94 protein-coding genes and 5 pseudogenes are annotated in these 113211 nt (G+C 73.6%); 52 read left to right on the top strand and 47 right to left on the bottom strand.

The window, feature by feature from the left end:
• Positions 1–68 precede the first annotated feature (68 nt).
• Positions 69–2072, bottom strand: coding sequence for a flavin monoamine oxidase family protein (locus ACFY3N_RS19240; protein WP_390817883.1), 2004 nt, complete (start codon positions 2070–2072; stop codon positions 69–71).
• Between the two features lie 293 nt (positions 2073–2365).
• On the opposite strand from ACFY3N_RS19240, the gene ACFY3N_RS19235 reads away from it, so the two are divergent.
• Complete coding sequence (locus ACFY3N_RS19235) at positions 2366–4264, top strand: NAD-binding lipoprotein (RefSeq protein WP_390817882.1); 1899 nt, start codon at positions 2366–2368, stop codon at positions 4262–4264.
• 166 nt (positions 4265–4430) lie between these two features.
• Here the strand turns inward: ACFY3N_RS19235 and ACFY3N_RS19230 are convergent, their stop codons facing one another.
• On the bottom strand, positions 4431–6491 hold the full coding sequence (locus ACFY3N_RS19230) for a BTAD domain-containing putative transcriptional regulator (RefSeq protein WP_390817881.1): 2061 nt from the start codon (positions 6489–6491) through the stop codon (positions 4431–4433).
• Positions 6492–6643: 152 nt separating this feature from the next.
• Here ACFY3N_RS19230 and ACFY3N_RS19225 point away from each other — a divergent pair, with 152 nt between their 5' ends.
• Positions 6644–7525, top strand: a complete 882-nt coding sequence (locus ACFY3N_RS19225) for an alpha/beta fold hydrolase (protein WP_390817880.1) — start codon at positions 6644–6646, stop codon at positions 7523–7525.
• 325 nt (positions 7526–7850) lie between these two features.
• On the opposite strand, the gene ACFY3N_RS19220 is transcribed toward ACFY3N_RS19225, so the two are convergent.
• Positions 7851–9107 (bottom strand): MFS transporter, encoded by a 1257-nt coding sequence (locus tag ACFY3N_RS19220; RefSeq protein ID WP_390817879.1) that lies wholly within the window; start codon positions 9105–9107, stop codon positions 7851–7853.
• A gap of 133 nt (positions 9108–9240) precedes the next feature.
• Here ACFY3N_RS19220 and ACFY3N_RS19215 point away from each other — a divergent pair, with 133 nt between their 5' ends.
• Positions 9241–10176: a LysR family transcriptional regulator gene (locus tag ACFY3N_RS19215; RefSeq protein ID WP_390817878.1), complete on the top strand. Its 936-nt coding sequence runs from the start codon at positions 9241–9243 to the stop codon at positions 10174–10176.
• Between the two features lie 559 nt (positions 10177–10735).
• Here the strand turns inward: ACFY3N_RS19215 and ACFY3N_RS19210 are convergent.
• From ACFY3N_RS19210 to ACFY3N_RS19195, 4 genes are all read right to left on the bottom strand, one after another.
• Positions 10736–10996, bottom strand: a complete 261-nt coding sequence (locus ACFY3N_RS19210) for a hypothetical protein (RefSeq protein WP_390817877.1) — start codon at positions 10994–10996, stop codon at positions 10736–10738.
• Between the two features lie 60 nt (positions 10997–11056).
• Positions 11057–11965, bottom strand: a complete 909-nt coding sequence (locus tag ACFY3N_RS19205; protein WP_390817876.1) for a hypothetical protein — start codon at positions 11963–11965, stop codon at positions 11057–11059.
• Positions 11966–12079: 114 nt separating this feature from the next.
• On the bottom strand, positions 12080–13030 hold the full coding sequence (locus tag ACFY3N_RS19200) for a DMT family transporter (RefSeq protein ID WP_390818088.1): 951 nt from the start codon (positions 13028–13030) through the stop codon (positions 12080–12082).
• A gap of 41 nt (positions 13031–13071) precedes the next feature.
• On the bottom strand, positions 13072–13680 hold the full coding sequence (locus ACFY3N_RS19195) for a TetR/AcrR family transcriptional regulator (RefSeq protein WP_390817875.1): 609 nt from the start codon (positions 13678–13680) through the stop codon (positions 13072–13074).
• Between the two features lie 172 nt (positions 13681–13852).
• Between ACFY3N_RS19195 and ACFY3N_RS19190 the strand changes: the two genes are divergently transcribed.
• The 3 genes from ACFY3N_RS19190 to ACFY3N_RS19180 all read left to right on the top strand — a co-directional run bounded on the left by ACFY3N_RS19190 (position 13853) and on the right by ACFY3N_RS19180 (position 18511).
• Entirely contained in the window at positions 13853–15118 is a 1266-nt protein-coding gene (locus tag ACFY3N_RS19190) for a GAF domain-containing protein (protein ID WP_390818087.1), read from the top strand.
• A gap of 102 nt (positions 15119–15220) precedes the next feature.
• Complete coding sequence (locus ACFY3N_RS19185; RefSeq protein WP_390817874.1) at positions 15221–16744, top strand: aldehyde dehydrogenase family protein; 1524 nt, start codon at positions 15221–15223, stop codon at positions 16742–16744.
• Positions 16745–16825: 81 nt separating this feature from the next.
• Positions 16826–18511, top strand: coding sequence for a ribonuclease J (locus tag ACFY3N_RS19180; protein WP_390817873.1), 1686 nt, complete (start codon positions 16826–16828; stop codon positions 18509–18511).
• Positions 18512–18627: 116 nt separating this feature from the next.
• On the opposite strand, the pseudogene ACFY3N_RS19175 reads toward ACFY3N_RS19180, so the two are convergent.
• The 3 genes and pseudogenes from ACFY3N_RS19175 to ACFY3N_RS19165 form a co-directional block, all read right to left on the bottom strand.
• A pseudogene (locus ACFY3N_RS19175) lies at positions 18628–18732 on the bottom strand (aldehyde dehydrogenase family protein); the annotation flags it as partial.
• Between the two features lie 207 nt (positions 18733–18939).
• Entirely contained in the window at positions 18940–19428 is a 489-nt protein-coding gene (locus tag ACFY3N_RS19170) for a GNAT family N-acetyltransferase (protein ID WP_390818086.1), read from the bottom strand.
• A 248-nt stretch (positions 19429–19676) separates the two neighbouring features.
• Positions 19677–21059 carry a DEAD/DEAH box helicase gene (locus ACFY3N_RS19165; RefSeq protein WP_390818085.1) on the bottom strand — a complete coding sequence of 461 codons (1383 nt, stop codon included), beginning with the start codon at positions 21057–21059 and terminating at the stop codon, positions 19677–19679.
• A 595-nt stretch (positions 21060–21654) separates the two neighbouring features.
• On the opposite strand from ACFY3N_RS19165, the pseudogene ACFY3N_RS19160 reads away from it, so the two are divergent.
• Positions 21655–22013, top strand: a pseudogene (locus tag ACFY3N_RS19160) (SDR family NAD(P)-dependent oxidoreductase); the annotation flags it as partial.
• Between the two features lie 46 nt (positions 22014–22059).
• Here the strand turns inward: ACFY3N_RS19160 and ACFY3N_RS19155 are convergent.
• Positions 22060–23592, bottom strand: a pseudogene (locus tag ACFY3N_RS19155) (flavin-containing monooxygenase); the annotation flags it as partial.
• Positions 23574–23825 (bottom strand): annotated as a pseudogene (locus ACFY3N_RS19150) (TetR family transcriptional regulator); the annotation flags it as partial. The pseudogenes ACFY3N_RS19150 and ACFY3N_RS19155, both read right to left, overlap by 19 nt.
• 390 nt (positions 23826–24215) lie before the next feature.
• On the opposite strand from ACFY3N_RS19150, the gene ACFY3N_RS19145 reads away from it, so the two are divergent.
• From ACFY3N_RS19145 to ACFY3N_RS19125, 5 genes are all read left to right on the top strand, one after another.
• Positions 24216–25514, top strand: coding sequence for an MFS transporter (locus ACFY3N_RS19145; RefSeq protein ID WP_390817872.1), 1299 nt, complete (start codon positions 24216–24218; stop codon positions 25512–25514).
• A 2-nt stretch (positions 25515–25516) separates the two neighbouring features.
• Positions 25517–28144: a family 78 glycoside hydrolase catalytic domain gene (locus tag ACFY3N_RS19140; RefSeq protein WP_390817871.1), complete on the top strand. Its 2628-nt coding sequence runs from the start codon at positions 25517–25519 to the stop codon at positions 28142–28144.
• Positions 28141–28329, top strand: coding sequence for a family 43 glycosylhydrolase (locus ACFY3N_RS19135; protein ID WP_390817870.1), 189 nt, complete (start codon positions 28141–28143; stop codon positions 28327–28329). Before ACFY3N_RS19140 ends, ACFY3N_RS19135 begins: the two co-directional genes overlap by 4 nt.
• A gap of 87 nt (positions 28330–28416) precedes the next feature.
• On the top strand, positions 28417–29142 hold the full coding sequence (locus ACFY3N_RS19130) for a TetR/AcrR family transcriptional regulator (protein ID WP_390817869.1): 726 nt from the start codon (positions 28417–28419) through the stop codon (positions 29140–29142).
• Between the two features lie 325 nt (positions 29143–29467).
• Positions 29468–30742 carry an APC family permease gene (locus ACFY3N_RS19125; protein WP_390817868.1) on the top strand — a complete coding sequence of 425 codons (1275 nt, stop codon included), beginning with the start codon at positions 29468–29470 and terminating at the stop codon, positions 30740–30742.
• A gap of 10 nt (positions 30743–30752) precedes the next feature.
• On the opposite strand, the gene ACFY3N_RS19120 is transcribed toward ACFY3N_RS19125, so the two are convergent.
• Positions 30753–31127 (bottom strand): DUF6223 family protein, encoded by a 375-nt coding sequence (locus tag ACFY3N_RS19120; protein WP_390817867.1) that lies wholly within the window; start codon positions 31125–31127, stop codon positions 30753–30755.
• 230 nt (positions 31128–31357) lie between these two features.
• On the opposite strand from ACFY3N_RS19120, the gene ACFY3N_RS19115 reads away from it, so the two are divergent.
• Positions 31358–32485: a sensor histidine kinase gene (locus ACFY3N_RS19115; protein WP_390817866.1), complete on the top strand. Its 1128-nt coding sequence runs from the start codon at positions 31358–31360 to the stop codon at positions 32483–32485.
• Positions 32482–33141 (top strand): response regulator, encoded by a 660-nt coding sequence (locus ACFY3N_RS19110; protein ID WP_390817865.1) that lies wholly within the window; start codon positions 32482–32484, stop codon positions 33139–33141. The genes ACFY3N_RS19115 and ACFY3N_RS19110 overlap by 4 nt, the downstream gene beginning before the upstream one ends.
• A 30-nt stretch (positions 33142–33171) precedes the next feature.
• Here the strand turns inward: ACFY3N_RS19110 and ACFY3N_RS19105 are convergent, their stop codons facing one another.
• Positions 33172–33477 carry a PadR family transcriptional regulator gene (locus ACFY3N_RS19105; protein WP_390817864.1) on the bottom strand — a complete coding sequence of 102 codons (306 nt, stop codon included), beginning with the start codon at positions 33475–33477 and terminating at the stop codon, positions 33172–33174.
• A gap of 273 nt (positions 33478–33750) precedes the next feature.
• Positions 33751–36063: an FdhF/YdeP family oxidoreductase gene (locus ACFY3N_RS19100; RefSeq protein WP_390817863.1), complete on the bottom strand. Its 2313-nt coding sequence runs from the start codon at positions 36061–36063 to the stop codon at positions 33751–33753.
• A 215-nt stretch (positions 36064–36278) separates the two neighbouring features.
• Here ACFY3N_RS19100 and ACFY3N_RS19095 point away from each other — a divergent pair, with 215 nt between their 5' ends.
• From ACFY3N_RS19095 to ACFY3N_RS19085, 3 genes are all read left to right on the top strand, one after another.
• The gene (locus ACFY3N_RS19095; protein WP_390817862.1) at positions 36279–36797 is read left to right on the top strand and encodes an SRPBCC family protein; all 519 of its coding nucleotides are present in this window, start codon (positions 36279–36281) and stop codon (positions 36795–36797) included.
• A gap of 161 nt (positions 36798–36958) precedes the next feature.
• Positions 36959–37120: a hypothetical protein gene (locus ACFY3N_RS19090; protein WP_390817861.1), complete on the top strand. Its 162-nt coding sequence runs from the start codon at positions 36959–36961 to the stop codon at positions 37118–37120.
• Positions 37117–37803 (top strand): hemerythrin domain-containing protein, encoded by a 687-nt coding sequence (locus ACFY3N_RS19085; protein WP_390817860.1) that lies wholly within the window; start codon positions 37117–37119, stop codon positions 37801–37803. Before ACFY3N_RS19090 ends, ACFY3N_RS19085 begins: the two co-directional genes overlap by 4 nt.
• Before the next feature lie 93 nt (positions 37804–37896).
• Here the strand turns inward: ACFY3N_RS19085 and ACFY3N_RS19080 are convergent, their stop codons facing one another.
• From ACFY3N_RS19080 to ACFY3N_RS19070, 3 genes are read right to left on the bottom strand one after another with little or no spacing between them, the layout of a single operon-like run.
• A complete protein-coding gene (locus ACFY3N_RS19080; RefSeq protein WP_390817859.1) occupies positions 37897–38655 on the bottom strand; it encodes a phosphodiesterase in 759 nt (252 codons plus the stop codon).
• A 9-nt stretch (positions 38656–38664) separates the two neighbouring features.
• Positions 38665–39840, bottom strand: a complete 1176-nt coding sequence (locus tag ACFY3N_RS19075; protein ID WP_390817858.1) for a zinc-dependent alcohol dehydrogenase — start codon at positions 39838–39840, stop codon at positions 38665–38667.
• Positions 39837–40301, bottom strand: a complete 465-nt coding sequence (locus ACFY3N_RS19070) for a hypothetical protein (protein WP_390817857.1) — start codon at positions 40299–40301, stop codon at positions 39837–39839. Before ACFY3N_RS19070 ends, ACFY3N_RS19075 begins: the two co-directional genes overlap by 4 nt.
• Positions 40302–40437: 136 nt before the next feature.
• Between ACFY3N_RS19070 and ACFY3N_RS19065 the strand changes: the two genes are divergently transcribed.
• Entirely contained in the window at positions 40438–40971 is a 534-nt protein-coding gene (locus tag ACFY3N_RS19065; RefSeq protein ID WP_390817856.1) for a hypothetical protein, read from the top strand.
• A 16-nt stretch (positions 40972–40987) separates the two neighbouring features.
• Here ACFY3N_RS19065 and ACFY3N_RS19060 read toward each other — a convergent pair whose 3' ends face one another.
• From ACFY3N_RS19060 to ACFY3N_RS19030, 7 genes are all read right to left on the bottom strand, one after another.
• On the bottom strand, positions 40988–41797 hold the full coding sequence (locus ACFY3N_RS19060; protein ID WP_390817855.1) for a cytochrome c oxidase assembly protein: 810 nt from the start codon (positions 41795–41797) through the stop codon (positions 40988–40990).
• A complete protein-coding gene (locus ACFY3N_RS19055; protein WP_390818084.1) occupies positions 41794–42186 on the bottom strand; it encodes a DUF2243 domain-containing protein in 393 nt (130 codons plus the stop codon). Before ACFY3N_RS19055 ends, ACFY3N_RS19060 begins: the two co-directional genes overlap by 4 nt.
• A gap of 214 nt (positions 42187–42400) precedes the next feature.
• Entirely contained in the window at positions 42401–42991 is a 591-nt protein-coding gene (locus ACFY3N_RS19050) for a hemerythrin domain-containing protein (RefSeq protein ID WP_390817854.1), read from the bottom strand.
• A gap of 10 nt (positions 42992–43001) precedes the next feature.
• Positions 43002–44201 (bottom strand): hypothetical protein, encoded by a 1200-nt coding sequence (locus ACFY3N_RS19045; protein ID WP_390817853.1) that lies wholly within the window; start codon positions 44199–44201, stop codon positions 43002–43004.
• Positions 44202–45011: 810 nt separating this feature from the next.
• Positions 45012–45554 carry a DUF1360 domain-containing protein gene (locus tag ACFY3N_RS19040; protein WP_390817852.1) on the bottom strand — a complete coding sequence of 181 codons (543 nt, stop codon included), beginning with the start codon at positions 45552–45554 and terminating at the stop codon, positions 45012–45014.
• Complete coding sequence (locus ACFY3N_RS19035) at positions 45538–46479, bottom strand: Rieske 2Fe-2S domain-containing protein (RefSeq protein ID WP_390818083.1); 942 nt, start codon at positions 46477–46479, stop codon at positions 45538–45540. The genes ACFY3N_RS19040 and ACFY3N_RS19035 overlap by 17 nt, the downstream gene beginning before the upstream one ends.
• A 130-nt stretch (positions 46480–46609) precedes the next feature.
• Positions 46610–47479, bottom strand: a complete 870-nt coding sequence (locus tag ACFY3N_RS19030; RefSeq protein ID WP_390817851.1) for a hypothetical protein — start codon at positions 47477–47479, stop codon at positions 46610–46612.
• Positions 47480–47755: 276 nt separating this feature from the next.
• On the opposite strand from ACFY3N_RS19030, the gene ACFY3N_RS19025 reads away from it, so the two are divergent.
• Positions 47756–48040 carry a GlsB/YeaQ/YmgE family stress response membrane protein gene (locus ACFY3N_RS19025; RefSeq protein WP_390817850.1) on the top strand — a complete coding sequence of 95 codons (285 nt, stop codon included), beginning with the start codon at positions 47756–47758 and terminating at the stop codon, positions 48038–48040.
• Positions 48041–48195: 155 nt separating this feature from the next.
• On the opposite strand, the gene ACFY3N_RS19020 is transcribed toward ACFY3N_RS19025, so the two are convergent.
• The gene (locus tag ACFY3N_RS19020) at positions 48196–48984 is read right to left on the bottom strand and encodes an MBL fold metallo-hydrolase (protein WP_390817849.1); all 789 of its coding nucleotides are present in this window, start codon (positions 48982–48984) and stop codon (positions 48196–48198) included.
• 95 nt (positions 48985–49079) lie between these two features.
• On the opposite strand from ACFY3N_RS19020, the gene ACFY3N_RS19015 reads away from it, so the two are divergent.
• Both ACFY3N_RS19015 and ACFY3N_RS19010 read left to right on the top strand, forming a co-directional pair.
• Positions 49080–49676, top strand: coding sequence for a CGNR zinc finger domain-containing protein (locus tag ACFY3N_RS19015; RefSeq protein WP_390817848.1), 597 nt, complete (start codon positions 49080–49082; stop codon positions 49674–49676).
• Positions 49677–49783: 107 nt separating this feature from the next.
• Positions 49784–50323, top strand: a pseudogene (locus ACFY3N_RS19010) (GNAT family N-acetyltransferase); the annotation flags it as partial.
• Positions 50324–50437: 114 nt separating this feature from the next.
• Here ACFY3N_RS19010 and ACFY3N_RS19005 read toward each other — a convergent pair.
• Positions 50438–51952: a helix-turn-helix domain-containing protein gene (locus tag ACFY3N_RS19005; protein ID WP_390817847.1), complete on the bottom strand. Its 1515-nt coding sequence runs from the start codon at positions 51950–51952 to the stop codon at positions 50438–50440.
• Between the two features lie 172 nt (positions 51953–52124).
• Here ACFY3N_RS19005 and ACFY3N_RS19000 point away from each other — a divergent pair, with 172 nt between their 5' ends.
• From ACFY3N_RS19000 to ACFY3N_RS18985, 4 genes are read left to right on the top strand one after another with little or no spacing between them, the layout of a single operon-like run.
• Entirely contained in the window at positions 52125–53126 is a 1002-nt protein-coding gene (locus ACFY3N_RS19000; protein WP_390817846.1) for an amidohydrolase family protein, read from the top strand.
• 1 nt (position 53127) lies between these two features.
• Positions 53128–53910, top strand: a complete 783-nt coding sequence (locus ACFY3N_RS18995) for a metal-sulfur cluster assembly factor (protein WP_390817845.1) — start codon at positions 53128–53130, stop codon at positions 53908–53910.
• A complete protein-coding gene (locus tag ACFY3N_RS18990; protein ID WP_390817844.1) occupies positions 53907–54932 on the top strand; it encodes an NAD(P)-dependent alcohol dehydrogenase in 1026 nt (341 codons plus the stop codon). The genes ACFY3N_RS18995 and ACFY3N_RS18990 overlap by 4 nt, the downstream gene beginning before the upstream one ends.
• 29 nt (positions 54933–54961) lie before the next feature.
• Positions 54962–55294, top strand: coding sequence for a putative quinol monooxygenase (locus ACFY3N_RS18985; RefSeq protein WP_390817843.1), 333 nt, complete (start codon positions 54962–54964; stop codon positions 55292–55294).
• 125 nt (positions 55295–55419) lie between these two features.
• Here ACFY3N_RS18985 and ACFY3N_RS18980 read toward each other — a convergent pair whose 3' ends face one another.
• The gene (locus ACFY3N_RS18980) at positions 55420–55980 is read right to left on the bottom strand and encodes a class I SAM-dependent methyltransferase (protein WP_390817842.1); all 561 of its coding nucleotides are present in this window, start codon (positions 55978–55980) and stop codon (positions 55420–55422) included.
• Between the two features lie 30 nt (positions 55981–56010).
• Here ACFY3N_RS18980 and ACFY3N_RS18975 point away from each other — a divergent pair, with 30 nt between their 5' ends.
• Positions 56011–56499 carry a hypothetical protein gene (locus ACFY3N_RS18975; RefSeq protein WP_390817841.1) on the top strand — a complete coding sequence of 163 codons (489 nt, stop codon included), beginning with the start codon at positions 56011–56013 and terminating at the stop codon, positions 56497–56499.
• Between the two features lie 102 nt (positions 56500–56601).
• Here ACFY3N_RS18975 and ACFY3N_RS18970 read toward each other — a convergent pair whose 3' ends face one another.
• Both ACFY3N_RS18970 and ACFY3N_RS18965 read right to left on the bottom strand, forming a co-directional pair.
• Entirely contained in the window at positions 56602–57387 is a 786-nt protein-coding gene (locus ACFY3N_RS18970) for an endonuclease/exonuclease/phosphatase family protein (RefSeq protein ID WP_390818082.1), read from the bottom strand.
• Positions 57388–57609: 222 nt separating this feature from the next.
• Positions 57610–58725 carry an ABC transporter substrate-binding protein gene (locus tag ACFY3N_RS18965; protein WP_390817840.1) on the bottom strand — a complete coding sequence of 372 codons (1116 nt, stop codon included), beginning with the start codon at positions 58723–58725 and terminating at the stop codon, positions 57610–57612.
• Between the two features lie 245 nt (positions 58726–58970).
• Here ACFY3N_RS18965 and ACFY3N_RS18960 point away from each other — a divergent pair, with 245 nt between their 5' ends.
• Positions 58971–59846 (top strand): PhzF family phenazine biosynthesis isomerase, encoded by an 876-nt coding sequence (locus ACFY3N_RS18960; RefSeq protein WP_390817839.1) that lies wholly within the window; start codon positions 58971–58973, stop codon positions 59844–59846.
• Between the two features lie 162 nt (positions 59847–60008).
• Here the strand turns inward: ACFY3N_RS18960 and ACFY3N_RS18955 are convergent, their stop codons facing one another.
• Positions 60009–60176, bottom strand: a complete 168-nt coding sequence (locus ACFY3N_RS18955; RefSeq protein ID WP_390817838.1) for a hypothetical protein — start codon at positions 60174–60176, stop codon at positions 60009–60011.
• Positions 60177–60439: 263 nt separating this feature from the next.
• Here ACFY3N_RS18955 and ACFY3N_RS18950 point away from each other — a divergent pair, with 263 nt between their 5' ends.
• Together ACFY3N_RS18950 and ACFY3N_RS18945 are read left to right on the top strand one after the other, a co-directional pair.
• The gene (locus ACFY3N_RS18950; protein WP_390817837.1) at positions 60440–61681 is read left to right on the top strand and encodes a PP2C family protein-serine/threonine phosphatase; all 1242 of its coding nucleotides are present in this window, start codon (positions 60440–60442) and stop codon (positions 61679–61681) included.
• An 85-nt stretch (positions 61682–61766) separates the two neighbouring features.
• Entirely contained in the window at positions 61767–62663 is an 897-nt protein-coding gene (locus ACFY3N_RS18945) for an alpha/beta fold hydrolase (protein ID WP_390817836.1), read from the top strand.
• A 72-nt stretch (positions 62664–62735) separates the two neighbouring features.
• Here ACFY3N_RS18945 and ACFY3N_RS18940 read toward each other — a convergent pair whose 3' ends face one another.
• Complete coding sequence (locus ACFY3N_RS18940; protein WP_390817835.1) at positions 62736–62978, bottom strand: hypothetical protein; 243 nt, start codon at positions 62976–62978, stop codon at positions 62736–62738.
• Positions 62979–63244: 266 nt separating this feature from the next.
• Here ACFY3N_RS18940 and ACFY3N_RS18935 point away from each other — a divergent pair, with 266 nt between their 5' ends.
• Positions 63245–63889: a hypothetical protein gene (locus tag ACFY3N_RS18935; RefSeq protein ID WP_390817834.1), complete on the top strand. Its 645-nt coding sequence runs from the start codon at positions 63245–63247 to the stop codon at positions 63887–63889.
• Positions 63890–63912: 23 nt separating this feature from the next.
• Here the strand turns inward: ACFY3N_RS18935 and ACFY3N_RS18930 are convergent, their stop codons facing one another.
• Positions 63913–65403, bottom strand: a complete 1491-nt coding sequence (locus ACFY3N_RS18930) for a SulP family inorganic anion transporter (protein WP_390818081.1) — start codon at positions 65401–65403, stop codon at positions 63913–63915.
• Positions 65404–65592: 189 nt separating this feature from the next.
• On the opposite strand from ACFY3N_RS18930, the gene ACFY3N_RS18925 reads away from it, so the two are divergent.
• The gene (locus tag ACFY3N_RS18925; protein ID WP_390817833.1) at positions 65593–66015 is read left to right on the top strand and encodes a MerR family transcriptional regulator; all 423 of its coding nucleotides are present in this window, start codon (positions 65593–65595) and stop codon (positions 66013–66015) included.
• Between the two features lie 95 nt (positions 66016–66110).
• Here the strand turns inward: ACFY3N_RS18925 and ACFY3N_RS18920 are convergent, their stop codons facing one another.
• On the bottom strand, positions 66111–66875 hold the full coding sequence (locus ACFY3N_RS18920) for an SDR family oxidoreductase (RefSeq protein WP_390817832.1): 765 nt from the start codon (positions 66873–66875) through the stop codon (positions 66111–66113).
• A gap of 101 nt (positions 66876–66976) precedes the next feature.
• On the opposite strand from ACFY3N_RS18920, the gene ACFY3N_RS18915 reads away from it, so the two are divergent.
• The 4 genes from ACFY3N_RS18915 (at position 66977) to ACFY3N_RS18900 (ending at position 70980) form a co-directional block, all read left to right on the top strand.
• Positions 66977–67825 (top strand): helix-turn-helix transcriptional regulator, encoded by an 849-nt coding sequence (locus tag ACFY3N_RS18915; RefSeq protein WP_390817831.1) that lies wholly within the window; start codon positions 66977–66979, stop codon positions 67823–67825.
• A gap of 415 nt (positions 67826–68240) precedes the next feature.
• Entirely contained in the window at positions 68241–69449 is a 1209-nt protein-coding gene (locus ACFY3N_RS18910) for a DUF2235 domain-containing protein (protein WP_390817830.1), read from the top strand.
• Between the two features lie 62 nt (positions 69450–69511).
• Positions 69512–70012, top strand: a complete 501-nt coding sequence (locus ACFY3N_RS18905; protein ID WP_390817829.1) for a GNAT family N-acetyltransferase — start codon at positions 69512–69514, stop codon at positions 70010–70012.
• A gap of 197 nt (positions 70013–70209) precedes the next feature.
• On the top strand, positions 70210–70980 hold the full coding sequence (locus ACFY3N_RS18900; RefSeq protein WP_390818080.1) for a GNAT family N-acetyltransferase: 771 nt from the start codon (positions 70210–70212) through the stop codon (positions 70978–70980).
• A 60-nt stretch (positions 70981–71040) separates the two neighbouring features.
• Here ACFY3N_RS18900 and ACFY3N_RS18895 read toward each other — a convergent pair whose 3' ends face one another.
• From ACFY3N_RS18895 to ACFY3N_RS18885, 3 genes are all read right to left on the bottom strand, one after another.
• Positions 71041–71640: a hypothetical protein gene (locus tag ACFY3N_RS18895; protein WP_390817828.1), complete on the bottom strand. Its 600-nt coding sequence runs from the start codon at positions 71638–71640 to the stop codon at positions 71041–71043.
• 9 nt (positions 71641–71649) lie between these two features.
• Positions 71650–71919, bottom strand: a complete 270-nt coding sequence (locus ACFY3N_RS18890; protein ID WP_390817827.1) for a hypothetical protein — start codon at positions 71917–71919, stop codon at positions 71650–71652.
• A gap of 103 nt (positions 71920–72022) precedes the next feature.
• A complete protein-coding gene (locus ACFY3N_RS18885) occupies positions 72023–72214 on the bottom strand; it encodes a hypothetical protein (RefSeq protein WP_390818102.1) in 192 nt (63 codons plus the stop codon).
• Positions 72215–72358: 144 nt separating this feature from the next.
• Between ACFY3N_RS18885 and ACFY3N_RS18880 the strand changes: the two genes are divergently transcribed.
• The gene (locus ACFY3N_RS18880; RefSeq protein ID WP_390817826.1) at positions 72359–72961 is read left to right on the top strand and encodes a sugar O-acetyltransferase; all 603 of its coding nucleotides are present in this window, start codon (positions 72359–72361) and stop codon (positions 72959–72961) included.
• Positions 72962–73180: 219 nt separating this feature from the next.
• On the opposite strand, the gene ACFY3N_RS18875 is transcribed toward ACFY3N_RS18880, so the two are convergent.
• On the bottom strand, positions 73181–74884 hold the full coding sequence (locus tag ACFY3N_RS18875) for a SpoIIE family protein phosphatase (RefSeq protein ID WP_390817825.1): 1704 nt from the start codon (positions 74882–74884) through the stop codon (positions 73181–73183).
• On the opposite strand from ACFY3N_RS18875, the gene ACFY3N_RS18870 reads away from it, so the two are divergent.
• Positions 74777–75451 (top strand): VOC family protein, encoded by a 675-nt coding sequence (locus ACFY3N_RS18870; RefSeq protein WP_390817824.1) that lies wholly within the window; start codon positions 74777–74779, stop codon positions 75449–75451. The two genes, ACFY3N_RS18875 and ACFY3N_RS18870, sit on opposite strands and share 108 nt — an antisense overlap.
• Positions 75452–76060: 609 nt before the next feature.
• Here ACFY3N_RS18870 and ACFY3N_RS18865 read toward each other — a convergent pair.
• Together ACFY3N_RS18865 and ACFY3N_RS18860 are read right to left on the bottom strand one after the other, a co-directional pair.
• Positions 76061–76708 (bottom strand): peptidoglycan-binding protein, encoded by a 648-nt coding sequence (locus tag ACFY3N_RS18865; RefSeq protein ID WP_390817823.1) that lies wholly within the window; start codon positions 76706–76708, stop codon positions 76061–76063.
• A 338-nt stretch (positions 76709–77046) separates the two neighbouring features.
• Positions 77047–77916 (bottom strand): peptidoglycan-binding protein, encoded by an 870-nt coding sequence (locus ACFY3N_RS18860; protein WP_390817822.1) that lies wholly within the window; start codon positions 77914–77916, stop codon positions 77047–77049.
• Positions 77917–78384: 468 nt separating this feature from the next.
• On the opposite strand from ACFY3N_RS18860, the gene ACFY3N_RS18855 reads away from it, so the two are divergent.
• The 7 genes from ACFY3N_RS18855 to ACFY3N_RS18825 all read left to right on the top strand — a co-directional run bounded on the left by ACFY3N_RS18855 (position 78385) and on the right by ACFY3N_RS18825 (position 87185).
• The gene (locus tag ACFY3N_RS18855; RefSeq protein WP_390817821.1) at positions 78385–79272 is read left to right on the top strand and encodes a hypothetical protein; all 888 of its coding nucleotides are present in this window, start codon (positions 78385–78387) and stop codon (positions 79270–79272) included.
• The gene (locus ACFY3N_RS18850; protein WP_390817820.1) at positions 79247–79381 is read left to right on the top strand and encodes a hypothetical protein; all 135 of its coding nucleotides are present in this window, start codon (positions 79247–79249) and stop codon (positions 79379–79381) included. Before ACFY3N_RS18855 ends, ACFY3N_RS18850 begins: the two co-directional genes overlap by 26 nt.
• Positions 79382–79498: 117 nt before the next feature.
• Positions 79499–81550, top strand: a complete 2052-nt coding sequence (locus ACFY3N_RS18845; protein ID WP_390817819.1) for a DUF4139 domain-containing protein — start codon at positions 79499–79501, stop codon at positions 81548–81550.
• 6 nt (positions 81551–81556) lie between these two features.
• The gene (locus ACFY3N_RS18840; RefSeq protein ID WP_390817818.1) at positions 81557–83116 is read left to right on the top strand and encodes a DUF4139 domain-containing protein; all 1560 of its coding nucleotides are present in this window, start codon (positions 81557–81559) and stop codon (positions 83114–83116) included.
• Positions 83117–83346: 230 nt separating this feature from the next.
• Positions 83347–84234, top strand: a complete 888-nt coding sequence (locus ACFY3N_RS18835; protein WP_390817817.1) for a hypothetical protein — start codon at positions 83347–83349, stop codon at positions 84232–84234.
• A 449-nt stretch (positions 84235–84683) separates the two neighbouring features.
• Positions 84684–85601 carry a diiron oxygenase gene (locus ACFY3N_RS18830; RefSeq protein ID WP_390817816.1) on the top strand — a complete coding sequence of 306 codons (918 nt, stop codon included), beginning with the start codon at positions 84684–84686 and terminating at the stop codon, positions 85599–85601.
• A 48-nt stretch (positions 85602–85649) separates the two neighbouring features.
• Positions 85650–87185 carry an FAD-dependent oxidoreductase gene (locus tag ACFY3N_RS18825; RefSeq protein WP_390817815.1) on the top strand — a complete coding sequence of 512 codons (1536 nt, stop codon included), beginning with the start codon at positions 85650–85652 and terminating at the stop codon, positions 87183–87185.
• 86 nt (positions 87186–87271) lie between these two features.
• On the opposite strand, the gene ACFY3N_RS18820 is transcribed toward ACFY3N_RS18825, so the two are convergent.
• From ACFY3N_RS18820 to ACFY3N_RS18800, 5 genes are read right to left on the bottom strand one after another with little or no spacing between them, the layout of a single operon-like run.
• A complete protein-coding gene (locus ACFY3N_RS18820; protein WP_390817814.1) occupies positions 87272–89020 on the bottom strand; it encodes a hypothetical protein in 1749 nt (582 codons plus the stop codon).
• Positions 89017–92640 carry a DUF5682 family protein gene (locus tag ACFY3N_RS18815; RefSeq protein ID WP_390817813.1) on the bottom strand — a complete coding sequence of 1208 codons (3624 nt, stop codon included), beginning with the start codon at positions 92638–92640 and terminating at the stop codon, positions 89017–89019. Before ACFY3N_RS18815 ends, ACFY3N_RS18820 begins: the two co-directional genes overlap by 4 nt.
• A gap of 5 nt (positions 92641–92645) precedes the next feature.
• Positions 92646–93815, bottom strand: a complete 1170-nt coding sequence (locus tag ACFY3N_RS18810) for an AAA family ATPase (protein ID WP_390818079.1) — start codon at positions 93813–93815, stop codon at positions 92646–92648.
• A gap of 35 nt (positions 93816–93850) precedes the next feature.
• Complete coding sequence (locus ACFY3N_RS18805; RefSeq protein ID WP_390817812.1) at positions 93851–98902, bottom strand: hypothetical protein; 5052 nt, start codon at positions 98900–98902, stop codon at positions 93851–93853.
• Positions 98899–99753, bottom strand: a complete 855-nt coding sequence (locus tag ACFY3N_RS18800; RefSeq protein ID WP_390817811.1) for a DUF4132 domain-containing protein — start codon at positions 99751–99753, stop codon at positions 98899–98901. Before ACFY3N_RS18800 ends, ACFY3N_RS18805 begins: the two co-directional genes overlap by 4 nt.
• A 266-nt stretch (positions 99754–100019) precedes the next feature.
• Between ACFY3N_RS18800 and ACFY3N_RS18795 the strand changes: the two genes are divergently transcribed.
• Positions 100020–100232, top strand: a complete 213-nt coding sequence (locus ACFY3N_RS18795) for a hypothetical protein (protein WP_390817810.1) — start codon at positions 100020–100022, stop codon at positions 100230–100232.
• Between the two features lie 272 nt (positions 100233–100504).
• Here the strand turns inward: ACFY3N_RS18795 and ACFY3N_RS18790 are convergent, their stop codons facing one another.
• Positions 100505–101125 carry a DUF998 domain-containing protein gene (locus tag ACFY3N_RS18790; RefSeq protein WP_390817809.1) on the bottom strand — a complete coding sequence of 207 codons (621 nt, stop codon included), beginning with the start codon at positions 101123–101125 and terminating at the stop codon, positions 100505–100507.
• Positions 101126–101240: 115 nt separating this feature from the next.
• Between ACFY3N_RS18790 and ACFY3N_RS18785 the strand changes: the two genes are divergently transcribed.
• On the top strand, positions 101241–102071 hold the full coding sequence (locus tag ACFY3N_RS18785) for an alpha/beta fold hydrolase (RefSeq protein WP_390817808.1): 831 nt from the start codon (positions 101241–101243) through the stop codon (positions 102069–102071).
• A gap of 257 nt (positions 102072–102328) precedes the next feature.
• On the opposite strand, the gene ACFY3N_RS18780 is transcribed toward ACFY3N_RS18785, so the two are convergent.
• Positions 102329–103519, bottom strand: a complete 1191-nt coding sequence (locus tag ACFY3N_RS18780) for an MFS transporter (RefSeq protein WP_390817807.1) — start codon at positions 103517–103519, stop codon at positions 102329–102331.
• Positions 103520–104178: 659 nt separating this feature from the next.
• On the opposite strand from ACFY3N_RS18780, the gene ACFY3N_RS18775 reads away from it, so the two are divergent.
• The 6 genes from ACFY3N_RS18775 to ACFY3N_RS18750 all read left to right on the top strand — a co-directional run bounded on the left by ACFY3N_RS18775 (position 104179) and on the right by ACFY3N_RS18750 (position 113089).
• Positions 104179–105210, top strand: coding sequence for a LacI family DNA-binding transcriptional regulator (locus tag ACFY3N_RS18775; RefSeq protein ID WP_390817806.1), 1032 nt, complete (start codon positions 104179–104181; stop codon positions 105208–105210).
• Positions 105211–105895: 685 nt separating this feature from the next.
• The gene (locus ACFY3N_RS18770) at positions 105896–106993 is read left to right on the top strand and encodes an ABC transporter substrate-binding protein (protein ID WP_390817805.1); all 1098 of its coding nucleotides are present in this window, start codon (positions 105896–105898) and stop codon (positions 106991–106993) included.
• Positions 106994–107057: 64 nt separating this feature from the next.
• Complete coding sequence (locus ACFY3N_RS18765; protein ID WP_390817804.1) at positions 107058–108617, top strand: sugar ABC transporter ATP-binding protein; 1560 nt, start codon at positions 107058–107060, stop codon at positions 108615–108617.
• A complete protein-coding gene (locus ACFY3N_RS18760) occupies positions 108610–109572 on the top strand; it encodes an ABC transporter permease (protein WP_390817803.1) in 963 nt (320 codons plus the stop codon). The genes ACFY3N_RS18765 and ACFY3N_RS18760 overlap by 8 nt, the downstream gene beginning before the upstream one ends.
• Positions 109569–110600, top strand: a complete 1032-nt coding sequence (locus ACFY3N_RS18755) for an ABC transporter permease (protein WP_390817802.1) — start codon at positions 109569–109571, stop codon at positions 110598–110600. The genes ACFY3N_RS18760 and ACFY3N_RS18755 overlap by 4 nt, the downstream gene beginning before the upstream one ends.
• A 128-nt stretch (positions 110601–110728) precedes the next feature.
• Positions 110729–113089 (top strand): AbfB domain-containing protein, encoded by a 2361-nt coding sequence (locus tag ACFY3N_RS18750; RefSeq protein WP_390817801.1) that lies wholly within the window; start codon positions 110729–110731, stop codon positions 113087–113089.
• The last annotated feature ends 122 nt before the right edge of the window (positions 113090–113211 follow it).

Genomic DNA, 113211 nt, shown 5'->3' with positions numbered 1-113211 from the left:
ACGAACCCCGGCGTCCACCCGGTGCACCGGGGCCCGAGCCCGCTCCGTGGTCCGGCGGGCCGCTCGGCTCATGCCGTGTGGATCTCCAGGGCGGCACGCACGGCGGACTCCACGGCTCCCTCGATCCACGCCGGCTTGACGGACGTGTGGTCCCCGGCGAAGTGCAACGGCCCTTCGCGCGTGGGGATGGCGGGCAGCAACTCCGTGTGCTGCCCGGGCAGGAGCACGGACGCCTCCCCGTAGGCGTAGGGGTCGCGCAGCCAGCTCTGCGTGCGGCCCGCGCCGGTGTAGAACACCTCGATGCGCCGGCCGTAGACCTGCTGGAGGCCGCACAGGGCGTGCGGGTACCGTGCCTCGTCGTCCAGGGAGTCCCAGCGCAGCGCGTCGTCCGCCCAGCTGTAGGACGCCAGCACCACGCCCCCCGCGCTGCCGGGAACCGGATGGGAGGGGTGGAACATGAACCGGTTGGCGTTGTCCGACACCGATCCGCCTCCCACGACGCCGACCGCCTCCGGCTGGTCACGCACCAGCGCGCGGTGGGCCGCGTAGTGGGTGCGCTGGCCCGCCGAGATGTGCCCGGCGGGCACGGAGGGATGGGCGCCGAGCAGGCTGCCGTCCGCGGCGGCGCGGCCGGTGCGGTAGGCGTCGTACAGACCCGGACCGACCGCGTCCAGCTCGCGCTTCCAGTCGGCCTCGTCGAACTCCCACCAGCGGCGGCTGAACTCCAGCAGCACCTTGGTCGCGCTGTCGTAGTGCAGTTCGCAGACGGCACGGCGCTTGCCGTACGACAGGGGAGGCTCGATCTGCACGTGGCGCAGTCCGGAGAACGGCACCGTCACCACGGCGGCGTCCGCGGTGAACTGCTCGCGCACGACGGGTCCGTCGCGGCCCTCGGACACGGTGTCCACCCACACGTGCGGCCCCTTGCCCCGGACGTGCTCGGTGTCCGGCGAGGGGCGGCCGGGGTGGTGGTACTCGATGCGCGTGACACGGCGGTCGAACCGCACCTCCTTGCGCACCCGTTCCAGCAGGGCGTCCGGCAGTACGGCCGTGCCGCCCTCCAGTTCGTAGAAGGGCGTGTCGGGGCTGATGAGGGAGGAGCCGATGAAGCTGTGGATGAAGGACAGGGGGAGACGCGAGGTGAGGTTCTCCAGGGTGCCGATCAGGTCGATGGTCCGCTCGTCGAAGCCGGCGTGCTCGGTCAGGAAGCGGAACATCGACCAGTCACCGAACCGCTGCACCACGCGGGCCCAGCCCCGCAACCGCTCGGGGAGCGGCTTGCCGACCCGCTTGCCGTCGCGGCCGACGTGGCTGAACTCGTCGCGCACCGGATCCAGCGCGGAGCGCAGGATGGCGGCGGCGGGGGTGTCCCAGTGGGCCCGGGGCACGCCGAAGGACCGGTTCACGCGCCGGGGCGCGCGGGCGTAGTCGGCGCGCCGCACGCGGATGCCGTTGACGTGGATCCAGGTGCGGTGGGCGGGGCGCCCCTCGGTGTCGACGTCGACGTAGTGGAAGCGCCGCTTCTTCAGGTCGAACCGGTCGATCAGCTCCATCACCAGGGGATGGCTGCCTGGGATGCGCATCGCGCCCGCCTCGGCGTACTGACGGGGATCGGCGAAGGGCTGGCCGGCGTGCTCGTGACCGCCGTTGCGGAAGGTCTTGATGCGTCCGCCCGCGCGGTTGCCGTTGGCCTCCAGCACCGTCACCCGGTGACCGGCCTCCTTCAGCAGCCAGGCGGCCACCAGTCCGGCCGGACCGGCGCCGACGACCAGGACGTCCACGGGGCGCGTCCGCCGGTGGGCCGGCAGTCCCTCCCGGAGGACACGCAGGTAACGCGGGACGAGGGGGCGGTCGTCGGAGTCCAGGACGAGCAGTGCGCGAGCGACGGCGAGGCACCGGTCGAAGCCGGGCGCACGGCTCCCGCCCGGGGCGGCCGGGGCGGCCGGGGCGGGCAGGGCCGCGGCGGCACCGCCGGTCAGGGCCGTGGCCACCGTGGCCGTGCCGGCCGCCGCCGCGAAGCCCCTCCGGGAGAAGCCGCCGTCCGAGCGCACCATCGCGTGATCTTCAGTCATGGCGGTCTTTGTACTGACGGCCGTGACCGGATGCCCGTCTTTCGGCGCGCAGTTGACCCGAAGGAGCGAAGACGGCGACGAGCCCTGACGCCGCGGCGGGTCCGCCGGCGCGGACGGCCCGGGACCCCGAAGGGATGAATGCCGGGCAACCCGCCGGTGCCGGCGCGCTCGGTTCCGCACACTGCCAGATGCGTATCCACATCCGTGCTCTCCGGCGGACCCGCGCGGCGCATCGCGTACGCGGCGTCGCCCCGGACCCACCAGGAGTGCGGGGCGACCGAGGGGGGAAGAGGGTGGCGCTGCCGCGCACTCGGTTCGGCGACAGGGCCCGTTACTGGTTCGACAGCACGCTGACCCGCGGCGCGTCCGCCCTCGTCGGCTGGATGGCGCTGTTGTGTCTGGCCGTCGTCGTGCCGGCCAGTGCGGTGCTCGTGTGGACCGACCCCGACGCACCGGCGTCCCTGACGGACCGGTTCGCGCAGGTGTGGCGCCTGACCGGGGAGACACTGCGGCTGGGCGGCTCGACGGGCACGCCGCTGCGGGTGACGATGTCGCTGCTGCTGGCGCTGGTCGCCCTGCTGTACGTCTCGACCCTCGTCGGTCTGATCACGACGGCGCTGACGGAGCGGCTCACCGCGTTGCGCCGGGGCCGTTCCACGGTGCTCGAGCAAGGGCACGCCGTGGTCCTGGGGCGGTCGGAGCAGGTCTTCACGGTGGTGAGCGAACTGGTGGCCGCCCATGCCAACCAGCGCCGGGCGGCGGTGGCCGTGCTGGCCGACCGGGACAAGACCGCCATGGAGGAGGCCCTGAGCACGAAGGTGGGTCCCGTCGGCCGTACGAGGCTGATCTGCCGCAGCGGGCCCACCACCGACCCGGCCGTGCTCGGCCTGACCAGCCCGGGGACGGCCGGTGTCGTGCTGGTGATGCCGCACGACGAGCCCGACGCCGACGCCGAGGTGGTCAAGACGCTGCTGGCGCTCAGGGCGGCCCTGGCCGGGGAGGCCGCCCTCCCGCCCGTCGTCGCCGCCGTCCGGGACGACCGTTACCGCCTGGCCGCCCGTCTCGCCGCCGGACCGGGCGGCGTCATCCTGGAGAGCGACACCGTCACCGCCCGGCTGATCGTCCAGGCCGCGCGCCGCCCCGGGCTCTCCCTCGTCCACCGGGAACTCCTCGACTTCGCCGGCGACGAGTTCTACCTGATCACCGAACCGGTCCTGGCCGGGCGGCCGTTCGGTCACGCGCTGCTGTCCTACCCGACGTCGAGCGTCGTCGGGGTGGTGCGCTCGGGCACCCCCCTGCTCAACCCGCCGGAGCGGACGCCCCTGGCTCCGGACGACCTGCTCATCGTCATCTCCCGCGACGACGACACGGCCCGGCCCGGTGACTGCGCGGAGTTGGTCGAGAAGGAGGCGATGGCGTCCGGGCCGCCGACGCCCGCGCGGGCGGAACGGGTTCTGCTGCTGGGCTGGAACCGCCGGGCGCCGCTCGTCATCGACCAGTTGCGCCGCCGCGCCCGGCCCGGCTCCACCGTCGACGTGGTGGCGGACGGTGACGAGGCGACGGTCCGGGAGGTGGACGAGGCCGGCGCGGACGGCGGCACCGGCCTGGCCCTGACCCTGCACCACGGGGACGTCACCCGTCCCGAGACCCTGCGGCGTCTGGACGTCCACTCCTACGACAGCGTGATCGTGCTGGGCCGGGACCCCGCTCCCGGACAGCCGCCGGACACCCCTGACAACCGCACGCTCGTCACCCTTCTGCTGCTGCGTCAGCTGGAGGAGGACACCGGACGCGAACTGCCGGTCGTCACCGAACTGATCGACGACCGCAACCGGGCGCTGGCCCCCCTCGGCCCCGGGACCGACGTGATCATCAGTGGCAAGCTCATCGGCCTGCTCATGGCACAGATCTCCCGGAACCGCCACCTGGCGGCGGTGTTCGAGGAACTGTTCTCCGCCGACGGCACCGGGGTCCGTATGCGGCCGGCCACCGACTACGTGCTGCCGGGGTGTGAGACGTCCTTCGCCACCGTCGTGGCCGCGGCGCGTCACCGCGGCGAATGCGCGATCGGTTACCGGGGTCACGACGGCTCGTCCGCGGGTCCCGGCCACGGTGTGCGGATCAATCCGCCCAAAGCCGAGCGGCGCCGGTGGACGGCCGCGGACGAGGTGGTCGTCATCGGTAAGGACTGAGGGGCGGTTCCGGTACTCGGACAACGGGTGCCGGAACCGGAAGCCCCTGGTGTCGGGCTCCGCGTGCCGTCCACCGGAGTCCGGCGCGAACCGGTCGTCCCGGCGGGACCGTCAGGAGGCCCCGGCTCCCGCGGGACCGGCCTCGAAGGCGCGATCGGGTCGGTTCCTACGCGCCGCCGTCCGCCGGCCCCGTGGGGGACGGGTCTCGCACGCCGAGGGCCGCGTCGGCGGCCCGCAGATGGCGGGCGACCGGGCCGTAGGAGACCAGGCCGCTGCCGCCGCCGGCCGACTCGCCGTGGGCAGCGGCGAGTTCGTCACGGGCGCGGCGCAGGACCTCCTGGTGTCCCACGGCCGCGGCGGTGCGGGCCAGTACGCACCAGAGCGCCTCCTGGAGGAGGTCGTGGGGTGGGCGGGGAACCGTCGTGAGTGCCTGCCGGGCCCGTCCGGTGGCGCCGGAGGAGGCCAGCAGCAGGGGGGCGAGCCACGGCCGGTAGGGGCCGGCGTCGAGACCGGCGAAGTCGTCGGGGTCGGGCAGGGCGTCGCCCCGCAGCACCGGGACGAGCGCGACGAGGACGGCCGCTCCCCGGGTGAGTCCGGGCATGTCGTGGTGCGCGGTCTCCGCGAGGAGCTCCGCGTACCGGGGGCGGGCCGCCGTCCATCCGTCGGTCTCGCAGGTGCGCAGGGCCCGGTACCAGGAGGTGAACACCGCGGCGAGCGGCCGCTCGTTGCGGTGCGCCAGCCGGTCGATCTCCTCGGCCTGCGCGTCCGCCGCCGTGAGGTCACCGAGACCGGCGAGGGCCTGGAGGCGGACGAGGCGGCCCAGGACCTCGTGGCCGGGCAGGTGGTGGTCGACGGCCAGCCGGGTCAGTTCGGCGCCGAGAGCGTCCCGGTGGGCGGCCGATCCGCAGGTGGCGAAGGACTGCATGAAGGCGCCGTTGAGCGCGAACGCGAGCACCGCGGGGTCGCCGAGGCGGCGGGCCAGGCGGACGGCCTCCTCGGCGGCGCGTTCGGCCCGCAGCCGCCACGGTTCGGCGGCGGACGCGGCGGACGCCCGGGGAAGCGGTGCGTCCGCAGCGGCGTCACCGCGTGACTCGACGGCGACGACCGACAGCAGCCGGGCCCGCAGCGCGGGCGGTCCGCCGGGGCCGAGCCGGGCGGCGGCGCGGGCCGCGGTCCGGACGAGTTCGCCGGCGTGGGCGGGGTCGTCGGCCCGGGTCCAGACCGCGGGGACGTCGTAGGAACCGATGATCCTCGCGGCCAGTTCCGTGTCCCCGGTCGTCTCGGCCGCGGCGACCAGCTCGCGCCTGTGCTCGCGCGCCTCCCGCAGTCCTGCGGCGCCGGTCACCGCGAGGTCCCGCAGCAGACCGGCGGTGGCGTGCAGCCGGGCCCGGGACCGGGCGGGCACCGAGCGGTCCCACGCGGCGGCCGTGCGGTCCCAGACGCCGTCCGCCGCCCCGGTCGGCTCGGTCGCGGGTCCGGCGGTGCCGCCGAGCACGCGGGCCTCTGCGCGTGCCAGGGCGGCTCCGGGGTCCGACCCGTACGCGCCGGCGAGGGCCCGACGGGCGTGCCGCAGGGTCTCCAGGGCCTCGCCGCGACGGCCGGAGCGGTCCAGGGCGGTCGCCAGCAGCACCCACCCGTCCTCCCGCCCCGGGTGCGCGGCGACGTGGGCCCGCAGATCGACGACGGCGTTCCGGGCGGCGCCGGTGGCCAGGAGGGCGTCGGCGCGGCGCTCGACCGCGTCGAGGCGGAGCTCCTCCAGCCGGGCCTGTTCGGCGGCGGCCCACGCGGCGGCGGGGAAGTCGGCCAGGACCGGCCCGCGCCACTGGGCGAGCGCCTCGTCCCACAGGGCGACCGCCGCGCACGGTGGCGCCTCGGCGGCCCGCGCGGCCGCGTCCTCGAACCTCCAGGCGTCCACCGCCTCGCGTCCGGCGCGCAGGACGTATCCGGGGCCGTCGGTGACCAGCAGCCGCGACGGCCGGCGGGCAGGACGCCCGGGTTCCAGGGCCCGGCGCAGCGCCGCGACGAAGGTGCGGAGCGCGCCGACCGCGCCGGCCGGGGGTTCGTCCTCCCACAGGTCGGCCACGAGCCGGCCGACCGGGACCACCCGGTTACGGGCGATCAGCAACCGTCCGAGCACCTCCCGGTGGCGGGGCGCGCCGAGCGGCAGGGACACGCCGTCGGAGTCCCGGGCGGCGACCGGCCCCAGCAGTCCGAACTCCACGCCCACGGCACGGTCCCTTCGCGGGCGGCGCCGTCCCCGGGTGCCGCGTCTCCACTCATCGATCGCTGATCCGGAGCCCCCAGCCTGGGTGACGTCCCCGGACGACCCGGACCGCCGGGCCCGGAACGTCCACTCTGCCACGAGCCACAGGAGTCGCTGTGACACACCCGGGCATCCCCGGATTCACCGAGCACCGCGTACCGGTCGCCGACGGCCTCGCGCTGAACGCCGCCGTCGGCGGCAGCGGTGCTCCGGTCGTGCTGCTGCACGGTTTTCCGCAGACCCACCTGATGTGGCGGCACGTCGCCGCCGATCTCGCCGCCGACCACACCGTCATCTGCCCGGACCTGCGCGGCTACGGCGCCAGCGACAAGCCCGCCGAGAGCGGCCCGGACGTCTACTCCAAGCGCACCATGGCCCGGGACGTGGTCCGTCTCGCCGCCGGACTGGGGCACGGCCGCTTCGTCCTGGCCGGCCACGACCGCGGCGCCCTCGTCGCCTTCCGCGCCGCGATGGACCACCCGGGTGCCGTGTCCCGGGCGCTCTTCCTCGACGTCCTGCCGACCCTCGACATGTGGCACGCCCTGCGCGGCGTGTCCGGCGCGGTCGGCTTCCACCTGTATCTGATGGCCCAGGCCCCGGGCCTGCCGGAGCAGATGATCCAGGCGTCCGCCGACGCCTTCTTCGGCCACTTCCTCGACGCCTGGACCCGCACCCCGGACGCGATCCCCGCCGATGTCCGCGCCCACTACCTCGCGGCGTCCGCGGCGGCCGTGCCCTCCATCGTCGCCGACTACCGCGCCTCGGCCGGCGTGGACGTGGACCACGACACCGCCGACCGGGAGGCGGCCAACCGGCTGGCCATGCCGGTCACCGTCCTCCAGCAGGACTGGGGCGCGGCACTCGGCTACCACGCCCAGGGGCTGTGGCGCGCCTGGGCCGAGGACCTGCGGCACCGCACGGTCTCCTGCGGTCACTTCATGGCCGAGGAGGACCCCGCGCTGGTCGCCGGCGAGATCCGGGCCCTCCACGACCGCTGACGCCCGCCGCCCCACTGCCTCCCCGGCCGGGACGGCGGGAGCGGGCACCGCGCCGTCACGCGCGGGCGGCCCCGGTGTCACGGGCCGGCCCGGACGGTCCGGGTGGGCCTGGTGCGGCCTCGCGGGGTCGAGAGGACGTCCCGGCCGGTCCGCACCGCGCCGGACCCCGCTCGATGAAGGCGGGGGTGCTGTCCGGCCCGCCGCACGACCGCGTCCCCGGCCGTGCGGCGGAGGCCGCCGCCCCTCCCTCCGGGCTGTGCGCCGGGCAGGCCGCTCGGCGGACGGGACGCGCGCCCCGTTCGTGGTGACGGCCGCGGCGGGCCCGTCAGGCGCGGTTCCGTGCGGGCTCCGGGCCGGGGGGAAGGGCCGTTTCGCGGCGGCGGAGCAGCAGGGGGGTCGCCAGCAGGAGCACGCCGGCCAGGCCGATGGCCGTGCGCGGGCCGAGCAGGCTGCCCAGCACGCCCCACAGGGCCGTCAGGAGCGCGGTCGTGGCCCTGGTCGTCACCGCCCAGGCGGTCAGCGTGCGGGAGACCCGGTCGGCCGCGGTGCGCCGGAGGCGGTAGGTGGCGTGGACGGGGTTGAAGACCCCGCAGCAGAGGATGAGCCCGAACTCGACGCCGATCACCAGCAGCAGCCCGCCGGTGCCCGGCCCGGTGAGGACCAGGCCGATGGGCCAGAGCGCGCGCAGCGAGCCGGCCCAGGCCAGGACCCGGTGCTGTCCGAACCGGGTGACGAGCGGCCGGGCCAGCCGCGCTCCGAGCAGCCCGCCGATCGAGGGCGCGGCGAAGGCCAGGCCGTACTGCCACGGGGCGAATCCGAGCCGTCCGAGCATCAGGACGGCCAGCAGCGGTTGGACGGCCATCACCAGGCCGTTGAACAGGGCGGTGTTGAAGAACAGCGGACGCAGGGCCGCGTCGGAGAGGATGTACCGCCAGCCGTCGAGCAGGTCCCCGGCGCGCGTGCGCGCGGCCTCCCGGCGCTCGGGCCGCGGCTCGTGCCCGCCCGCCGCGCGGATGCCCAGGGCCGAGAGCAGGTGGCTGACCGCGTCGGCCGTCACCGTCGCCACCGGACCGAGCAGCCCGAGCGCCGCGCCGCCCAGCGGCGGTCCGACGATCGTGACCGTCCAGGTCGTGGACTCCAGCCGGGCGTTGGCGACGAGCAGGTCCTCGGCCGGCAGCAGATTCTTCAGGTACGCGCCGGAGGCGGCGCGGAAGGTGATGTCGGCCGCCGCGACGACGGCCGAGACCAGAAGGAGCTGGAGGAAGGTGAGCGCGCCGAGCGCGAACGCGGCGGGAACCGTCAGCAGCGCCGCGAACCGCGTCAGGTCCGTCGCGATCAGCACCTGCCGCTTGCGGCGGAACTCCGCCCACGGACCGAGCGGCACAGCCGCGGCCGCGCCCACCGCGGCCCCCACGGAGGACAGCGCGGCGACCTCGGCCGGCCCGGCGTGCAGCACCTGGACGGCGATCACCGGGAACGCGCCGAAGGCGAGCCAGGTGCCGAGCGCGCTGGTCCCGTACGCCGCCCAGAGCCATCCGAACCGCCGCCCCGGCCGATGTCCCACCCGGTGCCCGCTCCCCATGTCCGGTGCTCCCCGTCCTCCGGCCGCACAACCGATCCGCGATCGGGAACATCCAAGCGAGGACTGCGGCCCGGGATCAAACAACCGCAGGACCACGGGCCACAACCACCGGTTGTGACCTTAGGGTGTCGGCGTGGACCTCGACGCCGTACGGACCTTCGCCGCCGCCGCGGACGCGGGGCGGTTCCAGGAGGCGGCCGCCGAGCTGGCGATCACCCAGCAGGCCGTCTCCAAGCGCATCGCCGCGCTGGAACGCGACCTCGGCGTGCGGCTGTTCACCCGCACCGCCCGCGGCGCCCGGCTCAGCATCGACGGGCAGGCGTTCCTGCCCCACGCGCGCGAACTGCTGCGCGTCGCCGAGCGCGCGGAGGCGTCCGTGCGCCCCGGCCGCCGTCCGCTGCGCGTCGACGTGATCGCCTCGCGCAGCGCGCAGTCGAACCTGATGCGCGCCTTCCACCGCGCACACCCCGAGATCGACCTCGACGTGATGATGCTGTTCGACATCGAGACCGCCGTCACCGCCATTCGCTCCGGTGCGGTCGACGCGTCCTTCCGCGCCGTCGCCGCGCCCGGCCGGCCCCTTCCCGAGGACATCGTCTCCGTCCGGGTGCTCGACGAGCCGCTCCAACTCCTCACCGGCCCCGCCCACGCACTGGCAGGCGCCCGGTCGGTGACCGTCGCCCAGCTCACCGGGCACCGGATCTGGATGCCCGGCATCGCCCCCGGTACCGAGTGGGGCGCCTACTACGACGACCTCGTCGCCGAGTTCGGCCTCGTCATCGAGGTGACCGGCCCCAACTTCGGCTCCGACGCGCTCCTCGACACCATCTCCGACACCCCGGCCCTGGCCACCTTCATGGGCGAGCACACCCGCCTCATCTGGCCCGCCGGCCACGACCTGCGCCGCATCCCGGTCACCGACCCGACCCCCGTCTACCCGCACTCCCTCCTGTGGCACCGCGACAACCCCCACCCGGCGCTGGCCGTCCTCCGCGCCCACCTCGCCGCCACCTCGGCGGGCCACGGCGCCGCCGGGACCTGGACACCCGGCTGGGTGACACCGCGCTGAGCGCCGCCGGCTCCCCCGGACCGTGGAAAACCCGTCATGAGCCGCTCCACCGGCGGTCGGCCGAGGCAGTCCGTACGCCCCTCGTCGTCGAGGACGAGGGGCGTCGCTCCGCACAGTCGAGTCCGCCCTGGCCTGGTCCTCCCGGAGGAACGCGGGGCTGCCCGGCGACCCGTCGGGCAGCACCGCCCACGGTGCGGGTGAGGGCTTCGTGGGCCGGGCGTTCCCGGCGAGAAAGCCCTGCGGCATCGTCCGGATCGAGCCGTGCCCGCCCGACGCTCCTTCGTGTCGGGCGGCACCGCCGGGGGTGAACGGGAGGCGCGTCGTGAAGCGGGCGCCCCCCGCGACGGGCCGCGTCTCGGCGACCGCCGGAAGCGACGCTGTTCGACGGCGTCCACGGGCTGGTCCCGGCCGGTGCGCCGGCGGCCCGGTACCCCGCTGCCCGCCGGTCGGGGCGCGCGGGCAGCGGGGACCGTGGACGGACGGGTTCGCTCGGTGCGGGATCACCGACATGCCGGCCGGCCCGGTGATCCTCGCGGCGAACGCCCTGGCCAGGCAGCGGTCACGCCTGCCGGCGCCCCTCTCCGCCGGCGCCGCCGCGGCCGCGCTCCGGCTCCCCCGTGAGCCGTGTTTCCAGGCGGTAGTCGACGGTGACATCACGGTAGTCCCGGCCCGGCACGACCTTCCCGGGAAGGTGGTCCCGATCACTGCGACTCGTCGACTCCCGCTCCCCGGTGCCCGGGAAGCGGACGGCTGTCCGGGGTTCCTCCGCGAAACGGAGGCGCTCGGCGTGGACCGTCGACCGGAACGAGACGTCCCGCACCGTGCTCTCCGTTCGTGCCCCTCCCCGGCCGACGCCGTCCGACGCCAGGGCGTCGGCCGTTCAGGGCGGCTCTTCCCGTTCGCCGGTGGCGCGGCGGCGACCGGGCCGTGGTGGCGGCTTCCCGTCCTCGGCGCGCACCCGGCGCTTGCGGGTGCCGCCCTCGTTCCGGGCGGTCCGGTCCCGGTGCGCCTCCCCCGGCCTGCGCGCACTCCGCGCGTCCGACTCGGTTCGGCGTACGGTGCCGCCCTTCCGGGCGGCTCCGTCCGTCGCTGCCGTCGCGTCCGCGGCTTCGTCCACGGCACTCCCGGTGATGTCGCCGACGTCCTCCACCGCGCGTCCGACGTCACGGCCCACGTCCCGGACGGCCCTGCCGGCGCCCTGGCCCACGTCCCGGACGGCAGCCCCGGCGCCCTGGCCCACGTCCCGGACGGCAGCCCCGGCACCCGTGCCCAGCTCGCCCACCGCTCGTCGGGCTCCACCACCGACGTCCTGGACGGCGGAGCCGACCCCTCGCGCCAGGTCACGCAGGATCTCCGGATTGCGGTCGAGCGTGGTGAGCACCCGATCGACGATCGCGGCGACGTTGTCGAGACGCACCTTGAGCCGGGCCTGTGCCTCCACGCCCGAGATACCCAGGTGCACGCGGCCGAGGGTGACGTCGGCCCCCACGCTCAGCCTCAGCAGATCCAGCACCTCGGTCTGCAGGGAGACGTGCGCCCGCAGGTCCTCGACGTCCAGGTCGATCTCCTCGACCTTCAGCACGGGAACGTCCAGGAAGACATCGGGGTCCGCACCGGCGGCCACGGCGGCTCCACGGGCGGCGGCCGCGTCCTCCGTCCCGTAGGAGCCCGGCTCCTCGTCGTACGGCTCCGGCTGGGTGTACTCCTCGAGGTCCTCGGCGTCGGATCCGTCGCCGTACGGGTCGCCCTCCTCCGCGAGCGCCTCGTCGTTCCCGGTGTCGTCGTCCATCACCGCACCTCCCGGTTCGCCGGTCCTCTCGTCCCATCTTGCTGCGGCATGAGGATCAACGCGCGGCCTGCGCCACCCTGCGGCACGGTCCGGACGCGCCCGGGTGCCCTGGGTTCAGGGGGTTTCGGCATGTCCCGCCAGTGCGGCGGTGTCCGTCCGGGCGGTGCCGTCCGCCCCCGTGGTGGTGGCCCGGGGCCCCGCCGTGGTGCGGACCGGCACGGTGAGCACGGCGAGGCAGCCGACGACCAGGGCGATGCCGGCCCATCCCGGCAGGGGCAGGCGTTCGCCGACGACGAGCACGGCCAGGACAGCGGCCACGGCGGGTTCCAGCAGCGAGAGGGTGGTCGCGGTGCTCGCCGGGACGTGCGCGAGGCCCCAGCCGAACAGGACGTAGCCGGTGAACATGGGCACCAGGGCCATGTAGACGCCGACGGCCGCGTTGGACCAGGAGGCGAGGAGCGGGCCCCCGGTGACCAGCAGCACCGGCATCAGCAGCAGTCCGCCCAGACCGAAGACCGTCCCCATGGCCGCGCCGGAGGTGACACCGCGGCTGATCAGACGGTGGGCCGCCCAGGAGTACAGGGCGTAGGTGAGCCCGGCCACCAGGCCGAGCCCCACACCGAGCACGGTCTCCCCCGCGGACCGGCCCCCGGAGCCGGAGCCGGCGGCTTCGGCCGCGCACAGCAGCGCCGTCCCGGACAGACCCAGCACCGCGCCGGTCGTCCAGCGCCGGGTGAGGCGGCGCCCGTCGGCGACGCGCTCGATCAGGGCCGAGGCGAGCGGGGCCGAGCCGATCGACACCACGGTGCCGGCGGCGACCCCGGCCAGGTGCATGGAGGAGTAGAAGGCCGGCGGGTAGGACCCGACCGACAGCAGGCCGAGCAGCACCACACCCTTGTGCGCACGCAGCCGGGGAGCCTCCCGGCGGATGCGCGGGGCGGCGACGAGGGCCTGGAGCAGCCCACCCAGTCCCATGGCCACGGCCCCGATCGCGAGCGGGCCCACCGCGGGGGCGAAGGTCGCGGCGGTGCCCGTGGTGCCCCACAGCACCGACGCCACCAGCACGCACACCGCCCCCGCCGTGCCGCCGGGTGTCCGGCCCCGGGTCACAGCCGGTCCAGCAGGTCGGCCGCCATCGCCCGGGCGTGCTCCAGGCGCGTGCCCGCGCCCTCCAGGCCGGCGCGGGCCATCGCCCCCTCCAGCAGGAACGCCAGGTGTTCCGCCACCGTGCGCGCCTCCCCGGCTCGCCCGGGCAGCAGCTCCTCGAGATGGCCGGCCAGCAGGGACTCGACCTCCTCCTTGTGCCGGCGCACCACGGCCCGGCCCTCGTCCCCGGCGGGCAGCTCGGCGGCCGCGTTCAGCAGGCCGCAGCCCCGGAACCCGTGCTCGTAGGCGTGGGCGGCGTGATCGGCGTACGCGTCGAAGACGGCCAGCACTCCCCCGCGACCGTCCCGGGCCTGCTCCAGTCTGCGCCGGTACAGGCCCAGCCACTCCTCGTGCCGTGCGTCGAGGTAGGCCCTCACCAGGTCGGCCTTGGAGGAGAAGTTGTTGTACAGGCTCATCTTCGCCACGCCTGCCTCGGCGGTGATCGTGTCGATGCCCGTCGCCGCCACACCGTCCGCGTAGAAGCGGCGCGCCGCGGCGGCGAGCAGCTTCTCACGCGCGGTCCCCCGTCGTGTGCCGGGGCGCCCCGCCGCCGTTCCGGTCTCGCTCATCGCAGCCCCTCTCCCTTGTTAGGTAGGTCAGTCTACCCAAGGAGTGGGGGCGTCCTTCCCGGCGGCCGCCCCACCGCCCGCGGTCCTCGGGGCCGCAGGCGTCGAGACGGTTGTCGCCGCGCGCCCCCCGGGCGACGATGTCCCCCAGCGCATCGCCCCGCGGGAGGCCATGGTGACCGATCCCTGGGTGGCCCTGGAGCCAGGAGCCGACCCTGCCGAGCACGTCCGCGTGCTGCACCGGGCGCACGAGACCTTCGCCGAGGCCGGTACGGTGCCGCGCCCGGTGCGCGGCGTGGTCGCCGAGTCGTGGCGGCGTTCGGCACGCGCCGGGGTGCACCCGGACGGCACCGCCGACATCGAACTGACGGGCAGTGACCTGGGGGCCTGTCGGGCCGAGCATCCGCTGGCGCATGTGATGCCGCTGTTCCGGGAGTTGCTCGGCACGTTCGCCTCCGACGGCCGGCACCTGCTGGCGGTGTGCGACGCGCGCGGCAGGCTGTTGTGGGTCGAGGGGCACGCGTCGACGCTGCGGCAGGCGCGGCGGATGAACTTCGTGCCGGGCGCGCGGTGGTCGGAGACCGCGGTGGGGACGAACGCGCCGGGCACGGCGGTCGCCGTGGGCCGTCCGGTCCAGGTGTTCGCGGCCGAGCACTTCGTGCGGCGCGCGCAGCCGTGGACGTGCGCCGCGGCCCCGGTCCACGACCCTCGCACGGGCCGGCTGCTGGGCGCCGTGGACATCACCGGCGGGGACGGCCTCGCGCATCCGCACAGCCTGGGGTTCGTGCAGGCCGTGGCACGCGCGGCGGAGTACCGGCTGGCGCTGCTCGCCCCCGGGGGCCGGGCTGCCGGCGGGCTCGGACTGACGGCACTGGGCCGCGACCGGGCGGTGCTGACGACGGAGGGCCGCAGGATCCGGCTCAGCCGCCGGCACAGCGAGATCCTCGTCCTCCTGGCCGGGCATCCCGACGGTCTGACCGGTGACGAACTGCTGTGCGCCCTCTACGAGGACGAGTCGGTGACACCGGTGACGCTGCGCGCGGAGCTCGCCCGGCTGCGCCAGGTGCTCGGGCCCGGGCTGCTCGCGTCGCGGCCCTACCGGCTCACGGTGTCCCCGGAGTCGGACGTCGCCGTCGTCGAGCGCCGGATGGCGGCCGGCGCGGTCACCGCGGCCCTGGCCGCCTACCCGGGCCCGCTGCTGCCCTCCTCCCGGGCCCCGGCGGTCGTACGGCGCAGGCGCCGCCTCGCCGACGGCCTGCGCGCCGCGCTGATCGCCCGCCCGGACCCCGACCTGCTGGCCGACTGGGCCCACGCGCCGTGGGGCGAGGAGGACGTGGAGGTGTGGCGGGCGCTGGCCACGGCCCGGCCGACGGCCATGAACCGGGCCCGTCTGGCCGCGCTCGAATCGGAACTGGGGGCCCCGGACGGCTGGGCCCGGTAGCGCCGCCGCTCCCCCGCAACGTGGTTGCAACGTCCGCCTCCCTACGCTCCGGCGCAGAGTTGCCCAACGGCGGGCAGCGCTGCCGAAGGAGGCCAGTTCCGCATGACCCGTTACGCGGCGCCCGGGAGCGAGGGCGCGATCGTCTCCTACCAGTCCCGCTACGACCACTTCATCGGCGGGGAGTACGTGCCTCCGGTCAAGGGGCGGTACTTCGAGAACCCGAGCCCGGTGAACGGGCAGCCGTTCGCCGAGGTGGCGCGCGGCACGGCGGAGGACGTCGAGGCGGCGCTCGACGCGGCGCACGCGGCCGCGCCCGGCTGGGGGCGCAGGCCGGTGACCGAGCGGTCCGACGTCCTGCTGAAGATCGCCGACCGCATGGAGGCCAACCTGGAATCACTCGCGGTGGCGGAGAGCTGGGAGAACGGCAAGCCCGTGCGGGAGACCCTGGCGGCCGACATCCCGCTGGCCATCGACCACTTCCGCTACTTCGCCGGTGCCGTGCGCGCCCAGGAGGGCTCGCTCAGCGAGGTCGACGGCGACACGGTCGCCTATCACTTCCACGAGCCGCTGGGCGTCGTCGCCCAGATCATCCCGTGGAACTTCCCCATCCTGATGGCGACGTGGAAGCTCGCGCCCGCCCTCGCCGCGGGCAACGCGGTCGTCCTCAAGCCCGCCGAGCAGACGCCGGTCTCCGTCCACTACTGGCTGAGCCTCGTCTCCGACCTGCTGCCGCCGGGCGTGCTGAACATCGTCAACGGCTTCGGTCCGGAGGCGGGGAAGCCGCTCGCCTCCAGTCCGCGGGTGGCGAAGGTCGCCTTCACCGGCGAGACGTCCACGGGACGGCTGATCATGCAGTACGCGGCCGAGAACCTGAAGCCGGTCACGCTGGAGCTGGGCGGCAAGTCGCCGAACATCTTCTTCGACGACGTGTGGGAGAAGGACGACGAGCTGCGCGACAAGGCCCTCGAAGGGTTCACGATGTTCGCGCTGAACCAGGGCGAGGTGTGCACGTGCCCCTCCCGGGGGCTGATCCAGCGCGGCAACTACCCCGATTTCCTGGCCGCTGCCGTCGCCCGCACCGAGCTGATCAGGCCCGGGCACCCGCTCGACACCGACACGATGATCGGCGCGCAGGCCTCCAGCGAGCAGCTGGCCAAGATCCTGTCCTACATCGACATCGGCCGGCAGGAGGGCGCCAAGGTCCTCACGGGCGGCGAACGCGCGGAGTACGACGGCGACCTGAAGGGCGGCTACTACGTGCGGCCGACCATCTTCGAGGGGGACAACCGGATGCGTGTCTTCCAGGAGGAGATCTTCGGCCCTGTCGTCTCGGTGGCCTCGTTCGACGACTTCGACGACGCGATCAGGATCGCCAACGACACGTCGTACGGCCTCGGCGCGGGTGTGTGGACCCGCGACATCAACACGGCCTACCGCGCCGGGCGCGCCATCCAGGCGGGCCGCGTCTGGACGAACTGCTACCACGCCTATCCCGCGCACGCGGCGTTCGGCGGCTACAAGCAGTCCGGGATCGGCCGGGAGACGCACAAGATGATGCTGGACCACTACCAGCAGACGAAGAACATTCTCTGTTCCTACAGCCCTCGGAAGCTCGGCTTCTTCTAGAGCCTGACGGCGAGAGAAGCTGCAAGGAGAGAGCGCACAGGCGATGGATCATCCGTCCCGCTCTCCGGGTACCGTGAAGGCATGAGTCATCCGCACCCCGAGCTGAAAGCCGCCCCGCCTCTTCCCGAGGGAGGGCTGCGGGTCGTCGCCCTGGGCGGCCTGGGTGAGATCGGCCGCAACATGACCGTCTTCGAGCACGCCGGCAAGCTGCTCGTCGTCGACTGCGGCGTGCTGTTCCCCGAGGAGACCCAGCCCGGTGTGGACGTGATCCTGCCGGACTTCACCTCGATCCGGGACCGGCTGGATGATGTCGTGGCCGTGGTACTCACCCACGGCCACGAGGACCACATCGGCGGCGTGCCGTACCTGCTGCGCGAGCGGTCCGACATTCCCCTCGTCGGTTCCAAGCTGACGCTGGCGTTCCTGGAGGCCAAGCTCAAGGAGCACGGCATCCGGCCGCGCACGGTCCGGGTGCGGGAGGGCGACCGGCGCGGTTTCGGACCCTTCGACTGCGAGTTCGTGGCGGTCAACCACTCCATCCCCGACAGCCTCGCGGTCGCGATCCGCACCCGGGCCGGTATGGTGCTGCACACCGGCGACTTCAAGATGGACCAGTTCCCCCTCGACGACCGCATCACCGATCTGCGCGCCTTCGCCCGCCTCGGCGAGGAGGGCGTGGACCTGTTCCTCACCGACTCCACCAACGCCGAAGTACCCGGCTTCACCACCTCCGAGCGTGAGCTGAACCCGGCGATCGAGCAGGTGATGCGCACCGCGCCGCGCCGGGTCATCGTCTCCAGCTTCGCCAGCCATGTGCACCGCATCCAGCAGGTCCTGGACGCCGCCCACCAGCACGGCCGCAAGGTCGCCTTCGTCGGCCGGTCGATGGTCCGCAACATGGGAATCGCCCGTGACCTGGGCTACCTGAAGGTCCCCTCCGGTCTGGTCGTGAGCACGAAGGAGCTGGAGAGGCTCCCGGACCACAAGGTCACTCTGGTGTGCACCGGCTCCCAGGGCGAACCGATGGCCGCGCTGTCGCGGATGGCCAACCGCGACCACATGATCCGCATCGGCAGGGGCGACACCGTCCTGCTCGCCAGCTCCCTCATCCCCGGCAACGAGAACGCCATCTACCGGGTGATCAACGGACTCACCCGGTGGGGCGCCCACGTGGTCCACAAGGGCAACGCCAAGGTGCACGTCTCCGGGCACGCCAGCGCCGGCGAGCTCGTCTACTGCTACAACATCGTCAAACCCCGCCACGTCATGCCGGTGCACGGCGAATGGCGCCACCTGCGGGCCAACGGCGACCTCGCCATCCGTACCGGCGTCGACCCCGACCGGGTCGTCATCGCCGAGGACGGCGTCGTCGTCGACCTCGTCGACGGGCGCGCGTCCGTCACCGGCAAGGTTCCCGCCGGCAACGTCTACGTGGACGGCATGGAAGTCGGCGGCGCCACCGAGGCGTCCCTCAAGGACCGCCTCACCCTCGCGGAGGAAGGCGTGGTCACGGTGGTGGCGATCGTCGACGCGGACACCGGCACCCTCGCCGAGGCCCCCGACTTCCTGGCCCGCGGCTTCGTCCACGACGACACCACCTTCGAGCCGGTCGTCCCCGTCATCGAGAAGACCCTGGCCACCGCGGCCGAGGAAGGCGTCGGGGACGCGCACCAGCTCGAACAGCTCATCGCCCGCGCCGTGGCGAACTGGGCGTTCCGCACCCACCGCCGCAAGCCCCTCATCATCCCCGTCATCATCGACGCCTGAACCACAGCCCGGCAGCACGGTCCCGGTCCCGGCCACGGGGCCGCCGGCATCGAGGCCGGGCACGGGAGTCGGCAGCCACCCCAGCCGCCGGGGTGGCAACGCCGGACCCCGGCCGGCAGTCCGTAGTCCGATCCGTTGGTGATCTCGACAGTCTCGTTCCCTGAGGAGAACGCGGCGGCTGTGACCACCGGGCCGAAGGTCTCCTCGTTCGCGACGCGCATGCTGCGGGTTCTCGGCCACCTGAACGGGAGGGGCCGACGGACGGGCTCAACCCTCTGGGAGTGCCGGAGGCCGGGAAGTGGCCGGGGATGCCGCCGGCGCAAGCGATCATCCCGCCAGGGCGGAGACGACGGCGCACACGGAGCGCACGACGTCCAGCGGCTCCTGCGTGCAGGCGAAGCCGGTGCCCCGCCGACCGGCACACCGCGTCATTCCGAAGGAATGCGAAACTCGAATTCGGGACGGTCCCACGGCACGGCGGGCGGGTTCGCGAACGCGGTCCCGGTCCGCACCGCACCGACGCGGTGGTAGAAGTTTTCGGCGGGAACATGCGACACGACCTTGAGACGGTCGAGCCCGGCGGCACGGGCCTCGGACTGCATGTGAGCCACGAGCAGCCGTCCGATACCCCGTCCTTGGGCTTCGTCGGCGACGAACAGCAGGTCGAGCTCCGGTGGCGCGAGGACGAGCGAGTAGAACCCGAGGACCCGGCCTCCGTGCTCGTCGGCGCCGACGGCCACAAAGGTGCGGTGCGCCTCGATGTAATCAGGACCGACCCGGTAGCCCTCGACTGCGGCTGCGTACTTTCCCTCGTAGGCGCCTGAGCCACGCACGAGCCGCGTGAGCCGTTTGGCGTCCCGCGCGACGGCCCTCCGTATCGTGATCGGCCGGCTGATCGGAAAAGGGCGTGAACTCATCGGGAGAGTATGTCGCACCGGGAGTGCCGTCGTACCGCGGGCCGGCTGCTCGGGCAGGCGTTCCTGCACCGCGGAGCTCCTCGGGGGTGGGACGGCCGGCCGGATCCCCGGCGTACGAGCCCGCAGGTGTGGACGGCCTGGGACGCCTCGGCCGGCGCTGCCCCGGGAACCTCAACCGCGCTTCGCTTCCCGCGTATCCGTCCAGCAGCGTGGACGAGGACACCGCCCGGCAGTCCGGGAAGCCGGTCTCAGCCGCCGCGCCGCACTCGGGCCGCCTTGCGGGCCTCCGCGAGCTTGCGGGCCTCGCTGCTCCTGCGGGACGACGACCTGCCACCGGAACCGCTCTTCGCGTCCTTGGTGCTGCCCAGGCCGCCGAACGGGACGTTGTGGTTCTTGGGGCGCGGTACGGCCGGCCCGCCGTCGAGAGGCTTTCCGGAGGGGGCCCTGGCGCCGGTGATGCGGCTCAGCTCCGCCTCGCCGGACCGCACTTTGGTGACCTTGGGGGCGACGTCGGCGTCCGTCATGACCTGGCTCGTCTCGCGGCGCTGTCCCGGCAGGACGAGTGTCACGACGGTGCCGGAGCGGCCGGCCCGGGCCGTGCGGCCCGCGCGGTGCAGGTAGTCCTTCGGGTCGTTGGCCGGGTCGACGTTGACCACGAGGTCGAGGTCGTCGACGTGCAGGCCGCGTGCGGCGACGTTCGTCGCCACCAGCGCGGTGATCTGCCCGTTCTTGAACCGGTCCAGGGTCCGGGTGCGCTGCGGCTGGGACTTCCCGCTGTGCAGGGCCGCGGCGGCCACGCCGCTGGCCCGCAGATGCCGCGTGAGCTGGTCGACGCCGTGCTTGGTGTCCAGGAACAGCAGCACGCGGCCGTCCCGAGCGGCGATCTCCGTGGTCACGGCGTACCGGTCAGGGCCGTGCACGACGAGGACGTGGTGCTCGATCGCGGAGACGGCGCTGGACGAGGGGTCCACCGAGTGGACGGCGGGGTCGCGCAGGTAGCGCTGCACCAGCTGGTCGACGTCGCCGTCGAGGGTCGCGGAGAACAGCATCCGCTGCCCGTCGGCACGGACCTGGTCCAGGATCGCGGTGACCTGCGGGAGGAACCCCATGTCACACATCCGGTCGGCCTCGTCCAGGACCGTGATGCGCACCCGTCCCAGTCGGCAGCCCTTGCGCTCGATGAGGTCGTGCAGCCGACCGGGCGTGGCGACGACGATCTCGGCGCCGTCCCGCAGCACGGCGGCCTGCCGTCCGAGGGACACTCCGCCCACCACGGTCGCGAGCCGCAGCCGCAGCGCCTCGGCGTACGGGGTGAGCGCCTCACCGACCTGCTGCGCCAGCTCCCTGGTGGGCACCAGGACGAGCGCCAGCGGCTCTTTCGGCTGCGCGCGCCGCCCGGCCGTCCGGGCGAGCATCCCCAGGCCGAAGGCGAGCGTCTTGCCGGATCCGGTGCGGCCCCGGCCCAGGACGTCCCGTCCCGCCAGCGCGTTCGGCAGCGCCGCCGCCTGGATGGGGAAGGGCACAGTCACACCCTGCTCATCGAGCGCCCGCAGAACCTCGGCCGGCAACCCCAGCCGGGCGAAGGACGCCGCCGTGGGCGCTGCCGAAGCGGCGCCCGACGCCTCGGACACATCGCCCTGCCGCCGGGCATCGGCACGTGTTGATTCGCTCACAGAGAGCCTTCCTCCGAAGGGACCGTACCGAGGAAGGCGCGGCAGGGACGCGGCCGCCGACCGGAGACACCCAACGGAGCACCGACACGACGACACAGCAAAAGCGCAATATTAGCACGGGGCCACACCGTCCAGGGCTCCCGTGCCGCGCCGCTCACCCGACGAACGACAGCCGGACCCGCCTGTGCGGAGCCGGTGCCCGGGGACACGCCCGGCATCGACCTCGCCGAAGAAGCCGGGCTTCTTCCAGACGCATGGAAAAGGCGCCTGCCCCGGGCCTCGACTCGTCGGGCGCCTTTCCTTGTCGCGGACGGCGAGGAGCCGGGCCGCACCTTCCTGCGGCTCCCGGTACCGTCGGGGCCGGTGGCCTCGGGCGACACGCTCACCTCCCCGATGCAGGGCCGGCTCGCCCTGCTCGTCCCCGACGAGTCGTCAGGACACCGACGCCCGGGGCGGCGACGCCGACCCTACCGGCGCCACCGCCGGCCTGGGCGGCAGTGACCGTCCGGGTCAGGTGAGGCCGACCGCCGTGAGAGCCAGGGCGGCTCGCAGGGTGGCCGCGGGCCGCGGCGCCGTCGTGAACACCGCGCCTCCGAGGCCTCGCTCCGCGGCAGCGCGGCCGGCGCCGCGTACACGGCCTCCAAGCACGGCGTGGTCGGACTGACGAAGTCCCTGGCCGTGATGTACCGCAAGAACGGCATCCGCGCCAACGCCGTCTGCCCGGGCGGCACCGCGGTGGAGGCCGACCGCACCGCGCACGGCCCGGCGGCGCTCGGCCCGCACTTCGTCGACCTCGGCCGCGTGGCACAGCCGGAGGAACAGGCCGCGGCGATCCTCTTCCTCGCCTCGGACGCCGCGAGCAACGTCAACGGCGCGGTCCTGCCCGTCGACGACGGCTGGTCCGCCGTCTGACACGGCGCCGGTCGCACACGGCGGAACCCACGGCGGGAACCCATGCCCGCGCGGGGGTCCCGGGCCGAAGAACCTCGTCCATGGACTCCTCGCGCCACCGCCTCAGGAGGCCGTGGAAGGCGAAGGCCCCGTGCGGGTAGGCCGTCGGACCGTTCGGCCTGCCACGTCCCTCGCCGTTGTAGTAGCCGGGGGTGCGCTCGGCGTGGAACCAGGCGTGGTCGGGAGCACCCTCCGCCAGGGCGGCGATCCAGGCGTCCTCGGCCTCACGGGACGGTTCGACGAGGGCGTTCTCGGCTTCGGCGGCCGCGACGAGGGCTGCGGCGTGAACGGCGTGCTCGTCCAGGACGTGCGTGAAGTTGACGCTGCTGGCGCTCTGCACGGCTCCCAGCCGGATCAGGTTCGGGAAGCCGTGGCTGGTGAACCCGTGCAGGGTCCGCGGGCCCCGCTCCGCCCACGCCTGCAGCAAGGACATGCCACCCCGGCCGTGGACCGGCAGTCTGCTGGAGTGGACGCCGGAGACTCCGACGGAGAACCCGGTGGCGAAGATCAGGCAGTCGAGGGCGTACTCGGTGTCGCCGACCACGACTCCGTTCTCGGTCATGCGCTCGATGCCGTGGGTGTCCGCGGTGTCGACGAGGGTGACGTTGTCGCGGTTGAACGACTGGAGACACGTGTCGGAGAACGTGGGGCGCTTGCAGGCGTACCGGTACCAGGGCTTGAGCTTCTCCGCCGTCTCCGGGTCGGTGACGATCCGCTCGACGCGGGCGCGGATCTCGTTCATCCTGGCGGCGTCCGCCACCTCGTAGGCCGCTTCGAAGGCCTTCCGGTCGCCCTCGCGGCAAAAGCTCGGCAGGAGCTTCCCCAGAAGGCCCGCGGACTCGGTCCACCGGTCGGCCACGAGGTCCTCCTCGACGTTCTCGCCGGAGACGATGCGCAGGAAGTTGTCGCGGCGCTCGCGCGCCCAGCCCTCGCGATCGGCGCCGACGTCCCGGGCGGAGACCCGGCGACTGGCGCGCACGTCCACGCTGGAGGGGGTGCGCTGGAAGACGTAGAGGTGGCCGGCGTCCTCGGCCGGCTTCGGAACCACCTGAACGCCGGTGGCGCCGGTGCCCACGACGCCCACGCGCTTGTCCGCGAGGCCGGTCAGGCCACCGTCCGGAGTGCCGCCGGTGTAGCCGTAGTCCCAGCGCGACGTGTGGAAGGTGTGCCCCTGGAACCTCTCGATCCCGGGGAGGCCGGGCAGCTTCAGCTCCGACAGGGTCCCGGTGGCCGTGACGACGTAGGTGGCCCGGAACTCGTCACCCCGGTCGGTCGCGACGATCCAGTTCCGGGAGGTGTCGTCCCACGTCAGTGAGGTGACCGCCGTGGAGAACAGGGCATCCGCGTACAGGCCGGACTTCTCGGCGATCCGCACCGCGTGACGGCGGATCTCCTCACCGGGCGCGTACTTCCACTCCGGTACGTAACCGGTCTCGTCGAGCATCGGCAGGTACACGTGCGACTCGATGTCGCAGTGGATGCCCGGGTACCGGTTCCCGTACCGGGTTCCCCCGAAGTCACCGCCCTTCTCGACGCCTGCCGGACGTTCTCCTCCAGCACCGCGGTCGCCACGGCCTCCCGGTCGGGAAAGTGCCGGTACAGAACACCCTGACCGACCCCGGCCCGACGCGCGATCGCGGACAGCGGAGCGTCCAGGCCGTACTCCGAGTAGATCTCCCGGGCCGCAGCGATCAGAGCGGCGCGGTTACGGGCGGCGGCCTTCGGCCCCTCGTTCGGGGGCCGCTGCTCCTCGGGAAGACGGTGCTGCGTCACCCGGAGAGGGTACCGGGCACGGGGATACGGGGGATCCCGACGGCACCACGTCGCGGTGCGACCCGGCCGGCAGCCCGGATTCGCCTTCCCCGTCACAGCACTGGTCGCGGACGGCGGCACCGGGTCGGGCCCGGCCGCGCCCCGCCGTCGACGCACCCCGGCACAGAGCTCTGCATACGGTCCGCATCCCGCGACGTCCGCGGCGACGGCTCGGCCGGCGAGCGCCACCGGGAGATCCGGCACGACCTCTCGGGCCGTCCCGCCGCCGGTGGGCCTACCGCACGGGGGATCCTCCCGACTCGAAGAATTCCCCTCCCAGAAACCTAGCGCACTCGGTTTTTAACATGCATGCTGACGTGGCCCACGCACCCCGTCCCCACGGAGTCCGCCATGAGTGCATCAACCACCCCTGCGCCGAACTCGGACACAACGAGAAAATCGGGCAGCAACGACGCGCGGAACGACGCGCCGCCCATGCCGCGCGGGCTGATCCCGGCCCTGGTGTTCGCGGCGTTCGGCATCTACTCGGCCACGCTCACTCCGACGATCGTCACCCTCGCCATCCGGATCGCCGCCATCGCGCCGGAGAACAAGACGGCCGGCCTCGGTATCGCGATCGGAGCCGGCGCGATCCTCAGCCTGGTGGCGATGCCCCTCGCGGGCACCCTCTCCGACCGGACCCGAAGCCGCTTCGGCCGGCGCCTGCCCTGGCTGCTCGGCGGCGCGGTCGCCGGCCTGGCGGGCCTGGTGGTGACCGGCCTGGCCGACACTGTTCCGCTGGTCGCGGCCGGCTGGGTCGTCGCCCAGGCCGGCTACAGCGCGAGCCTGGCCGGTTTCCTGGCGCTGATCCCCGAGCGGGTGCCGGAGAACCGGCGTGCCAAGGTCTCCGGGCTGATCGGTTTCGTCACCGCGCTCGCGGTCCTGACCGGCATCGCCGGCGCGAGCAGGCTGATCGCCCATCCGCTGGTGATGATGGCCGGCCCCGGCGTGCTGGCCCTGGTCACGGTGGCCGTCCTCGCCGCGGTCGTGCGACGGGGCGAGCCGCCGGTCACGGACACCCCTCCCCCGCTGACCGGCCGCGAGATCGCCGGAATGTTCGTCATCGATCCACGCAGGTACCCCGACTTCGGGTGGACCTGGCTCAGCCGGCTGTTCGTGGGGCTCGGGATGGCCGGGCTGACGACGTACGCCACCTACTTCCTCACCGACCGGGTCGGCTTCGGCATCGAGGACGCCGCCGCCCAGTACGCGACCGCCACCGCCGTCACCACCCCGATCGCGATGGTGTGCTTCCTGGTGGCGGGGGTCGTCTCCGACCGGCTCGGCCGGCGCAAGCCGTTCCTGCTCGCCGCGTCGCTCACCGTCGCCGCGGCGCTGGCACTCGCCTCCGTGACCCGCACCCCCGCCCTGTTCCTGGCCGTCATGGTGCTGTTCACGATCGGCCAGTCGTTCTTCTTCACCGTCGACATCGCCCTGGCGGCCGACGTCATCCCGGACCGGGACCAGGCGGCCAAGGGCATGTCGGTCTACCAGGTCGCCTGCAACGCGCCGAACTCCTTGATCGGGGTCCTCGGCGGTGCCCTGCTCGCCGTCGGAGGCGGCGGCAACTACCCCCTGTTGTTCGGCGCCTGCGTGGTCATCGTCCTCATCGGTGGCCTGCTGGTGCTTCGAGTCCGGAGCGTTCGCTGACCGTGATTTCCCTCCCGAGCCACTCCTGCACCCGGCTGCGCGTCGAGCACGCCCGGCCGGGTGCGCCCGCCCTGACCGGCGCCGCCCGTCCCCGTCTGTCCTGGCGGCTGCCGGCCGGCACCGTCCGGCAGTACGCCTACCAGTGGTCGGCCGACGACTGGGAATCACCCTGGACCGAGTCGGCCGACAGCGTGCTCGTGCCGTGGACCGGCCCGGTGCCGGCGCCGGGCGAACGGATGACCTGGCGGGTACGGGTCCGCACCGACCGCGGCGTCAGCGACTGGTCCGCCCCGGCGGCCTGGGAACGCGCCACGGCGCCGGACCGGTGGCACGCCGAGTGGATCGAGCCGCACGAACCGGTGACCGCCGAAGCGGGCAGCCGGCCGGCGCAGTTGCTGCGGACCGCGTTCACGCTCGACGCGGCGGTGTCGCGGGCCCGGCTGCGGTTCACCGCGCACGGCGTCGTCGAACTGTTCTGCAACGGCGTGCGCGTGGGTGACCAGGAGCTGACGCCCGGCTTCACCGCCTACCGCAGGCGACTGCAGGTCTTCGAGCAGGACGTGACCGGCCTGCTGCGCGAGGGCCGCAACGTGCTCGCGGCGGTGCTGTCGGACGGCTGGTACCGCGGACGGCACGGCTTCACCCGTGCCGCGGACGGTTTCGGTGACCGCACCGCGCTGCTGGCCGAGCTGACGGTGAGCCACCCGGACGCCGCGCCGACGGTGATCGGTACCGGTCGTGGCTGGCGGTCGCGTCCGGCCTGGTTCACCGCCGACCTGATGGACGGCCAGCGGGAGGACCGGCGTGCGGCGCACCGCTGGTGGGAGACCGGCACCTGGGCACAGGTCCGGGTCGGCGACGACGACCGCTACGCACAACGGTCCCGGCTCATCGCCGCCGATGCCCCGCCGGTGCGGCGGATCCGGGAGATCGTCCCGGTCTCGGTGGTCCGGTTGAGGAGTGGGGCGTACGTCGTCGACCTCGGCGAGAACGTCAACGGCTGGACCCGGCTGAGCGACCTCGGTCCGGAGGGCACCGGGATCACGCTCGTCCACGGCGAGGCGCTCGCCGCCGACGGATCGGTGACCACCGACCACCTGCGCGCGCCCGACTTCGCCGGGGGCCGGCGGCCGGCCGGGCAGGTCGACACGGTGATCTCCTCCGGCCGTCCCGGCGATGTGTTCGAGCCCCGGCACACCACGCACGGCTTCCGCTACGTGCAGATCGACGGGCATCCGGGCCCGCTGGGACCGGACGACGTGCGCGGCGTCGTGGTGCACACCGACCTGGCCGAGGCCGGCTCGTTCGCCTGCTCCGACGAGCGGGTGAACAGGCTGCACGAGATCGCGGTGCGCAGTTTCCTCGGCAACGCCTGCGACGTCCCGACCGACTGCCCGCAGCGGGAGCGTTCCGGCTTCTCCGGCGACTGGCAGGTCTTCCAGCCGTCGGCGGCGTTCACCCACGACGTCGCCGCCTTCAGCACCAAGTGGCTGCGCGACCTGGCCGCCGACCAGTGGGAGGACGGCACGGTCACCAACGTCTCCCCGGACCCCGGCGGTCCGTCCCCCCTGGCGGCGACCAACGGCTCGGCCGGCTGGGGCGACGCCGTCGTCGAGGTGCCCTGGCAGCTGTGGCGCGCCTACGGCGACCTCGGCGTGCTCGCCGAGCACTACCCGGCCATGCGCCGCTGGGTCGACCGCTGCGCCCGCATCGCCGCCGGCCACCGTCATCCGCGGCGGGCCGCCTCCCGGCCGGTGCCGCACCCCCACGAGCGGTTCCTGTACGACACCGGCTTCCACTTCGGGGAGTGGCTGGAGCCCGGCGTCGAACCGCGACTCGACCCCGGCGCCGACCACGGCATCGTGGCCACCGCCCACCTGCACCTGTCCGCCCGGCGCCTGTCCGACATCGCCGCGCTGCTGGGCCACGACGACGACCGGCACGTCCACCGGCGCATCGCCGACGGCGCCCGCGACGCCTGGCGCACCGAGTACCTGCTGCCCGACGGCCGGCTCACCCAGCCCAGCCAGGCCAACTACGTACGCGCCCTCGCCTTCGACCTGGTTCCGGCGGACCTGCGGGAGTCGGCCGCGGCCCATCTCGTCGAGCTGGTCGAAGCAGCCGACTTCCACCTGGGCACCGGATTCCTCACCACCGGACTCCTGCTGCCCACGCTCGCCGACCACGGGCACGCCGACGTCGCCCACCGGCTGCTGATGTCCACCGGCGTGCCGTCCTGGCTGGAGATGGTCGACCGGGGTGCCACCACCGTGTGGGAACGCTGGGACGGCCTCGACGAGCAGGGCACCGCGCGGATGTCGCTCAACCACTACAGCAAGGGCGCGGTCATCTCGTTCCTGCACACCCACGTCGCCGGCCTGCGGATCCTCGACCCGGGCTACCGGCGCTTCCTGGTCCGGCCGGTGCCCGGCCCCGACCTGACCTGGGCCCGGGCCGAACATGAGACCCCCTACGGCCCGGCCCGCGTCGCCTGGAGGCGGACCGGCGACCGGATCGACGTCGAAACCGACGTGCCACCCGGCACCACCGCCGTGCTGCGGCTCCCCGACGGCACGGAAACCGAACTCGCCCCGGGACACCACCGCACCACAGGAAGAGCAGCATCATGAGGACCGTGCGGAATCCGGTCGTGCGCGGCGTCGCCCCCGACCCGTCGGTGTGCCGCGTCGGCGACGACCACCACCGCCTGGTCACCAGTGGCCTCGAACAGTGGCCGGTCCCGCCGGTCCGGCGCTCCACCGACCTGGCCGACCGGCGCCTGACCGGCCACGCCGCCCACCCTTGCGCGGCATGAGCGGCGAAGCGGTCGGCCGAGCGCACGGGAAGCCGGCCGGGCGTCCGGCCGGCTTCCCCCGCCGCACGGTGCGCTACGGTGACGTACATGCCCAGGCGCTCATCAGGTAGTTACCGCGTCGGGATCGCCCGGCGGGAGGCGATCCTGAAGGCCGCCACCCGGCATTTCGCCAAGGGCGGCTACCACCGGACCGCGATGGCGCGCATCGCCGCCGATGTCGGCATCACCGAGGGGGGACTGCTCCACCACTTCCCCTCCAAGAAGCATCTGCTGCTCGCCGTCGTCGAACGCCGTATCGTCACCGCCGCCCAGTGGATCGACGAGACCGGAACCGAAGCCTCCGGCCTCGACGTACTGCGCAGACTCCTGGACCTGACCGAGCGCCAGCTCGCCGAGCCGGGCCTCATGGAACTCTTCGTCCTCGTCTCGGCCGAGGCCGCCAACACCTCCGGTCCGGCCCACAAGCTCTTCGCCGAACGCTACGACAACGCCATCGAAGGCCTCGCCAACCGGTTTCAACTCGCTGTGGAGAGCGGGGAGTTCCGGCCGGAAACCGACTGCACGGCCATCGCCCGCGACTGCATCGCCATCAGCGACGGCCTCCAGTTGCAGTGGGTCCTCAGCGGCGGCACCCTCGATCTGCTCGCCGCCACCCACGCCCACCTGGACCGCCTCGCCCGTGCCGTCACCACCGACGGCAAGGGGCTCGGCGACCACGTCCCCCGGGAAACGCGGCACCAGGAACCGGACCACTTCCGGCAACCGGTACAGGGCCGCGGTCAAGCCGATCCCGGTGTGGCGTCGCCCCGGTAGGACCGTGTCCCGTGCGGTGCGGCGGAGGAGTCCCTCGCGGCAGCACGGGGCGGCGAGGACGGGAAGGAAAGTCCGAGCAGGTGCGGGGATCGCGCTCGCGGCGAGGGCCGGGGGCTGACACGGCGGCCGTCGCGAGGACCGTGTCCCGTCCGGTCCTGTGTGTTCACCCCGTGTTCGGCCCGACGAGCCATCACCGCACAGGGCACGGGTGCAAGCGTGCGTCCATGGCCCGGGACACGGGCCGGTGACCGGACCGGGGCTCACGTATCGTCTTCCGATATCGGAGTACGTAACGTCTGCGGCCGTGCCGCCGAGGGAGTGTGCCATGAGCAAGCCGTCGACCGCCGCCGGGACGCCGGACGAGCTGAACCGTCGGCTCGGAGTGTCCGATGCCGTGGTGATCGGTCTGGGGTCGATGATCGGCGCGGGGATCTTCGCCGCGCTCGCCCCGGCCGCACGGTCGGCCGGTTCCGGGTTGCTGGTCGGCCTGGCGCTCGCCGCGGTGGTCGCCTATTGCAACGCCACCTCCTCGGCGCGGCTCGCGGCCCGCTATCCGGCGTCGGGCGGCACCTACGTCTACGGCCGTGAACGTCTCGGCGTCTTCTGGGGCTACCTGGCGGGCTGGGCGTTCGTGGTGGGCAAGACCGCCTCCTGCGCGGCGATGGCACTCACCGTCGGCTCGTACGTGTGGCCGGGCCAGGCCCACGCCGTCGCGGTCGCGGCGGTGGTGGCGCTGACCGCGGTGAACTACGCGGGCGTGCAGAAGTCCGCCCTGCTGACCCGGGGCGTCGTGGCCGTGGTCCTGTCGGTCCTCGCCGCCGTGGTGGTCGCCGCGCTCACCTCCCCGGCCTCGGACGCGGCCCGGCTCGACGTCGGGGACGACGCGTCCTTCGGCGGGGTGCTCCAGGCGGCGGGCCTGCTGTTCTTCGCGTTCGCGGGATACGCGCGCATCGCGACCCTGGGAGAGGAGATCCGCGACCCCGCCCGCACCATCCCCCGGGCCGTCCCGATCGCGCTCGGCATCACCCTGGTCGTCTACGCCGTCGTCGCCGTCGCCGTCCTGACGGTGCTGGGTCCGCGGGGACTGGCGGAGGCCGCCGCGCCGCTGTCGGACGCGGCCAGGGCGGCGGGCGCCGACTGGCTCGTACCGGTCGTGCGCGTCGGTGCCGCCGTGGCCGCCCTCGGTTCGCTGCTCGCCCTGATCCTCGGCGTCTCCCGCACCACGCTGGCCATGGCCCGCGACCGGCACCTGCCGCACGCCCTGGCGGCGGTCCACCCGAGGTTCAAGGTGCCGCACCGGGCCGAGCTCGTCGTCGGCGTGGTGGTGGCGGTGGTCGCGGCGACGGCCGATGTGCGCGGGGCGATCGGGTTCTCCTCCTTCGGCGTGCTCGCGTACTACGCCGTCGCCAACGCCTCCGCCTGGACCCTCACCCCCGAGGAGGGCCGCCCGCCACGGGTCGTCCCGGCCGTCGGGCTGGCCGGCTGCCTCGCCCTGGCGTTCGCCCTCCCGGCGTCCTCGGTGATCTGGGGCGCAGCGGTCCTGGCCCTCGGTGCCGCCGCCCACGGGGTCCGGCGTGCGGTGGCCGCACGCACGCCGTGACCCGGTGGGGTCAGGCGGGCGTCCGGTCGGCGGACCGGCCGGCGCGGTGGTGCCGGGTCAGCGCCCGGCGGCCGAGCAGCACGGCGCCCAGCCCCAGCGGAACGGCCACGATGGCGCCGACCAGTCCGTTGCCGGTGCCGGGACCGCCACCGGCGGTGGCCAGGTGCAGCACCGCGAGGGCCGTGCCGGCCGTCCCCGCCGCGACGGCCGACATCCCGCCGACGCGCGCGTTGCCGGTGCCGATCCGGCCACCGGCGCGAGTCAGGGCCAGCCGGCCGATTCCCAGACCGAGCAGCCCCACCACGAGGGCGAGGTTGGCCCCGGTCCGCCCGTCGCCGATGATCCCGCCCTCGGCTGCCGCCGTCAGCGCTGCTGAAGCACTCATGCCGCTCTCCTCCTTCTCCGTCGCCGATCGCGAGCTTCGATGTGCCTCGAGCATGCGAGCCGGACCCCCCGGTCGGTCGTCCGGCGGATGCGGGCACTTTCCGCTGCCGCATCCGCGGTATCCGGATACCGCGGATGCGGCGGACGGCCCGGTGGTACCGCGCACGCGGTAGCCGACCGCTCGTCCGTGAGCCGGACCCGCCCGCGACCGCATCCGGCTACGGTGCCCCCATGGACAAAGGACGGTTCGCTGTCCCGGCCGGGGTCACCGACTGGGCCGTCGCCGTGGGCGTGGCGGCGCTGCTGCTGGGCACCGGGCTGTCCGGGCCGCACCCGGCCGGGGGCCGCGAGCTGCTCGGCTCCACGCTGCTGGCGGCCGGCGGGCTGGCGCTGGCCGCGCGCCGCCGGGCGCCGCTCCTGGTCCTGGCCGTCACCGGGGTGTGCGCGGTGGTCTGCCTGGGGGCCGGCTTCGCGGTGCTCGCCGTCTCGTACCTGGTGGCGGTCTACGGCGCGGTGCGCGCCGGGCGCCGTGCCGTCACGCTGGCCGCCTCCGTGGGTCTGCTGGCCGTGCTCCACCTCACGGCCCTGGTCTTTCACGACGGGCCCGCGCTCGAGGCCCTGGCGCAGGCCCGGAACACCCTGGAGATCGCCTGGCTGATCGCCGCCTTCGCCGCCGGGGAGGCGGTGCGGCAGGCCGAGCGGCGGGCGGAGGAAGCCGAGCGCTCCCGCGAGGAGACCGCGCGACGCCGGGCCGACGAGGAGCGGCTGCGCATCGCGCGGGAGCTGCACGACTCGCTCACCCACCAGATCTCCGTCATCAAGGTGCAGTCCGAGGTCGCGGTCCACGTGGCCCGACGGCGGGGCGAGCAGGTGCCGGAGGCCCTGCTGGCGATCCAGGAAGCCGGCCGGGAGGCGAGCCGGGAACTGCGCACGACCCTCGAGGCGCTGCGCGACGACGGCACCGCCCCGCCGCACGGCCTCGACCACCTCCCCGACCTGGTGAAACGGTTCCGGACGACCGGCCCGGAGACGACGCTGACGGTCGAAGGACATCCGCACGCCGTGCCGGCCGCGGTGAGCCGCACCGCTTACCGGATCGTTCAGGAGGCGCTCACCAACGTCGCCCGGCACGCCGCCGCCACCGCCGTCTCCGTGCGCGTCGACTGCCGGCCGGATGCCCTCGTCGTCCGCGTCGACGACAACGGGACGGCCACCTCGCACCCCGCGCCGGCGCCCGGCCTCGGGCTGCTCGGCATGCGCGAACGCGTCACGGCCCTGGGCGGCCGGCTGCACGCCGAGCCGCACGGCGCGGGCGGCTTCACCGTCCGGGCCGAACTCCCCCTGAACGGAGCCCTGTGATCCGTGTCCTGCTGGTCGACGACCAGCCGCTCATCCGCAGCGGCTTCCGCGCGCTGCTCGACCTCGAGGACGACATCGAGGTGGTGGCCGAGGCCGCCGACGGGCAGGAGGGCGTGATGCTCGTCAGGGAGCACCTGCCCGACGTCGCTCTCATCGACATCCGGATGCCCGTCGTGGACGGCATCGAAGCGACCCGGCGCATCGCCGCGGACCCGGCCCTGACCGGCGTGCACGTCGTCATGCTGACCAACTACGGCATGGACGAGTACGTCTTCCGGGCGCTGCGCGCCGGCGCCGCCGGCTTCCTCGTCAAGGACGTCCTGCCGGAGGACTTCCTGCACGCCGTACGCGTCGCCGCCCGCGGCGACGCCCTGCTCGCGCCCGCCGTCACCCGCAGGCTCATCGACCGGTACGTCGCCCAGCCGCCGCCCGCCCGCGGCAGCGGGCTGGAGGAGCTGACCGGCCGCGAACGCGAGACGGTCGCCCTGGCCGCACAGGGCCTGTCCAACGACGAGATCGCCGATCGTCTGGTGATCAGCCCGTCGACCGCCAAGACCCACATCAACCGGGCCATGGCCAAGCTCCACGCCCGCGACCGCGCCCAGCTCGTGGTCCTCGCCTACGAATCCGGCCTGGTGACCCCGCGCACCTCCTGACCCCCGCGCGCCGTCGACCGGACCGGCGCCCTACGGCGCCTCGTCGTCCAGGACCTCGCGGGCCAGCTCCCTCAGCGCCCGCCGGTCCTCCGCCAGGGCCTGCCTCCCGGCCTCGGTCGCCCGGTAGACGCGCCGGGTGCGGCCGTCGACCACCCGATGCTCGGAGACCAGCAGCCCGTCGGCCTCCAGCCGGTGCAGTGCCGGGTACAGCGTGCCGGGGCTGATCCGGTAGCCGTGGCGGGCCAGTTCCCCGGTCATCCACGCGCCGTGGATCTCCTCCTCGGCCGCGTGGTGCAGGATGTGCAGCCGCACCGCGCCCCGCTGGAACTCCCGCACCCCGGTCCACCTCCGACAGTGCCGAAACCGATATCGGCTGCCGATTCTACGCCGCCGCGACAGGCGCAGGCCTTCCCCGAGCCCTTCCCGGAAGGACGTGCGACGGTCGTCGCCCGCCTCGCCGGAGTGTCCACCCGCGAACGGCCGGTGCCGGCCTTTCAGCCGGTCCGCGACGGCAGGCCCGCCGTGGGCCGGCACCACCCCGGGCGCGGCAGCCGGGGCAGCGCGAAGGACAGCGGCGAAACGGCGGGCTGCCGCTGTCCGGCCCGCATCTCAGTCCGATGCCGGGGCGTGTCCGTCGGCGGCGGGCTCCAGGCGGACGACGATGCCCTTGTACGCGGGCTGGTTACTGGTTTCGGCCACGCTGTCGAGCGGCACCAGGACGTTGGTCTCGGGGTAGTACGCGGCGGCGGAGCCGGGCTTGACGGGGTACGCGACGACCTGGAAGCCTTCCGCGCGCCGCTCGGTGCCGTCCGTCCACACGCTGACCAGGTCGACGCGGTCCCCTTCGCCGAGACCCAGTCCGGTCAGGTCGCCGCGGTCGACGAGTACGACGCGGCGGCTGCCGTGGATGCCCCGGTAGCGGTCGTCGGCCGTGTAGGGGACGGTGTTCCACTGGTCGTGCGAGCGCAGGGTCTGCAGCAGCAGGTGCCCCTCGGGGACGCGGGGCATGTCCCAGGCGTTGCAGGTGAAGCGTGCCTTGCCGACCGGGGTGTGGAACACGCCCTCGTTGACCGCGTTGGGCAGCCTGATGCCGCCGGGACGCACCACGCGCCGGTTGAAGTCGTGCAGTCCCGGGACGATGCGGGAGACACGGTCCCGGATCTCCCCGTAGTCGGCCTCGAACTCCTTCCACGGGATGTTCCCCGTACCGTCGAGCGTGCGGCGGGCGAGCCGGCACACGATGGCGACCTCGCTGAGCAGCAGCGGGGAGGCCGGCCTCAGCCGTCCGCGTGAGGTGTGCACCTCGCTCATCGAATTCTCCACGGTGACGAACTGCTCGCCGCCGGCCTGGACGTCACGCTCGGTGCGTCCCAGGGTCGGCAGGATCAGCGCGGTGTCGCCGCAGACGGTGTGCGAACGGTTGAGCTTGGTGGAGATGTGGGCGGTCAGCCGGCACGAGCGCATCGCCTCCTCGGTGACCTCGCTGTCGGGTGCCGCCCGGACGAAGTTGCCGGCCAGGGCGAGGAAGACCTTGACGCGGCCCTCGCGCATCGCCTTGATCGCGTTCACCGAGTCCAGCCCGTGGGCCCGGGGCGGATCGAAGCCGAACTCCCTCTGCAGGGCGTCCAGGAAGGAGTCGGGCATCTGCTCCCAGACACCCATCGTCCGGTCGCCCTGCACATTGCTGTGCCCGCGCACGGGGCAGGCCCCGGCGCCCGCCCTGCCGAGATTTCCGCGCAGCATCAGGAAGTTCACGATCTCCCGGACGGTGGGAACCCCGTGCTTGTGCTGGGTCACTCCCATGGCCCAGCAGACGATGACGCGTTCGCTGCGCAGCACGTCGTCACGGACCTGCTCGATCTCCCCGCGGGTCAGACCGGTCGCCCTGAGGACGTCGTCCCACTCGACGGTGCGGGCGTGGCGTGCGAAGTCCTCGAACCCATGGGTGTGCGTGCGGATGAAGTCGTGGTCCAAGGCGGTGCCGGGCCGGGCGTCCTCGGCCTCCAGCAGCAGCCGGTTCAGGCCCTGGAACAGCGCCAGGTCCCCGCCGCCGCGGATGTGCAGGAACCGGTCGGCGATCCGGGTGCCGTGCCCGATCACCCCGCGCGCCTTCTGCGGGTTCTTGAACCGCAGCAGTCCGGCCTCGGGCAGCGGATTCACCGCGATGATACGGGCGCCGTTCCGTTTGGCCTGTTCCAGCGCGGAGAGCTGCCGGGGGTGGTTCGACGCGGGGTTCTGTCCCACCAGGAAGATCAGGTCGGCGTGGTGGATGTCCTCCAGGCTGACCGTTCCCTTGCCGGTGCCCAGGGTCTCGTGCAGGGCGAAGCCGCTGGACTCGTGGCACATGTTGCTGCAGTCGGGCAGGTTGTTGGTGCCGAACGCCCTGGCGAAGAGCTGGAGCACGAAGGCGGCCTCGTTGCCGGCCCGGCCCGAGGTGTAGAAGACCGCCTCGTCGGGTGAGTCGAGGGAGGTGAGCTCCGCGGAGAGCAGTCCGAAGGCGTCGTGCCAGCTGATCGGCTCGTAGGTGTCGGAGCCGGGCCGCTTGACCATCGGTTCCGTGAGCCGTCCCTGCTCGTTCAGCCACATGTCGGACCGTCGGGCGAGGTCGGGGACCGGGTGCCTGCGGAAGAAGTCGGACGTGATGCGCCGCGTGGTCGCCTCGTCGTTGATGTGCTTGGCGCCGTTCTCGCAGTACTCGTTGCGGTGCCGGTGTCCCGGGGACGGGTCGGCCCAGGCGCAGCCGGGGCAGTCGATGCCGTCCACCTGGTTGATCGTCAGCAGTGTTTCCCCGGTGCGCAGGGGGGAGGTCCGCGCGAGTGAGTACCCCAGTGCGTGCGCCACCGCCGGCACTCCCGCCGCCCACTTCTTGGGCGGTGTCACGGTGAGCGGATCCTTGGAACCGTCGTCGGGCCGCTTCGGCATCGGACTCCCTCTCACCGGACGCTCGGGTCCTCCCAGTCTCACGCCCCCGCCCGGAGGCGGCCACATGATCTTCGTTGACGTCCGCCGGGGGCCGGGGGCGTGCGGTCCGGCGCTGGGAAGGCCGCGCCGGACCACCTGGTGGCGGATCCCCGGACGGCCGGTGACACTGGGGGGAGCGGTGCCCAACGACAGGCGGGGCCATGTGTGCAGCAGCCATGAAGTTCTTCGAAGAGGCGGTCGACGTCGCGGTTCCCGTCCACACCGCCTACAACCAGTGGACGCAGTTCAAGACCTTCCCCCGCTTCATGCGCATGGTGAAGGAGGTCGAGCAGCTCCGGCCCAACCTCACGCGCTGGGTGATCGGCGTGGGCCCGGTGCGTCACGAGTTCACGGCGGAGATCCTGGAGCAGCGGCCGGACTCCCTGATCGCGTGGCGCGGCCTCGGCCGGCAGGCCGGTCATCGGGGCGAGGTGTCGTTCCGGAGTCTGGCCCCGGACCGTACCCGGGTCGTCGTACGCATGCGGGGGGAGTCGCGCGGAGTCAGGGGCCGCATCGTGGACCGGGCCGGGGCGACGCCCCGTGCGGTCCGGGCCGAACTCGGCCGTTTCAAGGAGTTCATCGAGGGGCTCGGGCAGGAATGCGGCGCTTGGCGGGGCGTCATTCACCACGGTCAGGTCCAGCCTCTGGAGCCGAACCCGCCCAGGAGCCGGGTCGCCGGGTGGCCCGTCGGCTGAACGCACCCGCTGCGGCACGGCACGGGCGTCGGCACGGCCGGCGGCACGACCTACGGTCGGCGCGGCAGGTCGCGCCTTCGGCTCCGCAAGAGGCGCGGGCCCGACTGTGAGCTCATGCTCTTCCGGGGGACCCGGCGGTCGGAACCGAAGAAGGAGACATCATGAGCACCCCTCACGACAACGACGCGTCCCATCCGCTGGAGCAGGTCACGGGTGAGAAGGACGTCCCTCCCGAGGAAGAAGGACAGCAGGCCGACAGCGCCGGCGCGCAGGACGACGACGCCGACGCGGTGGACACGTCCGCAGAGCGTGAGCGACGATGACCGTCTCGATCAGTCGTCAGAGCGCTGACGCGCTCGGGGGAAGTGACAGCATCCTGATGCGCCAGCGCCGGGATCACGCTCGACTCGACACGATGATCAGCCGCTGTCGGGCCGAGGACGTCGGGGAAGACGAACTGGACGACCTCTGGCAGGACATCGTCCAGCTGGTGTTCAGCCACGCCTTCGCCGAGGAGACCGTTCTGTGGCCGATCCTTCGACGGGTGGCCCCCGACGGCGAAGATCTCACCCGCCGGGTCGAAGCGGAGCACCAGGCGATCAACGAGCTGATCGCGCGGGTCGAGCGGTCCCCGGACGATCCCCGGCGCGCCGAGTGGATCCGGCAGGCGTTCGCTCTCATCCGTGAGGACATTCGCGATGAGGAGGACGAGTTGCTGCCCCACCTGCGGGACGCCTTCGACGACCGCAGGCTGCGGCGCATCGGCGCCGCGTGGGAAGCCGTACGGGCGACCGCTCCGACCCGCCCCCATCCCGGCGTTCCCCGGCGCCCGCCGGGCAACGCCCTGCGAGGAGTCCCCCTCAGCGTCCTCGACCGCCTGCGCGATCTCGCGCCGGGCACCGGCTCCCGTACCCGCCGCGTTTCCTTGACGGTCACCGGCGCGGTCGTGGCCGCGGGAGCCGTCGTGCCGCTGGTCCGCTCCGCCCGTCGTCGGGCATGCGCCTGAGGTGAAGCAGGCGTCCGTGGTTCCCGGAGCCCCGTCGGGCTCCGGGAACCACCTGGTCCGCGGGGTTGCCGAAGTGCCGGCCGTCGTCCCCGCTCACTCCCGGAGCGACGGTCCCGGCCGGCCCGTCCGGGGAGACACCGGCCGCCCGTCGCGGCCGCCGCCCGCGCCGCGTCCGTGGCGGGAGCCGGAGTACGCGGCGTCGCGCAGGCGGCTCAGGCGTCGGGTGGGACGCAGGCCTGGCAGACTGTGGGCGTAGGGGTCGTAGGACAGGGTGGTGGTGGCGGAGACGGCGTGCGCCTCCTCGAGGGACAGCGAGGCGAAGGTGCGCCAGGATTCGCCGGACGCCGCCGCGCGCAGGTCGAAGCGGACGGGCCGGCGGGCCAGCTCCTGCCACAGTGTCGGCCGGACGGCCTGTGGAGGGGCGTCCGGGTCGGGGACGGGGAAGGCCGCCAGTACGCGTTCGCGATCACCCACCCGGTAGGAGAGCAGGGTGGAGTACGGCCCGGTCAGGGCGTCGGGCCGCGGGAGGGGCAGATGGCGGCCGAGCCGGCCGGAGCCGCTCGACGTGAACAGCAGGTCCAGCTCGTTGCCCGAGTCGTCGGCGTCCGTGACCCGGACGGCCAGCCCCAGGGCGTCCGGCAGGCGGCGGGGCAGGCCCAGCGCGCGGGACCACCGCACGGTCGCCGGGCAGGAGCGGGGCCGGTCCAGCCACGGCACGCCCCACTCCGCGCCGGTGCGGCCGGTCACGTCCAGGGTGCCCGAGCACAGTACCCCGTGGGGGTGCAGGGCCGGTGCCGCACGCAACCGGGCCAGCCGGTCGGCGGCGCGGTGAGCGGCCGCGTCGAGCGTCACGAGGACTCCTCAGTACCCGGGGCGGATGACGACGCGCACACAGCCGTCGGTCTTGTGCTTGAACATGTCGTACGCCGTGGGTGCCTGGTCGAGCGAGAGGGTGTGGGTCGCCAGGTGGGCCGTCTCGATCTCGCCGGCGGCGAGCCGCTCCAGGAGCATGGGGATGTAGCGCTGTCCGTGCATCTGGGCGCCGCGTACGGTGAGCCCCTTGTTGATGACGGCGCCGAGCGGAAACTTGTCGACGGCGCCCGCGAACACCCCCAGGATGAACACCGTGCCGGCCTTGCGGCATGCGTGGATGGCCTGGCGCACGGCGGTCGGCCTGTCCGTCTGCAGCCGGAGCTGCTGCTTGGCCTGGTCGTACAGGTGCATCGGACCGTCACCGTGTGCTTCCATCCCGACCGCTTCGATGCATACGTCGGGGCCCCGTCCGCCGGTGCGTTCGCGCAGCTCGGCGGCGACGTCCGTGGTGGTGTAGTCGATGGTCTCCGAGCCGATGCACTGCTCGGTCATCGCCAGCCGCTCGGGGATGCGGTCGATGGAGACGACCCGTTCCGCGCCGAGCAGGATCGCCGCCCTCGCGGCCATCTGCCCGACGGCCCCGCAGCCCCAGACCGCCACCACGTCGCCGGGCTTGACGCCGGCGAGGTCGGCGCCCATCCACCCGGTGGGCACGGAGTCCGAGACGAACAGGGCGCTGGTGTCGTCGATGCCCTCGGGGACGGGGAAGGCACCGTAGTCGGCGAAGGGGACGCGCACGTATTCGGCGTGGCTGCCGCGCAGGCCGCCCATCGCGTGCGAGTAGCCGAAGATGCCGGCGGTCTCGTAACCGAACAGCGCCTGGCCGACGCCGGGGTTGGTGTTGGTGTTGTCGCACAGGGACCACAGGTCGTTCGCGCAGTACCAGCACCGCCCGCAGCCCACGAACGAGCAGACGACGACCCGGTCGCCCACCTTGTGCCGGCGCACACCGGGACCGGTCTCCACGACCTCCCCGACGAACTCGTGGCCGATCACGTCCCCGGCACGCATCGCCGGGATGTAGCCGCCGATGAGGTGCAGGTCGGAACCGCAGGTCGTGCCCGCGATCAGCCGCACGATGACGTCCTGGTCGTTGCGCAGTTCCGGGTCCGGGACCTGCTCGACGGAGAGTTTGTTCACGCCTTCCCAGCACAGGGCCTTCACAGCACTCCCTCCCCGCCGGACCGGCGGCTGAGCAGTCCCACCAGCCTGCCGCCCGGTGTGGTCCGGGTCGTCGGCGGGGTGTCGGGGCGCAGTACCTCCCCGGCTTCCAGAACGGCCTTGGCCTCGCGCAGGGCAAGCCGGATCTCCTGTCGTGGATCCTTCCCGGCCAGCCGTGCGGGTGCGGAGGACGACCGGGCGGGCGTCGGCTCCTTGCGCCGGACCGCCAGCTCCGTGCCGCGGTCGCCCGGTGCCGGACGCACCCGCACGTCGATCTCCTCCGCGAGGCGCTGAAGGGCGTCGGGCAGCTTCCCGTCCTGCCGTACGTCCGCCGTCGGGCGGTTGACCGTCACCGTGAGCCATCGGTCGCCCGCCCGGTCGTCGCCGTGACGCGCCGCCCCGGCCTTCCGCGCCGCCGCGACGCCGGCAGCGACGACCGGGACCATCCACCACGCCCTTTTCATGGGGTGCCTCCCACTCGAACCGGCCCTCACCGTGGTGCGCCGGGTTTCCCCGGCGGTCGAAGCGAAACGGCGGCGACCGGAGGCACCGGAATCCACCTGCCGAGATGAGGGCGGCCGGTGCGGGTACTCGGGCCGCATGGTGAAAAGCGCACTGTGGCAGGGGTTGGTCGCCGGCACGGCCGGGGTGCTGGTGATGACCCTGGGAGAGAAGGCGGAGCAACGGCTCACCGGTCGTCCCGACTCCCATGTGCCCGCACGGACCCTGGAACGGCTGAGCGGCCTGCCGGAGCGCCCGGGCCGCCAGCCCCTCCTGGTCAACCTGGCCATGCACGTCGGGCAGGGCGCCCTCCTCGGCGTCCTGAGGTCGGTGATGGCGCACGCCGGGCTGCGCGGAGGGTGGCCGTCGGCGCAGTTCGCCGTCGTACGCCTCACCAGCGACCAGATCCTGGAGAACGCCACCGGAGTCGGCGCCCCTCCCTCCACCTGGCCCCGCGGCGAACTCGTGACCGACCTGGTGCACAAGACGGTGTACGCCTTCGCCACGGGAGCCGTCGCCGACGCCCTGGCCGCCCGTACGGGCCCCGGCCCGGGGCAGCGCCACGCCGCGATGCGTCCCGGCCGCCACGCGGACGTGGGGCCCCTGCCCCGTGGTCGGGCCCCGGGGCGGTGAACGCCGCACGAGGACCTCAGCGGGTCACGAGGTGGGGCCCTCCCGCCCGGCGTCCTGGGTCGGCGTTCCCCGCCCGGCGGCGGCCGGTGGCCGCGTACCACTGGACGGCGAGGATCAGTGCCAGGACTGCTTCGACCGCGTCCCCTCCGTAGTACATGACCTGCGCCCCCGAGCACAGGTCGTGCGTCGTGAAGGAGGTGCCCGGCGGGCCGGTGGCACAGACGCTCTTGGCGAGGACGGCGTGGGCCGCCCCCGCCAGAAGCAGCGTCGTCGCCCGCAGCGGCAGGCTCCACCGGCGGCGTACGGGATCGAGCTGGCAGACGGCCGCGGAGAAGAGCAGGCCCGCGAGCAGCATGTGCAGATCGAGGAGGCCGCTCAGGGCGGGGCGGTGGTGCATGGCGGACAGCAATTCGGTGCGGTACAGCACCCACAGCCCGCCGACGTCGACGACCGCGGCCGCGGGAGGGAACAGCGGCCACGCGGCGAAGGGAGAGTGCGCCGCGCGCAGCAGCCCTCGGCGGAGCACGCCCGGCGGCAGTACGCGCAGGGCGAGGGTGAGCGGGCGTGCGACGACGAGCAGGACGGGGCCGGCCATGGCCACGAGCAGGTGACGGACCGAGTGGGCGGTGAACGGCCCGCCCGGCAGCCACCCGCTCAGTCCCCAGACCAGGGCCGCGCCCCCGGCGACGAAGGCGCAGTCCCGTCGCCACGGCCAGGCGTCGCCACGGCGTCTCAGCCGGGCGGCGGCCGCGGCATACGCGGCACACACCAGGCCGCACACGAGGACGGCCGCAGCGACGACGGCCGGCGGCGGGCGGTCCGTCACGGCGCCCGTCGCCCCCGTCGCGCGGCCCGGGCGAGGACACCCAGGCCGGCCAGGAGCAGGACGAGGCCCGCCAGATTCCATGCCCAGTCGTACGGGGTGATGTCCACGCCGTAGCGGATCTGGTGCAGGCGCAGCAGTTTGTGGTCGACGACGCCGTCGAAGACCTGGAAGACGCCGAGGCCGAGGAGGAAGCCACCCCGGGCGTGTGCGGGCGACAGGGCGTGACGGCGCCGCAGATCCGCGAAGAGGAAGAAGCCGGCGACCAGCGCCAGCAGCTCCGCGGTGTGCAGCAGACCGTCGGAGACCAGAGCCGCACCGGAGGTGGAGCGGTCGTAGAAGTGATGCCAGTGCAGGAGCTGGTGGAAGACGATCTCGTCCACGGCCGCCATCACGGCCGCGCCGATCACCGCGCACACCAGCAGCGACCGCCGGGGGTCGGCCCGTCCCGTGTCGTCTGTGTCCGTCCGGTGGTCACGGGGCCTCACGGTGTGCGTCCGCCTTTCCGAAGGGGATCGTCTGCCGCTCTCCGTCTGCCCGCGGAGCGTGAGCCCGGGCCGGCCGGTGCCGTGGACGACGTCCGGCCGGCCCGGGCTCATCGGGGGATCAGTCCTTCCCCATGGCTCTGCGGACGGTGTCCTTCGTGCGGTCCATCAGGGCGGCGACCGGTCCGAGGGCCACGTTGGCCGCACCGGATTCGACTCCTGGGTGGGGACGGGTGGGTGCCATGGCCTCCGCGGCCTTGATGGCCTTGGCCATGACAGCCAGGCGGGTCGCATCGGCACTGCGGCGGATGTGGGTGAACTCGTAGCGCTCCTCCGCCCGGGCGTGCAGCTGCACGTCTGTGCGCAGCTGCATCAGCCGCGGGAGGAACTTCGGGTCGTCGGTGTCCATCTCGTCGAGGACGGCGAGGGTTTCCTTGGCCTCGCGCTCCTCGGTGAGCCGGTCCTCGACGACCTGCTCACCGCCTGGCACCGCGCGCCGCACGAAGGGGTGGACGACCTCCTCCTCGGCGGTCTCGTGGACGGCGAGCAGGCGTACCAGGCGCCGGAAGGCGTCGCGCCGCTCATCGCCGGTGGTGGCCTCGACCTCGTCGAAGAGATTGCGGATGTCACCGTGCTGACGCATCAGCAGGGCGACCACGTCATCGTCCCGGGCACGATCGTCGCCGGCGTGCGGGGTGTGCAGGTCGGACATTCGGATCCCCCTACTTCTCACGCATGGCGGGGTCGGGGTGCTCGCCCTCGGTCTGGACGCGGTACTCACGGCCGAACATCTCGTCGTGCTCGGTCATGACCCGGTCGCTCGGCGGCGCCTCCCCGCCGTGGACGGCCTCCTGCATCCGCTCGAACCGCTCGTGCGCCTCGCGCACGTAACCGGCGCCCAGCGTGGTCAGGTCCATCTGGGTGTCCAGCAGCTCGCGCAGGTACTGCTTGTTCGGCTCGAAGGTGAGCACGTTCGGCAGCTCGGGCGCGAGGACCTCCTGCGGCTCACGGCCGTCGTGCCGGCGCATCAGGTCGCAGGCGGCGTGCAGGTGCTCCAGCTCCATGTTCAGGTGCAGCTCCCAGATCGCCTTCACCTTCGGGTCGCTCTCCTGCTCCATGAAGGAGTAGTACAGGTAGCACTCGTTGTACTCGTGGTTGACCAACTGCTCCCACCACGTCTCGCCCGGGTCGACGAGGGACTCGTAGTGGGTGACGTGCTCCTCCTCGATCAGCCCGATCTCCTGGTACAGCTGCCGGGCGATCGGCTCCATGTAGGTGGGGCCGGTGTTCATGTAGAAGTTCATCGTCTGCTGCTCCGCCGACATGATCGTCAGCGCGTGCAGCTTCGACAGCGGGTCCGTCCGGTCCTTGGCGTACGGGTCGCGGACGTTGTCGACCGGATCGCGGTGGTGGAACCGTGTGGGACGGCCCGGCATGACCTCGGTCAGGTTGTCGACGATCGACTCGGCCTTGCGGTGCTCGATCATCTCGTACAGGTTCGCGTAGCGGTACAGGTGGTCGAAGTCCTCCAGCACCCCGAACTGGTACGCCTGCCTCAGGTACGGATCCGGCTCCATCCGCGCCACCCACGCCGTCAGGTCCACGGCGACCTGCTCGTAGGCGATCGTCGTCTCCAGCACCGAGGAGACACCCGGGAGCAGCCAGTTCACCGCCTTCTGCTGCTGTGCCTCGATGTACCGCACCCGGGCCAGCTGCCGCTTGATCTCCGGGTCGGCCGTGTGCCGGGCGAGCTGGTGGCTGAACAGGATCGCCTCGACCTCGATCCCGTTCATCGTGATGATCCGGCACCGGGTGTACGGATCACACCGGTCCGGGTCGATCGGCTCCACGTTCAGCTCACGCCAGCTGCGCAGCTGGCGGTCCAGCGGGATGCCCCGCTGCTCGAGTGGATTGAACGCCATGGGGAGTGCCTCCTGCGGGCGTGGGTTGCGGGGCGCGCCACGTCGCCGAGGTACCCCGATCCAGACGACGAGCACAGATCTGCTCACCAGTCTGTTCACCGCAGGTGCTTTTGAGCCACCGCTCACGCGCGCAGGCCTCCTTGTTCCCCTGGGTGGGTCAACGGGAAGGGAGATCCGCGCCCGCCGGTGAGACGTGTCGGTGCCTCGACGGAAGCCCTCGAACTCCTGCTCCTCTCCCCCGGACGGCTGGAGCATGAGGCCGTACGGCCTCACGGGCTGATCGGCGGCCTGCTCGCGACGGCGGTCCGCAGGCGGCTGGTCGGCGCCACCGGCGCCGTACTGCTGCCGCTCTTCTCCTTCACGCCCTTCCTCTGCAACGTCCGGGAACCGCGAAGTACGGCGAGCGGGCCGAGGTCGGCGGTCCCCGGCGGTTCGGGCCTTCCCTGGAGTGGGCCGCCCCGTGCCCGCCTCATCGCCACAGCTCCACCACCCTGCCCGGAGTCCGCTCCGCATCCCCTGCCTCCGACCTGCACCACCCGCAGCCGGTCCAGGAGGACCGGGCGGAGAACGCCGGGCGGCGCGACGTCCTGGATCCCAGCGGCCACAAGGATGACCGGGCATGACCCAAGCCCCGTCCGTCGTCCGACGACGCCCCGGTCGTCGCGGCCGGTGCGGAGGGTTTCGCCGGCCTGTGCGGCAGGCGTCAGTGGCGCACTGTGTACGGTGGCGCGCCGGAGAAGGCGCGGGTTCCGGCCCGCACCACGCCTCTTCCCCGCTCCGGTGCACCGCGGAGCCCACGTCCACGCCGGTTCACTCGCCGGTCGTCCTGCTCACCAGCGCGCCGTACGCCAGTTGCAGCGCGTCCGCGCCGGCCAGCGCGGTGAGCGCTCCCATGGTGGTGCGGGTCGCGCGCGGCCAGAGCAACTGTCCGGCCGTGAGGGTCGAGGCCACCCAGACGCTCACGCAGAACGGGCAGGTCACCAGCTCGCCGACCGTGGCGTTGGGGTCGTCGGACCGGGCCTCCTCGTGCAGTTCGGCCGGCCCCTGCGGGCCGACGAACGTGGTGAAGGGGGCTCTCAGCGGACTGGTCACCGACGCCTTGCTCAGCAGCCGGCTCAGCCGGAACGTCGCCACGGCGGTCAGGACCACGTCCCAGGGCACGGGCCGCTCCGGCAGGGGACGCCCACGCCTCTTCACCACCGTCGCCCAACCGACCGTGTACGTCCCGAAAGCCGCCATGGCCGCCGCATAACCACGCAGCGGGCGCTCTTTCCCCGCCGCGTAGGCGTGTTCGGTACGTCGCAGCAGTTCCCTGAGACGTGGTGCGAAACGGCCGTCAGTCGCTGCGTTCATGACCCCTGCCCCGTCCTGTCCCCGTCAGCGGCTCGTCCGTTTCCCGACCGCCCACCGTCTCCTGCCCCTCCCGGCGCAGGCCGACCTCGACGTGCCCGGCGACGACGCGGCTGTCGAAGGCGGGCTGGGGTGCCGTGGCGGGGCCGCGGACGTTCCAGCCGTCCGAGAGCCGGAAGACGCTGCCGTGCCAGGGACACCGGACGCACCCGTCGGCGACCGTGCCCTCGGACAGCGGTCCCGCCAGATGACTGCACCGCTCGGCCAGCACGTGAATCGCTCCACCGACCTCGCGCACCACCAGGACCGGCACGTCGTCCACGGTGCGCCGCACGGGGCGGCCGACGGGGAACTCGTCCACCGTGCCGATCCGGTGCCAGCCCCGCCCGACGAGGTGCGGCACCTCCTCGGCGTGGTTGGCACCGGAAGCCTGCCGGTACGCCATGTGGCCGCCGAGCATGCCTCCCAGACCGACCGCGGTCAGACCGAGGAAGCCGCACGTGCGGCCTGCCCCGGCCCGCCCGGAGAGGCGCAGGAGGAGTGAGGCGCCGTACAGACCCACGGCCGTCACGTTGGCCATCGCGTGCACCAGCCCCACCCTCATCTGCTGACGGTGAAGTTCCGCCCAGTCGACCGCGCCCGCCAGGGCGGCGGGGCCGGCCGCCGCCAGCCCGACGCCCACCAGGAGGCCTGCCTCCCGGGACCGGCCGGGCCGCAGGTCGAGTACCGCGGCGGACATCCAGGTGCCGATCGGCACCTGGACCATCAAGGGGTGCACCGGATGGCCGAGCCATCTGCCGTGGAGCACGTCCCGTGCGCGGCCGAGCGGCAGCGCCCGCACTCCCCTGCCGAGCGCGTCGATCACCGCGTCCGCCCTGGTGTCACGCTCCAGGGCGTCCAGCAGCCGCAGCACTCGGTTCTGCCGCATACGGCGGCGACCCGGCTTCTCGTCCATGAGCGCAGGGTCCCCCGAGGGGCGAGGGGCAAACAGCGGCTTTGGCGGCCCTGCCGGTCTGCGGGGCGCAGGGGCGCCCCGGCCGCCGTCCGGGGTGCGCCGCTCAGCTCTGCCGGCCGCCCTGCCGGAGGGCCTCGTCCGTCACGTCGGCCACCTGCCCGGCGGGCGGGGCCTCGGCATCGACCTCGGTGCCGAAGTCCGAGAACTCCATCACGGTGCTCATCCTGAGCTGCTGCGGCGCAGCGCCGTCGTCCGGCTTCGCGGAGGCGGACGCCGCTGCCCTGACGGTCATGTCCACCTGCTGACGGCGGAGCCGGCCCTCGTCGTCGAGCCAGACCTGCATCGGCAGCGTCGGGCCGAGCTGCTCGCGCATCCGGTCACCGCCCGGCAGTTCGGCCACGTCCACCGAGACCCGGTAACGGGTGGTGTTCACACCGTCGACCTTCTCGGTGCCGACCTCCGTGACGTCCTTGTCGGTGATCGCTTTGGCATAGGCCGCGGTCTGGGCCGGATCGCCGATCCGCTGGTTGTCCACGCCCTGCCGGGCGGCGACCTTCCGCAGGTCGATCTTGACCCAGGGCTTGCCGCCCGGAGCGTTCCGGCCCGGCACCTTCTGGTACAGGACCTCGTCGACCACGCGTTGCTCGAGGCTCTCGCCCTGCGCGGTGACGGTCATGACGCTGTCGCCCTCGTCGAGATCGAGGACGCCCTTGCCGTCCGACGTGACCGTCTCGCCCTCCGCGGCGAGCTTCGTCCTGATCGTCATCCGGGCCGACTCGGCTTCGGCCGTCTTCTCGTAGGCCGCTCGCACCGCCGTCGTGCTCCGGTCCCGGCCCCCGTCGCTCCTGCTCGCGCTCGGCGGCGCGCCGTCCTTCGCACCCGTCGGCCCGTCGTCGTCCCCACACCCCGTCAGAACACTTCCCATGACTGCGGCGACCGTGATCGCGACGGCCTTCTTCCCCCTGCCACGCATGTGGATCCCCATCTCCTCGACGATTGCCGCCCGTCCATTCGGCGGCGGTGAACCGGCGACCCGTGTGCCCCTCGGAGAAGCGTGAAAACGCCTTATTTCAGCGGGCGTTGGGGATGCGGGGCTTGATTCGGACGCCTCGCCCCGACGGCATGGAACGGCGCCGTCCCGCCAACGGGGCGTCATCAAGAGATCGTCAATGCCCACCGCACACGGATGAGTTAGGAGAAGCGATCCGGGGACACACGTACGACGAAGCGACAGCAAGGAGAATCTGTAATGGGCATCATCGCGTGGATAGTCATCGGCCTGCTCGCCGGAGCCATTGCCAAGGCGCTCATGCCGGGTAAGGACCCGGGCGGAATCATCGTCACCATGCTCATCGGTATTGCCGGAGGACTCCTCGGAGGATTCCTCGGCAAGGTGATCTTCGGGGTCGACTCGATCGACGGCTTCTTCGAGCTGTCCACCTGGATCGCGGCCATCGCCGGATCCGTCATTCTGCTGGCGCTGTACCGGCTGTTCACCGGCCGCGGACATCGTCGCGGACACGCCCACGCATAACGGTGCGACGGTCGACGCGCGACCTGCCGCAGAACAAAAGAACACGTCCGCGTGGGTGCCCCGGTCCGAGGACCGGGGCACCCACGCACGACACGGCACGGCCGGGCGGACGCCTGACGCCGCCGGCGCCGCCCCGTCGGGCGGCGCCGGCGGCGTCAGGCGCGCCGAACCCAGCTCCGGTCCAGGCGGTCGGCCAGGCCGGCGGCCGTGAAGGCGGCCTCCAGGTCGTCGCGGCCCTCGGTGAAGTGGGCCCAGCCGTCGTGGTGGACGGGGACGACGTGGCGGGCGCCGAGGATCCGGGCGGCTTCCGCCGCCTGGGCGCTGTCGAGGACGATCGGTCCGCCGTCGAAGAGCATGGGGAAGCGGGGAGCCCCGGCGAAGAGGACGGCGGTGTCCAACGGGGCGAAGCGCCCGGCGATTTCCCTGACCGCGTCGAGTGAGGCGTTGTCGCCGCTGACGTAGACCGTGGGCAGCCCGTCTCCGGTGAGGACGAAGCCGACGACCTGGCCGGTGACCGGCTCGGTCTCCTCGCGGGAGCCCGGGCCGTGGACGGCGGGGACACCGGTGACGGTGACCGTGCCTCCGTCGGGCCGGTCCAGGTCGATCGACTCCCAGTCGGCCAGGCCTCTGGCCGTGCCTCCCAGCCGCTGTCCGCCGCCGGGGGTGGTGAGGGTGAGCGGGACGTCGGCGAGCAGCGCGCGTCCGGACGTGTCGAGGTTGTCGGCATGCTCGTCGTGCGAGAGCAGGACCACGTCGACGGGACCGAGTTCGGCCGGGGTGACGCCGGGGGCGGTGGTCTTGGTCAGGGTCGGGCCCTGCGAGGGGTAGTCGCCGGGGCCGTCGAAGGTCGGGTCGGTCAGGAAGCGCAGGCCGCCGTACTCGAAGAGGGCGGTGGGGCCGCCCAGGGTGCGGACCTGGAGCTGCGCGGCGTCGTGCTGGGACATGGGGTCTCTCCTGACCGATCACGGATGCAAGATGCTTTTTCCGTGACTCACCATAGGAAGGCGTCACGGAAAAACGCAAGCGTTACCATGAGTGCGTGGAAGAGATCGTGCTCGCCGACACCGCACCCACCGCGCTGCCCCCGGCTCCGGGCGCCGACCGGTACCGTTCGCTCGACTTCGCCGACACCGCCGCGACCCTCCCCGCCGGCCAGGGGTACGACCTGCTCGCCGCCCCCGAATCCGCCATGCGCTGGCTCGCCGCCCACGACCTGACCGCGCCGGAGGTGCGGCTGTACGAGGTGTGCGCGCGGCGGATGCGCACGCTGCGCGGTCATGTGCGGGCCCTGTTCGGTGCCCGCGTCGACGGCACCGAGCCGCCCGAACAGTCCCTGCGGGCCGTCAACGAGGCGCTCACGGCCGTGCCCACCGCTCCCCTGCTCGCCTGGGACGGAGCGCGGGGACCGCGCCGCGTCCAGGCGCACCCCACCGACCGGGCCGTCAGCCACGCGCTGGCGACCCTCGCCGCCGACGCCGCCGACCTGCTCACCGGCCCGGACGCCGGCCTGCTCGCCACCTGCGGCTCCCCACCCTGCGACCGCTTCCTCCTGCGCACCCACGGTCGACGTCACTGGTGCTCCACCCGCTGCGGCGACCGCGCCCGCGCCGCCCGCGCCCGGCGGACCTCTAAGTGACCGGCGACGCCCGCGCCCACCCCACCGGGCACGCGGGACCGGGCGCATCCCGGTCCTCGCCCCTTATCCGTTTGCCGCGGGCCGACCCGGCCGAATGAAAAGCCCGCATGCTGAAGGGCGACAAGGTCGGGCTCAGAGCCCGGCACGAGGACGACATCCCGGTCCTGCGGACCGAGCTCTACGACGACGTGGTCAACTCCTCGCGGGCCGAAGGCGGGCCGTGGCGGCCGATCAGGCCCGGCTCGAAGGATCCGCGGCTCGTGGGGGACGACACGGAGCCGGGGCGCGTCCCGTTCTCCGTGGTGGAGCCGGCCGGTGGCACCCTGATCGGCACCGCGACGCTGTGGGGCATCGACCCGCACAACCGGTCCGCGCACATCGGCCTCGGACTGCTGCCGTCCGCCCGCGGCAAGGGTTACGGCACCGATGTGGTCGCGGTGCTGTGCCACTACGGTTTCGTCGTCCGCGGCCTGCACCGGCTGCAGATCGAGACGCTGTCGGACAACACCGCGATGCTGCGCGCCGCCGAGCGCAACGGCTTCGTCCGCGAGGGCGTGCTGCGCTCCTCGGCCTGGGTGATGGGCGAGTTCCTGGACGAGGTGCTGCTCGGTCTCCTGGCCCGGGACCGGAAGCCGGACTCCAGGGGCCAGGCCGCCGCCCGACGGTCGGGCCGGGGCGCTCCGACGGCGCCGTCGGCCGCCCCGCCGGGGTGCGTGTGCCCCGTCACCCGGTGATCTCCCGTGCGGGCCCGCACGGCCGGCTCAGGTGCGGGGACGCGACGAGCGGGAGGGGATCGTGATGTCGTACTGGGCGATCTTGCGGTAGACGGTCGCCCGGCTCATGCCGAGCCGGTCCGCCGCCTGGGCCACGGTCGTCCCGGGTTCCGCGAGGCACCGCACGATCTCGTCCCGTTCCAGGGCCTGCATACGGGTCAGCCGTCGGCCGGTACCCGTGAAGACCTCGGCGGGAAGGTGCCGGACATCCACCACGTCCGTGCGCGAGGCCGCGTCGCGCACGACGCGGCGGAGCTGCCTGGCGTTCTCCGGCCAGTGGTGGTTCGTCAGGGCCTGGGCCGCCGCCGGCGAGAAGGTGACGGGGCGTCCGCGGTGCCGGTGGGCGAAGTGGCGGGCGAGCGGAAGAACGTCCTCAGGGCGCGACCGGAGGGCGGGGGCCTCGACCACACCCCCGACCAGGCCCCGCAAGGCATCGGGGATGCCGGAATACGTCTCGGCCGTGATCACGGACGGGTGCAGACGGCCGTGGGCCGCCCCGTCCCGTCGCTGCCGGCCGCCGGTGAGGAGCCGGGCCAGTTCCTCGGCCGCCCACGCGGGCAGCCTGTGCACACCGGCCGCGATGACACAGGTGTCGTCCTTGCTCAGTTCGGGCCCCCACAGCGTCAGCCAGGTGTCGATGTCGTCGGTCATCGGCGGACGGGCACACAGCACGCGTTCCCGGGGCTTGATCTCCCGGCGCGCGAGGGAGGCGAGCGTCGCCTTCCCCGCGCCCGGTTCGCCCACCACGGCGAGGAGACTTCCCCGGGCCATGGCCGAGCGGGCCTCGGCGACCGCGTCCGTCCAGCGGGTGGACAACCGCAGCGCCTCGCCCGCCGGCCGGGCGCGGCCCGCGAACACCTGGACCACTTCTCCGCGCGGGGCCGGACGGGTCCTCCTTCCGGTGGTGCGGGCCAGCATCAGGGCCGCGGTGTTCCCGGCGGCGGCCTGGGCCAGGGCCAGGAGGAGGGCCGAGGAGGAGTCCGACCAGGTGGTGAGATTGATGCTGCCCGCCAGCTCCCCGGAGACCGGGTCGACGACCGGCGCCGCGGCGCAGGTGTACTGCCGCAGGCTCGTGCAGTAGTGCTCGTCGGCGCGCACCAGCGACGGAGCCCGGTCGGCGAGGGCGAGCCCCAGCCCGTTCGTGCCGGCGTTGCTCTCCGCGAAGTGGAACCCGGGGGCGAGGTTGACCCGGTCGAGCGACCGGCTGACCGAGGAGTCGTCGCACAGCCGGCTCAGCACCAGTCCGTCGCTGTCGGTGAGCATCATGCCGACCGGCTCGTTCGCGAGCGTGGCCCGCAGTCCCCGCAGCACTTCGTGGCCGCACGCGTGGAACAGGCAGTCGGTGTCCACGGCACCCGTGAACACGGGCCTCATCGACTCCGGTGTCAGCCCGTACCGCCTGCTGCGCTGCCATGACGCCCGCAGGCGGGGCGCCAGCGCGGCCACCTCCTTCTCCGTCTCTCCCTGGACGGGAACGAGTGCCGTACTGCGGTCCTGGTGCATTGCGGCCTCCACGATGAGCCCGTGCGTCGATCCGCGGTCAGGCTACTGCGGAGTCGCGGGAGCGCCTCCCGTCCGGTTGTCTCAAAGTGAGACGGCGAAGGGCTCCCCGGTCGACACGGGCCTGCCTACTGTCGCTTTCCGGAACACGGTCGTCACCGGGACGGAGGCCGGCATGTACGCCAAGGACGGCGAGAACTATTTCATCGTGGACGCGCACATCGCTCTGTGGGACGCGCGCCCCGCGAACCAGCTGAACATTCACGGGAAGCAGTTCATCGACTGCTTCTACGACTACCACCGCAATCTCAGCCCGGAATCGGAGCTGTGGCCGTACGAGGAATTCCTCTACTACGGCGGCCGACGTCTGATGAAGGACCTTTTCACCGACGGACACGTCGATCACGCGATTTTCCAGCCCGCCCGTCTGGGCGCTTTCTACGGAAACGGATTCGGCCAGACCGAGGAGGCCTTCGCGCTGGCCCGGCAGCACCCCGACAAGCTCACCTACAACCACTGCTGGGACCCCCGCCTCGAAGAGCGGGGACTCGACCTGCTCCGCCGCGACGCCGAGAGGTTCCGGCTCAAGGGGGTCAAGCTCTACACGGCGGAATGGCACGGTGACTCGCGCGGATACAAGCTCGACGACCCGTGGTCCTACCGGTACCTGGAGGCGGCCCGGGAACTGGGGGTCAGGAACATCCACATCCACAAGGGCCCGACGATCCGGCCCCTGGACCGGGACGCGTTCGACGTCGCGGACGTCGACAAGGCCGCCAGCGACTTCCCGGAACTCGATTTCGTCGTCGAGCACTGCGGACTTCCCCGCCTCGAGGACTTCTGCTGGATCGCCACCCAGGAACCGAACGTGCACGCCGGCCTCGCCGTCGCGATGCCCTTCATCCACACGCGGCCCCGGTACTTCGCGCAGATCATCGGGGAGCTCCTGTACTGGCTGGACGAGGACCGCATACAGTTCTCCAGCGACTACGCGCTGTGGACGCCGCGCTGGCTGGTCGAGCGGTTCGTCGACTTCCAGATCCCCGAGGACATGCAGGGCGAGTACCCGCCGATCACCGTGGCGCAGAAGAAGAAGATCCTCGGACTGAACGCGGCCGCGATGTACGGCATCCCGGTGCCCGCCGCGTGCTCCCTCACGCAGCCGGCGGGGGTGTGAGATGACCGTCGGCACGATGCCGCCCGACCGGCGGTCCGGGACGCTCCGGGAGCGGGCGAGGAAGGCACTCGACACCGTTCTCGACCCCGAGCTGGACGAGCCGATCACCGACCTCGGGTTCGTGCGGTCCGTCGAGGTCCACCACGGACACCGGCTGGAGGTCCACCTGCGCCTGCCCACCTCGTTCTGCTCGCCGAACTTCGCCTACCTCATGGCATCCGACGCCAAGGACGCGTTGTCGGCCCTGCCCGGCGTCGAGGCGGTCGCGGTCCTGCTCGACGACCACCACGACTCGGACGTGATCAACCGCGGTCTGGCCGCCGACGCCGGCTACCGGGGCACCTTCGGCGCGGAAGCCGAGGAGAGCCTGGAGGAGCTGCGGCTGGTCTTCCGCCGCAAGGCCCACGCCGCGGCGATGGAGCGGGCCCTCGCCCCGCTGCTGCGGCAGGACCCCGCACTCACCGGGGAGCAGCTCCACGGCGTCGTCCTCGGCGCCCTCCCCGACTCCGCCGCGACCCGGGCGCTGCTGCGCCGCCGGGAGGCCCTCGGCCTGGGCACCGCCCCCACCGATCCGGTGCTGGTCGACGACCACGGACGACCCCACCCGCCCGGCGACGTCCCGCTGCGTCTGCGTTTCGCCCGCTCGATCCGCATCTCGATCGACGGCAACGCCCACTTCTGCCGCGGTCTGCTGCGCACCCGCTACCCCGAGTCCGCCCCCGACCAGTCCCCGCGCGCGGAGGACACCACCGCCGTCCCCCCACGTAAGGAGCACACCCGATGAGAGCGGTCCACGTGGTCGGCTACGGCCGCGCCCCCGAGATGACCGACGTGCCCGTTCCCTCGGTCACCGGCCCCTACGACGTGGTCGTGAAGGTGGGCGGGGCGGGAGTCTGCCGCACCGACCTGCACATCCTCGAAGGGCAGTGGGCGCAGAAGTCCGGTGTCGCCCTGCCCTACACGATCGGTCACGAGAACGCCGGCTGGGTGCACGCCGTGGGCAGCGCGGTCACCAACGTCGCCGAGGGCGACAAGGTCATCCTGCATCCGCTCGTCACCTGCGGACTGTGCCGTGCCTGCCGGTCCGGTGACGACGTCCACTGCGAGCGGAGCCTCTTCCCCGGCATCGACACGGCGGGCGGCTACGCCGAGTACCTGAAGACCTCCGCGCGCAGCGTGGTGCGTCTCGACGACTCCCTGGAGCCCGCCGAGGTCGCCGCGCTGGCCGACGCCGGCCTGACCGCGTACCACGCGGTGGCCAAGGCCGCCCGCCGGCTGCGGCCGGGGGACCGGTGCGTCGTCATCGGCGCCGGAGGCCTCGGCCACATCGGCGTACAGGTGCTGCGCGCCATGACGGCCGCCGAGATCGTCGTGGTCGACCGCAACCCCGACGCCGTGGAGCTGGCCGTCTCCGTCGGCGCCGACCACGGCGTCGTCGCCGGCGGACAGCACGTCGAGGAAGTCCTCGAGCACACGGGCGGGCCGGGGGCCGAGGTCGTGATCGACTTCGTGGGCGAGGGCGGAGCGACCCGGGACGGTGTGCGCATGCTGCGCCGGGCCGGCGACTACCACGTGGTCGGTTACGGCGAGAACCTCGACGTGCCGACCATCGACATCATCTCGGCCGAGATCAACTTCATCGGCAACCTCGTCGGCAGCTACAACGACCTGTGCGAGTTGATGGTGCTCGCCGCCCGGGGGAAGGTACGACTGCACACCAGCACGTATCCCCTCGACCGCTTCCAGGACGCCCTGGACGACCTCGACGCCGGGCGGGTCCGCGGACGGGCGATCCTCGTCCCCTGACCGGTCACCACGACACCCCCAGGAGAGTCATGATCTTCATCACCGCCAGGTTCCGCGTCCTGCCCGAGCACGCCGACGCGTGGCCCGAGATCACCCGTGAGTTCACCCGGGCGACCCGCGACGAGCCGGGATGCCTGTGGTTCGACTGGTCCCGCAGTGTCGACGACCCGACCGAGTACGTGCTGGTCGAGGCCTTCCGGGACGACGAGGCCGGGGCCGCGCACGTGCGGTCCGACCACTTCACCGCCGCACGCACGACGCTGCCGCCCCACCTCGCGGAGACGCCGCGCATCGTCAACGTGACGATTCCGCAGGACGACTGGTCCCTCCTCGGGGAGATGGCCGTCCCGGACGAGAACTGACCGCCCCTCGGTCCCTGGACCGAGCCGGCAGGGCGCGCGGCGGGAGGCCTCGGCCCGGACCCCGTGGCGGGCGCGGCGTCGACCACCGAGCCCGCCAGGTATGTCCGGGTCCCCGACGTGCTGTCTCACAGCCGCCGGACGCGCAGCACACCGGTCAGCATCGGAAGGGTGAACTCACCGCGGGCGGTCTCCGGCCTGTTGGCGAGGAAGGCGCGGATCCGGCCCGGCGTGGCCTCCCGTTCGCGTTCCGGCATCACCGGCATCCCCGCGCGCGTCGTGAGGGCCGCGACGAGGGAGTCGGCGGTGCGGCGCTGTCCGTGCGGGAACCCGGCCTGCTCCGGCGAGCCGAACCGGGCGGCACCGCCGTCCTGCGGAAGGTGCGCGCCGGCCGTCTCGGTGCGCCGGCCGGTGGACGTGTCACGCGGGCCGACGGCCGCGCTCCCGCCGACCCGTGCGAGCCGGGCGACCCACTCGGCCCGGTCGTCCACGACGTTCCACAGGCCGGCCAGGACGCCGCCGGGGGCGAGGACCCTGACGATCTCGGGTCCCGCGACGGTCATGTCGAACCAGCGCAGGGCGTTGCCGGCCGACACGGCGTCGACGGACGCGTCCGGCAGCGGTATCGCCTCGGCACCGCCCCGCAGGGCACGGACGGCCGGCAGCGAGCGACGCAGCTCGGCGAGCATCGCCGGCCCGCGGCCGTGAGCAACGGCCGCATGGACGTCGCCGCGGTCAACCCGCTCGCCCGCGCCTTCCACACCGGCCTCTTCGCCGACGGGGACAACCAGCGGAACCTGGCCCGCTTCACCTTCCTCGGCCCGGCCTCCCGCCGGTTCTACCCCGACTGGGACCTCTTCGCCGACATGGCGGTGGCCATCCTGCGCACCGAGGCCGGCCGAGACCCCTACGACAAGGACCTGCACGACCTCATCGGCGAGCTGTCCACCCGCAGCGAGGACTTCCGCACCCGCTGGGGCGCCCACGACGTCCGGCGCCACGGGACGGGCACCAAGCGGTTCCGCCACCCGGCCGTCGGCGACCTCACCCTCGCCGACGAATCGCCGGACCCGGCCGCCGAGCCCGGACTCCACATGACCATCTGCACCGCGGAGCCCGGCTCCCCCTCGGAGGAGGGACTGCGTCTGCTCGCCTCCCCGGCCGCCACCGAGGACGCCGGCCCGGCGGACCGGCACCCCACCGCCTGAAACGCCGGCCGGGCCGTCTCCCCGCGGCGGTGTTCGGACGATGCCGGCCGGCTCCTCCGCCCGGCCGTGGGGAACGGGTCCGCCGATGGTGGCGGAAACCCGTCAGCTCAGGTCCACGTCGGTACGCAGCATGTGGTGGTCCGAGTGCGGGGTGGGTTCCACACGGTGCTCGCGCGGGGTGACGCCTCGCAGGAAGACGTAGTCGAACTTGCTGTGCCAGTCGGTGGTCGGCTCACAGGTGCCGGCGTGCGAGGGCAGACACCGGGGATCCGTGTCCTCGGCCAGCGCCCAGATCCGGGTCAGTTCGGGAGCGTCCGGCACGGCGTTGAAGTCCCCGAGGACGATCGCGCGGTCGTGCCGGGCGACGACCGCGGCGAGCACGCCGGCCTGGTCCGCCCTCACCGCCTCCTGGCGCCGCTCGGCGAGGTGCGTGTTGAAGACCCGTACGGACCGGCCGTCCACCGTGGTGGTGACCGCCATGTACCCGCGGTCCTCGGAGCCTCCGTCCGGGTACTCCACGCTGACGCGGTCCGTCATCGGCGCCGCCGAGAGGATCGCCTGTCCGTAGGCTCCCGGACTCCACGGCGCTCCCCCGCAACGGCCCCAGTTCCGCAGGACCGTACCGTACTCGACGTGGTAGACCAGTCCGTAAAGGCGGCGCAGATGGTCCCGGATCCTCTCGACGTCCCGCACGCACGCCTCCTGCAGGCCGACGACCTGGGGCGCGTATGTGGCGATCTCCGCCGCCCGGTCGACGTTGCCCGTCTCGCAGGGGTTGCAGATGTTCCACGTCATGACCCGGTTCGGTACGACGTCCTTGACGGCGTCGACGGGCAGTGGCCTGGCGAAGGGGGTTCCCCTCGGCGCACTGGGGCCGAGGAGCACCATGCAGGCCACGATCACGGCGCCCGTGACCGACCACGCGCTCCTTCCGAGCACTGCCGCCTCCTCGATGTGCGCATCTCTGGTGTCCGACGCTTGCGTGCACGAGCTTATGGGACGGCGTCGCCGGCCCCACGTGCCCGGCCGGCCGGCGGACCGGCGTGCGGGAGGACCGGACGGTGGCCGGTGCGGCGGTCGTGACGGAGGTTCACCTTCCGCTCCGAGCCCTCAGCCGGTGCGGAGGACCCGAAGGCGGCCGGGGTCCGCCGGGTCCCGGTCGACGACCTGGACCGGCGGCCACGCCCATTGCCGGACGCCGCTGCCGGGCACGCGGGAGAACCGGATCGGCCCGCGGGTGCCCTCGGCTGCGACGCGCGGCCAGGACGCGGCGATGCCCGCCCGGTCCGTGCCGTGAGCACGCAGCAGCCCGGCGAGGACGGTGACCGTGTCGTAGCCCTCGAAGGCGACGAAGGAGGGCGCCTCGGCCAGCCGCTCGGCCAGGGCCGCCCCGACTCGTGCGCCGAGCGGGCCCAGGCGCTCGGGGAGGTAGCGCAGGAACGGGATCGCGGCGCCGTCGTCGCCCAGGAGCGTCGCCCAGGGGGCGAACTCCGGCTGCCCGGCCGGAGCACCCGTCAGGATCCCGGCGAGGCGCTGGTCGCGGCGGACGGACCTGACGATCGACACCGCCGGCTCCGGGAAGCCGACCAGCAGGAGGAGGGCCGTGGCGCGGTCGCCGACGAGTTCGTCGCACACGGCCGCGGGGGTGAGCGCACGCGTGTCGAGTTCGACGAGGGTGCCGCCGCGCGGAGCGAGGTGGTCACGCAGAACGCGGACCCCAAAGGCCCAGTAGACGCTCGGTTCGGTCACCACGGCGATGCGGCTGTGGCCCGCGTCGAGGAGGAAGTCCGCGTAGATCCGCCAGCCGTGGGACTGCGCCGGGGCGAGGCGGGCGACCCATTCGGTGGGCTGTTCGGTGAGCGCGTCGAGAACCGCGGACGAGCAGAGGAACGGCAGGCCGAGGGCGTCGGCCCGGGCGGCGGCGGCGCGGGCGACGACGCTGTGGTACTCCCCCGCCAGGGCGGCCACACCCAGGCGGGCCAGTTCGTCCACGGCCGCCACGGCTCTCCGTGGATCGGCCGCGGTGTCCCGGACCACCAGCTCGAGTGGTCTTCCGACGATCCCACCGGCGTCGTTGACCTCGCGCACGGCCAGTTCGAGTCCGGCGAGCAGGTGCCGGCCCGCCTCGACCCAGCCGGGCCGGGTCAGTGGAACGAGCGCGCCGATCCGGACGGACGATCCGTCAGCCCGTTCGGCTCCGGACGGCGGTGCTGATGGTGCGTTCATACGTCGGCGTCTCCGGTGTGACGGTTCGGTTGCGCGCTGCCCGGATCGCGGTCCGGCAAGGGGCGCGCCGGGGTTGTCATGCCGGACATTGCATCCACCACCGTCACCGGCGGGCAACCGATTATGGGGGGGACCGCCCCTCCCCCGCCCCGCGTCGGACCGCTCCGCCGCACGGGCCCCGCGCGGGCGTCCCCGTCTCCCCACGTCGGGGAATAGCCGCGGGCTCGCCCCACGTTGCCGCGATCATGACGACGAATGCGCCGCGGCCCGAGGTACTGCGCTACACCGCCTTCTCCAGCAGTCCCGACGGCGGAAACCCCGCCGGTGTCGTTCTGGACGCCACCGCTCTGGACGACGGGGACATGCTGGCCATCGCCGCCGGCCTCGGATACTCGGAGTCCGCGTTCCTCACCGCGCCCCCGGAGGGCCTCGACGGTCCCGAGGGGCGGGCGTACGGCATCCGTTACTTCAGCCCCAGGGCCGAGGTGCCGTTCTGCGGGCACGCCACCGTCGCGACCGCCGTCGCCCTCGCCGAGCGGATCGGCCCCGGGCAGCTGGTGTTCGCGACGCGGGCCGGCACCGTACCGGTGGAGGTGACCGAGGAGGACGGGACGGTCAGGGCCACGCTCACCAGCGTGGAACCGCACGTCGCGGAGATCGCCGACGCCGACCTCGCGGAGGCGCTCGCCGCGCTGGGCTGGCCGGCCGCCGATCTCGATCCGGCCTTCCCGCCCCGTATCGCGTTCGCCGGCGCCCGTCATCTCGTTCTCGCGGCGGCCACGCGCGCCCGCCTCGCGGATCTCTCGTACGACTTCGCGCGACTCGAAGCCCTCATGCACCGCCTGGACCTGACCACCGTCCAGTTGGTGTGGCGGGAGTCGGCCACGGTCTTCCACGTCCGTGACCCGTTCCCCGTCGGCGGCGTCGTCGAGGACCCGGCGACCGGCGCCGCGGCAGCCGCGTTCGGGGCGTACGCCCGTGAGCTGGGCCTCGTCCCCGAGAACACCGTTCTCACCTTGCACCAGGGCGAGGATCTGGGCCGCCCGGGCCGGCTCACGGTGACGCTGCGCGCGGGTGACCCGCGCGTCCGGGTCGGCGGCGCGGGGGCCCGCATCGGCTGAGAGGCCGTTCCCTCGCGGCGGTGCCGTGTGCGGCGGTGCGTCCGCCGTCGGAAGCGGGCGGTGTCCGTGCGGCGCCGTCCGCCGCGGCCGAGGACCGCGGCGGTCGCCGCCCACGGCGGGGCGGGCCCGGCGAGACGTGTGCCGGGCCCGCGCGGGAGCGGGTCAGCGCCGGCGGGGCCGGCCGGCCCCGATTCCCGCCACGTGCAGGGCCAGGGCGGTCAGCCCCAGTAGCATGATGTTCACCGAAGAGAACACGTCGTTGGTGCCGATCTCCGCCGCGTTGATCAGGAACGCGATGAAGAAAAGCACCGCCGCGACCATACCGAGCATGAACGAACTCCTCTCATGGGGATGAAGCCCGTATGCCCGGCCGTCGCGTTCACAGACGCGGAATGTGACCGCGCGGGTGGCATCTTGGTATCGGTCGGCCCGTTCCTCGCGTGAGGCGGCCCGCCGGCCGCCCGGTCGGGTCCACCGGCCGTCCACCCGTCGGGTACCGGCGTCCCCGGCGAGCCGACAGCCCGCCGCTCGCGGACGGGCGCACAGTCGATCGCCGGAGGGCGAGACCCCGCGGACGGGACAGGAGAGCGCACGTGACCACACCACGGATCGACTACCGGGCACTGTTCGCCGTGACCCCCAGCCCCTATCTGGTGCTGGACCCCGGCTTGACGGTCGTCGAGGTCAACGATGCCTATCTGCGGGTCACGGGCCGGACCAGGGACGAACTGGTCGGCCGGTACCTCTTCGAGGTCCATCCCGACAATCCGGCCGACCCGGACGCCGACGGGGTGCGCAACCTGACCGCATCCCTGCAGCGTGTTCTGCGCTCGAGGAAACCGGACACGATGGCGGTGCAGAAGTACGACGTCCCGGTCTCCGGACGTCCGGGAGTGTTCCGGGCGAAGTGGTGGTCGCCCATCAACACCCCCGTCCTCGGAGCCGACGGGGAGGTCGAGTGGATCATCCACCGGGTCGAGGACATGACCGAGTTCGTGCTCACCCGCCCCCAGCGTCCCCAGCCGGCGGACCCGGGCGAGGAGCGCGAGGCGATGGAGGCCGAACTGTTCGCGCGGGCGCGGGAACTCCAGCACCTCAACGAGGAGCTCCGCGAGGCCCACGACCGGGAACAACGGACCGCCCTCACCCTCCAGGAAGCCATGCTGCACTCCCCGGACCTGGCCGGGCACCGTGAGATCGCCGTGCGCTACATGCCCGCCACCCGGTCGCTCAACGTCTGCGGCGACTGGTACGACGTGGTCGACCTGGCCGGCGAGAGGTTCACCGTCGCGGTCGGCGACGTGGTCGGTCACGGACTGGAGGCCGCAGCCGTCATGGGCATGCTCAGCGGCGCCCTGTCCGCCGCCATCCGGGCCATCCAGGAACCCGGCCGGGCGATGGACGTCCTCGACGGTTACGCCCGCACCTTCGAGGGCGCGCTGGCGGCGACCGCCGTCAAGGCCGTGATCGACACCCGCCGCCGTCGCATCACCTACACCAGCGCGGGTCACCCGCCGCCCGCGCTCTCCCGTCCGGACGGCACCGTCGTCCTGCTCGACCGGGCCACGGACCCGCCGCTGGGCGTTCTCACCGACCAGCCCCCACGCCCCGAGGCCACCGTGTCCTACGCACCGGGCGACACCCTCGTGCTCTACACCGACGGGCTCGTCGAGCGCCGCGGCGAGGACATCGACGCCGGCCTGAACCGCCTCACCGACACCCTCGCCCGCCATGCCCGTCTCAGTCCCGACCATCTGGCCGACACCCTGCTCACCCGCCTCGGGGTGGCCGACGGCGGACGCGACGACATCGCCCTGATCACCGTCCGCCTGTGAGTCCGCCCCGGGGCGATCGGCCCCTCGTGCGTCGCGTCGGCGATCCGGGGCAGGCGAACCACGACAACCGAGCCCAGGAGGCGGGATGTTCGAGGGTTTCACGCTGACGCGCCGGACGGGAGACCCGGCCGAGCTCCGCGTGCGGTACGGGGGCGGCGGTCCGCCCGTACTGCTCCTCCACGGCCATCCGCGGACGCACACGACCTGGCACCGCGTGGCCCCGCTGCTGAGGGCCGCGGGGCACACGGTGGTCTGCCCCGACCTGCGGGGCTACGGGGAGTCCTCGAAGCCTCCGACCGACCGGGAGCACCGTCCGTACTCCAAGCGCGCCATGGCCGGGGACTGCCTCGCCCTGATGCGCGGCCTGGGCCACGAACGGTTCGCCGTCGTCGGCCACGACCGGGGCGCGTACGTCGCCACCCGCCTCGCCCTGGACCATCCGGAGGCCGTCTCCGCCCTGAGCGTGCTGGACGCCGTCCCCATCGGCGAGGCGCTGCGCCGGTGCGACGCGAAGTTCGCCGCGAGCTGGTGGCACTGGTTCTTCCTCGCGCAGACCGACAAGCCGGCCGAACGGATCATCGACGCGGACCCGGACGCCTGGTACAGGGGGACGCCCGAGCAGATGGGCGCCGAGGCGTACGAGGACTACCGCCGCGCCGTCCACGATCCGGCCACCGTGCACGCCATGTGCGAGGACTACCGGGCCGGCCCGGGCATCGACCGCCGGCACGACGACGCCGACCGGCGGGCCGGTCGCCGCGTCGAGTGCCCGCTGCAGGTGCTGTGGGCCACCCGTGACGACATGGTCGACCTCTACGGCGACGTGCTGGAGGTGTGGCGGGACTGGGCCGGAGGCCGGCTGGAGGGCCGCTCGATCGACTCGGGCCACCACATCGCCGAGGAGGCGCCCGAGGCACTCGCCGTCGCGCTGCGCGAGTTCTGGGGGGCCGCGCCGGACCGGACCGGGCCGGTCCGCCCTTGAGCGTGCGTCCCGGGAGGCGGCGGGACCACTCGGGTGGGTGGCCGGCGTGCGGTCACCCACCCGGAAGGGCCGTCAGGACCGCTCGAGCCGCGCGTTCGCCGTGCCCGCGGCCCGGTCCACCGGACGGCGCGTCCCGGCCTCCCAGAGGCACCAGGTCGACCACAGCAGCAGGACGAGGAAGACGGCGAGCAGGCCCAGCAGCACCACCATCTGCCGTGCCGATCCGTTCTCCTGGATCACCGTCAGCAACAGGCAGAGAGTCCAGGCGACCACACCGCCCGCATACACGGCTCTGAGCTGTCGCAACTGACTCATCGATTCCATCCGTCCCTCCGGAGCCGCTCCGTCACGCGTCACCCTGCCGGTACCCCCGTCGCACGACTTCACCACACACGATCGCGGCCGATCTCCCGGTCCGCGTCCACGGAGTCCGTCCGGACCAGGTGGAAGGACCAACGGCCTTCAGGAACAAGGCAGATGACGCCTTGCGCGCTCTCGGCGCGGCAGGCGCCCCGACGTCCCGTGAGGCGTGCTCGTGGGCGCGGGACGTGACCGCCGACCGGATCCGGCAGAATCCGGCCATGGGTCTGAACATGTTCGTCGGTGTGCTCGCCGGTGCCGAGGACGACTACGCCGACATGATCCGCGCCGACTTCGCCGCGATCGGCGAGTTGCTGGAGCGTACCGGGCTGGGACACTGGGCCGAGCCCGAGCCGGCCGAGGCGGAGAGGTCGGAGTTCGAGGTGTGGGGCCACTCGGGCCTGCACACCGTTCGCCGTCTCGCCGTTCACCTCGCGGCGGGCGGGCGGCTGCCCGAGCCGTTGGACGAGGCCCGGCACGCGGTCGACGACCCGCTCCTGCGCGAGGTGTACGAGGCTTCCCCCGGTGATCCCCCCGGCCCGTTCGACCATCTCATCCATCACGCGGACAGCGAGGGCTACTACGTCCCCGTCGACTTCGCCCCTGTCGTCGTCGACCGGAAGGCGCCGGGCGGCTGCCTCGGCTCCTCGGTACGGCTCCTGGCCGAGATCCGGCGGCTCGCCGAAGCCCTTGGTCTCCCCGAAGACCTGGATCCGCACTCCGAGGAGGTCTTCGAAGCCGCCGACGCCGAGGAGCCCGCCACAGAGGGATGGCAGCGTTACGGTGTCGAATCGTACGTCTGCCTGCAACTCCTGCGGGCCGCGAAGGCGTCGGTCGAGACCGGGGCGGCCATCGCCTTCGCGTGAACCACGTCGTCGGCCGTGTGCGGTCAGTGGCCGGCGGCCAGTTCACCGCTGAGCCTGCCGTGGAGCCGTGCGCTCGGGTCGTTGAGACCCGTGATCTCCACGGCCTTGCCGCGCTGGGCGTACTTGGTCTCGATGGCGTCCAGGGCGGCGACGGAGGAGGCGTCCCAGATGTGGGCGGCGGACAGGTCGACGACCACCCTGTCGGGGTCGCCCGCGTAGTCGAACCGGCCGACCAGGTCGTTGGACGAGGCGAAGAACAGCTCGCCGGTGACCCGGTAGACGACCGTGTGGCCGTCGGGGTCGACCACGGCGGTGACCTCGGCCAGGTGGGCCACGCGCTTGGCGAAGACGACCATGGCGGTGATCGAGCCGACGACGACGCCGATGGCGAGGTTGTGGGTGGCCACGACGCAGGCGACGGTGATCACCATGACGGTGATCTCGCCGGCGGGCATCCGCTTGAGGGTCTTCGGGGCGACGGAGTGCCAGTCGAACGTCGCGAACGACACCATGATCATGACGGCGACCAGGGCGGCCATGGGGATGTCGGAGACGACGGGGCCGAAGACGATGCACAGCACCATCAGGAACACGCCGGCGAGGAAGGTCGACAGGCGGGTGCGGGCGCCGGAGACCTTCACGTTGATCATGGTCTGGCCGATCATGGCGCAGCCGCCCATGCCGCCGAAGAAGCCGGTGACGATGTTGGCGACGCCCTGGCCGATGGACTCGCGGGTCTTGTCGGAGTGGGTGTCGGTGATGTCGTCGACCAGCTTCGCGGTCATCAGCGACTCCATCAGACCGACCAGCGCCATGGCGAACGCGTACGGGGCGATCGTCGTCAGGGTGTCGAGGGTGAAGGGCACGTCCGGCAGGCCGGGGACCGGCAGCGAGGACGGCAGCTCCCCCTTGTCGCCGACGGCCGGCACGGCGATCCCGGCCGCGACCGTGATGACGGTCAGGACGACGATGGAGACCAGCGGCGCCGGAACCACGGTGGTGATCCTCGGGAAGAACACCATCAGCGCCAGGCCGGCGACGATCAGCGGGTACACCGCCCACGGGACGTCGCGCATCTCGGGGACCTGGGCCATGAAGATCAGGACCGCCAGCGCGTTGACGAAACCGACCATCACCGAGCGCGGGACGAACCGCATCAGCTTCGCCACCCCGAGCGCGCCCAGGACCACCTGGAAGACACCGGCGAGGATGACGGCGGCGACCAGGTGGCCCAGGCCGTGCTCACGGTTGAGGGGCGCGATGACGAGGGCGACGGCGCCGGTGGCGGCGGAGATCATCGCCCGCCTGCCGCCGACGACCGAGATGACCACGGCCATGGTGAAGGAGGCGAACAGGCCGATCGCGGGATCGACACCGGCGATGATCGAGAACGAGATCGCCTCGGGGATCAACGCGAGCGCGACCACCAGGCCGGCCAGCACCTCGGTGCGCCAGACCTTCGGATCACGCAGCCAGTCGGGCTTCGGGACGCGCGGACGCGCGGCCCGGGACAGGGCAGAAGCGGAAAGGGACAAGGGAACGGGCACCTGTACATCGCATCTTCGCCGGAGGCACCATCGGCCCCGACACGGCAAGGGCGAGACAGCGGCACAGCCGCCCTCGCCGACGTCAACTCTACCCTAACGTTAGAGTAGGGATCGGCGGACGAAGACCCGGTCCGCCACGGCGGAGGGAGGACCGGCATGCCCGGCGCGGACGGCAAGCACATGCAGATCGGCGAGGTGGCCGCACGTACGGAGTTGTCCCTGCGCACCATCCGGCACTACGAGGAGGCCGGACTGGTCACCCCCTCCGCCCGCTCCCAGGGCGGTTTCCGCCTCTACACCGACGCCGACGTGCAGCGGCTCATGGTGATCCGCCGCATGAAGCCGCTCGGCTTCTCCCTCGAGCAGATGCGCGACCTGCTGGACGCCACCGACCGTCTCGACGCCGGCACGGAACTCGGCGCCGAGGAGCGGGGGATGCTGCTGGAGCGCATCCGTGGTTACGAACGGGCCGCCGACGAACAGGTCGCCAGGCTCCGCGTCCAGCTCGCCCGTGCCGAGGACTTCGCCGCCACGCTCCGCACCCGCCTGGAGCGGAACGCTCCCCCGGCCCGCACCTGAGCCGGGCGCCGGAACCGCACAGGGGTCCGGCCGGGAGGCGGACGTGGCGGCGGGAACGGTCACGTGCGGCGCGGCGGCGAGCGGGCGGCTCCGGCTCACTTCCCGTGCGGGTCGGTGCGGTTGAGTGTCTCGACGACCTGGTCGTAGTCGCCGCGGGCCTCGCCGTAGCGCAGGAACTTCACGCGCTCGACCTGGATCTCCTTCGCGTCGGGCCGCGTCTCGAGCAGACCGACCACCTCCGCGACGAACTCGTCGAGCGGCATGGCGTGTTCGTTGTCCTCGTGCCCGGGCATCAGCGCGGTGCGGACGGCCGGCGGTTCGAGTTCCACGACCTTCACCGAGGTGCCGGCGAACTGCAGCCGGATGGACTCGCTGAGCATGTGGATCGCCGCCTTCGACGCGTTGTAGCTCGGCGTGGCCTTGAGCGGCGCGAAGGCCAGGCCCGAGGAGACGGTCATGATCGTGGCGTCCGGCCGCGCCTGCAGGTGCTCGACGAACGCGGCGATGAGACGGATCGGACCGAGGACGTTCGTCGTCACCGTGGACTCCGCGGAGGCGAGGAAGGACGCGGGATCGCGCCAGTCCTCGGCGCGCATCACACCGGCCATGGTGACGAGGACGTTGAGATCCGGGTGACGGTCCAGCACCTGCTTCGCGGCGGAGGTGATGCTCGCGGGGTCCGCGGTGTCGATCTGCACGGTGCCGATGCCGGGGTGTTCGGCCGCGATCCGTTCCAGCAGCTCGGCGCGCCGGCCGCCGACGACGACGGTGTTCCCCCTGGCCTTCAGCGCGAGGGCGAGGGCGAGACCGATGCCGCTGGTGGAGCCGGGGATGAAGACGGTGTTTCCGGAGATGTCCATGCCCCGATCGTCGCCGGTCCGCGGCCGCGGGGGCAGAGACCGGTCGTCGGGGGATCCGCGATCCCTGGCTCGCCCACCGGTGCCGGACGATAATCGGCCCCATGGACCGTGCAGCTCTGGCCGACTTCCTGCGCCGCCGCCGCGAGGCGCTGCGGCCGGAGGACCTCGGCCTCCCCGCGGGCGCACGCCGACGGACCCTGGGTCTGCGGCGTGAGGAGGTCGCGTCCCTGGCCGTGATGTCGACCGACTACTACACACGGCTGGAGCAGCGGCGCGGGCCGCAGCCCAGCGAGCACATGCTGGCCTCGCTCGCCCGGGCGCTGCGGCTGACCAGCGACGAGCGCACCTACCTGTACCGGATAGCCGGGCACAACGCACCGGTGTCGCTGTCGGCCTCGCCGCATGTAGCCCCCGCGCTGCTGCGGGTGCTGGACCGGCTCGACGACACCCCGGCGCTCGTGCTGACCGACCTCGGCGAGACGCTGGTGCAGAACAGGATGGCCGCCGCCCTGCTCGGGGACGCCTCGAAGCACACGGGTCTCGCCCGCAGCGCGATCTACCGCTGGTTCACCGATCCCGCGGAACGGTCGGTCTACCCTGAGGCCGACCACGACCGGCAGAGCCGCGCCCAGGTCGCGAACCTGCGCGCCGCCCACGGGCTGCGGGGCCCGCGTTCGCGGGCCGGTGAACTCGTGCGCGCCCTCCAGCGGGCGAACGAGGAGTTCGCCGAACTGTGGGACCGGCATGAGGTGGCACAGCGGTTCGAGGACCACAAGACGCTCGTCCACCCGGAACTCGGCGCGATCGAGCTGGACTGCCAGGCGCTGTTCACCGAGGACCAGTCCCAGACCCTGCTCGTGCTCACGGCTCCGCCGCGCACCGAGGGCCACGAGAAGCTGCAGCTGCTCGCCGTGCTCGGCCTGGACCGCTTCACCGAGGCCGAGCGCTAGGAACCGGCGCCGGTTACGCCGCCGACGTACCCGGCGCCGAGTGGACCCGCGGCGCCGACCGGCCCGGGAGGCAGGGGCGGCGCGGCCCGTACGCGCCGACGGGTCCGCCGACGGCCGTGAGGGCCGGCCCGAAGGGAACGACCCGTGCCGGTACCGGCGCTCGGACGCGGACGGGAACCCCACCCGGGGCCCGGCCGGCCGCCCCGTGCCGCAGTGGACCCGCCCCGGCACGGTCACCACCGCTGACACGCCGTCGGCGTCGGCGGAAGCCCACCGCCGGGGTGATCCGGGACCGGACCCCGGGCGCCGCCGGGACGCCGGTGATCACGCCCCACGCATGGCGCGGGGCGCCGGACGGTGGGACTCTGGAAGTAGTGCTGTGCGCCGCTCCACGCTCTCGCGAGGAGGGATGGTCATGGCCAAGCGTCTGGTCGTCTGCTGTGACGGCACATGGAATTTCGCGGACCAGCCGAGCAAGACCAACGTCGCCAAGGTCGCCCTGTCCGTGCGCCCCCGGTCCGCCGCCGGGAAGGAACAGCGCGTCTACTACCACAGCGGGGTCGGCACCCACCGGTGGGACCGTCTGCGCGGCGGCGCGTTCGGTGTGGGGCTGTCCCGGAACATCGTGGACGCCTACCGGTTCCTCGTCGAGACGTACGAGCCCGACGACGAGTTGTTCCTCTTCGGTTTCAGCCGCGGTGCGTTCACCGCGCGCAGCCTGGCGGGGCTGGTGCACAACAGCGGCATCCTGCGCCGGGACCACGCCGACCGGATCCCGGAGGCCTGGGCTCTGTACCGTGACCGCATCGAGCAACCGAACGGCGCGGCCGCCACGTTGTTCCGCCGCTCGTACGCGTGCGAGGCGGAGATCGGGTTCGTCGGGGTGTGGGACACGGTCGGCGCCCTGGGCATCCCGGTTCCGGACAGTCCGGGGCTGCAGCCGGCGGTGAACCGGTTCAACCGCCACTGGGCTTTCCACGACACCGAGTTGAGCGACTGGGTCAAGGCGGCCTTCCACGCGCTGGCCGTCGACGAGCAGCGCTCGGCGTTCCGGCCGGCCCTGTGGCACCAGCGTCCCGACCGCGCCGCGCGGGGGCAGGAGTTGAAGCAGGTGTGGTTCGCCGGGGTGCACAGTGACGTCGGCGGCGGCTACGAGGAGACGGGCCTGTCCGACATCGCGCTGCTGTGGATGGTCGACCATGCCCGCAGGCACGGGCTGGAGTTCGACGCCGACGCGCTCAGTGCGGAGGGGCCCCGGGTGATGAAGCCCGAGGAATGCGTCGACTTCCGGGTGCGGCCGGACGGTTCGGGCGTTCTCCACGCCTCCCGGACGGGCATGTACCGACTGGCCAGGCCGCTGCACCGGCCGCTCGGGAAGGCGGTGGACGACCACGGCGAGCCCGACGGCAACGAGTTCCTGGCGGTGCCCGCCAAGGAGCGTTACGACCGGGACACGAACTACCGGCCGTCGGAGCTGGAGGGTTACCTGAGCAGGCAGGAGCGGGTCCGGCTGGAGCCCGTCCTGCTGCCGGACCTCGCCGCGAGCCTGCCGCCCATGCCTGCCGCCGCGTCCGGTCAGGGAGCGGCGGCCGACGCGCGGCACGGACTCCACCGTGCCCCGTGACACCGGCCGGCTGCCGCGATATCCCTTTGCACGGTGCTTCCGGGCCTGGTTGGCTCACGCCCATGACCTGGCTTCCGCATGACTTCGTCCACCCCCTCCACGTCGGCATACCCGACGGCGGGGGCCACCGGCTGCGCCCGATCAGCGGTGCGGACGCGCCGCTCGACTACCCGACGGTGATGGGTTCGCGGGAACGGCTGTGGTCGATCTTCGGTCCCGCGTGGGGCTGGCCGTCGACCACGATGTCGTACGAGGCGAACCTCGCCGACCTGGAGCGGCACGCCGCGGAGATCGAGGCGCACGAATCGTTCAACTACACGATCGAGAACGCGGACCGCACCGCCCTGCGCGGCTGCGTCTACATCGACCCGCCCGAGAAGCGGGGGGCGGACGCCGAGATCTCCTGGTGGGTGGTGGACGACGAGGTGGGCGGTGCGCTGGAGCGTGCGCTGGAGGCGTTCGTGCCACGCTGGATCGCCGAGGACTGGCCCTTCGAGCGGCCTCGTTTCATCGGCCGGGACGTGACCTGGGAGGAGTGGCTCCGGCTGCCGGAGCATCCCTGAGCACGGCCGTCCGGCGAGTGCCGCGGCATCGCCACCGACCGTGGACCGGGGCCCGCCCCGGTGTCCCGCGTCCCCCATGGTGCCGAACCCGGCCGGTTCGGGTGTGCTCCGCCGGTGCCGGTGGGCAGACATGCCTCCACCGGCGAACGAGCAAAGGGGTCGAGGTGACGCGGAACTTCGCGGACGCGGTGGAATCGATGGAGCAGCTCGCCACGGTCTGGCGCGTCATGGTGCTCGACCGGGACCCGGGCGCGGACGTACGGGACCTGCCGGGCCTCGCGGTGCGCTGGGCGGAGAGCCGGTTCGGTTTCTGGAACTGCGTCACGCTCACCGAGGCGGGGGCGGACGCGGACCTCATGGAGAAGCGGCTGGGTGAGGCGGCGGACCTCATGCGGTCGAAGCGGCGGGCCGGCTTCTTGTGGGTCTTCGAGGACCTCCTCGACGCCGAGGCGCGTGCGCGCATGGCGGAAGCGGCCGGGCGGGCCGGTCTGGTGCACGCCTTCTCGGGCGTCGGCATGGCCGGTGACCTGCTGCCGGTCCCCGAGCCGGCGCACCCGGACCTGACCTTCGTGCGGGTCGGCACGGACGAGCACCTGCGGGCCTACGCCGACCTGAACTCACGCGCCTACGGCATGCCGCTGGAGGCCGGCCGCGACGGCCTGGCGGGCTCCGGGCTGTGGAGGTCGGGGGTGCACGCCTACCTGGGTCTGCGGAACGGCGTTCCGGTGACGTGCGCCGGGACGGTGGAGGCCGACGGCCACCTCTTCGTCGTACTGGTGGCCACGGACCCGCGATGGGAGCGCAGGGGGTACGGGGAGGCGGTGACCCGCAAGGCCCTGTACGAGGGTGCCCGGGCCACCGGGCTGACCCGCGCCACGCTGCACGCGACCGCCGCCGGCGCACCGATGTATCCGCGGATCGGTTTCGAGCCGAACAGCCCGCTGCACTTCTTCGCGCTGGAGGGCTGACGCACGGCGGACTCCGCGCCGGGCGGGCCACCGCTCCGACGGCCCGGACGCGGGGGCGGACTACCCGCCGTGTGCGGACCTCCGGTGTCCCTGCTCCCGCGGCGGCTGCCGCACGGCCGGCGCCCCATCCCCTGCGCCCGCACCGTCGGTGCCCTTCCGCAGGGTCTCGCGCACCTCGTGCAGGCGCCGCACCTGCCGGCCGCCCTGCCAGGTCAGCAGCGGCAGGGTGATCGCGCCGAGCAGACCGCAGACCAGTGCCTGCCGGACATCGCCCAGGAGGAGCGGCGCGGTGACGAGCAGCGCGTACATCAGGTAGAGGCCCACCAGGGCCGGGCGCCGGTGCCGGGTGCGGTGCAGCCGTTGTTCCACCAGGTTCAGCATGGCCTCCCGGTCGGCGGGCGACGAGGGGATCTCCCCGTGGCGCAGCCGGCGGTCCAGGGTGACCAGGCGGTCGCCCGAGCCGCCGGCCGCGCGTTTCTCCCTCGCCCGCAGCACCAGCAGGACGGCCACCGCGCCCACCGACGTCACCGCGGCCCGCACCAGGACCACGAGGGCCGGCTCCCCCGGCGACATCAGCATGATCACCGCCCAGCCCAGGAGGACGACGAGCAGCACCTGGGCCCACACGTGGCGGCCGAAGAAGGTGGTGAACCGTTCCACCGCCGCCCCCTACCGTCCGGACCGGAGGCCGCCGCGTCGGACGCCCACCGTCCGGGCGGTCAGCGCGACCGCCAGCAGCACACAGGCGGCCGCGCTGTACGCCCAGCCCGCCGTGCCGCGCGCCACACCGACGACGCTCCACACCGTCCACAGGGCGAGGACCACGCACAGTGCCGTCGAGGCGATGTCGGCGACCCGGGCGCGCAACCGGGCGCGCTGGCGCGTACCCGGTTCGAGATCGCCGAGTTCCCGTCCGTCGTGGTCGTGATGTGCTCCCATGGCCGGCCTCCTTGCGCACGTTGCCTTGTTCGTCCCTGGGGGCCTATCGGCTACCCCCGGTCGAAAGCGTCAAGCACCGTGCGAAGCGGGCGAGTTGCCGGGATCAGGGCAGGGTCCGCCTCTGGTCGGGGCCGGTGTGGCAGGTCCACAGGTGGACCGGCGCACCGTCGTCCCACGTGCCGCCCGAGGCGTCCGGGCACTTGCCCGGCACCCTCGGCGTGCCGTCACCGGCCACGACAGCGGTCGGCAGTGCCTTGCCCGGGGAGCCGCGCACGGTCACCGTCCCGGTCGTCATCGCGACGCATCGCTTTCATGCAAGCGCCCTCACAAAGAATGCGGCCCCGCGGTCCGGGGCCGAAGGCATAGGCTCGGTGCGCGCGGCCGGCCGAGGGCGCGTCGGGCCCGGACCCGGGGGTTGGACGAACGGAGCCGTTTCACTGTGACGCATGCGCACGAGGAAGAGGTCCTGGCCCGGATCGCCAAGGGGCTCGTCTACACCGAGTCGGAAGCGGCCTTCCAGGCTCCCCGGCGCCGCACCGGGGAGATCTTCGAGTACAACCACACCCCACCGGGTGAGGCGGAGAAGCGCCGGTCGCTGCTCGTCGCGATCCTCGGGTCGGTCGGTGAACGCACGGTACTGCTGCCGCCGTTCCACGCCGGGTTCGGCAGCAACGTCCACATCGGCGACGACTTCTTCGGGAACGTGAACCTCACCTTCGTCGACGATGTCGACATCCGCATAGGTGACGGCGTGATGATCGCTCCGAGCGTGACACTGACCACGACGGGACACCCGGTGCATCCCGCACGACGTACCGACTTCGGGCGGTTCTCGGAGCCGATCGTGATCGAGGACAAGGTGTGGATCGGCAGCAACGCGGTGGTCCTGCCCGGCGTCCGCATCGGATACGGGTCGGTCATCGGCGCCGGCAGCGTCGTCAGCCGCAGCATTCCCCCGATGACCGTCGCGCTCGGCGCCCCCTGCCGCGTGGTCCGCGCCATCACCGAGGAGGACCTCGCCACGCGTACCGCCGAGCACTAGACGGCGAGGGCGCCGAAGTCGGTGCGCCCGTCCTCATGCGCCCGTCCGGGGCGGAAGGCGGCCTCGCCGTACCGGCCCGCGCCCGCGCGGAGCGGCGGTCACCTCGCGGTCCGCGTGACGGCGGGGGTGTCGCCCTCGACGCTTCCCCTCGCCCGGCCGGCGAAGGACTTCGGCAACGGGCCGCCGGACGGTTCCACGGTCCGGCGCCCCCCGCGGAACTCAGGCTTCGGGGACGCGCAGGGCCAGGAGGGCGACGTCGTCGTCGTTGTCGGCGGGGCGGCCGCGGCGGAGCAGTTGGTCGGTGAACGAGGTGAGGGGGCGGTGGGCGAGGGCGAGGGCGTGTTGGCGCAGCCGGTCCAGGCCCGTGTCGAGGGGCTGGCGGGGCGTTTCGATGAGGCCGTCCGTGTACAGCACCAGGGTGGATCCGGGCGGGAGCAGCGCCGTGGCGTCGGGGCGCCGGAGGCCTGTCTGGGTGCCCAGGAGGATGCCGTGGCCATCGGTGAGGTAGCTCGCCGTGCCGTCCCGGCCGATCAGCAGCGGCGGAGGGTGGCCCGCGTTGGTCCAGGACAGCTGCCAGTGCCCCTCGTGGGCCGCTTCGATCCGGCCGAAGATCATGGTGGCCATGGTGACGTCGGTGATGTGCTGGATCGCCTCGTCGAGCCGTTCGACGATGCGGCTGGGGGGTTCGTGCTGGGACCAGGCGTAGGCGCGGAGCATGTTGCGGACCTGTGCCATGCCGGCCGCCGCCTCCAGGTCGTGGCCGACGACGTCGCCGATGGCCAGGGCGGTGGACGCGTCGGACAGGGGGAAGGCGTCGTACCAGTCGCCGCCGACGTGTGAGGCGTCGGGCGCGGGCAGGTAGCGGACGGTCATCTCCAGGCCCGAGACGCCCGGCATCTGGGGCAGCAGGTGGTTCTGCATGGTCTCGGCCACCTTGCGCTGACGCTGGTAGAGGCGGGCGTTGTCCAGGGCGAGGCCGGCCCGACGCGTGATGTCCTCGATCAGCGGAAGGTCCGCGGGGGCGAAGGCCGCCGAGGTCTCGGTACGGCCCAGGGTCAGCGCGCCCAGGACCGAGCGGGGGCTGCGGATGGGCGCGATGGCCGCGGAGTGCATCCCCGTGGCGTGGAACAGGCGGCCCTGCTCGACCTCGACGCCGGAATTCGGTGTCCCCTGGTAGGTCTGCGGACCGGCCAGGGCGGAGGCGACGCCGCGCAGGGCCCTGGCCAGGGGCAGCGGGGACTCCTTGGGAATCGGCGGCATCGGTCCCTGCAGGTCCTCGTACGGCACCAGCGTGTCCCCCTCGGCGTGGACCACGACGGTACGCCACACATCGTCACGTTCGGTGATCAGGTCGACGACCGCCCAGTCCGCCAGGCGGGGCACGACCAGGGCCACCAGCCGCCGCAGCGCCTCGTCGACGTCGAGGGTGGAGGTCAGCTGCGCGGTGGTCTCGGCCAGCAGGGCCAGCCGTTGCAGTTCCGACAGGGACTGAACCGTGGGCTGCGGTCGCGGGTCGGTGTCCCGCGGGCGCTCGGGGGTGTGGAAGACGATGAGCGTGGCGGCCCGACGGTCGCCGATGTCGTACGGGGTGATCAGCCAGGAGATCGGCAGCACCGAACCGTCGGCGCGTGCGAAGTAGTCCTCATCGACCTGGATCGTGCGTCCGGCGTGGAACGCCTTCCGCATCGCGCACTGGGTCCTCGGCAGCTGCTGCCCCTGCGGACCGCGGTGCAGCAGGTCGTGCGCGTCGTGACCGAGGAGCTCCGCGGCGGGACGGCCCAGCAGTTCCTCGGCGCGGGCGTTCACGGCGATGATGTGGCCCTGCTCGTCGACGACATAGGCGCCCGCGCCGATGGCTTCCAGTGCGGCGGAAGCGGTCGGCACGGACAGCCCGTGGACCTCCGTGCGCTCCGACCCTGTCATCGTGACCTCCTTGCCGGCCGGACCGACGCCCCGCCCGTCGTCCGTGTGCCCAGCCGCCTGTGCCTTCTCCCGTTTTTCCCGTATGCCCATGCGTGTGAAGATCCCACGTGGTCCGACGTCCTCGATGAAGTTCACTCCGGTGAAACCCGGCAGGAGCGTCGCACGGACCTCCCACCACGTTTCACGCCGGCCGCCATCACGCTCGACGCGCCTGACGCCCGGGATCTCGCGCGGTTCCACCGGGGTCCGCCCGGGTGGCGCGTGCGGAGGGAGGAGCGGGACCGGGTCGGGACCGGGCCGTCCGACGGCACCGCCGGGCCGTCGTTCCGGACGGAGCCGCTCCTCTCACGTCCCCGGTGGCCCTCCGCCCGGACCGAGCGGCGGACGATGACGCATCCGGACACCGGGGTGGACGTCCTGTCGTCGGCCGTCGAGCACGCCCTCGCCTCGGGGGCGGCCCCGGCCGGCTTCCGGCCTCAGGCCGATGTGCGTGTCCTGTGCGACCCGGCGGGGCACCCGTTCCGCCTCTTCGTGCGTGTCGCCCGCCCGGCCGGTCAGGACGGCTGACCGGCCGGGCGGGCGACACGCACCCGGGAAATCGACGGGCGTCCGGTGCACCGCGGGGGTGGCGTCCCGGGGACATGGTCCGGGGCCGCTCACGGAAGGACGGGGACCGAGCCTGACGGGCGAGGACGGGGTCGGGCCGTTCGCCGACGGGACCCGGGGGCGGGTCCTCGCCGCCGTGGCGCCGGGCGCGGCGGACACCGCCGAGGTCGTCGGGCGGACCGGACTGCCGGCCGGGGACCCGGCCCGGACCGGCCGGCGTACACGGGTGACGCCGTCGCCGCCCGTCGACGTCCGCCCCTCCGCCCGGTCCCGGGAGGGAGCGCGGCGCGGCCGTCTGCGGCGCGGTCCGGACGTCCGAGGACCTCCGACGGCGGGCAGGTCGAGGAACTCCTCCTGAACGGCCTTCCGGTGACGGTTCGTTCAGCCGCGCCTCCGCACTTCCCGTGTGATGCGGGCGTACGGATGCCGCACCCGGGGGAAAGGGACACAGGTGGACTCATGAGGGAGGGCGGCCGCTGTCGTCGCCGTCGGCCTCGTGCGGGGCCGGCCGGCGGTACGGACTGCACGCCGGCCGGCGAGAACAGCTGACGGGCCGATGAGCTCTCCCGGTCACCAGCTGGGGGGCATGTCGGAGCCGAATCCGCCGCCGGCCGGGCGCTTCTCGAAGTGCAGATGGGGGCCGGTGGCGTTCCCGGTGGAGCCGACTTCTCCGACTTTCTGGCCGGCCTTGACCGAGCCCCCTCTCACGGTCTGCTCGGAGAGGTGGCAGTAGTAGAAGTCGAACCCGCCGACGCGCAGTACGAGGAAGTCGCCGAAACTGCGGTCGTGTCCGCTGCGGACGACGGAACCGTCGCGCACCGCGACACACGGCTCTCCCCGCGGAGCGGCGTAGTCCGCGCCGGTGTGACGGCCCAGGCTCCAGTGCGGCCCCTTCTTCCCGTAGGGGGTCGTGATGCCGTGACCCGGTACGGGAGACGCGACGCGGGCACCACCGGGTACGGAGGCCGCCGTCGGGACGCGGAGCCGTTCCCAGCTCGTCCTGCCCGGGATGCCGTTGGCATCGGCTCCCTCGAACCCGATCTTGCGCTGCCAGGCGGCGTACGACTGCTGGTCGGCATCGGTCCACTCGGGACCCGGGCCCGTCCGGTACTTCCCGCACCCTTCCGCCACCAGGCGTTTGCCCATCGAGGCGATCACGGGGCTGCGTTGTCCCCTGTGGAAGAATCTCACTCCTGGGAATGGCGCCGTCGCAGGCATGGCCCTCGCTCCTCTCCGTGGGGCTCGGCAGGGCGCCGGATGACGGTGCGGGGTCGTCCGTCGAACACGCGGGATGTCACCGTACCGGCGCCGGAAGTGGTCGATCGGCGTGGAGGCCGGTAAGGAGTGACCTGCCGGTCGGCGCAGCGGCACCCCCTCCGGGGAGCCACGGTTCCGTCCCGGACCGTGCGCCGCCGGCTGTCGCAGTCGCTCTCCTTCCACCATGCGCCCTACGGGAGTGGCACGCAAACCCGGGAACCACGCGGCTCCGCCGGTTTTCTGACGGCCCGTCCGGCGATTCCGGTCCCGGGACCCTCCGGCACGACGTTCGCACCGCCTCAGACGTTGGGGACGGCCAGCCTGTCCCAGCTGAACCGGCCGGGAATGCCGTCGGCGGAGCCGCCCTCGAGACCCAGTTTCTGCTGCCAGGCGCTGTAGGACCTCACGTCGCCCGGTCCCCACACGTCGGTGCCGGTGCCGGACGTGTAGCGGTCGCAGTCCTCGGCGACGAGCCGGCCGTGCATTTCCGCGATGACGGGCGACGTGCGTCCCGCGCGGAAGAACGCCACCCCGGGGAACGGCTCGAACCGGGGCTCGTCAGCGGGCGGTCCGGGCGGCCGTGACACGAACGCCGGCCAGGAACCGGGGTCGACATGGTCGTTCTCCGGGACATGGGCATGGGCGTACCACCCGCCCTGCGACCTCCACTTGTCGGCCGGACAGGTACGGCGGGTCAGGGAAGTCGGAGGGCCCATGGGCCAGACGTCCGGTACGTCCCAGGAGCCGATCCACGCGTGGAGATCGTCCCAGCCCCTGCACGGGGTGTCGACCAGCCTTGCGAACACCTTGCCGTTGACACGGCAGTGGGGGAAGAACAGGGCCTCGATCTGGAGGACGACCTTGCCGGCCCGGTTGGTGCGCGTACCACCGGCCGTGTCGGACAGGGCCTTGCTGCGGGAGGTGGCGGGGAAGAACTGGGCGAACGCTCCGGTGAAGGGGTCCCAGAGGATGTGCGGAGCCCGGTCCTTGCCGCCGCCGGTGAAGAAGCCTTCGAGGTTGCCGAAAGGGACCAGGTCCAGGGGAGCACCGGCAGTGGCCTCCCTGTCCGCCGTGATGTGCGCGATCGCCCTCGCCGGGAACCCGGGGTCGCACGGCGCATGGTCCCCGACGTCCGCCTTGACGGCTTGCGGCATCCATGGACGGGGCATGGCGAGATCCTTCCCTCTTCGTCTCACACCTGCCGGTGGGGGTGACAGGGGTGAAGGGGGCGAGTGGGGCGCCGGGGCGGACAGGAGGCCTCACGGCAGGCCCTCCCCCACTTCCCACGATGCGTCTGCCGGGGGGCCCGCGGCAAACGGGCAGGACGATCGGTGGCGGCGTCCGGGGTCCGTGTGTTCCCGTTGCGGGATGCGCCGGTCGGGTGAAGCGCGGGTCCGTCATGGCCGCGGCCGCCGGGCAGCCGGTGCGGCGCACCCGGAGCCGCTCCGTCCGGAAGGGGGCCGAAGCGGCCCCCGCCTCACTCGGACGGGCGGAAAGCACGACGTCCGGACGACGCGACAGGCGCCCCGTCAGGTCGCATAGGACAGTAAGACCATGAACCGTCACCGACGCCCGCCCCGGCGTGCCCCGTGGATCGCAGGCGGCGCCGCTGTGCTCGTCCTCGGTGGCATCGGCGTGTGGGCGTTGGTCGCGCAGGACGGCGGAACGCCCGGTCCCACGCCCTCGGCCTCCAACGACCTGTCCCTTCCGACGCTGAACCCGTTGCCGTCCTGGACGTTCACGACGGAGCCGTCGAGCACGGCCCGGCGGACGCCGGCGCCCACGCTGTCGCCCGGGCCGACGTCCCGGCCCCGTCAGCCGACCCCGCCGAACCTGCGGCCGACGGCCCGGCCGACGCCTCCGGCGCAGAGACCGACCGGCGAGCCGCCACCGCCGGCACGGCGGACGACAGCCGAGCCGGTCCCGCCGGAACGGGGACCCACGACCCGGCCGGCGCCCCACCGGACCTCGACCGGCGCGTCGGCCCTGCGCACCCCGAAGGCGGGACCGGCAACGCCGGCACCACCGGCGCGGCCCGCGACACCCCGCCTCTCACCGGGCGCCCCGACGCCCGCCCCCTCGCCACGGTCCGCGACCCCCACCTCCTCGCCACGGTCCGCGCCCCCTGCACCCTTGCCACGGTCCGCCACGCCCAGACCCTCACCACGGTCCGCGACACCCAGACCCTCACCACGGTCCGCCACGCCCAGACCCTCACCACGGTCCGCCACGCCCAGACCCTCACCACGGTCCGCCACGCCCCGCCCTCCGTCGAAGCCCGCCACACCCGTCCCACCGCCGAAGTCCGCAGCGCCGGAGCCCTCGGCATCATCCGCCCGCCCGGCGCCGACACGGACACCGACGACGCGGCCGGCGCCCTCGAAGCACGTACCGACGCCGTCCGCCAAGACACCCGGGCCGACGCCGACGGCCGGTGGCGACGAGCGGAGGGCCACCACGTGGTACACCTCCCCGACCGCGACGGCCGCCGCCCACCGCATGGCGAACGCCGACGCGCTCGGTGACCCCGCCTGCTCGATGGCGGCCGTGGGTCAGCCCGACCCCGGCCTGGTTCCGTGGAACAGCCGTATCGGCATCGGGCACCACGGCACGTACTGGTGCCTGATCTGGTGAGGCGGCCGCCGACGGCCCACCGCGCGTGGTCCGTGCCGGCACCGGGATCCGGCAGGACCGACGGCAGGTCACCGCGTAGGCTGCCCTCGGCACGGACACGGCTGGGCGGGGGAGCACATGACGGCTGGAACGGCCCCGAGGTGGGCTTCGACTCTCGACGCGGTGGTGGTGTACGCGCAGGGCGCGCTCTGCCGCCGCCTGGCCCGGGGCACGGTGCCGGCGGGCGGACGCGTGCGGGTGGCGGGACTGCCCCGCTCGCTGGACCCGGGCTCGTTGCGGGCCCGCGTCGTCGGCGGGTCCGGGGTACGCGTCACCGAGGCCCGGGTGGAAGTGGAGGCCGAACTCGTCGACACGGACCCGTTCGACGCGTTGCGGCGCGAAGAGGAGCGGCTGCGCGACGACTGTGCGGCGGCTCGGGGCCGGCGGGACCGGCAACTGGGTCTGATCGAGGAGGTCGCTGCGCTCCGTCCGGTGCCGCCGGCCCGCAGGCGGGACGACCCGCACCGCCGTACCCCGGTCGACGCGTGGCTCGAGCTCTCCGAGTTCGTCGACGAGCGTCTGACCGGGCTGCACGGCAGGCTCCGCGAGCTGGAGGAGGAGCTGCGGCGGGTCGAGCACGAGCTCACGGTCGCCGTGGACAGGCTCTCCCGCGCCTCCACCGATGTCCCCTCCGCACCGGTGGCCGACTCGATGTGCGCGGTCCTGACGCTGGACGGCGCGGACGACGCGGAGGTGGAGCTGGAGGTGGAGTACGGGGTGCCCGGCGCCGTCTGGGTGCCCGCCTACCGGCTCACTCATCGTGCGGGCGAGAGCGACGGATCCCTGGTGCTGCGGGCCTCGGTCGCCCAGCGCACGGGTGAGGACTGGACCGGTGTCCGCATCGCCCTGGCCACCGCCGACCTGCGCCGCCGCACCGACCTGCCCCGGCTCCGCTCGGTCCGCATCGGACGCAGCCAGCCCGCTCCCGCGCCTTCGGGCTGGCGTGAGCCGCCGGCAGGGCTGACCGATCTTTTCGCCGGTTACGACGCGGCGGGCCCCCGGCCCGACAGGAGGGGTGCGCCCGTGGCCGGGACCGGTTCCGCGTCCGGTCCCGTTCCGCCTCCCGTCCCGCTGCCGGAGAGCGTCTCCCCTCCGGCCTTCGGCGGCGCCATGGCGCCGGCCCCGGCCCGGCCGGGCGGCAGGCCGCGTACCGCCGCGAGGCTCGCCGCGCCCGCCGCCGCCCCGGCCGCTCCTGCGGCCCCGGCTGCTCCCCCGGCCCCCAAAGCGGCTCCCCCACCGCCCGCCGCGTCCGGGGCCGCCGGCGCGTACGCGCCGCCGCTGCCCGTGGCCGGTCCGCCGCAGCCGGACGGCGCCGAGCTCGACTACCCCGCGCTCGTCCTGTGCGGCCCGGACGAACAGGGCGGCCGGCGGGGCAGGCTGTTCCCCGGCTCCGGCTTCGACCCGGTGACCGCCGAGTACCGCCGCCGTGCCGAGACGGTGGGTGCGCTGCCCCTTCCCGGACACGCGGTGCGGCCCCGCGAGTCGGCGGGTTCCTTCGACCACCGGTTCGATGCCGCCGCCCCCGCCGACATCCCCTCGGACGGCACCTGGCACACCGTCACCGTCGGCGGGGTCCCGGTCGGCCTGCGCACCGAGTACCTCTGTGTTCCGTCCGTGGAGCAGACCGTGTACACGACGCTGGTGCTCTCCAACGCCACCGACCAGGCCCTGCTGGCCGGTCCGGTGGAGGTCACCGTGAACGAGGACTTCCTGCTGACCGCCGCCCTGCCCGCACTCGCCCCGGGCGGTGTGTGCCGGGTGGGGCTCGGACCGGCCGAGGCCATCGGAGTCACCCGCCGGGTGAGTCTGCACGAGTCGACCGCGGGGCTGCGCAACAACGTCACCGTGCTCGACCACCGCGTCCACGTCGAACTGGCCAACCGGCTTCCGGTGCCCGTCTCCGTGGAGGTGCGCGAGCGCGTGCCCGTTACCTCCGACCCGGACGTCCGGATCGAGGAACGGGCCGACTGGACGGCGCCCGAGGGCGACGCCGGCCCGGAGCACCATGCGCCGGGCACACGCCTGTGGCGGATCGAGCTGCCCGCCGGCGGCACCGCCGCCCTCGACGGCGGCTACGCGATCCGGATCCCGGCCGGCAAGGCCCTTACCGGCGGCAACCGCAGGAGCTGACACAGCATGTCTACGTCATCGGAGCCCATCCCCCTCCCCGTCACCGCCGTCACCTGCACGGAGGACCGCGCTCACGTCGAGCGTGCGATCGTGCTCGATCTGCGGGGCGGCACGCAGCGACTGCGTCTGGGACCGGTCAGCGCGCTGGCCGTCGACCGCACCCTCCACGCCGAGCTGACCGCCGACCACCCGGCGACCGTGCTCGACGCGCGGATCGTCCGCAGCTGGACGCCGCGCGGGCCGCGGCCCACCGACGACGACTCCGCGCTGCGCCGGCGTGCGGCAGCCCTGGAGGAGAAGCGGACGGCCCTGGAGCAGCGGCGTGACCGGCTGCGCGTCCGCCTCGATCTGCTCGGCCGCCTCGCCACCGATCTGTTGCGGGAGATCGGCGAGGGCGCCGGCTCCGGGGAAGCGGAACGGGAGCGCTGGGCCCGGGAACTGGACCGGGTGGACGGCGAACGCGACTCCCACGGCGAGCGGCTGCGCGCGGCGGAGGCCGCGTTGGCCGCCGTGACCACCGAACTCTCCCAGACCCAGCGGGCCGTGCAGCGCTCCGAGACGGAACCCGCCGAGCTGGTCGGCCACATCGAGCTGACCGTGCACGCCCGGGCCGCCGGGCGGGCCGGGCTGCGGCTGAGCCATCTCACGCCGTGCGCGGTGTGGCGGCCCGCCTACCGGGCCGTGCTCGACGGGGACTCCCTCACGCTGGACACGGACGCGATCGTCTGGCAGCGCACCGGCGAGGACTGGTCGAACGTACGGCTGACCCTGTCGACGGCCCGCTCCGCGCGGGCCACGGAACCGCCCCGGCTCGGTGAGGACCGGCTGACGCTCGAGGACCGCTCCACCGCGGAGCGCCGCACCGTCCACGTCGACCTGCGCGAGGAGGAGATCACGGACCTCGGCCCCGCCCCCGTGCCGGGACTGCCGGGCGTGGACGACGGCGGGGAGGTGCGCGTGCTCCACTCCCCCGCACCGGTCTCCGTGCCCGCGGACGGCCGCGCCCACCGCGTGCCGCTCTCCTCCTTCACCTCGCCGGCGAGGAGCGAGTACGCCTGCTCGCCCGAACTGTCGCCCCTGGTCGGCCAGGTGGTGCGGTGCGACAACCTGTCCGGCCACGCCCTGCTCGCCGGGCCCGTCGACCTCGTCCGCGGCAGTGGATTCAGCGGACGCGGCACCCTGGACTTCACCGCTCCCGGCGCCCCCGTCGAGCTCGCCTTCGGCAGCCGGGACGACCACCGGGTGCTGCGGCACACCGAGGAGACCCGCGAGAGCGCCGGGATCACCCAGCGGACCGTCCTCACCCGGACCGTCCGGCTGCACCTCTCCAGGTTCTCCGCCCCCGGCGAGCACCACGACAGGACGGTCGTCGTGCGGGAGCGCGTCCCGGTCTCCGAGGTCTCGGCGGTGGAGGTCCGCCTGCGCCGGGACGGCTGCTCCCCCGTGCCCGACGCGATCGACGCGGACGGCATCGTCCGCTGGAACGTCCCGCTGGCCCCGGGCGGCCGGCGCACCGTCACCCTCGTCTACGAGGTCTCGGCGAGCGGCAAGGTCACCGGCCTGTGACCACGGCGAAGGCACCGCCGACGGGTCCGCGGCCCCCTTCCCTCCGGTAGGGGCCGCTTCTTCCCGGTGGCCCCTCGGCTGCCCGGGCGCGACGCGGGGCCCGTTCTCACCCGTGTGCCTCCGCTGCGCTGGTCGCCCGGGCGGACCGGTGATGCGGTGGGAGGACAAGGCCGGAAAGCGCCCGGGGCAGGTCGGCGTCGGGGCGCTCGTCCCATCCTCAGGAGGCACTCGTGACCACCCCTCGCCCGATCGTCCGCTCGTCCCGTGTCCTGGCCGCCGTACTGGCCACCGGGACACTGCTCACCACGGCGGCCTGTTCCAGCGCGGACGACAGTGCGGCGGCCGGGTCGAAGACCGCCACCGCGGCCGTCGAGCGGGCCCTCGCGGCGCAGACCGAGTCGCCCATGTCCCCGAGTTCATCACCCGGTTCGTCGCCCGCCTCGTCGCCGGCCTCGTCGCCCGCCACGGAACTCAGCGAGACCGGCGCGCGGAACGCGCTGATCACCGAGGCGGACCTCGAGGGCGACTGGACGCAGGCCGAGAACCCGCAGGACTGGCGGGACTCCCTGCTCGTCGGACAGGTCGATGTGGCCGCGTTCCTCGAGGGGAAGAGCGACGCCTCGGAGTGCCTGCGGCTGGTCGACTCGCTGTACGAGGAGACCCTGCTGGGCCGCCCGTCCGGGGCGTCGGCGCTCAATGGGTTCCAGGAGGGTGACTCCCGGCTGCTCTACCAGGTCGCCGCCTACCGGAAGGCCGACCTCGACGAGTCGATGAAGTGGCTGGGGTCGCTTCCCGACACCTGCGACCAGTTCACTCTGACCGGCGGTGACGTCGGTGACCGCACCGTCCAGGTCACCGAGATGTCCCTGCCCGAGGAAGGTGACGCGAGGCAGGGACTGACCGTGACGGTGAAGGGCACGAGCGGGAACGAGCCCGTGACCGTCACCCTGGACGTGGCCGCCGTCCGGATCGGCGTGAACGCGATCACGGTCACCAACGGCGGAACCGACGGGGCCGACCACGCCACCACCTCCGCGGCCGTCGCGCAGGGCACGCAGCGACTGCGGGAGGTCCTCGCCGGCCGTACACCGCAGCCCACTCCCAGCGGAGTCGAGTGACCGCGGGACCTCACGGGACCTAAGGGAGGACCGGGCACGCGGAGACGACCGCGGGACGGCTCGTCCACCCGCCCGGACCGTCCGGCGGTGCCGGCCGGCCGTCACGGCACGCCGCCCGGCGGGCCCCGCCCCCGACCGTCCTCGTCCCCGCCACCGGGCTGGGGGCCGCCGGCCCGTCCGCGGCATCCGCAGGCGGCGGGAGTCCCGTCTCCGGTGAGCACGCCGGGACGGCCGTCGTGCCGGTGCACGGCGCCCGGGCGGACGACCCGGGCGGGGCCGGAGGCCGACCCGGACGACGTCGCCGGCCTGATCCCGCGGTCCTCGGCGCCGCGGCGGTCCTTCGCTACTCGGGGGTAGGAACACGGCTCCTCTTGCTATACAGTTCGTCAGCAAGACGGGATCGTTACCCGTGGTAATAGCGCCCGGACTCGATTCGAGGAGCCCTCAGCATGGCCATCCACCCCTCCCCCTCGGAGGCCGCCGGGAACCGGCCCTCCGGCGACGGCGCAGCCCGGCGCCTGCTGGACTCGTCCGCGCAGCTCTCCTACGACCCGCTCACCGAGGTCGACTGGGACACGCCGCTCGACACGGACTTCCACGGCACCAGCCCGGAGTGGAGCACGCTCTACGGGACGGCGTACTGGGACGAGTTGACCGACGCCCAGCGCAAGGCGCTGACGCGTCAGGAGGCGGCGTCCGTCGCCAGCACCGGCATCTGGTTCGAGATGATCCTGCAGCAGATGGTGCTGCGGGACATCTACGCCAAGGACCCGACGGACGACACCGTCCAGTGGGCGCTCACCGAGATCGCCGACGAGTGCCGGCACTCGATCATGTTCGCCCGCGGGGCGAAGAAGCTTCAGGCTCCGGCCTACCGACCGCACCGGGTCGCGCTCGAACTCGGCCGGCTCTTCAAGACCGTCGCCTTCGGCGAGGCCGCGTACGCGGCGATCCTGGTCGCCGAGGAGGTCCTCGACGTCATGCAGCGCGACTGGATGCGCGACGAGCGGGTGGTGCCCTTCGTCCGCACCATCAACAACATCCATGTCGTCGAGGAGTCCCGGCACATGAAGTTCGCCCGCGACGAGACGCGCAAGCACCTCGCGCGTGCCGGACGGCTGCGCCGCCGGGTCCACGCCCTGCTGATAGCCGTCGCGGCCTACGTCATCGTCACCAGCATGGTGAACCGGAAGGTCTACGCGAACGCCGGCCTGGACGAGGCGCGCGCCCTGCGCGAGGCGAAGGCCAACGAGCACCACAAGTCGATGATGCGGGCCAGTTGTTCGGGCCTGATGGAGTTCCTGGCCTCGGTGGGGCTGCTCACCGGGCCCGCGCTCTTCTTCTACAAGCGCGCCCACCTCATCTGACGACCCGCGCCCCTGCACCTGCCCCGGCCCTCAGCGGAGTGGACGACCATGGCCTTCGCGATCACCCAGACCTGCTGCAACGACGCCACCTGTGTGTCCGTCTGCCCGGTCAACTGCATTCACCCCACACCCGAGGAACGGGCCTTCGGCAGTACGGAGATGCTGCACATCGACCCGAAGAGCTGCATCGACTGCGGTGCCTGCGCCGACGCCTGCCCGGTGGACGCCGTCCTCCCGCTCGACCGGCTGACCGGCGGACAGCGGGAGTACGCGCGGATCAACGCGGCCTACTTCGAGCAGGACGGGACGGAGCCCTCCGAGGAGGAGGGGACGCCGGCGCGGTCGGGCCCGAACCTCCACGCCTGGGGCGCGCCCTCCTTCGACCGGGTGCTGCCCTCGGACTTCGGGCCGCTGCGGGTCGCGATCGTCGGCACCGGCCCGGCCGGCATGTACGCCGCCAAGGACCTGCTGCTGCACACCCGGGCCGAGGTGACGCTCGTCGACCGGCTCCCGGTCGCCGGCGGGCTCGTCCGGTACGGCGTGGCACCGGACCACCCGGCCACCAAGAAGGTGGGCGAGAGCTTCGCCCGCTTCCTCACCCATCCGCGCGCGCGGACCTATCTGGGCCTCGACGTGGGCACCCACGTCACCGCGGAGGAACTCGCCGCCCACCACGACGCGGTGATCTACGCGGTGGGCGCCGCCACGGACCGGCGGCTGGGGATTCCGGGCGAGGACCGGCCGGGCAGCCTCTCCGCGACCACCTTCGTCGCCTGGTACAACGCACATCCGGAGGTCGCCGCGGACGCCGTCGAGCTGTCGTCCGAGCGGGTCGTCGTGGTCGGCAACGGCAACGTCGCCCTCGACGTCGCACGGATCCTGGTCTCCGCTCCGGAAACGCTGGCGGGCACCGGGATCGCCGGCCACGCGCTGGCGGAACTGCGCCGCAGCAAGGTGCGCGAGGTCGTGCTGCTCGGGCGTCGCGGCCCCGAGCACGCGGCGTGCACCGGAACCGAGTTGCTCGCCCTGAAGCACCTTCCCGGAGTGGACCTGCTCATCGACGACCACGATCCGCGCATCGGCGCGGCGATCGATGAGGCCGGTCCTCGGGACAAGGCGGCGGTGCTGCGGGGTGTGGCACGGGAGGCCGTCGACTGGTCCCTGTCGCCGGGGGCGGCGGGAGGGCGGCGGCGTATCGTGTTCCGCTTCCTCTCCTCCCCGGTGGCGGTGTGCGGGGGCGAGGACACGCGTGCCGTGCGGGTCACCGGCGGCACCGACGAGCCGGAGATCCCGGCCGGCCTGGTGCTGAGGGCGGTCGGCTACCGCGGGGTGGCCCAGGCGGGGCTGCCGTTCGACGAGGCCACCGGGACCGTGCCGCACGAGCGCGGCCGGGTGACCGGCAGGCCCGGGACGTACGTCGCCGGCTGGATCAAACGCGGGCCCTCGGGAGGCATCGGCGCCAACCGCGCCTGCGCGGCCGAGACCGTCGGCTCCCTGCTGGCCGACGCGGTGGCGGGCACGCTGCCCGCACCGGCCGGCGGACCGAAGGCGTTCCGCCGCCTGGTACGCCGTCGGCTCCGCTGACTCCCGCTCGGCGCGGTCACTCCACGCGGTCCTCGTCCCTGACACGGGCTTCGGCGGCCGCAGCCGACGGCGCGGGCCGGGTCGGCCTACGCGCCGCGCACCTCGGTCGCGGCCGCTCCCCAGGCGGCCGCGCACAGTGCCCGTTCGACCGCGTCGGTGTAGACGGCGGCGGCGAGCCAGGCCCGGGCGAAGCGGTCCGTGTCGGCCGCGAGCAGGCGGCCGAAGGCGTCGCGGGAGCGGTCCGCCGCGGCGGCGTGGAGGTCGTCGAGGAGGTCGCCCGCCGTGGCCAGTCCGAGACGGCGCAGCCGGGTGGCGTCGCCCGACCGGTTCCCGGCGAGGGCGAGGACACGGCGGCCCCCTCGCACCGCCTGGTGGACGCGGCGGCGCAGCAGGTGCAGCGGGGCCTCGTCCCCGGTGGACACGACCCGCGCGGGTGGCGTGACCGCGCCGGGGGGCAGGTCGGCGTGCTGGAGGCGGTCCAGTCCCAGGTCCACCCGGGCGTCGGGATCGGTGGGGTGCTCGGTGGCGAGCAGCAGGGCGCGGGGGTGCGGCCCGGGTGTCAGGCGCGCGACGATCCGCAGCCGGGCGGGCCCGGCGGCGGCGAGTATGCGGAGGTTGTCGCGGTAAGGGAGCGCGGGGTCGTCGTGGGGAAGGGCCAGCCGCAGGGGCAGGCCGGCGCAGTCGGCCAGCAGACAGTCGCCCGTCGCCTCCCGCACCGTGCCCGCGAGGGTCACCTCCAGGAACAGCAGGTCCTGCCCGCCGTTCAGCGCCCGGGCCACCTGCTCGGCGGCGGATACCGCCCACAACCCGTCCAGCGGGTCGGCGCGCCAGGCGGCACCGGCCGCGCGGACCGCCCGTACCCCCGCCCCCGCGCCGAGACGTCCCGTCGGGGAGACGGTGGCCCCGGAGACGGCGAGTCCCGCGCGCGACAGTTCCCGGTGGGTCAGGGCGGTGTCGCCGATCCGTACGGTCCGGTCGGCGGCGCCGGTCGCCCGGGCCGGTCCGCCCGGTGCCACGTCCGACACCGTGTACAGACGTCCGTCGGCGTCGGCGGTCCAGGTGACCGCGCCCGCGTAGCCGGTCGCGGTGAGGACGGGCTCGGAGAAGAGCCCGTACAGCCGCAGGGAGCCGTCCGGACGGTACGGCTGCCGGACCGTGCCGCGCAGTTCGGCCAGGTCCGGGCCGGTGGCGTGCGGGAGCCGGTGGGCGACGCCCAGGACACCGGCCAGCGCGCCGGCGAGGTCGGTGAGGCGGTGTCCCGGGTCGGCGGAGCGGGCCGCGCGCACCCCGGTCACCACGGAGACCGCCGCGGCGCAGACCCGTGGGAGGCCGGCGAGGCGGGCGGTGTGCGCGGCGTGCAGGAGTTCCGCCTGGAGCACGGCGCCGGCACCGTCCGTGCCGGCCTCCAGGACGGCGGCCGCCGCGTCGAACACCGAGCGGGCGGCGGCGCGTTGTCCGGCGGTGACGGCGCCGGGCTCCGCCCGCACCGGGGTTGCCGCCGCCGTCTTTGCCCGCGCCTCCCCGGCCCCGGCGGGGGCCGGGGCCTCCTCGGCGACCGGTGCCGCCGAGGCCGCCGCCGCGCGGTGCAGGCAGTCGGGGGCCAGCAGGCATCCGCAGCGGATCGCGTCCGCGCCGGTCACCGATCCGCCGGGCGCGTGCAGGACGAGCTCCGTCTCGTCGTCGACGGCGATCCGCACGGTGTCACCGTCCCGGACGGCCGGACGGGCCAGGAGCTTGGTGACGCCCGCGTCCAGCCGCTTGCGCAGCCGGGGCGGGAGCGCCGCGACGATGTCGGCGGTGACGGACGGGACGACCGGAGGCAGGTCCGGGCTCATGCGATCTTCTCCCCTACCCAGCGGGCGAGTTCGAGCGGGCTGAGAGCGGCGACGGGCATGCCGGCCGCGACGAGCCGGCCGGCGACCCCCGTGGAGTAGCGGGGCCGGCCGGTGTCGTCGAGGCTCGCGCAGCCCAGGACGTGGCAGCCGGCCCCGATCAGTGCGCGGACCTCGGCGAGCAGACCGCCGAGCGGGTAGCCCTCCTCGAAGTCGCTGACGACCACGACGAGGGTGCGCGACGGTACGGTGACGAGCTCGCGCGCGTGCCGCAGTCCCGCGGCGATGTGGGTGCCGCCGCCCACGCTGACCTCCAGCAGCAGCGACAGCGGGTCGTCCACGTGCCCGGTGAGGTCGATGACCTCCGTGGAGAACGCCAGGAAGTGGGTGGAGAGGGCCGGCACCCCCGCCAGGACGGACGCGGTCAGCGCGGCCCACACCGTGGACGCCTCCATGGACCCCGACACGTCCGTGACCAGGATCAGCCGCCAGTCGGCGGCCCGGCGTCCCCGGGTACGGAAGACGGGGTGCTCGGGAATCACCCGGACCGTGCCGTCCGGGGCGCGGCGCGCGGTCGCCAGATTCGCCCGCAGGGTGCGGGGCAGGTCCAGGCCGCCGCCGGGCCGTGTGCTGGGGCGCGGCAGGGCGGTGCCGTGCAGGGCGGGGCGCAGGCGGGTGGCCAGCTGCCGGGTCAGCGCGTCGACCAGCCGCCGTACGAGCGGGCGCAGTGCGGCCAGCCGGGCCTCGGGAAGTCCGCCCGCGTGCCGCAGTACGGTGCGCAGCAGGTCCACCGAGGGCCGCACGCTGTCCGCGTCCAGTTCGGTGAGGACGTCGCTGCGGCCCGACGCGGCGGCCGCCGCCAGCACTTCCTCCCGGATGCCCGGCCCGAACAGCGCGGACAGTTCCTCGGACCACTCCCGTACCCCGGGGTACGGCGCCTGGCGTCCGCCGCCGGTTCCCGGACCCGTGAGGTCCCCCCGGCTGCCTTCGCCGCGTCCGCTGCCGTACAACTCGTCCAGCGCGGTGGCGAGCGGTGACGCGGACGGCGGCAGTCGGTCGGTGCGGCGGCCGAGGAGGAGGCGCCAGCGGTCGGCGGGGGCGAGGAAGCGCTCCTCCGCCGGGGGCGGGGCGGTGCCGCGTGCCGCCGCGCCGCCCTGCCCGGACCGCGCCGCCGCACCCGGTGCGGGTTCCGCGGTGGCGCCCTCTCGCGGACCGCCCCGCGCGGCGTCCCCGGCCGGGCCGTCGGCCGCCGGACCGCCGTCCGGCCCGGGCAGCAGGCCCAGCGACCGCAGGATCCCGCGGGCCGCGAAGTCCGCTTCGGTCCAGGTGGCGAGCGTGGCCGGGGCGACGTCGTCCGTGTCGGCGACGTGCGTGGTGCCGAGGCGTTCCTCGACGGCCGCGAGGAGGCGGTCGCGGGCCGCGGGGCTCAGGGCGTCGAAGCCGCCGCGCAGGGCGGGGAGCCGGTCGAGGAACGCCCGGTCGGGCAGCTCGGCCACCCGGGTGAGCAGGGGTTCCAGCGCGGGGGCCGCCGCCTCCAGCAGAGGGCCGGCGGCGGTCAGCAGTCCGCCGAGCCGGGCGGTGAGGGCGGCGCGGGAGTCGGGGTCGGTGGCCCCGTCGACCCAGGAGGCCACGCGGTCGCCGAGGACCCGGGCGTCCTCGTGCCCGAGCAGGACGCGTACGGCCCCGGCGGCGCCGCGCATCAGCGGGGAGCCGTCGGCGGACAGGCGGTCCAGGGCGTCGGCGAGCCGGATGCCGCCCAACAGGTCCGCCCGGTGCGAGAGTTCGAGCAGGGCGTGGGCGTCGGCGGGGTCCTCGGACCCGGTCAGTCCATCGACCTGCCGCACCGCCGCCGCCGTGAGCAGCTCCGCGGCGGCGGCCGCCCGGGTCTCCCGGTCCGGCCCGGCGGGGAGCCCCGGCACATGACCGGCCCGCAGCCGGTCGAGCAGGGCCAGCCCGGCGAGGAGTTCCGGCAGGGTGGCGGCCCGGGGCAGGACGTCGGCGACGTCGTCGAGCCGTTCGTCCGCGAGCCCGGTCAGGCCGCACTCCGCCGCCCGCCCGAGCCCTTCGAGGGCCTGTGCGGCGGTCGGGCCGCCCTCGTCGCGCTCCTGGCGCCGCCGTTCACGCAGGATTCCCTCGGCGGCCTGCGCGGGGGTGACTCCACGCACTCCGGCCGCGGTCAGCACGGCCGCCGTGGCGGGGGTCCAGCGCACCTCCCAGCGGCAGGTGAGGGCCTCGGCACCGCCCGCGCCGACGACCTCCCCGGCCTCCCCGTAGGGCACGCCGCACACCGTCAGCCGGCGCAGCAGCAGTTCACGGCGCCGGTCGAGGTCGGACCGCAGCGGGTCGAGACGCAGGTCCCGTGCGGGGCCGGGGCCGCCCGCCCCGGGTCCGGGCAGACCGAGCCGGGCCAGTTCGGCCTCGACCGCGGGGACGAGTCCGCTGCGCGGCGCCTGCGGGGCGGGACGCCCGGTGCGCGTGCCGACGAGCACCCGCTCCATCGCCCGCGCCACGGCCCGGCCGCGCCCGTACGGCTCGCCCTGCGCGAGCACCGTCTGGACCGCTTCGACCAGTTCGCCGCGGCCCGCCGCGGGCAGGCCCCGCAGCCGGGCGAGGTCCGAGGCGAGCCGACTGATCTCCCGGGCGTCGGCCGGCCCCGAGGGGTGGCCGAGGCTCCGGAGTTCGGCGCAGACGCGTACGGCCGCCCGGGTCAGCGCCTCCTCCAGCGCGGCCGGGTCGCCCGCCGCACGCAGGACCATGTCCTGCCACTCCGGGTCCCGGATGCCCGCCGGGTAGCCGGACCGCTCGTCGAGGAGGGCGTAGGTGTACGGGATCAACGAGGTGTTCCACACCGGCCGTCGGGTGTCCGCGTCCGGTGCGTCCTCCTCCCCCGCGTCCTGCCCGATGAGGGCCGGGGCGTGGAAGGCTCCGACCACCACGGCGGCCCGCTCGCCCCGCGCGGTGGCCTCGGCCAGCCGGGCCCGCATCCAGCGTTCGCGCCGCAGGTCCGGCTCCGGTACGCCGCCCGAGGCGACCGCGTCCTCGCGCAGGGCCCACCCGGTGAGCAGGGCGGCCCGGCGCAGGGCCTCGGGCGGGGAGCCGGGGGCGGTCGCCTCGACGAGCCGGTCCCAGAGGTCGTCCCCGGGGCGGCCCGTCAGCCGGGTCCGCAGCGCGGTGGCGAGACCGGGGCCGCCGGCCCGCGGCCCCGCTTCCCGGCGTCCCCCGGTCCAGGCCCGGTCGGCGAGCGGCAGGTCGCAGGCGACCACGGGCACGTCGTGCCGGACCGCCCAGCGCACGGCGGCCAGTTCGGGCGAGAAGTCGGCGAACGGGTAGAACGCCGGTCCGCCGTCGCCGCCCTCGCCGGGGGCGGCGGCGAGCGCCACCGGGGCCCGTGTCTCCTCGTGCCCCAGCCAGGGCAGCCACGGCTGCATCTCCGCGGGCAGTTCGACGAGCAGTACCTCCGGCTTCGCCCCGTCCAGCAGCGCGGGCACGGCGGCGGCCAGGGAGGGCGCGTGGTGCCGTACGCCGACGAGGTAGGGCGCGGACGGGCCGGTGAGGGCGGCGAGCGCCTCGTCGGGCGGGACGGGCGGGCCGTCCGGGGCTGCGGCCCCGTGGGAGAGGGACACGGCCGTCAGCCCTCCAGGACCGTACGCAGGTCCCACAGGGTGCGCCAGGTGGCGGAGCCCTGCTCGGCACGGCGCCGGACGGGGCCGTCCCAGTAGCCGCGCAGCCGGGCGGCGTCGGCGGGGTCGTCCTTGCGGACCACGCCGAGCAGGTGCCCGGGCAGCAATCCGAGGACGTCGCGGTCGCCCGGGAAGTAGGCCGCCGCGAGGGCGAGCGCGCCGGCGACGGACACGGCCTCGGCGGTGCTCATCACCGTCGACGGCCGTTCCACCTCCCAGCCCTCCGCCGACCGGCCCTCGCGCAGGTCCCGGAAGGCGGTGACCAGGGCCTCCAGCACGGCGTCGTCGACCTGGAACGGCGCCCCGGCGCGCTCCACGGACGCCCGCGCCTGGCCGCGCACCAGCGCGGTCTCCGCGTCGAGGTCGCCGATGGGGCCGACGGTCTCGAAGTTGAAGCGGCGCTTGAGGGCCGCGGACATCTCGGAGACGCCCTTGTCCCGGAGGTTGGCGGTGGCGATGAGGTTGAAGCCGGGTGCCGCGTGCGCCAGCGCGTCCTCCGTGCCGGCCAGTTCGGGCACGGCGATCCGCCGCTCGGAGAGCAACGACACCAGCGAGTCCTGCACTTCGGGCAGGCAGCGGGTGACCTCCTCGACGCGGGCGATCGCGCCCCGGGACATGGCGGTCAGGACGGGGGACGGCACGAGCGCCTGCCGGGTGGGGCCCTGGGCCAGCAGCAGCGCGTAGTTCCAGCCGTACTTGAGCTGGTCCTCGGTGGTGCCGGCCGTGCCCTGCACGACCAGGCCGCTGGTGCCGCACACGGCTGCGGAGAGCAGCTCCGACAGCATCGACTTGGCGGTGCCGGGCTCGCCGACGAGCAGCAGACCGCGCTCGCCGGCGAGGGTCACCACGCAGCGCTCGACCAGTGCCCGGTCGCCGACGAACTTGTCCTCGATCACCAGGCGCCGCGGGACTCCGCCGGGTGCCCCGGCGCCGTCGGGCAGTTTCAGGGCCCGGCCCCCGCTGCCCATGACGAACGTGACGACCGCGCGCGGGCTGAGCCGCCAGGCGGGCGGGCGGGGCCCGTCGTCGTACGCGGCGAGGAAGGCGAGTTCGGTGGCGTACCGGTCCTCGGGCGGGACGATCTGGCGGGCCGGGGAGGGGGACGGGGCGGTGGTCATCGGCGCGGGTTCTTCCGGGTGCGGGTGGACGGTGGTCATCGGCGGCGGCCCTTGCGGGTGGCGCGGGTGGTGAGTTCCTCGTAGGCGGGTGCGTCGCCGGCGCGGACACGGTCCCAGGCGCGCGTGAACAGCTCGGGTACCGGCAGCAGCGGCACGGCACCGGCACGGTCGTGGACCGGGTAGAGGCCCTGCTTCCAGATCTCCACCGGCCGGCCGGGGGACTTCAGGTCGAGCCAGCCGCACGGCAGGAAGAGGGTGCGTCCGGCACGGGCCCGCTTCGCCTCGACGACCAGGCCGGTGGCGGCCAGTTCGGCGCGGGCCTTCTTCGCGTGGGCGGGCTTCCAGCCCGTCCAGCGGGCGCGGTTGCGGTCCGTCGGGTCGGGCAGGGCCAGCAGTTGCAGGTAGAGCGCGGCCGCGTCCTCGCCCAGACCGTGGGCCCCGGCGACCTCGGCGACCAGGCCGGGCACGCTCAGGGTCGGGTCCTGGGCGTAGCCGGTGGGTCCTGCGGGATCCGTTCCGGCCTCGAGGGCGCGGGCGAGTCCGTCGTCCAGGATCGTCCGCAGCGCCTGCATGCCGTCGCGCCGTTCGGGTCCGACGAGTCCCTCGATCAGTCCGAACAGGGGGTCGTCCACCGCGGTGAGGGCGCTCGTGCGGACCAGGACGGCCTCCTGGTCCCCGTACCAGGGGCGCAGCACCAGCGCCTCGCCGAGGTGTGTCAGTCCGTGCGCGTCGGCGCCGCCGGTGGCGGGCAGCCCGTACGCCTTGCGCAGCTCGGCGGCGGTCGACGTGCCCTTCTCGGTCCACTCCAGGTCGAGGTCGAGCAGCAGGCCGGGGTCCGCGACCCGGCGGCGCAGCGCGGTGAGCCCTCCGGGCAGGGCGGCGCGCAGGGGGTGTCCGTACGGCAGGCAGTAGGCGAGCCCGGCGAGGGCGGCCACGGCACGCGTCAGGTGGTACCGGCCGGGCAGCGCCCGCGGGTCCTCCGGTACGAGGTTGCCGTTCTTGTCGGGCCGCTGCACGGTGGTGCGGCTGATCCAGGGGGTGCGGTGCGGGTTGAGCACCTCCTCGGCGGAGCCGGTGGGTAGACCCGCCAGGGAAAGCTCTCCGGCGAGGTCCTCGGGCAGGCGCACGACCCCGTGGAGGCGCTCGGCCCACACGCGGCCCGCCGCGTCCGTGTCCGGTCCGGCGGTCCACAGGTCACCGGGGTTCCCGGGGAGGAGCGCGCCGACGAGCGCCACTGCGTCGCCGGGCTCCAGCGAGCCCAGCAGCGCGTCGCCGAGCTGCTTCTGCCGCGGCTTCAGCCCGGTCGCGGCGATCACCTCGTCGGTGAGCTGCGACGGCAGCCCGGCGAGCAGCAGGGCCGCCTGCACCGGGCCCAGCCCGTCCCGCGTCGCGGCGGACAGGGCGGCGGGCGCTTCCGGCTGCCAGGGCGCGGCGCCCTTGTCCCGGATCAGGCCGGTCACGGCGGTCAGCGCGTCCGCCGGGAACACCGGCGGGTGCGCGGTCTCCCGCTCCAGCGTGAAGTGCGCGACCGCGCCGAAGGCACCGGCCGGATCGTGGTCCAGGGCGAGCCAGTCGACCCGCCCGGTGTGGTGGTCGACGTTCCGGCAGCCGAGGACGACGACGGTGCGGCCCTCCCGGCGCAGCACCTGGCCGACGCGCTCCTGCCGGTCGTGCGGCTCGCTCAGCACCACCTCGCGCAGCGCGCCCCCGGGCGCGGCCAGCGGGCCTTCCGTGATCGCCTCGAACAGCAGCAGCAGTGCCCGGCGGTGCGTCTCCGTCAGGGCGGGTGAGGCGGCGCGGTAGGCGAGCGGGCGCAGCACGTCGAGCACGGAGGGCCACACCACACCGATACCGGGGACGGTGAACTCGTCGCTGCGCCACCCGTCGGCGGCCCCGGTGGGCCGGAGCGGCCCGGGCAGGGGCCTGCCGTCGGCGGGCCTGCCGGACAGGACGTGGTTCACGGCGCGGATCTGGCGCAGCGTGCTCCAGTTCTGCCCGCTGCCCCACCAGCCGTGCAGCTCGGCGAGACCGGAGGTCGCCTCCCGCAGTGTCCGTTCGTCGCCGTCCTCGGGGCGGTAGTCGGCGAACATTCCCTCGACGCGGCCGCGTTCCGTCCTGGGCCGCTCGACCGGGGGCGTCACGAAGGTGGCGACGGACGCCGCGAGGCGCAGCACGGCGTGCACGAGGGAGGCGACGCCGGTGAGCAGACGCGGCTCGGTGAGGGCGGGCAGGGCGCGGGACACGGCCTGCCGCACCACCTCGTCGGCGGTCGGGACGGCGGGCTTGCCGGTGGTGGCCCCCGCGGGGCTTCGCGACCCGGCGGTCTGCGGGGAGCCGGCCGGTGCCGCCGCCGCGATCCTCGCCTGCCGGTCGGCCAGCGCCTGGGCCCCGGCGCGCAGCAGTTCCCCGGCCTGCTCGTCGCTCAGCGCCCGCAGGAGCGCCGAGGCGCTCTCGTCGCGCGGCCGCAGCGCGTGCCAGAAGTCGACCGGCGGAACGAGCCGGGTGCCGGCGGCGAACTCGCCGCCGCGCTCCAGCGGTGTCAGCCGGCCCAGTTCCCGCACACCGGTGGTGTCGTCCGTCGTGTACAGGGTGACCTGACGGTGGTGGGCGACGACGACGGGCTCGGCGCCGCCGGGCAGCCGCAGCGCGCCGACCGGGACGCCCGGGGCGCGTCCGTGTGCCGTCGGCAGGGTGACGGTCCGGCCGTCCGGGGTGCCGACGGTGGTGCGGGTCCCGTCACCCTCGCCCTCGGTGCGCACCCAGCGGCCGAGGACCGTGCCGTCCGTTCCGAACGGGCTGTGCTCCAAGCCGGGTTGCAGGGGCAGCACCGCACAGTGCTGCTGGAGCAGGGCGGCGCCGTCGCGGATGCCGGAGCGCAGGAACGCGGGCAGCGAGGCCCGGCCGTGCGTGCCGGTGGCCGGGTCGTACTCGAGCCACACCTGCCGCAGTCCCTGTCGTCCCTGGCGCCAGTACGAGGTGCCGTCCCCGAGGACGCGGCGTGCGGGCGGCAGGACCGTGTCGCCGGCGTGCAGGGCGCGTCCGCCGGTGGCGCAGCCGCCGTCCGGCATCGGGATCGAGGTCTCACCGGCGTCGCCGCCGTACCAGTGCGGGAGCTTCTCCCCGCCCAGCGGGAACACCTCGGTCGGGCGGGCCGACCAGTAGCCGTACTGCTTGCCGTCCTGCCGCCACGTCACCAGCAGTTCGCCGCCCGTGTAGCGGAACGACGGCCGCTGCCAGCGGTCCAGTTCGACCGGCAGCCGCAGGTCGTGTTCGAGCAGGACGTCCTGCGGACCCACGACGATCGCCTTGTGCCCGCGGGAGAGGATCAGGGCGGGCCAGGCCTCGTGGACGGCGAGGGTGTCCTCGCCGCCGCGCCGGGTCTCGGCGTCGAGTCGTCGCAGCGCCTTCTCGAGGGCGGGCCAGCCCAGCTCGTCCGGGATGCCGGCCCGCAGGGTGTTGCCGAGCAGCGGTGCGATGTCGAGTGCGGCGGCGCGGGCGACGGCCCCCGGGCTGATCCGTGCGGCGATCCCGCGGAACGGGCTCAGCCGCTCGAACGCCGCGCGGGCGGCCGCCAGACCGGCCGCGCCGTCCAGCTCGCCGGCGGCTTCGTCGAGCCACTCGCGGAGCACGTCGGCGAGGACGGGGTGGCCGGCGATTCCCTCCAGCAGCCCCTGGCCGGTGTGCCGGCGGTGCTGGTTGCCGATGGCGTGGTGGAGCAGGCGGCGGCCGTGCCGGTCCGCCGCGAGGGCCGTCAGGTCGCGTCGCCCGGGCCGGGTGTCCTTCAGCCACTGGCCGAGGGCGAGGTGGACGTCCTGGCCGGCACCGGGCGGGGTGAGCGGCACGTCCTGCGCCACGCACAGGTCCAGCAGGTCGAGGTCGGCGCCGGGGTGCCAGCGGCCAGTAAAGAGGTCGACGGGGCGGCCCCGGTCGCGCAGGCGCGGAGCCATGCGCTCCACGAGCGCGAGGGTGGCGGGCGAGCGGTCGCCGACCGTGCCGCCGTGCTTGCGGTGCAGGGCCCAGCGGGTGAGCCAGTCCGCCGTGTCGACCGCGTCCGCCGCCTCGTCCTCGCCCGTGAGCAGCCGGTCGGCGCCGGTCTCGGCGAGCAGCGCCAGCCAGAACTCGTCGTCCTCGGTGGAGCGGCCCAGCCCGGCCGGCATGATCTCCAGCAGCCGGCCCCGTACGGCGGGCCGCTGTCCGGCCAGGACGACGAGCGTGGCCCGGTAGGTGTTCCAGAAGGACGCGGGGGCCCGCACCGCCGCGGGCGACGCGAGCAGGTCCGCGACCAGGGCGCACTCCTCGGTGACCCGGTCCAGTCCGGCGGCCTTGATCAGGGCGCGGGCGTCCTGGGGCAGCGACGCGTACGGCGGCATGCCGGCCGCGCAGCGTTCCACTGTCAGCTGCCGGAACTGCGCCCATGCCTCGGCCGGGGTGAGCCGCGCCGCGAGCGCCTTCACGTGCTCCTTGAGCGCCTTGACCGTCAGTGCCCCGGCGAAGGCGAATTCCAGGAACACGGCCCGCTGCCGCTCCTCGTCCACGGTCAGCGCGTGCACCCGCTCCGCGTCGCGGGCCTTGCCGAAGAAGGCCGCCGCGTAGGTGGTGTTCTCGTGCTGGAGGAAGACGCGGGCGGCCTGTTCGTAGAAGGTGGGCAGGAAGTGCGGCACGGCCCGGCCGAGCCGCTCGCCGAGCGCCTCGAAGCCCTCCTTCGCGGTGCCGGGGCGGGACTTGGCCTGCCTGGCGAGCCGTTCGACGTCCTTGACCAGCGCCAGCGCGTGGTGTCCGTTCGCCGGGTCGTTGACCAGGGCCCACGCGGGGAAGCCGAGGGTCTCCCGGCGCACCTGCCCGACTTCGCGGGTCTCCGGCTCGCGGACCAGTCCGAGGAAGTCCAGGGCGAGGTCCTCCGCCTCGCCGAGCGTGCCCGGCACCAGCCGTACGACCCTCCGCGCGTCCAGCGCGGTGTGCGTGTACGTGCGGACGGTGAGGACGTCGGCGTCCTCCCGGTCCGTGGTGCCCGGGGGCAGTACGGCGCCGGCGTCGAGCAGCGCGGCGGAGGTCGTCTCGTCGTACGTGAATCCGTCGTGGGTCGTCATGCCGCACGCTCCTCGTCCTCGATGTCGCGCCCGGCGTACAGCGCGGCCGCCATGCGCATGCCCTCGGACCAGGCCACCGGCCCGACCCGGCCGAGCTTCAGCACCCGGCCGGCCGGGTCGGTGAAGACCAGGGGGCCGGTCTCCGTCTCCTCGTAGCCGTCGTAGTCGCCGACCCACACCCGGGCCTCGACGGCACGTCCGTCCTCCACCACGGAGCACACCGCGTGGCCGCCGCGCACGCGGTAGCCCAGCTGGCTCGCGCGGCCGTGCAGGAACCTCAGCTCCTTGAAGGCGCCGCCCGCGTAGTCCTCGACGGAGGCGGCCTCGGCGTCGAGTGCCGCGGGCCGGTGCCACACCTCGCGGAACAGCTGCTGGGCGCGCTGCTCGACGCCGAGCTCGACGGCGAACTCCCGCAGCTCCTCCAGGTCGTCGAGGAGCACGGGGTGCGGCAGGCGGACCAGGCCGGGGGTGAGGCGGACGGTGTCGCCGTCGAGGTCGACCAGGCCGAGGCCGCGCTCGGGGTCGGCGTCCCGCAGGAATCCGGCCACCGCGCCGTCCGTGCCCGTGACCACCACGTCGCGGAGGGCGGCCTGCCAGGCGGGGTCCGGCCACACCCCCGCCAGGACCGCGAACGGCACCGGCAGCGAGCGCACCATCCACCGCTCCACATCGGCCAGGCACTGCCGTTCGTGCCGCTCCAGCCACTCGGTGAGCTGGCGCAGCCCCACCACCGCCGGATCGTCGGCGATCTTGGACGGTACGGACTTCAGCCGCCGTCCGGCCGCGTTGCGGCACACCACCTTGCCGTCGTCGAGGGCGACTTCGTAGCCGCCTGCCGACACCCACCCCATGCGTGCCTCCCGCACCCGCAGTGATCAAGTGACGGGAACTGTAGAGGAGGGCTCTGACAACGGGTCCCGGGATCCTCGTCCCGGGTCGGGCACCGCCCTGGCGCGGGGCGGCGGCAGCCCCTGCCCGCCGGTGGTCCGGGAGCCTGCGGAGCGGGGCCATCAGGGTGGCGGCAGGCCGTGTCGGGCGGCCGTCCCGGGGCCGGCTGGCCATCCTGGGTCGGTAGCGCGGCCCCTTCCGAACGACTCCGAACGACAAGGAGCACGGCATGCCCACGGACCCGGTCGGACGATTCCTGACGGCCCTGGACCCCCACCACCGGGAGGCCGTCGGCGGCAGACCGCGCGAGGAACAGGAACGGCTGGCGGCGGCCTGGGAGCGGGAGCTGGAGGCCGACACCGAACTCGACTCCCTCGACGAGCTGTCCCCGCGGGCGGCGGAGGCCGAGGCGGCCCGCCGTGTCCTGGACCGCGAGCGCTAGGGCATTCCGCGGCCGGTGGTGGGCAATGGCGCGGCCCGTGCCGCGGCCGGTCGTCCGCTCGTTTCGTCCCGGCCGTCCGCGGCACGTTGCCGCGGGGCGACCGGGACCGTCTTCGGTCCTCGGGCCCAACGGCCGGTTCGCGGTTCCCCCGACCGGGGGACCGGACCGTCGGCGGCCGCGGCAGCCGCGTTCTCCACCGACCGGCGGTCGCGGCGGCCGCGTTCTCCACCGACCGGCGGTCGCTGGCGTCCGGCGGCTTCCGCCGGCCGGTCTCACCGCCCCCGTCGCTCCGGCCGAGCCCCGGGCTCGTCGCCGTCCCCGGTATGGCGGAGGCAGGAGGTGACGACCACGAAGGGCCACAGGGACTGGAGAGCGGTCACCGCGCGTTCGGCGACACCTGCCACGCCCTGGCGGTGCATCTCGACGAGGAACCACACCGCGCCGACGAGCATCAGGGCGGTCGCCGCGGCCGAGGCCGCCGGCCGCAGCGCCCAGGGAGCGGCGCCGCCGCCGGTGGCCAGCAGCGGCCACAGGGCCAGGAGGGCGAATCCGACCGCGGCCACCGAACCGTGCCGCAGGGACCCCCCGCTGCTCGGCGTCGGCAGCAGCGCCACCAACAGCGCCGCCACTCCGCCGCCGGCCAGCGCCACGCGTCCGGCCGTCGCCGCCGCCCGCAGTCCCCAGGCGGTGAGCAGGTGACAGGCACCCAGCGCCAGCAGCGCGGCGGTCATCACCCAGGACCCCGCCGCTCCGTAGGCCGCCAGGACGCTGATCGACTGGGTGGCGGGGTCGTAGGCGGGTCCCTCCAGTGACGCCGCGACCGTCCAGCCGCCGATCAGCAGGACGGGCGCGCACCCCGAGGAGAAGAGGACCCATCTAGGGACAAGCAGCATCGAACCACCATAAGGCGCACCCAACCACCCCTCAGCGGATGTTCAGGAAATGAGGCGCGCCGGACCGGCGCGTAAGGTGAGTGCCGTCGATCCGGATCACGCGGAAGGACCATCCATGGGCACGGTCACCACCTCCGACGGCACGGCCATCTTCTACAAGGACTGGGGTCCGCGCGACGGACAGCCGATCGTGTTCCACCACGGCTGGCCGCTCAGCGCCGACGACTGGGACAACCAGATGCTGTTCTTCCTGTCCCAGGGCTACCGCGTGATCGCTCACGACCGGCGTGGCCACGGGCGCTCCGACCAGACCTCGACCGGCCACGAGATGGACACCTACGCCGCGGACGTGGCGGCGCTGACCGGCGCCCTCGGCCTCCGGGGGGCCGTGCACGTCGGGCACTCGACCGGCGGCGGAGAGGTCGCGCGGTACGTCGCGCGGGCCGAGCCCGGTCGGGTCGCGAAGGCGGTGCTGGTCGGCGCGGTGCCCCCGGTCATGGTCAAGTCCGAGAGCAATCCCGGCGGTCTGCCGATCGACGTCTTCGACGGGTTCCGCGCGGCCCTGGCCGCCAACCGCGCGCAGTTCTTCATCGACGTGCCGTCGGGTCCGTTCTACGGGTTCAACCGGCCCGGCGCGGAGGTCTCCCAGGGCCTGATCGACAACTGGTGGCGGCAGGGCATGATGGGCGCGGCCAACGCCCACTACGAGTGCGTCAAGGCGTTCTCGGAGACCGACTTCACCGAGGACCTCAAGAAGATCGACGTCCCGGTCCTCGTCGCGCACGGCACCGACGACCAGGTCGTTCCCTACGAGGACTCCGCACCGCTGACGGTCAAGCTGCTGAAGCACGGCACCCTGAAGACCTACGAGGGGTACCCCCACGGCATGCTGTCGACCCATCCGGACGTCCTCAACCGCGACATCCTGGAATTCATCAGGTCGTAGGACGGCCCGGTCACCCGGACGCCGCCGAAGGCACCGCCGCCGGGGTCCGGACCCCGGCGGCCGGCCGGACCGCTCCCCGTGCGACGGCGCCTCGGCGACGAGCGCGCCGGGGACCGGTGCGTCCATGACGGCTCGGTGCGTGCGGCCGAGCGGTGCCGTTCCCGTCCGAAGACGGTGCGGACACGGTGCGGACGGCCGTCATGGTGAACGCGGACGCCCTCGAGCGCTTCGCCCCCGGCCGCCGCGCCGGCCGGTGTTCACGTCCCCGCCCGCACCGGCCGGCGCAGGAGGTGGCCGGCCGCGGCCACGACGAGGGCTCCCATGCAGGCGATGAACACCAGCCCCGCGCCGTCCAGGCCCATCGGGCCGGCCAGCAGTCCCACACCGATGACCGGCACCGAGATGCCCAGGTACGCCACCACGAACAGCGTCGAGATCACCGCCGCGCGCCGGTCCGGCGGGGACGCCCCGCTCACGGCGGACAGCGCGCCGCGGAAGGCGAGCCCCTGGCCGAACCCTCCGGTGACCGCGCTGAGCAGCACCAGCGTCAGCAGGTCCCAGTGCAGCGCGCCCGCGAGCAGTGCCAGTCCGGCGAGGAGCCCGGCACAGCCCAGCGGCAGTGACCGGACCGTGCCGACCCGGCCGGCGGCCAGCTGACCGCCGGTCGAGGCGAAGAAGGCCAGTGCCACGACCAGCCCGCTCACGGCGTGATCGGTCACGTCCAGGGACTGCGCGAGGAAGGCGGGGCTGACGGAGGTGAACACGCCGAACAGCGCGAAACCGACGAACGAGGCGGTCGCCGCCGGGCCGAACACCGGCCGTACCCGTGCCGGCACCCCCGGCCGCCGCGGCCGTACGGCGGTCGGCGGGCGGCGCTCCGCCACGGTCTCCGGGAGCCACAGCAGAACGGCGGCCGCGCAGGCCACCAGGGCGAGGTGCACGGCGAACGGCAGATACAGCGGCCAGGGCGCGTACTGGGCGAGGACTCCGGCGAGCAGCGGACCGCAGCCCAGGCCGCCCATGTTGACGGCGGTGGCGACGAACGTGGCCCGGGAGGCTCCGCCGGGCGGTGCCGACTCCACGACGTACGCCGTGGCGGCGCCGGTGAACAGTCCGGCGGAGAACCCGGACAGCAGCCGCCCGGCACACAGCCAGCCCGGACCGGTGGCGTACAGGAAGCAGACGGCGCTCCCGGCCGCGCAGCCCAGGCCCCACCCCAGCACCGGGCGCCTGCCCACGGCGTCCGAGGCGTTGCCCGCCAGCAGCAGCACTCCGATGACGGCGAAGGCGTACACGGCGTACACGACGGTGACCGTCAGCTCGGAGAAGCCGAACTTCTCCTGGTACAGGGGGTAGAGCGGGGTCGGCAGGGTGGTGCCGGTCATGCACACCGCGAACACCGCGCCGCCGAGCAGACACACCCGCCATCCGCGGCGATCACCGGTCATGTCCCGACGCTAACGCCCCACCCGGCCGCGGCCCCCTCCCGGCGCGCCACCGGGGGTCACCGGCCGCCCGGGCCGGTCGTCGCCACCGACGTCACGATGTGCCGCCGGAAGAGAGCGAGGGGAGTGGACGACATCTGCCGCCCCCTTCGGATCTCGCCCGCCAGGTCACCGGCTGATCGTGCGGGAGAGTTCCGGAGGATGAGGGGCCGGACCGGTCCGGTCCGGCCCGTCCGCCCATGGACACGGCTCCGCTCCAATCGGCGCCTTCCCGTCGACGAATCCGGCGGCAAGACGCCGATGGGAGCGAATCTCCCACCAGAACGGCCCGCCGACGGCGTGTCGCCGGGAGATCCGCTCCAATCGCACCCCCAGGGCTTGCGGCCGGGAGCGGGCCTGGCGGGTTCGCCGACGGGGGTCGGTGGACGGTGCGGGGCTTGCGGGATGACACTTCCGGTGATGGTCCCGGTGCCGGGCGCCGTGCGGGCCGGTGAGGGGCGTGGGGGCGTTCTCGACACGCCCCCTGTTCGCGCCTTGTCAGTGTCACAGGACGACATGTATAACGTTGTAAAACTTGAGCCCAGCGGCTCGGCGCACGACTTGCGGTGACGGCACGCATCCACACCGACCGACCGAGTCGGGCCGCTCACGAAGGGATTGCCGTGCGGGTCAGCCTCAAGGACGTCGCCGCGCACGCGGGGGTCTCCATCAAGACCGTCTCCAACGTGGTGAACAACTACCAGCACGTCACCCCGGCCATGCGCGAGCGCGTCCAGCGGTCCATCGACGCGCTCGGCTACCGGCCCAACCTCGCCGCGAGGCACCTGAGGAAGGGCCGTACGGGCATCATCGCGCTCGCCCTGCCCGAACTCGGGAACCCCTACTTCGCCGAACTGGCCGCCTCCGTCATCGACGCCGCGTCCGAGCACGACTACATCGTGCTGCTCGACCACACCGGGGGCATGCGCGAGCAGGAGCTGCTGGTGAGCCAGGGCTTCCGGGCCCGGGTCATCGACGGACTCATCCTCAGCCCCATCGAGCTGGAGACCGAGGACCTGCGCGACCGCGCCCAGGACGTGCCGCTGGTGCTGCTCGGCGAGCGGGACTACGACCTGCCGTACGACCACATCGCCATCGACAACGTGGCCGCGGCCCGCGCCGCCGTCCGGCACCTGATCGGCCTGGGGCGCCGGGAGGTGGCGTTCATCGGGGCCCGGCGCGGACGCAGCGAGCCGGCGCAACTGCGCGTGCGCGGCTGGCGCGAGGAACTGACCGCCGCGGGGCTGTCGACCGACGCGGGGCTCGTCGCCGCCACCGACGGCTGGGGACACGCCGACGGGGCTCTGGCCATGACCCACATCCTGGACAGTGGACGGCGGCCCGACGCGGTGTTCGCCTACAACGACCCGATGGCGATCGGGGCGATGCGGGTGCTGCACGAACGGGGTCTGCGGGTACCGGAGGACATCGCCGTCGTCGGCTTCGACGACGTGATCGAGGGACGCTTCGGGGCGGTGACGCTCACCTCCGTGTCGCCGGACAAGGCCGCCATCGGCCGGCTGGCGGTGGAGTCGGTGCTCGCCCGTCTCAACGACCGGGCGCCGGAACCGCGCCGGATCCGGGCGGACTATCAGCTCGTGGAGCGGGAGAGCACGTTGGGGCGGCCTGCGGGTACCGCGCCGAGGGGCGACTGACACACCGACCGGGAGGGGTTCCGCGCGGCCCGGCGCTTACGGGGCGCCTCCCCGTTCCCGGCTCCTCCCCGTTCCCGGCTTCTACCCGTTCCCGACTCCTCCCCCACTCCCGGCTTCTACCCGTTCCCGACTCCTCCCCCACTCCCGGCTCCTCCCCGTTCCCGGCTCCTCCCCCACTCCCGGCTCCGCTCGACCGGGAGGAGCCCATGAGCGGGAGAGGCCCCCACCGCCCCATGTGCCGTTGGGGCGCCTCCCGACCCTTCAGCCGGAGGAGGCACACGACTGCCCGCGGCCGGCGACAGCGGGCGGGCACCGTCAGGGCCCCCGGTCGCCCGTAGGAGTGCTCAAGCCGGTCGTCAACAAAGCGAGTTCCGCTGATCGGCTCCACCGCTGGACCGTCGGTGCCGGAGCCCGATCTCCCCCGGGCATGCGCGGTGCGCGGGCAAGGCGCGGGGCAAGCGCTTGCCCCGTCGGTCGGCGGCCCGGACGGCGCGGGAGCGGGCCGGCGCCTCCCCCGCTCCGCTCCCTCCGCACCTTGTGCGCAAGGGGTTTACAGCACTCTTCCAACGATGTAAAACCTCCTTGCGGCGCACCGGACGCCGCTTCGCACAGGGGGAGCAGCACCATGTCTGCGCGTCCTTCGGCTCCCCAGTTCCCTTTCAGCGTCACCCGGATCGGGGTCACCATGCAGCGCACCACTCACCGTTCTGTCCTTCTCGCCCGTCCCGTGGCCGTGGCCTTGGCCGCCGCCGTGGCCCTGACCGCCACCTCCTGCGCCAAGTCGGAGGACGACGCGTCGGACGGCAAGAGGTCCCCGGCGGCCGCCGCCGACGCCGGCCAGAAGGTCGTCACGCCGAAGCCGGGCGGCAAGACCTGCACCATCGACGCCTACGGCGGCGAGAAGACCGACCTGAAGGACGCCACGATCGGCTTCTCCCAGTCGGAGAAGGAGGCCAACCCGTTCCGCATCGCGGAGACGCAGTCCATCAAGGACGAGGCGGCCAAGAGAGGCGTCAAGCTGCTCACCGCCAACGCCCAGTCGCAGTTCTCCAAGCAGATCAGCGACGTCCAGGACCTCCTCGCCAAGGGCGCCGACCTGCTGGTGATCGCCCCGCTCAACTCCGACGGCTGGGACCCGGTCCTGCAGGCCGCCGCCGCGAAGAAGGTCCCGATCGTCACCATCGACCGCAAGATCAACGCCACGGCCTGCAAGGACTACGTCTCCTTCATCGCCTCGGACTTCGTCGAGCAGGGCCGCCGTGCCGCCGACCAGATGATCGAGGCCACCGGCGGCAGGGGCGAGGTCGCCATCCTGCTGGGCTCGGCCGGGAACAACGTCACCACCGAGCGCACCCAGGGCTTCAAGGAGCGCGTCGCCGAGAAGGCCCCGGACCTGAAGGTCGTCTTCGAGCAGACCGGTGACTTCACCCGCGAGAAGGGCCAGCAGGTCACCGAGCAGCTCATCCAGTCCAAGCCCGGCATCAAGGGCATCTACGCGGAGAACGACGAGATGGGCCTGGGGGCGGTGGCCGCGCTCAAGGGCGCCGGCAAGAAGGCCGGCGACATCGAGATCGTCACGGTCGACGGCACGCGCAACGCCGTCCAGGGCGTCGTCGACGGCTGGATCAGCGGTGTCATCGAGTCCAACCCGAGGTTCGGCCCGCTGGCGTTCCAGACGCTGGACGACTTCACCCAGGGCAGGGAAGTCCCCCGGGACATCGTGATCCAGGACAGCGCCTACAACGCCGGCAACGCCGAGCAGGACCTCGGCAGGGCCTACTGATCCGCTCCGGGGCCCGGGTTTCGGGCCCCCGTCCGTCCGTCACTCTTTCTTCCTGGAGGCACAGGTGGCTCCCCCCGCCGAAGTCCTCGCCGTCCGCGGACTGAGCAAGACCTTCCCCGGCGTCCGGGCCCTGGACGACGTGGACCTGACCCTGCACGCCGGTGAGGTCCACGCCCTGATCGGCGAGAACGGCGCCGGCAAGTCGACCCTCATCAAACTCCTCACCGGGGTCCACCGGCCCGACGCCGGTGACATCGTTTTCCAGGGCGGCGCGGTCTCCTTCGCCACGCCGCTGGAGGCCCAGAAGGCCGGGATCTCGACCATCTACCAGGAGGTCAACCTCATCCCGCTGCTGAGCGTGGCCCGCAACCTCTTCCTGGGCCGAGAGCCGCGCAACCGTTTCGGCCTGCTGGACTCCGCCCGCATGAACCGGGAGGCCGGGGAGGCGCTGCGCGCCCACGGCGTCCGGGTCGACGTCCGGCGGCCGTTGGGCACCCTCGGTGTCGGCGCGCAGCAGATGGTCGCCCTGGCCCGTGCCGTGGCGAGCGAGGCCCGGATCGTCATCATGGACGAGCCGACCTCGTCCCTGGAACCGCGGGAGGTCGAGACCCTGTTCTCGGTCATCCGCCGGCTGCGCGACGCGGGCATCGCCGTCGTCTACGTCAGCCACCGCCTCGACGAGCTGTACGCCGTGTGCGACACGGTGACCGTGCTGCGCGACGGCCGTCGCGTCCACCACGGGCGCCTCGCCGACCTCGACCGGCTCTCCCTGGTGTCGACCATGCTGGGCCGGGAGCTGGGCGAGGTCCGTCAGGAGGGCCTGACGAAGTTCACCGGCGACCACCACGCCACCGACAGCCGCCCCGTGCTGGAGGCCCGCGGACTGACGGTCCCGCACAAACTGCACGAGGTGTCCGTGAGCATCCGTCCCGGCGAGGTCGTCGGTCTCGGCGGGCTGCTCGGCTCCGGGCGCACCGAGACCGCGAAGGCCATCTCCGGTGTCCTCAAAACGAGTTCGGGCGGTGTGACGGTGGCCGGGACGCCGTTGCGCGGCGGCTCCACCCCCGCCGCGATCCGGGCGGGCATCAGTCTGCTGCCGGAGGACCGCAAGAGCGAGGGCATCGTGCCCGGTCTGTCGGTCCGCGAGAACATCTCGCTGGCCGTCCTGCCCCGGCTCTCCCGCTTCGGCCTGGTCTCCGAGGCGCGCGTCGACAGCGTCGTGGACACCTTCATCGAGCGGCTGCGCATCAAGGCGTCCTCGCCGCAGCAGAAGGCCGGCGAACTGTCCGGCGGCAACCAGCAGAAGGTGCTGCTCGCCCGCTGGCTGGCGATGAACCCGAAGGTCCTGCTGCTGGACGAGCCCACCCGGGGCATCGACGTCGGGGCCAAGGCCGAGGTGCAGAAACTCGTGGACGAACTGGCCGCGGACGGTCTGGGCGTCCTGCTCATCTCCTCCGACCTGGAGGAACTGATCGAAGGGTCCGACCGCGTGGTCGTACTGAAGGACGGTGCGGTCGTCGGCGAGCTGACCGGCGACGAGGTCACCGAGGACAAGCTGATGCGGACCATCGCCGGGCACTCCCCGGACGGGGACGCGGCGGAGGAGGCGGCCACCGATGGCTGAAGCCACCCTCAGGACCGTCCCGCTGGACAGGACCCGCGTCCTGCGGTGGCTGCAGACGTACGGCGTCTACGCCGGCGTGGCGCTGCTGCTGGCCGTCAACGTCGTCGTCACCCCGCACTTCCTGTCCGCGGAGAACTTCCGCACCCAGGCCGTGCAGGTCGCCCCCGTCATCATCGTGGCGCTCGGCATGGCCCTGGTCATCGGCACCGAGGGCGTCGACCTCTCGGTCGGTGCCGTGATGGCCCTGGCGGCCTCCGTGACGGCCCTCTACCTGGGCTACGGACTCCTGCCGGCGCTGCTCGTGGTGGCGGTGTTCGCCGCGGGCGTCGGACTGGCCAACGGGGCGCTGGTCGCGTTCGTCGGGGTGCAGCCGATCGTCGCGACGCTGGCGCTCATGGTCGGCGGCCGGGGTCTCGCCCTGGTGCTGCTGCCGCAGCTGGAGGACCTGCGCAACCCCTCGCTGGCCTCGCTGGGCTCCGGCGACGTGCTGGGCGTCCCGTACCTGATCCTGATCGCCGCCGTCCTGGCGCTGCTGGTGGCCTTCGTCGTCCGCCGCACCACCTTCGGACGGCAGCTCCTCGCCATCGGCGACAGCCGTCCCGCGGCACAGCTCGCCGGGCTGCCGGTGCGCCGCGTGCTGATCGTCGTGTACGTCGTCTGCGCGCTGCTCGCCGCCGTGGCGGGCGTCCTCGCCACCGCGCGGCTGCAGGCCAGCGACCCGACGTCGCTGGGCAACCTGATGGAGCTGTCCGCCATCACCGCCGTCGTGGTCGGCGGGACACCGCTGACCGGCGGCCGGGTGAACATCGCCGGCACCGTGGCGGGAGCCGTCCTCATCCAGCTGCTCACCGCCACCCTCATCAAGCACGATCTGCCGCCCTCCTGGACCCAGATCGCGCAGGCCATAGTGATCGTGTGCGCGGTCTACGCGGCACGGGGACGGGGGAAGCGATGACCGCCACGGAGACGGACGCCCCGGTGACCGCGGCGGGCGGCGGGAAGCCGGCCGGCCCGCCCGCGGGTCCCGCGCGCTCCGAGCGGGTGAGCGCGCTGGCCCAGCAGCACGGCGCGCTGGCGGTGCTGGTGGCCGTCTCCCTGGTGGCGTCGGTCGGCTTCGACTCCTTCGCCACCGGGGACAACGTCGGCAACATGGCGACGAGTTCGGCGTTCCTGGCGATCGTCGCGCTCGGCATGACCTTCGTGATCGTCACCGGGGGCATCGACCTGTCGGTCGGCTCGCTGTTCGCGCTGGGCGGGGTCCTGGCGGCCTGGGGTTCGCGGCACGGCACCCTGGTGGCCCTGGTGCTGCCGCTGGTGGTGTGCGGGGCGATCGGTGTCGTCAACGGCCTGCTCGTGGCCCGGTCCCGGCTGGCGCCGTTCATCGTCACCCTGGCGTCCATGCTCGGTGCGCGCGGTCTGATGCTGGCGCTCACCGACGAGGGCGCCGACACGTACCTGATCGGCAAGGGTTCGTTCCTGGCCGAACTCGGGCAGGGCACGACCCTCGGTCTCGGCAACCCCGTGTGGATCACACTGGCGCTGTTCGTCGCCGGGGCCGTCGCGCTGCGCCGCACGCGCTTCGGGCAGCACGTGTACGCGGTCGGCGGCAACGAGGACGCGGCGGCGCTGATGGGCGCCCCGGTGGCCCGCACCAAGATCCTCGTCTACACCCTGTCCGGGGTGCTGGCGGGACTGGCCGGCGCGCTCAACGCCGCCTGGCTCGCCTCCGGGGTGACCATTCTCGGCAACGGCATGGAGCTGGAGGCCATCGCCGCCGTCGTCATCGGCGGCACCCTGCTCACCGGCGGGCTCGGCTACGTCAGCGGCTCACTGGTCGGTGTCCTGCTGCTCAAGGTCATCCAGAACGTCATCAACCAGATCGGCTCCCTGGACTCCTCCTACCAGCAGGTCGTCAGCGGCGCCTTCCTGGCCGTCGTGGTCGTCGCCCAGACCTGGCTGGGCCGCAGACGGCAGCTGATGTGAGGCTCCGGACCCGGCGGGCCGCCGAAGGCTCCCGCCGGGTCCGGTACCGGCGGCCGGCCACGCTCCCCCGCGCGACCGGCCGCTTCCGCACGCGCACGTCTCCCGTCCCCACTTCCCAAGGAGTGACGATGCGTCGAGTACCCGCACCACCGCTTCCCGTTCCCCGGTCCGAACGGCGGGCGCGATGGGTCATCACCGTGCTGGCGGTGCTGGCCCTCCTCGCCGGAACGGGCCTCACCGTCTCGGGCACCGCGGCGGCGGCGCCCCGGGCGTGGGCCCCGAAGCCCGCGCCGATGACGACCCCCTGGACCGACCAGGTCCCCGTCGACAACCCGCTGCCCGAATATCCCCGTCCGCAGCTCACCCGCCCCGACTGGGCGAACCTCAACGGCATCTGGGACTTCGCCGTCACCTCGGCGGACGCCGGCCGGCCCGCCTCGTTCACCGAGCGGATCCGGGTGCCCTTCGTGGCCGAGTCCGCGCTCTCGGGCATCCAGCGCAGGATCACCCGGGACGACAAGCTCTGGTACAAGCGCACCTTCACGGTGCCGTCGGACTGGAACGGCCGCCGCGTCCAGCTCAACTTCGGTGCCAGTGACTGGCGTACGACCGTGTGGGTCAACGGCCGGCAGGCCGGTGCCACCCACAGCGGCGGCTTCGACTCGTTCTCCCACGACATCACCGACCTGCTGAACGGGGGCACGAACACCCTCGTCGTCTCCGTGTGGGACCCCACTCAGACCGGTGGTCAGGCGGTCGGCAAACAGCGGCTCAACGACGTGATGCCCCATCCGGGTGGTGGCATCTTCTACACCGCCGCCTCCGGTATCTGGCAGACCGTGTGGCTCGAACCCACAGCGGCCGCGCACATCACCCGCCTCGACATGGTGCCCGACCTCACCACCAACCGTCTCAAGGTCACCGTGCGGGGCACCGGGACGAGCGGCCACCAGGCCCGGATCACCGTCGCCCACGGCGGCACCACGGTCGGTACCGCCACCGGCCCGGTCGGAGGCGAGTTCACCGTCGCGGTCCCGAACCCGCGCCGGTGGACGCCGGACGACCCGTTCCTCTACGACGTGAAGGCCGAGCTGCTGTCCGGCGGCACGGCGGTCGACTCCGTCGGCAGCTACACCGGGATGCGCTCCATCGGCCTCGCCCGCGTCGACGGCCTTCTGCGTCCGGTGCTGAACGGGGAGTTCGTCTTCCAGACGGGCACCCTGGACCAGGGCTACTGGCCGGACGGCATCTACACCGCCCCGACCGACGCCGCCCTCCGGTACGACCTGCAGAAGCACAAGGACCTCGGCTTCAACATGGTCCGCAAGCACATCAAGGTCGAGCCGCAGCGCTGGTTCTACTGGGCCGACCGGCTCGGCCTGCTGGTCTGGCAGGACATGCCGTCCATGGAGCGCACCCCCGACGCTGCCGCGCGCACCCAGTGGGAGGCCGAGTACGACCGCGTCATCGACCAGCACCGCAGCTCGCCGTCCCTGGTGATGTGGGTCAACCAGAACGAGGGCTGGGGCCAGTACGACCAGGCGCGCATCGCCGACGAGGTCAAGGCGTACGACCCGTCCCGGCTGGTGGACAACATGAGCGGGGTCAACTGCTGCGGGGCCGTGGACGGCGGCAACGGTGATGTGGTCGACCACCACGTCTACGTGGGTCCCGGCACCACGGTGCCCAGTGCCACCCGCGCGGCCGTGCTCGGCGAGTTCGGCGGGCTCGGCTTCAAGGTGGCCGGCCACGAGTGGTATCCCGGCGGCGGCTTCAGCTACGAGGACCAGCCCGACCTCGCGCATCTCGGCAACCGGTTCGTCGGCCTGCTGGACGGCATCCGGGAGGTCCGTATGCCCCGGGGCCTGTCCGCCTCGGTCTACACCGAGATCACGGATGTGGAGAACGAGGCCAACGGCCTGCTCACCTACGACCGCCAGGTCGTGAAGGTCGACGAGGCCGGGGTGAGGGCCGCCAACCGCGCGCTGATCGACGCGTCCCGCTCCCCCTCCGCCCCGGTGACCCTGCCCACCGGGCAGTACGCGTCCCTCCGTGTCACGACGCCCGGCCACACGGACCGCTATGTGCGGCACCAGGACGGCGCCGTGTTCACCGCGGTCGTGGGCGGTGGCAGTGACGCGCTGCTGAAGAACGACGCCACCTGGCGGATCGTCCCCGGTCTGGCCGACAGCACCTGCTCTTCGTTCGAGTCGCGGAACTACCCGGGCGAGTATCTGCGCCACCGCGACCACCGCGTGTACAAGGAGGGCGGCAGCGGGGACCTGTTCCGCGCCGACGCCACCTTCTGCCCGGTCCGGGGCGCGAACGGCGGGGTGAGACTGTCCGCCCACAACTTCCCCGGGCAGTATCTGCGCCACTACAACGGCGAGTTGTGGCTGGCCACGCCGGGCGGGACCCACACCTGGGACAACCCCGCCCTCTTCGCCGAGGACACCACCTGGGCGGTGGAGGCCCCCTGGGCCCCCTGACGCCATGAGAGGCGGGGTGGGTGGGGGGGGGGGGGGGGGCGGGCCCCCCCCCCCCCCCCCCCCGGGCGGGGGGGGGGGCGCGCGGCGGGGGGGGGCGCCCCCCACCCGCGGCGGGGGGGGGT

The sequence above is a fragment of the Streptomyces sp. NPDC000348 genome (assembly GCF_042898795.1).
In the GTDB taxonomy this organism is placed as follows: Bacteria; Actinomycetota; Actinomycetes; order Streptomycetales; family Streptomycetaceae; genus Streptomyces.
The sequence above is the reverse complement of the archived record's forward strand: the minus strand, read 5'-3'. Positions and strand labels throughout refer to the sequence as shown.

Coding starts and splice junctions, on each gene's coding strand:
- ACFY3N_RS18920 (WP_390817832.1), bottom strand. CDS start 66,875: ATGGACATCTCCGGAAACACCGTCTTCATCCCCGGCTCCACCAGCGGC.
- ACFY3N_RS18865 (WP_390817823.1), bottom strand. CDS start 76,708: ATGCCTGCGACGGCGCCATTCCCAGGAGTGAGATTCTTCCACAGGGGA.
- ACFY3N_RS18830 (WP_390817816.1), top strand. CDS start 84,684: ATGGCCATCCACCCCTCCCCCTCGGAGGCCGCCGGGAACCGGCCCTCC.
- ACFY3N_RS18970 (WP_390818082.1), bottom strand. CDS start 57,387: ATGGTGCTCCTCGGCCCCAGTGCGCCGAGGGGAACCCCCTTCGCCAGG.
- ACFY3N_RS19070 (WP_390817857.1), bottom strand. CDS start 40,301: ATGAAAAGGGCGTGGTGGATGGTCCCGGTCGTCGCTGCCGGCGTCGCG.
- ACFY3N_RS18900 (WP_390818080.1), top strand. CDS start 70,210: ATGGAGCAGCTCGCCACGGTCTGGCGCGTCATGGTGCTCGACCGGGAC.
- ACFY3N_RS19180 (WP_390817873.1), top strand. CDS start 16,826: ATGAGTCATCCGCACCCCGAGCTGAAAGCCGCCCCGCCTCTTCCCGAG.
- ACFY3N_RS18875 (WP_390817825.1), bottom strand. CDS start 74,884: ATGACAGGGTCGGAGCGCACGGAGGTCCACGGGCTGTCCGTGCCGACC.
- ACFY3N_RS19040 (WP_390817852.1), bottom strand. CDS start 45,554: ATGAACGCAGCGACTGACGGCCGTTTCGCACCACGTCTCAGGGAACTG.
- ACFY3N_RS19005 (WP_390817847.1), bottom strand. CDS start 51,952: ATGCACCAGGACCGCAGTACGGCACTCGTTCCCGTCCAGGGAGAGACG.
- ACFY3N_RS19115 (WP_390817866.1), top strand. CDS start 31,358: ATGGACAAAGGACGGTTCGCTGTCCCGGCCGGGGTCACCGACTGGGCC.
- ACFY3N_RS19170 (WP_390818086.1), bottom strand. CDS start 19,428: ATGAGTTCACGCCCTTTTCCGATCAGCCGGCCGATCACGATACGGAGG.
- ACFY3N_RS18935 (WP_390817834.1), top strand. CDS start 63,245: ATGGGTCTGAACATGTTCGTCGGTGTGCTCGCCGGTGCCGAGGACGAC.
- ACFY3N_RS18770 (WP_390817805.1), top strand. CDS start 105,896: ATGCAGCGCACCACTCACCGTTCTGTCCTTCTCGCCCGTCCCGTGGCC.
- ACFY3N_RS18990 (WP_390817844.1), top strand. CDS start 53,907: ATGAGAGCGGTCCACGTGGTCGGCTACGGCCGCGCCCCCGAGATGACC.
- ACFY3N_RS18760 (WP_390817803.1), top strand. CDS start 108,610: ATGGCTGAAGCCACCCTCAGGACCGTCCCGCTGGACAGGACCCGCGTC.
- ACFY3N_RS18910 (WP_390817830.1), top strand. CDS start 68,241: ATGGCCAAGCGTCTGGTCGTCTGCTGTGACGGCACATGGAATTTCGCG.
- ACFY3N_RS18905 (WP_390817829.1), top strand. CDS start 69,512: ATGACCTGGCTTCCGCATGACTTCGTCCACCCCCTCCACGTCGGCATA.
- ACFY3N_RS19240 (WP_390817883.1), bottom strand. CDS start 2,072: ATGACTGAAGATCACGCGATGGTGCGCTCGGACGGCGGCTTCTCCCGG.
- ACFY3N_RS18945 (WP_390817836.1), top strand. CDS start 61,767: ATGTTCGAGGGTTTCACGCTGACGCGCCGGACGGGAGACCCGGCCGAG.
- ACFY3N_RS19100 (WP_390817863.1), bottom strand. CDS start 36,063: ATGCCGAAGCGGCCCGACGACGGTTCCAAGGATCCGCTCACCGTGACA.
- ACFY3N_RS18980 (WP_390817842.1), bottom strand. CDS start 55,980: ATGCTCGCCGAGCTGCGTCGCTCGCTGCCGGCCGTCCGTGCCCTGCGG.
- ACFY3N_RS18805 (WP_390817812.1), bottom strand. CDS start 98,902: ATGACGACCCACGACGGATTCACGTACGACGAGACGACCTCCGCCGCG.
- ACFY3N_RS18780 (WP_390817807.1), bottom strand. CDS start 103,519: ATGACCGGTGATCGCCGCGGATGGCGGGTGTGTCTGCTCGGCGGCGCG.
- ACFY3N_RS18890 (WP_390817827.1), bottom strand. CDS start 71,919: ATGGGAGCACATCACGACCACGACGGACGGGAACTCGGCGATCTCGAA.
- ACFY3N_RS19050 (WP_390817854.1), bottom strand. CDS start 42,991: ATGTCCGACCTGCACACCCCGCACGCCGGCGACGATCGTGCCCGGGAC.
- ACFY3N_RS18810 (WP_390818079.1), bottom strand. CDS start 93,815: ATGACCACCGCCCCGTCCCCCTCCCCGGCCCGCCAGATCGTCCCGCCC.
- ACFY3N_RS18785 (WP_390817808.1), top strand. CDS start 101,241: ATGGGCACGGTCACCACCTCCGACGGCACGGCCATCTTCTACAAGGAC.
- ACFY3N_RS18885 (WP_390818102.1), bottom strand. CDS start 72,214: ATGACGACCGGGACGGTGACCGTGCGCGGCTCCCCGGGCAAGGCACTG.
- ACFY3N_RS18845 (WP_390817819.1), top strand. CDS start 79,499: ATGACGGCTGGAACGGCCCCGAGGTGGGCTTCGACTCTCGACGCGGTG.
- ACFY3N_RS19145 (WP_390817872.1), top strand. CDS start 24,216: ATGAGTGCATCAACCACCCCTGCGCCGAACTCGGACACAACGAGAAAA.
- ACFY3N_RS18755 (WP_390817802.1), top strand. CDS start 109,569: ATGACCGCCACGGAGACGGACGCCCCGGTGACCGCGGCGGGCGGCGGG.
- ACFY3N_RS19065 (WP_390817856.1), top strand. CDS start 40,438: ATGGTGAAAAGCGCACTGTGGCAGGGGTTGGTCGCCGGCACGGCCGGG.
- ACFY3N_RS19205 (WP_390817876.1), bottom strand. CDS start 11,965: ATGGACGACGACACCGGGAACGACGAGGCGCTCGCGGAGGAGGGCGAC.
- ACFY3N_RS19135 (WP_390817870.1), top strand. CDS start 28,141: ATGAGGACCGTGCGGAATCCGGTCGTGCGCGGCGTCGCCCCCGACCCG.
- ACFY3N_RS18800 (WP_390817811.1), bottom strand. CDS start 99,753: ATGGGGTGGGTGTCGGCAGGCGGCTACGAAGTCGCCCTCGACGACGGC.
- ACFY3N_RS19045 (WP_390817853.1), bottom strand. CDS start 44,201: ATGGCGTTCAATCCACTCGAGCAGCGGGGCATCCCGCTGGACCGCCAG.
- ACFY3N_RS19220 (WP_390817879.1), bottom strand. CDS start 9,107: ATGGGGAGCGGGCACCGGGTGGGACATCGGCCGGGGCGGCGGTTCGGA.
- ACFY3N_RS18825 (WP_390817815.1), top strand. CDS start 85,650: ATGGCCTTCGCGATCACCCAGACCTGCTGCAACGACGCCACCTGTGTG.
- ACFY3N_RS19095 (WP_390817862.1), top strand. CDS start 36,279: ATGAAGTTCTTCGAAGAGGCGGTCGACGTCGCGGTTCCCGTCCACACC.
- ACFY3N_RS19185 (WP_390817874.1), top strand. CDS start 15,221: ATGACCCGTTACGCGGCGCCCGGGAGCGAGGGCGCGATCGTCTCCTAC.
- ACFY3N_RS18850 (WP_390817820.1), top strand. CDS start 79,247: ATGGCGAACGCCGACGCGCTCGGTGACCCCGCCTGCTCGATGGCGGCC.
- ACFY3N_RS18820 (WP_390817814.1), bottom strand. CDS start 89,020: ATGAGCCCGGACCTGCCTCCGGTCGTCCCGTCCGTCACCGCCGACATC.
- ACFY3N_RS19020 (WP_390817849.1), bottom strand. CDS start 48,984: ATGTCCCAGCACGACGCCGCGCAGCTCCAGGTCCGCACCCTGGGCGGC.
- ACFY3N_RS19055 (WP_390818084.1), bottom strand. CDS start 42,186: ATGGCGGCCGTGGACGAGATCGTCTTCCACCAGCTCCTGCACTGGCAT.
- ACFY3N_RS19130 (WP_390817869.1), top strand. CDS start 28,417: ATGCCCAGGCGCTCATCAGGTAGTTACCGCGTCGGGATCGCCCGGCGG.
- ACFY3N_RS18965 (WP_390817840.1), bottom strand. CDS start 58,725: ATGAACGCACCATCAGCACCGCCGTCCGGAGCCGAACGGGCTGACGGA.
- ACFY3N_RS18915 (WP_390817831.1), top strand. CDS start 66,977: ATGGACCGTGCAGCTCTGGCCGACTTCCTGCGCCGCCGCCGCGAGGCG.
- ACFY3N_RS18940 (WP_390817835.1), bottom strand. CDS start 62,978: ATGAGTCAGTTGCGACAGCTCAGAGCCGTGTATGCGGGCGGTGTGGTC.
- ACFY3N_RS19030 (WP_390817851.1), bottom strand. CDS start 47,479: ATGCGTGGCAGGGGGAAGAAGGCCGTCGCGATCACGGTCGCCGCAGTC.
- ACFY3N_RS18795 (WP_390817810.1), top strand. CDS start 100,020: ATGCCCACGGACCCGGTCGGACGATTCCTGACGGCCCTGGACCCCCAC.
- ACFY3N_RS18860 (WP_390817822.1), bottom strand. CDS start 77,916: ATGCCCCGTCCATGGATGCCGCAAGCCGTCAAGGCGGACGTCGGGGAC.
- ACFY3N_RS19195 (WP_390817875.1), bottom strand. CDS start 13,680: ATGAGCGAGACCGGAACGGCGGCGGGGCGCCCCGGCACACGACGGGGG.
- ACFY3N_RS18840 (WP_390817818.1), top strand. CDS start 81,557: ATGTCTACGTCATCGGAGCCCATCCCCCTCCCCGTCACCGCCGTCACC.
- ACFY3N_RS18750 (WP_390817801.1), top strand. CDS start 110,729: ATGCGTCGAGTACCCGCACCACCGCTTCCCGTTCCCCGGTCCGAACGG.
- ACFY3N_RS19000 (WP_390817846.1), top strand. CDS start 52,125: ATGTACGCCAAGGACGGCGAGAACTATTTCATCGTGGACGCGCACATC.
- ACFY3N_RS19125 (WP_390817868.1), top strand. CDS start 29,468: ATGAGCAAGCCGTCGACCGCCGCCGGGACGCCGGACGAGCTGAACCGT.
- ACFY3N_RS19090 (WP_390817861.1), top strand. CDS start 36,959: ATGAGCACCCCTCACGACAACGACGCGTCCCATCCGCTGGAGCAGGTC.
- ACFY3N_RS18925 (WP_390817833.1), top strand. CDS start 65,593: ATGCCCGGCGCGGACGGCAAGCACATGCAGATCGGCGAGGTGGCCGCA.
- ACFY3N_RS18955 (WP_390817838.1), bottom strand. CDS start 60,176: ATGCTCGGTATGGTCGCGGCGGTGCTTTTCTTCATCGCGTTCCTGATC.
- ACFY3N_RS18985 (WP_390817843.1), top strand. CDS start 54,962: ATGATCTTCATCACCGCCAGGTTCCGCGTCCTGCCCGAGCACGCCGAC.
- ACFY3N_RS19120 (WP_390817867.1), bottom strand. CDS start 31,127: ATGAGTGCTTCAGCAGCGCTGACGGCGGCAGCCGAGGGCGGGATCATC.
- ACFY3N_RS19025 (WP_390817850.1), top strand. CDS start 47,756: ATGGGCATCATCGCGTGGATAGTCATCGGCCTGCTCGCCGGAGCCATT.
- ACFY3N_RS18995 (WP_390817845.1), top strand. CDS start 53,128: ATGACCGTCGGCACGATGCCGCCCGACCGGCGGTCCGGGACGCTCCGG.
- ACFY3N_RS18960 (WP_390817839.1), top strand. CDS start 58,971: ATGACGACGAATGCGCCGCGGCCCGAGGTACTGCGCTACACCGCCTTC.
- ACFY3N_RS18790 (WP_390817809.1), bottom strand. CDS start 101,125: ATGCTGCTTGTCCCTAGATGGGTCCTCTTCTCCTCGGGGTGCGCGCCC.
- ACFY3N_RS19035 (WP_390818083.1), bottom strand. CDS start 46,479: ATGCGGCAGAACCGAGTGCTGCGGCTGCTGGACGCCCTGGAGCGTGAC.
- ACFY3N_RS19085 (WP_390817860.1), top strand. CDS start 37,117: ATGACCGTCTCGATCAGTCGTCAGAGCGCTGACGCGCTCGGGGGAAGT.
- ACFY3N_RS18975 (WP_390817841.1), top strand. CDS start 56,011: ATGGACGTCGCCGCGGTCAACCCGCTCGCCCGCGCCTTCCACACCGGC.